We start from the raw sequence: 113,077 nt of genomic DNA, 5'->3' as shown, positions 1-113,077 counted from the left end.
TCATCCTCCAGGTGAATCCGACGCGCGCGCCCAGTCTTTCCGAGGCGACGACGCCCGGCAGCAGTGGCTCAGTATACTGACGCGTCCTCTCGCAGGGCCTGGTGTTTTCCAGCATTCTGGCCGCCCATGCCGTCTGCACCAGCGCGGGCGCCTGCTCCTCGGTCCGCTGGGACAGATCGCTATCAGCTGCTGCGATCTCGACTGCCGTCCTTTCCGTTCATCTTCGGGATCACCGGACTCATCAGAATCACGTAGTGCGAATCATTGACTGCAACATAACCGTCCTTGCCGTAATGCATGGTCGCCAGCGTCGCAAGCGCCTGCAGCCGCGCGTCGGCGTCGCTTAGCGTCCCCTGTTGCGCAAGCTGGCGATAGTGCTGGGTCACGTCTAGCGCTTGCTGAACGATCGCCACAAGTTGTCCGCGCCGGTCCTGCCTCATCGACGCGCGGTTCTGCCAGGCTGCCAAGGCACCGATCAAGATCAACCCGAGCTAAGGACCGCCATTAGCGAACCCGGCCTTCGGTTCAAAGTCATTCTCATAGTTGTCCGAAGGCGAAAAGGTCGGTCCCGTTGCGAATCATGCCCAGGCTGATGGCGCCGCAGCACATGTTCCGCGCAACAGGCTCATTGTCTCTTTATAGCGAAAGGCCTGTGTGGCATATGCCGACAGCGTTTGGTGGGCCAATGTCGAATTGCGGTTTACCAGTACAAGAGAAATGCTGGCGAGAGGCTCGTCGTGGACGCAACTGCGGCTAGGTGAAAACGATGACGCATCCAGGGCCGTCTTGTTATTGCGCGGCCCATGGTTATGCTGGAGAATCTAAAAAAAATTCCACGATACATATCGTGGCATACATAAAGACCGACAGGAACGAGTGATCGTTCGGCCAGCCGGATAGCCGAAGTCGTGAATAGTGGAGACATCCGATATGAAGGAACTAACCGCCCAGAACATGGGCACGAGATCGAGCAGCAGCTGGTATCGAGGATGGTTTCTGCTGCTGCTGGTGCTGATCTACGCGTCGAGCTTCGTCGATCGCATCATCATTGCGGTCGTTGGCCAGGCCGTGAAGATCGACATGAGCCTCAGCGATTTTCAGGTCGGCCTGCTCGGCGGCCTCGCGTTTTCGATTTTCTATTCGGTGCTCGGCCTGCCGATTGCGCGCCTGGCCGACAAATTCAACCGCGTCGTGCTGATCTCGATCTCGATTGTCTGCTGGTCGGCGATGACCGCGCTGTGCGGCACCGCAGGCAGCTTCTGGCAACTGATGCTGTATCGCCTCGGCGTAGGGGTCGGCGAAGCCGGCAGCACACCGACCTCGCACTCGCTGATCGCCGACGAGTTCGGTCCGGGCCGTCGGGCCAGCGCGCTCGCGATCTATGCGCTGGGCCCGCCCATCGGCGTGCTGGCCGGCGCGTTCGGCGGCGGCTGGCTCGTCCAGCATCTGGGCTGGCGTCCGGTGTTCTATGTGGTAGGCCTGCCGGGTCTCGTGTTCGGCTTGCTGGCGTGGCTTACGCTGCGTGAACCCAAGCGAGGTGGCGCCGATGGTGTCGCAGCCAGCACCGGCGCCAATGCGCCGCCGCTCAGTGCCGTGTTCAAGCTGTTGATCTCGAGCCGCGCTTTCGTGCAGATGCTGCTCGGGACTGTGATCGGCGCGTTTGCCCAGTACGGTATCAACCTGTTCATCCCGATGTATTTCATCCGCGTCTACAACATGAGCTTCGCTCAAGCTGGCCTGATTTTTGGTCTGGTGCTGGGCGTGGGCGGCATCATCGGCAACACGCTCGGCGGCGTGTCGGCGGACTGGGCCAGCGCCAAGGATCGCCGCTGGTATGCGCGGATCCCGGCGCTGGGCACTGGACTCGGTTTTCCGCTGCTGGCGCTCGCCTTCATCGCGGATCAGTGGCAGGTGAGCGTGGCGCTGCTGTTCATCGGCGCCATCCTACTGAACATGTGGAATGGCCCGACCTTCGCGGTGGTGCAGAGCATCGTCCAGCCGCGCATGCGTGCCACCGCGTCGGCCATTGTGTTCCTGCTGATGAATCTGATAGGTCAGGGCCTCGGTACGCCGACGGTGGGTTTCCTCAGCGATCGTTTCGCATCGCACCTGTTCGCGCAGGGCGATTTCCACGCGGTGTGTACCGCGCCGAATGGACCGCATGGTGCCGCGCCCGCGCTGCAGGGTCCGTTCGCATCGGCTTGCCATGACGCCTCGGCCAATGGTGTGCGCTATGCCATGCTGACGGTGAGCGTGGTGCTGATCTGGTCGGCCTTCCATTACCTCCGGGCGGCGCGCCATCTGAAGAACCGCTAAGTCCTGTTTGGCGATCAGCGTCTGACGGCGCCGTGTGCAAACACGGCGCCGTTTCTCATTGGGCCTGATCTGGGCAATGATACCTGGTATACCGATGGGGTATCATAAGGATGCGTGCTGGCGCAGGCATTTTTTCCTCGCGCTCCTTCCTTCTTCAACCTCTTATGTTTTTCATTCTCGTTCAATGAGCCAAGTCGCGAAAATGAGCCGGTCGGCCGAAATCAAGGCGCTTCTCGAAGCGGAAATTGAGCGCGGTGAGCTGGTCCCGGGCGCAACGCTCGACGAGCGGGCGCTGGCGGCGCGCTTCAATGTCTCACGCACGCCGATTCGCGAGGCGCTGCAGCAGCTTGCCGCGCAGCGGTATGTGCAGATCGTTCCGCGGCAGGGCGTATTCGTGAGCAAGATGTCGGTTCCGCAACTGCGCGACGTGCTCGAACTGCTCAGCGAGCTCGAGGTCGTGTCGGCCCGCCTCGCTGCGCGGCGCATGAACGACCAGCAGCGCGCGGCCCTGCAAAAAGCGATCGACGAAGGGGTGGCCGCATTGCAGGAAAGCGATGCGCGCGGTTTCGCCCGCGCTAACGTGGCATTCCACGAAGTGATCTGCAATGCCTGCCATAACGATTATCTGGCCGATCAGATTCGTTCGATTCGCCGCCTGATTTCGCGTTACCGGCCCAAGCCGTTTCTCGCGCCGAGCCGGCGCGAAAAGGCGATCGCCGATCACCAGAAGCTGGCGCAAGCCTTGTTGTCCGGCGATGAAAGCGCGGCAGAAGCCGCCATGGCCGAGCACTCGCCGGGCGGCGATGCGGGCTTTTCGGAGTTCCTCGCGACACTGCCGGCCGAATACTTCGCCAGCGCGCCCGCGCCGGGCCGCGAAGCCGACCTTTCGTCGGTCGAACCCATCTACGAGGACGATTGACCGGCTGCGTCTGCCCCGATATCCCGAATATCACACACGCCGTGCCCCTTGGTTTTGAGCTGACGCTCCCAAGGGGTTTTTTCTGGCGGAAATAGCTGATCGGCAGGTGCGGTGCAATAGGTATACACGCATGGCGTTGTAGGTATGCATCGCCACGCTGCACGATTCGTCCCGTCCGCGCCACCTTCCGCCCCTTGAAATCTTCCTGACCCGAGGTGTATGCCTGAGCTGGCAAGCCTCCGCGCCTGATACCGTCCCCCTCGTATGGCGGGGTGGGAAAACCATGACCCGAAATCCTTAATGTATTCTTGCGCGCCATTCAGGTATGCGCAAGAATGCTTTTAATATTCCAAGGTGATTTCGTGGGATATAAGCAATCGATCGTCGTTTGGTTGGGACAGGTACCAAACGGTCATGTCTGACATGGATCGACGCTCAGGTTGCAACGCTATCCGGCAATTTTTATTCAATCAGAAGTTGAGAAGCGTGGAGACGGAGATGAAGAAGAAGGCAATGGCGGGCGCGATCGCAGCGCTTGCTTCAGTGGGGGCCTATGCACAAAGCAGCGTCACGCTGTACGGCATTCTGGATAATGGCTTGACCTACGTGAGCAACGTGAAAGGCAGTTCGCTGTTCAAGCTCGATGACGGTATCAACCAGGCTTCGCGCTGGGGCCTGCATGGCAATGAAGACCTGGGCGGCGGTCTGAAGGCGATCTTCACGCTCGAAAACGGTTTTTCGCTGAATACCGGTGCGGCTACGCACGGTGGTGCACTGTTCGGCCGCCGGGCTTTTGTCGGTCTGGCTAGCGAGAAGTTCGGCACCTTGATCGCCGGTTACGACTACGACTTCATCTACGACTACATTTCGTACTACGCGAACGTCGCTCAGTTCGCCCCGTCGTATGCGTTCCACGGTGCGTACGACGTCGACCGCCTGGCCGGTGAGCCGGTCAGCAACATGGTGCGTTATGAAACGCCGATCTGGCATGGCTTTGGTGCCGGCGTGATGTATGGTTTCAGCAATACACCGGGTCGTCTCGGCGGTACGTTTAACGGCGCTGCGAGCGTGTTCAGTGCTGGCCTGAAATACAGTCCGACCGGTACGTTGAGGGCGCCGTACTCGGTGGCCGCAAGCTTTACTCGCACGCAAGGCGGTGCCGTCGGTGCAACTGGTGGCCCGGGTGCAGGTACGATGGCGCAATACGCCCTGCAGGCGGATGCGATTTACACTGCAGCATTGGCTGGTCAAGTGCGTCTCGGTGATCGCTTCGCCTTGAATGGTGTGTACACCTACACGAATGCGAATAGCCGGACGCTTGGCACCGTGGTGTCGAGCGGCTATGAAGCAGGCGTGACCTATGAGGCTTCGCCGTTTGTGACGTTGGGTGCGGGTTTTACCTATATGGATCAGCGTCAGCTCGGCAAATTCAATCTGTATAGCTTCGGTGCCGACTATCGCCTGTCGAAACGCACTGACGTGTATGCCTTTGGCACCCTGCAGCATGCATTTGCTGGTCGCCAATTTGCCGACAACTTCCTGATCTCGACGCCGATGTCGTACGGTGCCACCGTCGGTACGCATGCAATTTATGGAAACGGCCGTTCGAGCACGGCCAACCAGCTCGCTGTGCAAGTCGGTATCCGTCACACGTTCTAAGCGGTCCACAAGAACCAGTGCAGGCATGTACGGGGTTTCCCGGCATGTCGTGCCTCAGGCGCCACGCTACAAGGCCAGACACTCATCCACATGAAGTCTGGCCTTTGTATTCGAGTCATGCGGCCGCGTGAAGCGGCCAGCATGCTCTAAATGGGTGAGATCAGAGATCGGCAAACCTGCCGTTGCCGGCCGCAAGCCTTTCAAGTAGCGGCGCCGGCTTCCACCAGTAGCCGTACTCTTCATAGAGGCGCTTGATGTCCTGGTAGACGTTGGCGAGGCCGATCTGGTCGGCGTAGTACATCGGGCCGCCGCGCCTGGCCGGGAAGCCGTAGCCGGTCACGTACACGACGTCGATATCGCTTGCGCGCAGCGCGATACCCTGTTCGAGCAGCTTCGCGCCTTCGTTGATCATGCCGTACATGCAGCGCTTGATGATCTCTTCCTGCGAGATCCGACGGCGCGTGATGCCCATGCGTGCCGATTCCTCGACGATGTACTGTTCGATTTCCGGATCGCGATGCGGCGTGCGGTCGCCCGCTTCATAGCGGTACCAGCCCTTGCCGCTCTTCTGTCCGAGGCGGCCCATCTCGACCAGCTTCATGATCAGGTCGTTCCAGCGGCGGTCGTTCGCACGCGTGGACATCTGCGCCTTGCGCGTCTGGTAACCGACGTCGTTCCCTGCCATATCGTGCACCGCGAAAATACCCATTGCGTAGCCGAAATCCTTGAGCGCGGCATCGACTTCGTGTGGCAGTGCGCCGTCTTCGACGAGGAAGTGGGCTTCGCGGTTGTAGTTGCGGAACAGCGCATTGCCGATGAAACCCGGGTACACGAGCGAGTACACCGACACCTTGCCCATGCGGCGGCCGAGTTCCATCAGCGTGACGACGGCTTCGTCGGAAGTCTTGTCGGCACGCACGACCTCGAGCAGACGCATCACGTGCGCCGGGCTGAAGAAGTGTGCGCCCACCACGTCCTGCGGGCGCTTCGTGACAGCGGCGATCTCGTTGATGTCGAGGCCCGACGTGTTGGTTGCGAGTATCGCGCCAGCCTTCGCGTGCTGATCGAGTTCGCGGAAAATGCCTTGCTTGAGGCCGAGGTCTTCGAACACGGCTTCGATCACGATGTCGGCGTCCGTGACGTCGGCGATCGCGGTCGAGCCCGTGATCAGGGCAAGGCGCGCATCGCGCGTGGATTCGTCCAGCTTGCCGCGCTTGATGCTCTGGTCGTAGTTGTCGCGAATGCGTGCGAGGCCACGCTGCAGGCCTTCGTCGTTGGCGTCGATCAATGTGACCGGGATGCCGGTCGCAACCAACGCCATGGCGATGCCCCCGCCCATCGTGCCCGCGCCGATCACGGCTGCCCGTCCGACATGGCGCGGCTCGGCACCGGCCGCAACAGGGATGTGCGCGGCGGCCTTTTCGGCGTTTTTCACATGGGCGAATGCCGCGGATTCCTGCGGCGTGAGTTCTGCGGGTGCGTTCATCCTTGCATTACTCCGGCTTGACGAGTTTGGCGTTTCCGTCCACGAAATTCTGCAGACGTGCGGCGGTTTCGGGCGAGCGCATCATGTTCGAACTCATGTATTCGAGGAACAGGCCGTCCTCGTGCGAGAGGTCGTTGACGCGCGGCAGCAGGTTGGTGATGCGCCAGTTGGTGTCGGGCACGTTCTGCGCGATCTTTGCTGCGATTTCCTTCGCCTTCTCGAGCGCGCCGCCTTCGGGCGTCAGGTAGGTGATGATGTGCTCGCGCTGACCTTCTTCTGCATTGAGCAGGCGGCCGGTCAGCATCATGTCGGCCATCATGGTGTAGCCGACCACGCGCTGGATACGCACGGTACCGCCGCCACCGACGAAAATGCCGCGCTGGCCCTCAGGCAAGCCGAAGAAGCAGGTCTTGTCGCCGACGCGAACATGCGCGGCGGTCGCCAGTTCCAGCCCCCCGCCCACCACGGCGCCGTGCAGCGCCGCGACGAACGGGATCGGACCGCGTGCGATCAGGTCGAACACTTCGTGCCACGAGTGGCGGCGGCGCTTCTTCGGCGGTGCAGTCTGGCCGGTCGCGCGAGATAGCGCCTCACGCAGGTCGAGGCCGGCCGAAAAGCTGCCGCCATGGCCGTAGATCACGCCGCACATGGCTTCGTCGCCGGCGCGGTTGACCGCGTCGCGCAGTTGCGAGATCACGTCTTCGTTGATCGCGTTGCGCTTTTCCGGACGATTCAAGCCGATCAAGGCCACTGCGCCGTCGAGTTCATAGGTAACCAGAGTTTCGCTCATAGGGCGCTCCGTTGGATGGGTTGTCTGATGATGTTCAGTGGCGCGAATCAACCGGTTACAGCTTGAGCACGAGGCGCTCGCTCTTGCAGCGCGAGACGCAGACTTGCATGATCTTGCCGGCAGCCTTGTCCGCCTCCGACAGGTAGGTATCGCGGTGGTCGATTTCGCCGCCGCAGACTTGCGTCGAGCACAGGCCGCAGTAACCGGCGCGGCAGTCGTACATGACGTCGACGCCGTTTTCGAGCAGGGTATCGAGCACCGACTTGTCGGCGGGTACGGTCAGTACCTTGCCCGAGTTCTTCAGTTCGATTTCAAAGGTCGCGTCGCCTTCCTGCGGTGCAGCTTCGCTGAACAGTTCGTAATGCAGGTCGCACTCGTGCCAACCGCGTTGGCGTGCCGACGCGAGCACCGCGTCGATCATGCCGGCCGGCCCGCACACGTAGATTGGCTGGTTGAGCTGGGCGCCGCCGAGCAGCGCGTCAATCGACAGGCGCGTGGCGCTGTCGTCGTCCGCGTGCAGCACGAGGCGCTCGCCCGCGAACGCGCGCAGTTCTTCGACGAACGGCAGCGCGTCGCGCGTTCGGCCCGAGAAGTGCAGCGTGTAGTCGCGTTCGAGTGCGCTCAGTTCCGCTGCCATTGCCGCCATCGGTGTAATGCCGATACCACCGGCAATCAGGATTACCGATGGCGGCGCGGCGAGCGGGAAGTGGTTGACCGGCGCTCGCACGGTGAGCGTGGCGCCGGCCTGCAGTGTGTGCATGAAGCGCGAACCACCGCGGCCTTCGTCCTCGCGCCGGATGCCGAGACGGTAGGCGCGCACGCCGGCGCGCGTATCGATCTGCGGATCGGAATTGATCAGCGAATACGAGCGCCATTGCGACACACCGCCGACGGTAGCCGGGATTTCAACCTGGATATGCGCGCCCGGCGCATAGCCCGGCAGTAGCGCGCCGTCCCCGGCTTCGAGCGTGAGGGACTTGATCAGCGAGGTCGGTGCCTCAACCGACGCGACACGCAGCTTGAGGGTAGGTGCGAACATGGTGGTCATTTCGTAGGTACTACTTTGTGTCGACCAGGGTGCGCCAGTCGACGCCAGCCTGCAGCACGCCGCCAACCGAGACGGCCTTCGAGTAATCGAGTTCCGGGCTGTCGGCGAGGGTCGGCGTCTTGCCCGCCATGAACTCGCGCGCCGCCTTGAGCAGCAGTGCGCGCACGCGCAGCACGGCGCCGTCGGCCGAGCACAGTTGTTCCTGCGTGCGGTCGTAGATCGGACCTTGGCCTAGGAACATCGCGAAGTCTTCCGTGCCGAGGTGCTGGTGGAAGCCCGTCGCGTGGCCGCGCTTCATCAGATCGCGGTTCTGGCCGAACGATTGCTCGCGTGTGCCCGGCGGCAGCGGCGGGAAGTTCCAGACGTCGGGCGTGGCCGACATGATCGTCATGCCGAGTGGGCGGTGCGGGTTGTACTGCACGAACCAGGCGCGGTGCGTCACGTCGTCGACCGGGGTCGAGAAGAACACCGTGGTCGGGCCCTGCGCGTCGGGCGGACAGATGATGCCGTACCACGGCATCACGAAGTTGTTGACGCGCGCGTAGACCTTCTCGTCCGGCGTGTCGCGCAGGGCAGCATAGCGGTAGCCATACGGCCGGTCTTCGAATTCGAAGCGCGGCGCGAGCGCCTTCGTCATGATCATGCGCTCGTTGCCGCCGCCCGCGGTGATCTGCGTGGTCGACTCGTGCAGCACGCCGACATGCGACGAATCCATCGACGCTTCGACGGCCTGGACCCAGTTAGTCGGTACTTCGACGCTCGTGACCGAGCGGTGCTCGGGCGGCAGGTCCATGAACGGCAGCTCAGGAAAGCGCGGCGCGGTGTCGCCCTTGCCGAGCCACACCCAGACGAGACCGCCGCGCTCTTCGACGCGGTACTGGCCGGTCTTCACGCGCTTGCAGAAATGCGCCTGATCGCCGACCTGGTTCGGCGCCTCGACGACGGCACCGGTCGCGTCTATCTTCCAGCCGTGGAAGATGCAGCGCAGGCCGTTGTTCTCGTTACGCGCCATCATCAGCGACGTGCGGCGGTGCGGGCACAGTTCGTCCACGATGCCGACGCGGCCGTCGGTCGCGCGGAACGCCACATAGTTCGTGCCGAGCAGGCGCACGAGCACCGGTGCGCCATCGGCCACGAGCTTTGCCGATGGCACGGCCGGAATCCAGTAGTGCTGGCGGATCATGTCGCCCATCGGCGCGCCGTTCTCGACGCGCGTCAGCAGCTCATTGTCCTCACGAGTCATTGCCATGATCTGTCCTCTCGAGCGTTCGCGTCTTGCGCGTCAGCCCTTGTAGTTGCGGAAGGCGCGCGTGTAGACGCGCGTGCAGTTGCATTCGAAGATGTTCTTGCGCTGCTCGTCGTTCAGCCACTCGATGCTTTCGATGACCGGTTTCATGTCGTCGTAGTCGCGGCCCGAGATCGGATCGCGCGCGCTGCCCGTGCCTGGCTTTTCGGTGCCAAACATCACGTTGTCAGTGCCGGCGACCTTCAGCAGCAGCTCGATCGAATCCTTCGAGTAGTTGCAGGTATCGAAGTAGAGCTTTCTGAGCTGCTCGTCGAACGTCTGCGGGCTGTTGCGGCGCGCGGCCCACGAACGGAAGCGGCCCATCTGGTACGGAATCGCGCCGCCGCCGTGCGCGACGATGATCTTCAGGTTCGGATACTTCTCGAACACCTTCGATTCGAGCAGCGAGATCACGGCAATGTTTTCTTCGTTGATGAACTTCAGCGTGTACGACTCGCGCGGGTTGCAGCTGCCTGCCGAGTGGATCAGCGCCGGCACGTCCAGCTCGGTCATCGCGTCATAGAGCGGATACCAGAACGGGTCGCCGAGGCCGGCCGGTGCCGGGCCTTCGCCTTCGGTCGGGTCCGGGTTCAGCAGCGTGCCGACGAAGCCGAGTTCGTTCACGCAGCGCTTGAGTTCGGCGACGCAGCGCTCAGCCGGCGAGTCGTTCATGAACTGCGGCAGGCCGGCCACGCCACGGAAGCGATCCGGGAACATGTCGACGAAGCGCTTGATCAGGTCGTTGCAGTGACGCGTCCACAGTTCGGTCACGCGCGCCGGCTTGACCGAGTGCATCTGCAGGTAGGGGCGCGGCGAGATGAACTGGATGTCGGTGCCGACCGAATCCATGCTGCGCACGAGCTCCTCGGCCTGCTTGCGCACTGCTTCGTCGGGGATGTTCGGCGTGGTCGATGGATTCGCGCGGCCGCCGACGAGTTCCGCCATGTAGCGGAAGCTTTGCGGGGGCAAGACGACGTGTGCGTGGGAATCGATGATCATGGATGAGCCTCGGTTGAGTTCGGGGTGTTCTGCAAAAGACTGCGATAACTCGTGTGCGGCGCGCGTTGCGGCGCTCAAGCGATTACCGCAAGGATTTCGAGCTGGATAACCATGCCGTGCTGCAGATCGTGCACGGTCACGTGGCGCGCCGGCCGATGCGCGGCATCAGGCCAGAAGGCCAGCCAGTGCGCGTTGATGTGTTCGCGCACCGAGTCGTCCTTGACGTAGACGGCCAGCTTCAACACATGGTCCAGCGCGGCGCCGCCCGCATCGAGGAAGCGCTTGAGGTTTTCGAACGCGAGGCGCACCTGATCGGCCGGGGTCTCGGCGAGCTTGCCGGTGACGGGATCCTTGCCCGCAATCGCAGACGAGCACAGCACATTGCCGACGCGCGAACCGACCGGGATCGGTACCTTGTGCGCGAGGCCGGGAACGTCGATGGATTGGGGCATGTCTCCTCCGTGTTTGCAGGTGGTGAAGGGCGCGCGTCAGTCCGCGGCCAGATCGAAGAAATGGCGCGGCACGGCCGCGAGGAATTCGGAGAAACCGGTGGTGCCGGCGGGCACGTGTTTCATCATCACTTCGGCGGCTTTGGCTTCGTTGCCGCTCTGGATCGCACGCGCGATGTCGAAGTGCTCTTGCAGCGAACGCGCGATCTGGCCGCGGCTGCGCAGGTCGGCCATGCGATAGCGCGCCGAACGGCGGCGCGCTGTGCGGATCTGCTCGGCCAGGTACTGGTTGCGGCTGCCTTCGTAAATCAAGTCGTGGAATTGCGCATTGGCGATCGCATACTGGTCTGTGTCGCCCTCTATGGCCGCCTGCTGGCATGCCATCAGGGCGTGGTCCAGTTGCTCGCGCAACTCGTCGCCCGCGCGGCGCGCGGCGAAACGCGCGCACAGTGTCTCGAGCTCGCCGATGTATTCCAGCATGGCGCGCACGTTGGCAATCGACAGGCGCGCCACGGTAATGCCCTGGCGCGGCGAGATCACCACCAGATCGCGCGCAACGAGATGCTGCAGTGCCTCGCGCACCGGCGTGCGCGACACATTGAATCGGGCCGCGAGCGCACGCTCGTCGATCGGCGTGCCCGGGGCGAGCTTGCCCTGTTCGATTTCGGCCTGCAGGGTGGCCCGAATATCGCTCGCGAGACTGGCCCTACTGCGCGCGGGCGCCTGGGGCGCTTCGCCAGGCCCGGCGCTGCACTCAAGAGTGGGCTCGACTGCCAGTTTCATGGAATAACTCGGTTGGGTATGTGGATGGATGGCCAAAATATACCAACATGCCTATCGGGTATGCAACGTGGTGTTTCTCTTGGTTTATCTGCGCAGCATCCCGAGAACGCGCACCGTGGACATAAAATCCTTATAAGTCAAATAGATGTAATGAATTACCAGGCGCCTTCTACTGTTACCTAGGGGAAATACTAGGGTCGGTTTTGTGCTTCTGGTGTATTGAGCTAGTGTGTCTGGTATGCCAGAATGTGTCGCATCACATCGGACTCTGGTATGCCAGATCCGCGATTCACTCAACGTCACAGGTCAGATCAGATGAGCAAGAGCCTTATTGATGTCGCCGGCGTGCAGCCGGTCGAGCGTGTGCTCAAGCCGAAGTCGATCGCGATCGTCGGTGCGTCTGCCGATCCGCGCGCTTTCGGTAATTTCGTTCTGCAGAACCTCGAGCGTTTCGGTTATGCGGGCGATATCCATCTCGTGTCGCGCAGCAGCCAGGAAATCAATGGCCGCCCGTGCGTGAGCAGCGTCGAGGCGCTGCCGGAAGGTATCGATCTGGTCGTGTTGTGCATTCCCGAGTCGGGCGTGCTCGACACGGTGCGCACGCTCGGAACGCTGAAGGCCGGCGCCGCCGTGATCTTCGCGTCGGGCTATGCCGAGGCGGGTGACGAAGGCCGCGCGAAGCAGGAAGAACTGGCGCGAGTGGCAACCGAAGGCGGCGTTGCGCTGATCGGTCCGAACTGCATGGGCTTCACGAACTTCGAGGCCGGCGTGCCGGTGACCTTCGAAGCCGTGGCGCCGTACCCGCCCGGCGGCCGCCGTGGCGTGGGCGTGGTGGCGCAGAGCGGCGCGATGGCCGCGAACCTCCGCGACGCGTTCATGGGCCGCGGCCAGCCGATGACGGCAACCGTTTCGACCGGTAACGAGGCGAGCCTCGGTATCGAAGACTACCTGGCCTGGTTCATCGCCGATCCGCAAACGAGCGCGATTGCGGTTTACGCCGAGCAGATCCGCCGCCCGCAGACGTTCCTGCTGCTCGCGCGCGAAGCACGCGCGGCCGGCAAGCCGATCGTGATGTTGATGCCCGGCAAGAGCGCGCGCGCCCGCGAGGCAGCGCAGTCGCACACCGGCGCACTGGCAGGCGATCACGCGACGGCGAGCGTGCTGCTGGCGCGCGAAGGCGTGGTGGTCGTTGATTCACTCGACGAACTGTTCGACACGACGACGATTCTGGCGCGCTTCCCGGTGCCGCCGGCGGCCGGTACCGCCGTGATGACGGCGTCGGGCGCGGTCAAGAACATCACGCTCGATTTCGCCGAGGACATCGGCCTGACGCTGCCGCGCCTGAGCGAGCCGACCCTCCGGAAGCTGACCGAGCTGCTGCCCGACTACGCCGTGGCCGACAACCCGCTCGACTACACCACGATCGGCGTGCGCAACCCGGGCCTGATCGGCGAACTGATCGATACGGTGCTGGCCGATCCGAACATCGGTTCGCTCGTGCTCTCGATCATGGGCGGGCCGTCGATCGCCCAGCGCGACAAGGCCGACTACCTCGTGCCGGCTCTTGCGCGCGCAACCAAGCCGGCCGTGCTCGCCGTGATGGGTGACAACAACAAACTCGAAGATTTCTTCACGGAAGCGATCGCCGCGAGCGGCGTGCCGTTCTTCCGTTCGCCGGACCGCGCGCTGCGTGCGTGCGCCCGCGTGGCCTTGTATGGCGAATCGCTGGCGCGTGCCGGGCGGGCCCGTACCGAAGCGCCGCAGGCGATCCCGCTGCCGGGCGCCGTGCCGCCGAACGGCATCTTCGCCGAATACCAGGGCAAGCGCTGGCTCGCCGCGGCCGGTCTGCCGGTGCCGAAAGGCGGTCTCGCGAAGTCGCTCGACGAAGCGCTGAAGATCGCCGACGAAATCGGCTACCCGGTCGTGCTCAAGGCCCAGGCAAGCGAACTGCCGCACAAGAGCGACGTCGGTGGCGTGGTAGTCGGCCTCGCCGACGCCGCCGCGCTGCGCGCCGGGTGGGACAAGCTGCACACGAGCGTGAAGTCGCACCGTCCGGATCTGGTGCTCGACGGCGCGCTGGTCGAAGCGATGGGCCCGCGCGGTCTTGAACTCGTGGTGGGCGCCAAGCGCGACGCCGACTGGGGGCCGGTCGTGCTCGTGGGTCTTGGCGGCATCTTCATCGAAGTGCTCAAGGACGTGCGCCTCGTGCCGCCAGACATGTCGGAAGACGACATCGTCGTCGAGCTTGGCCGCCTGAAGGCGGCAGCGATGCTCGAAGGCGTGCGCGGCGCGGCAGGCGTGGACATCAAGGCCGTTGCGAAGGCCGTGGCGGCGATTGCCGGCCAGATGCGCGCGAACCCCGACATCACCGAAATCGACGTCAATCCGCTGGTGGCCTATCCGGACCGCGTGCTGGCGCTCGACGCACTCGTGGTATGCGGCGCCCAAGGCCCCGCCCATCACTGAGCCCCGGACCAGAGGAGACATATCGAATGAAGCTGGAATTCTCTGCCGAGGACCAGGCATTCCGCGCCGAAGTGCGCGAGTTCGTGAAGCAAAACTTGTCACCGCGCCTGAAGCGCAAGACCGAACTCGGTTTGCGCATCGAGCGCGAGGACTACGTCGAGTGGTACACGAAGCTCTACGAGAAAGGCTGGATCGCGCCGTCGTGGAAAAAGGAACACGGTGGCCCGGGCTGGACGCACGTCCAGCGCTACATCTTCGACGAAGAGACCCTGCTGGGCGGCGCGCCGCGTATCGTGGCGAGCGGCATCAACATGCTGGGCCCGGTGCTCAATGCGTTCGGCACGCCGGAGCAAAAGGCGAAATACATCCCGAAGATCCTGCGCAGCGAAACCTGGTGGGCGCAGGGATTTTCGGAGCCGGGCGCGGGCTCGGACCTCGCGGCAGTGCGCACGACGGCCGTGCTCGACGGCGATCACTTCGTCGTCAACGGCCACAAGGTGTGGACCTCGTACGCGCACTGGTGCGACATGATGTTCGCGCTCGTGCGCACCGATCCGGGCGCGAAGCCCCAGGAAGGCATCTCGTTCCTGCTGATCGACATGCACGCGCCGGGCGTCGAAGTTCGCCCGATCAGGATGCTCGAAGGAGGTACCGACCTGAACGAGGTCTACCTCGACAACGTGCGCGTGCCGAAGGAGAACCTCGTCGGCGAACTGAACAAGGGCTGGACCTACGGCAAGTTTCTGCTGGGCCACGAGCGCACCGGTATCGCCGGTATCGGTTCGTGCAAGCAGCAGCTTGCGCGAGCCAAACACCTCGCGAAGCAGCAGGGCCTCGAAAACGATCCGTTGCTCCAGTCGCGCATCAGCCGCTTCGAGGTCGAGGTCATGGCGCTCGAATTCACCGGCCTGCGCATGCTGAGCGCGAACCAGGCGAGCCGCGTGCCTTCGGTCGAAGCGCCGATGCTCAAGGTGCGCGGCACGGAGCTGCGCCAGGGCATCTACGCACTGCTGACAGAAATCGCCGGCCCGTTCGCCGTGCCGTTCGACGAGCAGGCCATGCTCGATATGGCCGGCTACGAAGGCCCGAGCCCGGACGAACTGATCGCGGTCGCGGCGAACTACTTCGACGCACGCAAGGTGTCGATCTACGGCGGGACCAACGAAGTGCAGCGCAATCTGATCAGCCGCGCGTTCTTCAATGCTTGAGGCGGAATACGAACATGGATTTTTCTCTGACTGAAGATCACGTCTCGCTGCAAGACGCCGTGCGCCGCTTCTGCGATGGCGAATATCCGGTGCATCTGCGCGGCAACGCCGAGGACAAGGAACTGGCCGCGAAGCGTCGCCGGGGCCTCGCCGAGATGGGCCTGACCGGTCTCGTGATCGACGCCGATCACGGCGGCAGCGGTTACGGAGCGGTGGAAACGATGCTAGTCGCGCAGCAGCTCGGCCGCGCGCTCGGCGGCGCCGGTTGGCTGGCGAGCGGCCTGCCTGCTGCTACGCTGATCGGCTCGGCCGGCAGCGTCGAACAGAAGGTTGCACGGCTCGAAGCCGTGGCAACGGGCGAGGAGGCGCTGGCGTTCGCCGTCAGCGAAGCCGAGGCGCGTTACGACATTGCGCAACTGGCTGTGCCCGCCACTGAAACCGGCGACGGCTGGAAGATCAATGGCACGAAGACGATCGTGTTCGACGCCGCGATCGCCCATGCCTTCGTGGTGGCCGTGCGTACCGCGGGCCAGCGCGGCGACAAACACGGCCTGTCGCTGTTCCTCGTGGACGCGAAGGCGCCCGGCATCAGCCTGCGCAACTTCCAGACGATCGATGCACGCGAAGCCGCGCACGTCAGATTCGACGGCGTGGCCGTGAGCAAGGCCGATCTGATCGGTGCTGCCGGTGCAGCCCACGACCTGATCGAAGCTGCCCTCGACCGCGCGAATGCCGCGCTGGTGGCGGAGTCGGTCGGCGTGCTCGAAGCACTGCTCGAACACACATCAGAACACCTGACGACGCGCACGCAATTCGGCGCGCCGCTCGCGAAATTCCAGGCGCTGCAACACCGCGTGGCCGACATGCTGATCTCGCTCGAACAGAGCAAGTCGATGGCCTGCGCAGCCGCGATGGCCGTCGACGGGAACGATCCCGAGCGTCGCCGCCGGTTCGTGTCGGCTGCGAAGGCCTATGTCGGCGACGCGTGCCGCTCGGCCGGCGAATGGGGCATCCAGCTCCACGGCGGCATGGGTATGACCGAAGAGTGCCGCGTCGGCCACTACGCCAAGCGCATGTTCGCGATCAACATGACCTATGGCGACGCGAGCTGGCATCTGCAACGCTTCATCTCACAGCGTCTCGCACTGGAGGCGGCATGAGCCTGAACGGAGCAGCGTATATCGTCGGCGCTTACGAGCACCCGACGCGCAAGGCCGACGACCTGTCGGTGCTGCGCCTGCACGCCGACGTGGCAAAGGGCGCGCTCGAAGATGCAGGCCTCAGCAAGGACGATATCGACGGTTACTTCTGCGCTGGCGACGCGCCGGGCCTCGGCACCACCTCAGTCGCAGAGTACCTGGGACTCAAGCTGCGCCACGTCGATTCGACCGAGTGCGGCGGTTCCGCGCCGATTCTTCACGTGGCGCACGCGGCCGAAGCGATCAAGGCCAACCGTTGCAACGTGGCGCTGATCACGCTCGCGGGACGTCCGCGCGCAGCGGGCGCCGCGCTGTCGCTGAAGGCGCCGGACCCGGACGCGCCGGAAGTCCAGTTCGAACTGCCGTTCGGCCCGGCCACGCAGAATCTGTACGGCATGGTCGCGAAGCGTCACATGCACGAGTTCGGCACCACCAGCGAACAACTCGCGTGGATCAAGGTCGCGGCCTCGCACCACGCTCAGCACAACCCGAACGCGATGCTGCGCAACGTCGTGACCGTCGAGGACGTCGTCAATTCGCCGATGGTGTCCGATCCGCTGCATCGGCTGGATTGCTGCGTGATGAGCGACGGCGGCGGTGCGCTGATCGTCGCGCGCCCCGAAATCGCGAAGAAGCTCAAACGTCCGCTCGTCAAGGTGCGTGGCACGGGCGAGGCCCCCAAGCACGCGGCTGGCGGCAAGATCGACCTGACCTGGTCGGCGGCGAAGTGGTCGGGTGCGGCTGCGTTCGCCGAGGCCGGTCTCACGCCGCAGGACATCAAGTACGCGTCGCTGTACGACAGCTTCACGATCACCGTGCTCATGCAGCTCGAAGACCTCGGCTTCTGCAGGAAGGGTGAGGGCGGCAAGTTCGTGATGGACGGCAACCTGATCTCGGGCGTCGGCAGGCTGCCGTTCAACACCGACGGCGGTGGACTGTGCAACAACCATCCGGCCAACCGCGGCGGCGTCACGAAGGTGATCGAAGCGGTGCGCCAGTTGCGTGGCGAGGCCCATCCCGCCGTGCAGGTCAAGAACTGCGATATCGCGCTCGCGAACGGTATCGGCGGCGCGCTGGCGTCGCGTCACACCGCGGCCACGCTGATCATGGAACGGGAGTAATCATGAGCACGACCCAACCGACTGCCGGCGCGCCGGCTCAGGGCGCCACGCCCGCCGCGCGACCCGCGGCGAAGCCTGCTGGCCCGCGTCGCATCCATGCACCGCGGGTGCTGCCCGAGGTCATGCCGTTCTGGGAAGCCGCGAAAGAGGGCCGCCTGCTGATCAAGCGCTGTGAGGACTGCGGCGAAACGCATTACTACCCGCGCGACATCTGCCCGCATTGCATGAGCTCCAACACCGAATGGCTCGACACGAAAGGCGTGGGCACGGTTTATTCGTTCAGCACGATGGGCAAGGACGAGGGGCGCTACACGCTCGCTTACGTGACGCTCGACGAGGGCGTGACGATGCTGACCAATCTGGTCGACTGCGATCCGGCAGCGCTCTCGATTGGCCAGCGCGTGAAGCTCGTCTTCAAGCCGAGCGAGGGTGACTATCCGGTCGCGATGTTCACGCCGGTCTGAACGAAACACAGAGAGGACACCAGGCATGTCAGCCGATTTCAAGGAACAACACAGCCGCCACGATCCCAGCAAGGGTCCGCTGTCGCGTTTCACGCTCATCGACGCCTCGCGCGTGCGCGCGGGCCCTACGGCCATGCGTGTGTTCGCGGACATGGGCGCGCGCGTGATCAAGCTGGAGATCCCGCCTGGCGCGCCGGGCGGTGACGACATGATCGGCGGCCGCGATCATAACCGCGCCGACTATGAGAACCTGCACCGCAACAAGGAGAGCCTGACGCTGAACATGAAGGACCCGGCCGGCCTCGAGATTCTCCGTGGACTGGTCCAGCGGGCCGACGTGTTCATCGAAAACTTCCGCCCCGACGTCAAGGATCGCCTCGGCATCGGCTACGAAGCCTTGCGTGCCGTCAATCCGCGCCTCGTGTACGCGAGCATTTCGGGCTTTGGCCAGGACGGCCCGTATGCGAAGTGGCCCGGTTTCGACTCGATTGCGCAAGGCATGGGCGGCTTGATGAGCCTGACCGGCAAACCGGGCGAAGGTCCGATGCGCGTCGGCATCCCCATTGCAGACCTTTGTTCGGGGCACTTCTGTGCGCAGGCGATCATGACCGCACTGCTTGAACGCGAAGCCTCGGGCGAGGGCCAATGGGTGCAGACCTCGCTGCTCGAAGCGCAGATCGCGATGCTCGACTTTCAAGCCGCGCAGTGGCTCGTGGACAACAAGGTGCCGCAGCAGGTCGGCAACGAGCATCCGCTCACGGTGCCGACCGGCGTGTTTCCGACAAAGGACGGCTTCCTGAACCTGGCCGCGATCGGCAATTCGATGTTCGCGCGCCTGTGCGAGGCGCTCGGCCTCGTGCACCTGGTCGGCCAGCCCGGCTACGAGTCGGACCCGGCGCGCGTCGAAAACCGCGATGCGGTCAACAAGGCGGTCGGCGAGGTGTTCCTCACGCGCACCACGCGCGAGTGGACCGAACTGCTGATCAAGGTCGGCGTGCCGTGCGGCCCGATCTACAAGGTCAACGAAGTATTCGACGATCCGCAGGTCAAGCATCTGGGCATCGCGTGGCCGGCCAACGTGCCGGGCAAGGGCGAAGTGTCGCTCGTCGGCACGCCGTTCCGTCTGTCGCGCTACCCACGCGCGCAGACGCCGCGCCTCGCGCCGCAGCAGGGCGAGCATACCCAGGCGATCCTGAACGAGCTTGGCTACGACGATCGACAGATCGAGCAGTGGCGCTCAGCCTTCGTGGTCTGACGCGCATTAACGGCAGGTACAGAACAGGGAGACGAAATGGCACGATTGGTCGCCGGATTCGGTTCATCGCACAGCATCATGCTGGTTTGCCAGCGCGAAGACTGGCAGCAGGGTTTCAAGCAGGTCGATCCGAAGAATCCGCATTACTTCGACCGCCTTGGCAACCCCACGACTTATGACGAACTGCTCAAGATCGCCCCGACGGATTCTGAGGCGATGGTGACGGCCGAAAAAATGGGCGAGCGCTACGATCGGGCCGAAGCGGCCATGGACGAGATGCGCGAGCGTATCCGCGCGGCGAAGCTCGACGTGCTGCTGGTCGTCGGCGACGACCAGACCGAGCTGTTTCGCACGACCTGCAATCCGGCCGTCGCGATCTACTACGGCGAGACGATCCGCAACGCGAAGCGCGTATCGAGCCCGAACGAAAGCTGGTACGCGAAGGCGCGCACGATGCGCCAGGAGCCGGATGCCGACGTGCACTATCCGGTCAAGGCCGACATGGCGCGCTGGCTGATCCGCGAGCTGTGCGACCGCGATTTCGACATCACGGCGATGGACGGTCTCGAGCGCGACCAGTACGAGGGGCATGCGTTCTCGTTCATCCACCGCCGCTATTTGCAGGGTCTCGACCTGCCGGTGATTCCGGTCATCATCAACACGTTCGATCCGCCGAACCAGCCCACCCCGCGCCGCTGCATCCAGCTCGGCCGAGCGCTGCGCGAGCTGATCGCGGCGTATCCGGAAGACCTGCGCGTGGGCGTGCTCGCATCGGGCGGCCTGTCGCACTTCGTCGTGGACGAGGAACTCGACAACGGCATCATCGACGCGATCCGCCGCAAGGACACCGAATGGCTGGCTGCACTCGATACGAAGAAGCTTCAGGCTGGCAGCTCGGAGATTCGCAACTGGCTCATCGGCGTCGAGGCAATGAAGTCGCTCGACCTCGAATGGGTCACCTACGTGCCCGGTTACCGCACGGCGGCCCTGACCGGCACGGGCCTCGCTTTCGCGGCCTGGCATACGCTCGACTGAACGCGCTAGTCCTGTCCGCCCAGGACAGGGCGCTCGCATCGCATCTCAAGTTTCTTTCAGGAAAGTACAACACATCATGGCTGACCAAAACGTACAGCGCCTGCGCCGGCTCGATTGCTGCGCCGTGTCGGACGCGCTCGACAAACTCAAGCTGAGCGGTGTGGTGAGCGGTTTGCCGCAACGCGCCGGTGCGGGCCGCATCGCGGGCCGCGCGATCACCGTCAAGCTCGACACCGGCGAAGCGCCCCCGGGGCCGCCGGTGCACCTTGGCTGCACGGCCATTGAACAGGCCGACGGCGAGAACGTGATCGTCGTTGAACAGCGTAGCGGCGTGGAAGCCGGTTGCTGGGGCGGTCTGCTGTCGCTCGCGGCGAAGGTGCGCGGCGTGGCCGGCGTGGTCGCGGACGGCCCGGTGCGCGACATCGACGAAGCCGTGGCCTACGAACTGCCGGTGTTCAGCCGCGCGACGACGGCGCGCACCGCACGCGCGCGCGTGGTCGAGAGAGGCACGAACATTCCGGTGCAGATCGGCGACGTGCGCGTGGAGGCGGGCGACTACGTCGTGGCCGACAACAGCGCCGTGATCTTCATTCGAGCAGCCGACATCGAAGCCGTGCTGGAAGTAGCCGAAATGATCGTCAACAAGGAGGCCGCGATGGCCAAGGCGATTCTGGCCGGCACGCCGGTCGGACAGGTGATGGGCGGCAACTACGAGCACATGCTCAAGTGAGCGGCATCCGGACAAACCCAGAGAATAAGCAGGAATCCATACCATGACGACTCAGGACCGAAACGTCGAGCGTGCAGCGAAGCTCGATACGGCGACTCTCTCCGACGCGCTCGACAAGCTCGGCATCGTTGGCCAGTGCTACAAGATCAAGCCGCGCAGTACTGATTTCCGCGCCGCCGGCCGCGCCTTTACGATCAAGTACGGTCCGGCTTCGAACCCGCCGGGCACGGTGGGCGACTTCATCGACGATGTGCCGGTCGGCAGCATCGTCGTGCTCGACAACAGCGGCCGTGAAGACGCCACCGTGTGGGGCGACATCCTGACCGAGATCGCGCACCGCCGCGGCATCGCCGGCACAGTGATCAACGGCGTGTGCCGCGACGTCGCGCTGTGCCTGAAGCTCGGTTACCCCGTGTTCAGCCGCGACCACTGGATGCGCACTGGCAAGGACCGCGTGCAGGTCGAAGCCGTGAACGTGCCGGTCGACATCGGTGAAGCGCGTGTCGCGCCGGGCGACCTGTTGCGCGGCGACGCCGACGGCGTGATCGTCATCCCGCGCGAGCACGAGGACGCCGTGCTCGACGTCGCCGAAACGATTCACCACGCCGAAGAAGCGATCCGCGAGGCCTGCCGTGGCGGCATGCGGCTCGACGAGGCGCGCAAGCAGTTCAAGTACCACCAGCTGCAGACCCGGGGGAAGTGAGCATGAGCGTCATCAAGGAACACGATCAGGCGAGCACGACCCGCCTCGATTTCGAACGCGTCGACCGGGAGGTCGTCGAAGCCGCGCGGAACGTGCCGGCCGCCGCGCTGCACGAGGCCGGCGGCAAGATCGGCGTGCTGCCGACTTCTATCAAGCCGGTCGCGCCGGGCTTCAGGATCTGCGGCACGGCGTTCACCGTGCATTCGCCGGGAGGCGACAACCTCTGGCTGCACCGTGCCATCGTCGCGGCGAGGCCGGGCGACGTGCTGGTGGTGTCGACGAACGGCGCGTACGACCATGGCTACTGGGGTGAGGTCATGACCACGGCGGCCAAGGTGCGCGGTCTCGCGGGCCTCGTCATCGACGGCTGCGTGCGCGATGCCGACCTGCTCGAACAGATCGGTTTCCCGGTCTTTTCGCGCGGCCTGTCGATCCGCGGCACGGGCAAGGACTATGGCGCGATCGGCTGGCTCAACGCGCCGGTGCTGCTCGGCAACACGACTGTCGAGGCCGGCGACCTGGTCGTCGGCGACCGCGACGGTGTGGTCGTGGTCCCGTGCGCCCGTGCGGCCGAAGTGGTGGCAAAGGCCGCGCAGCGCGAACTCGACGAAGCGGCGATCTGCAAGCGCATCGAGGCCGGCGAGACCACGATGCAGATCTACGGCTTTCACTGAATCGAACGTACCGGAGGGATGGCAATGGGTGAGATGGCACCGGGGCAGGCGCCGGAGTTGGTGGTCGATGGCCGCGAGGCTGTCATCACGCTGCGCCGTCCGCAGGTCGCGAACCGCCTCGAATTTACCGATCTCGAGACGATTCGCGGCTATGTGCGCGAAGTGAACGCAATGGAGCATGTGCTCGTGCTTCATTTGCGCGCCGAGGGCAAGCATTTCTGCTCGGGCTTCAATATCAACAGCGTCGGCGGCGGCAATATCGGCGAGTCCTTCGAGGCCCTCGCGGGAGAGCTCGAAACCGCGCGGCCGGTGACGATCGCCGCGGTGAACGGCGGCATCTATGGCGGCGCGACCGATCTCGCGCTGGCCTGCGATTTCCGCTACGGCGTCACGCATTCGCAGATGTTCGTGCCGGCCGCGAAGCTCGGCCTGCTGTTCTATCAGGGCGGGCTGCACCGCTATGTGTCGCGTCTTGGCGTGAACATGGCCAAACGTCTGCTGCTCACGGGAGCGAGCTTCGATGCGACGCAGATGCGCGATTGCGGATTCCTCGACGAGGTGGTCGAGGCCGCTCGTCTCGACGAAGTCACGGGCGCATTGGGTGCGCAACTGGCTGGTATGGCGCCGCTCGCGCTGCTCGGCATGAAGAAGCATCTGACGCGCATCGCGGCGGGCCGCTTCGATGCTGCCGATTACGCGCAGGATCTGGCCCGCGCCGATGCCTCCGACGATCTGCGCGAGGGTGCGCTTGCCTGGCAGGAAAAGCGCGCGCCCATATTCAAAGGGCGCTGAACGGCGCTGAAGGTCTTTTTCTCGAGGGCGCGTTTTGCGCCCGATTCTTCTCGGGGTTCACCAGGCAATGACCGCAGCAATCCATCCGTACATCCGCAAGATCATCAACGGCGAACTGGCACCGCCGCCGATCAGTGCCACGCTCGGCAACAGGATCGTCTCGCTCGATATCGAGGCCGGCCGTATCGAATGCGAGTATCAGGCCCAGCCCGCGTTCGCCAACCCGGCGGGCCAGGTCCAGGGCGGCATGCTCGCGGCAATGCTCGACGACGTCACCGCGTTGCTGTGCATGGCCGCGCTTGGCGAGGGCATGCATTGCGCGACATTGAATCTGAATGTGTCGTTTCTGCGTCCGGCCAAGCCCGGCCTGATTGCAGGTCGCGCGAATCTCGTGCGTCAGGGGGCGCGCGTCGTCAATGCGGAGGGCGAACTCTGGCAGGACGGCAAGCTGCTCGCGACCGCAGTCACGGTCAATATGGTCGCCTGATTTCAGCGCTCAGCGGCTAAGCCGTTCTTAATCGGCCGCATGGTTCGCACCTGCGGCCGGACTTGTTTCCTCATGCGGGGCCGTCTGCGCAGCCAATGCTTCGTCATCGTCATGACACGTCAGGGGAAATCCGCGCCGCCTACCATCATGGCCTGGCGGAAAGGCTCGACCAGCTCATTCAACGTGCCAATTAGAAGGGACTTGTCGCGCCTGATTTCTCCAATCGGTCCGCCGACGCTCAAGGTCATCGGTTCGTCCCCCTTCCTGGTCGGCAACAGCATGGCCAACGCGGCAGCCCCCGGCATCGAGGTCCCGGCGGAAAATGCATAGCCATCGCGGCGAGCCTGCGCGATTCTTTTCCGGGCTTCTTCGATGGCGAGGCGAAGGGAGCCGTCTCGCTCAAGCGCATTCACCTTGCGCAATATGGATCCGACTTCCCGATCCGTTTTCGTTGTCAACAGCATCACGCCGGCTGCACTGTGGAACAACGGTCGAAGCGCCCCGTTCGAAGTCGTGAATCGTCCAATTCGGGTTGCTTGTAGAACGTGCAGGTAGCGAACGTGTATACCTTGCTGCACACCGATCATGACGGTGTGGCCGCTGCGTTCGAGAACACCTTCCATAAGGCGCAACAGGCTATGCGCACTGTACATCTCGTCCTGGATCCATGCGGTCGCAAGCGCGACACGCAGGTTTGGCGCGTACATCCCCGTTCTTGACTCGTGGTCGAAATAGCCTGACACCGTGAGGCTTTTCATCAGAACGGACGTGCTCGATTGTGGGTAGCCGAGCGATTGTGAGATCTCCTTGATGGTCGCAGGCCGGCGAGTTTCCGCGAAGTATTCGAGTAGCTCGAGGACCCGGTGGGCCGATTTGACCTTGGGTACGATTTCCATGTGAATGATTTTACATCACGTATGTGATTGATATGGTCGAGCGAATTATAGACCGACTAAGCTGCATGCCAGCTCGCCGAAGTGTGAGCGCAAGACGCCTGCACAGGTATGCCACTAGTGGAGACATCCAGAGCAGGCGACGGTGACGCGAAAGCGCCGCCCCAAAAAGGCCTGGAGGAGACGAGCATGGAAAACGTTGGAAACGTGCTGCACGCGGTCGGCATCAGGAAGGGCGCCCGATATCGTGCATGGCTTTTGTTGTTGCTGAGCCTGATCTACGCATCGAGCTTCATCGATCGAATCTTCATTGCCGTGGTGGGGCAGTCGATCAAGGTCGACATGAACCTGACCGACTTGCAGCTGGGAGTACTGGGCGGCCTCGCATTTTCGCTGTTCTATGCATCGCTGGGTATTCCGATGGCCCGGCTGGCCGACCGGATGAACCGCATTACGCTGATCTCCGTGTCGATCGTGGCCTGGTCGGTAATGACTGTCCTGTGCGGCACGGCCGGCAATTTCATGCAGTTGCTTCTGTACCGGCTCGGCGTCGGTATCGGCGAAGCTGGCAGCACGCCCACCGCGCATTCGCTGATCTCCGATGAATTCCCCGAAGGGCGCCGCGCCACGGCGATGGCGATCTATGCGCTTGGTCCCCCGCTCGGGGCGATCGGCGGGGCGATCGGTGGCGGCTGGATTGCACAGCATTTCGGCTGGCGCCCGGCGTTCTGGGTCGTCGGGGTGCCGGGCCTGATTCTTGGCATCATCGCGTACCTGACCTTGCGCGAGCCCGAGCGGGGCGCAATGGATCGCGTTGCCGCGGTGAACGCAGAACGCAATTCTTCACTGCGCGCCATCGTGGCGATCCTCGCTCGCAGCCCGCTCTTCCTGCAACTGTTGTTCGGCACGGTGATCGGCGCATTTGCCCAGTACGGCATCAATCTGTTCATTCCGGCTTATCTGACGCGCGAATTCGGACTGAATGCCGCGCAGGCCGGAATGATATTCGGCCTCACGATCGGCGTCGGCGGCGCGATCGGCACGACATTCGGCGGATGGCTGGCCGACAAGCGCGGCGCTACGGACCCGCGCTGGTATGCCTGGGTGCCGGGCTGGGGAACGCTGCTCGGGTTCGTCCCGCTTGCCCTCGCTTTTCTGCAGTCCGACTGGCATGTCGCGGCGGCGCTGATCTTTCTGGCCACGATCCTGCTGAGTTCCTGGAACGGCCCGACCTTCGCCGCGATTCACGGCCTCGTGGCGCCCCGCATGAGAGCCACGACCTCCGCCTTCGTGTTCCTGCTGATGAACTTCATCGGTCAGGGGGGCGGCCCGGCCTTTATCGGCTTCCTGAGCGATCACCTTGCTGCCCGTCTGTTCGCGGGCGGGGATTACGCGAAAGTCTGCCACTTCGCGCGTGGTGCGCACGGCGCGATGGGGGCGGCGCTCGATTCGCCGCTCGCGCATGCCTGTGCGGACGCTTCGTCGAGCGGACTGCGTTACGCCATGCTGTCGATGTGCGTGCTACTTGTGTGGGCTGCGTTCCACTACTTGCTCGCCGTGCGCCACGTCGCGAAGCGTTGTTAATCCGCATATCGTCCAGTCACCATCAAGACAGAGATCATCATGCTTACCGAAGAACAGAATCGTCAGTTAACCCAGGTGGGCTCCGGGACGCCGATGGGTGAGCTATTGCGGCGGCATTGGCACCCGATCGCCGGTATCGACGAACTCGAGCGCGAGACGATCAAACCGGTGCGGCTGCTGGGCGAGGATCTGGTGCTCTACAAGGATCTGAGTGGGCACTATGGCCTCCTGGAGCGCTACTGCGCGCATCGCGGCGCCGACCTCGCGTACGGCTTTGTCGAGCAAGAGGGATTGCGTTGCAACTATCACGGCTGGCAGTACGGCAATGGCGGACAGTGCGTCGCACAGCCTTACCAGGATCTGGTGGCGCCGCAAGGCGCGATGCGCGATCGGATCAGATTGAAGGCCTACGAGGTCCGCGCATGCGCGGGTCTGCTGTGGGCCTATCTCGGTCCTCAACCGGCCCCCCAATTGCCGGACTGGGAGCCGTTCCACTGGCGCAACGGCTTCGTGCAGGTTGCGTTCGCGAACGTGCCGTGCAACTGGCTGCAGACCCAGGAAAATTCGATCGATCCGCTGCATTTCGAGTGGATGCACGCGAACTGGGGGCGCCGCCTGCGCGGCGAGCAGGACTATGCGCCCACGCACCTGAAGATGGCGTTCGAGGAGTTCGAACACGGCTTCATCTACCGCCGCGTTACCGAGGATACGGACGAATCGCATCCGCTCTGGACCGCCGGCCGCGTATGTCTGTGGCCAAACGGCTTTTTCCTTGGAGATCATTTCGAGTGGCGTGTGCCAGTTGACGACGAGAACACGCTCAATGTGACCTGGTCGTACATACGCGTCCCCCGCGAGTCGGAGCCCTATGTTCAGGAGAGCATTCCGACGTGGCATGCACCGGTCAAGGATCCCCGGACGGGTCGATGGATCAGTTCGCACGTGATCAACCAGGACATCGTCGCGTGGTGCGGGCAGGGGCGAATTGCGGATCGCACCCGGGAAAACCTGGCCGCCAGCGATGCGGGCATCGTGATGGTCCGCCGTCAGTATTTCCGGGACATGGAGGCCGTAGCCCAAGGGCGCGATCCCAAGGGCGTCCTTCGTGAGCCGGCCGGGGCGCAGGGTATCCCGCTACCCTGTGGCGACTGGCGGGATTTCTTCGCGAACAGCCTGCCGCGCAGCGAGTACGAGCGTCACCCGAAATGGAGCAAATTGCTGCACCACTTCCTGTTCCATCCGGGGCAGCCCGAGGCGGTCCGCAGAGCGTGCGAAGCGGCCACGGGCGTGGCGATGAAGGACGTCGACAGCGCCGCCGTGGCGGTTTGACGTTGTGTCGGATCGGGACGTCGTCGAATCGAGCGAGGTCTTCGAGGCACAGTCTTGCGCAGTAGTGCTACGGCTCGAACTCAATCCGGCCGGGGCGAGTCCGAACGGCTCGGGAAACTCGTTTGGCCAGCCGATTGGCGCGAGATCACAGAATTGAAGCGGCAGTTGCAGGAACGTGCCGCCGACGTGTTCGATGTGAGCAGTACCGCGTTGAGCGAGCCGCAGATCGATTTGAAGGAGCTGCATGCGAAGATCGGCCACTCACTCTGGAGAACGATTTTAAAAAGCGGCGCGCTCAACAAAGCGGGATTCCTGAGCGCAAAGCGATGGTCGATCGCACGCACGCGTTGCCTGTTTCTCAGCAGCCGCGACTCGTCGCTATCGCGAGATGGAGGGGGATTACGACCTTCCAGCAAGGCCATTCCTGACGCGTCCCATGATGACGTGGTTCTGGGACGCGTACACGAAAGATCCGCAGCAGCGCAACGAGATTTTTGCCTCGCCTCTGCGCGCCTCTACTGAAGAGTTGAAGCGCCTTCCCCCGCATTGATCCAAATTGCCAAATCAGATGTGCTGCGGAATGAGGGCGACCCGACAAGATTCGCTGGACGATCAAGCGGGCCGCGTTCCGCCGGGTATCTTTCTGGCTGAATTCTGACCGACGGTGCCCCGTAATCACTTCGGTCCTGCTCTGTGCGGGCACATGTGTTGCGGATGTCGTCAAGACGGCGGCGAAAACGCCGCACTGACTGCGGAGGGAGAGAGTCATGAGACAAACGGTGTTAGGCGTGTACGACAGGCATGCCGATGCGTGCTCAGCGCAGCGGACGCTTTCCGATGCGGGCATTGCGCGAAGCGACATTACCGTCTACTCCATTTCGGCAAGCGCTCCTCTCGAAAAGGGGCCGCGTGTCTACGCGCCTGGAAGCGGCAGCGTACGTCAACAGAAGCCGGTCTTTGATCAACTCGAGCAGTTATTTGCTCGGATCTTCCCGCAAGGGGAGTACCCACCGGATGCCGAGGACTACAGGGAGTTCATCCGCCGTGGTGGAACGATAGTCAGCGCCGATGTGTCGGAAGTGCAGGTCGAAATGGCGCTCGATGTCATGCGCCGCGCGGGCGCGGCCGATATAGAAGAGAGGGCTGCCGCGTGGCGGCAGCGTTCCGGGGAAACGGGCATTCCTGCGCACCGTGGCAGCTCCACAGTTCACGAGTCATCCGCCCGGTACGACGCATCAGTCGGGCAGCAGAAGCAGGACGCCGAGTTTTCATCAGTTCAACCAAAAATCGTCAGCGGAATGCAACAGGTAACGACGCGCACGCAGGACCCTGTGGATGATCTGTCCACGGAGCGCAGGCAGCAACAGACCTCGGAAGCGCCTGACGTTGGGAGCCCGCGCACATTGGCGGATGTGACTGCCGGCGTCAAATCCCACGCGTCCTATCCATCTGAGAGGAGCCCAGTACCAGCGCAAGAGAACTCGCTATCGGACCGCGCAGGCGATCCGCTCATGGCCACCCCGCTCGACGATGATCCTTACGACGCCGAATTTCGCAGAGACTTCAACGACCACTACGCGACCACCGGTGGGACATATGACGAATACCGACGCGCCTACACGCATGGAGCCACGCTCGGGCACGACGAACAATATCGCGCGGGGGACTGGGAATCGATCGAGCCTAGTGCTCGTGAAAACTGGGAGGCGCGTTACCCCGAAAGTGGGTGGGAACGATTCAAGGCTGCAGTGCGCCATGGGTGGGAACGCGTTACGGGCAACTGACGCTCACGGCAACCCGACGAGGCCCTGGCACGCGGTATGCGCGGTCGTCGGAACACGAATCCCACCAAGGACCTCAAGCTGCCGCTCTAGTCCGGCGTGAGGATTTCCGGCAAGAGCGACCGATACACCCTGATCGGGGGATCTAATTGAGGCGGGAAGCATCGTGGACACTAACGGAAAGTCAGGCGAACAAACGGGTGGATGTGCGTGCGGCTCGGTACGATTTCGCGTCAGCGGGGCGCCCCGGCGCGTGTCGATTTGCCATTGCATGACCTGCCGGCGAATTCATGGCAACGTGTTTGGCGGTTATGCAATGTTCGAGCGAAGCGCCGTGGAATTTTGCGGCCCTACCCAGGCGTGGCAGAGTTCGCCCCGTGGGCGGAGACATTTCTGCGCGACATGCGGTTCGGTTGCGTTCATGGAATACGTCGACAGCGACGAACTGGACTTGCCGCTGGGAGCTTTCGACCGCGTAGGTCTCTACGAGCCGACCTACGAGCTCTGGTGCCGCCACAAGGAGCCGTGGTTACCGAAAGGAGTACGGGTCGAATATAACGAAGACAGACCCACGGAAGATCTGCAATGAGCGTCAGGAAGCGGATGGCAATTCTCACTGCGTTGCCGTCAAGGGGCGCCGCGGTCGTCATGTCAGAACGTGGCGGCGCCAAGTACCCAAGGGGGCACACGGCGTGCGTTGCCAGACCTGCGACGGCAGCGCTCAAAGCGCTCCCTGCAACTGGAGAAGATTATGAATCGGATTACGAAGATACTGAGCGCATCTGCCCTGATCGTCAGTACTTGTGCGTTTGCGCAGACAACCGGCAACGTCAAGCCCGCAGACCGCGGCACGCAGAATGCGCAGCCCGGTAAGAGTGGCGAGGCCATGAGCCGTGCGGCGGACACCGGAACGACCCAGCCTGCAAGTGGCACTCTCATGCAGAAGCGCGAAAATGCCATGTCAGCCGAGGGTGCCTCAGGCGCCAACGCTACCGGAAAAATGAAACAATAACGTATGCGGTTGGGAGAAGCGTCTCAGACCGGTGAGGCCGTAGTCGATGATTGACTCCTCCCCTGCGGCGACGGCGGCGAGCGCGTGAATGAGCGACGCGACGGCCTACCGGTTGAGCCGGTCCAGTGCGAACTGTCTGCAATGCACGAGGTAATCGGCTTCGTGCACAACCATCAGATCGAGAATGCTGCGCCACAGCCAGGGCGGAGCAGTACGCGTTTTCGTTCGGCCCCTCTGCAATTCGGTAAGCCATGTCTGTCGGCTTCGGGCGTCCATCTGCCCCGCATGCGCCCGCCCGACGACTAAGGCCAGGAAATGCGCGGCCTTGACCGCATCCTTCTCCGAAAGCCGGTCTGCGTCGAACTTGAGGTCCTGCGGCATCAATTCTCGAATGACGACTTTGCAACCGTCCAGGCGGGCGGCACTCATCCGATCGCCAAGCATCGGCGAGAGATGCCGGGCGCCCTCGACCACGCGTTTGGCGTTATCGAGTGGAATGCTGGCGTCATCCCGTCGCGGGGCCGCGGCCGCAACGGCTTGCTTGATGTCCACGAGGAAAGGCGGGCCGCCGGACGAACATCCGTCATCGACATTCAGCAAGACCGCATAACGGCGCCGGCCCAGCGAACTGCAGCCTTTCACCCAATATGCGGCGTCGAGTACTTTCATTTTCCCCTTCGCGCTTTTCTTGCCGGTGAGCGCCGCATAAATAGAGCTGGCAGATTTGGACTCGAAGAGGGTGCGGATTGCTTCGCGCTCTTCGTCCGATAACGGCCAGAATCGTTTGCCGAGCGGTATTGCCAGTTGGGTGTTGTCGATCGTCTGCCGGTCCAGTCGACGCCAGGACCGGTGCAGCGCGTTTTTCATCGCAATCTTCACGACCGCGGGGCGTTGTGCGGCTTTCGTCGCGTCGCTGCGGCTGTCGTCGAAGGTCTGCTCATAGCCATCGGAGAGCGCATCTATCATGCTGCTGGAAACAACGCCGGGCAGGTCCGCGCTGCGTGCGGCGGTAGTCAGCGACAGTCCGAGTCGCAGCAGATCGTGCACGGGGTTGCCGATCACACTCTGGTCAAGGTCGCGAATCTGCACTGCTACGTTGCCTTCGGCGTCGGCGATTGGGCCCAGATTACCGATATGACAGTCCCCGCCGATCCATATCGCGGGTCCGTCGGGCAGCTTGCCCGTTGGCTGGTCGTCGAGCCAGGCATAAAAGCGGGTAGCGCTGCCGCGCACATAGGCGTGTGCCGAGCGGGTCATCTTCAGTCTGCGACGTTCGGTGAGACGCGGTTGCCTTTCGTCGGGACGCGCTACCTCCTCACGTTCTGCCGGTTTCGTTGTCATGACGCTTGCCCCGGATAGGTCACCTGGCGATTCGGCATCGCCTGTGAGAACAGTGCTCCCTTAAACAGCAAGATGGAGGCCTGACGACGCTCGCCGCGCTCCGTCCCGGGCAATGTCACGGTTTGGGAATATGCCTTGCTGAACCTGCATCGAGTGACTGACGTACCGGTGGCTCCAGGCGAGGAACCAGAGGACGTTGCGCACGATGGACGCGGGTGGGGCGTTTCGGCCGATCGACTGTGCCAGTGATATCGCCATGGGCGGTCGCGATCGCAGGCGAGCCAGGAGCGATTGCGGAAAGCGCGCCTTACCGGCGGCTGGCCAAAGTATCCGCATGAGGCGGTCGACGCAAATAGATCGTCAAGGAGGAGGTCAATGTCAACCCATGCGAAACTCACGCGGTGGCGCAACGTCGGGCGATTCTGCATCGAGCGCGTCACCGACTATAGCGAGTTGCTGGCGTTGGAGGTCGAGCAGACGCGCAAGCGTCTGGTGCGCGAGTTGAGTGCACTCGTTGCCTTGGCTGTCGCGGGCCTGTTCACGCTATCGTTCGTCTGCATCGCGATCATCGCTACCGCGTGGCAGACGCCTTACTTTCTCGAAGTGGTTTGGGGGGTGGCTGCGGCCTGGCTGCTCGTTTGCGTCGTCTCTTTCCTGGTCGTGCGCACACAGAGGCCGGCGCAATCACTTCACGTTCTCAAGGACGAGATTCGCAGCGATCTCGACGCTTGCAGGGAGTCGCTCAAATGAGTCAGCCACAACACGCGCATGAGCTTGCCCGGATCACCGTTCTGGAGCGGATGGAGGCATCGCGAACGGCGCTCGTCGCGGCGAACCGGAAGGCCGCGTTGCCCACCGCGCGTGCGGCAGGGCGGCCCTCTGTCGGTAACCTGTACGCGGCGCTCACCGAAGCGCCGCGCGTGACGATGCTCGTTGCCCTCGTCGTGGGCATCATCGTGTTCGGGCCGCGCCGCACGCTGACGATTGCCGGCCGTTCCGGTCTTACCGCGTGGATCGCCAGCAATGTACGGCGGGCGCTCACACGGTGAGTGTTCAAAAGCGCGGACAGCGGGGGCGGGCACACCTTGGTTGTAAATTATCGCGACGCCACGGAAGATTTTCCATTTCGACGAGGGGTGATGATGTCCGCCGTCTCTTTCATGCTCTCGCTCGCGAGCGCCGGATCGCCCGTCAGGATCGATGAACCCACTCCGACCGTCATGTCCTCCAGCGCACCCGTCACGGCCAGGAAGCCTCGGTTCAGTCGATTCTCGGCGTCGCTCACTGCGTCCGCATAGGTATCCAACATGATTTCCGTGGCGTGGCGCCAGTACGCGACGGCCTTGGCCGTCCCGGCGAACGCAAAGCCAGCCTGTAGCCGCCACGCGCCGAGCATCGATCTCTCGTCCGCCGCCTTGACCGCGACGGCGCATTGTTCGTCGATTGAAGTCAGAACCGCCGTGCGGTTGAGTTCAAAAAACCTCTCCGCTGCGCCGACATAAAGGTCGGCCAATGCGCCGCCGTCTGCACGATTCGTTGTCGCATGCTCGCTCGCCTTGTATCTGGAACAACAACAAGGGCTTCGTTTGCCATGATCGTTTCCTCGATGGTTTGGACCGGTGTTTCGGCCGAAAAGCATCAGCAGGGAACTGATGCAGTCCGCTGCTTCGCAACCGCCATTCCCGTGACCAGAGCAGTGGGCGGGTTCACACGTCGAATTGACCATGTGTGTAGGCCGCGCCCTGCACTTATCGACGTACGACGCCCATTAGCAGCGTCACAATGAAAATAATCAGGAAAATAAAGAACAGGATCTTTGCGATGCTTGCCGCCCCCGCAGCGATGCCCCCGAATCCAAACACAGCGGCAATGATCGCGATAATGAAAAATACCAGGGCATAGTAAAGCACGTGGTGACCTCCGCCTTGAATGATTCCGCGCCGGGCTGCGCGGATGCATTCCACTTCTGAGCAACAGTCAGGCCCACCCGTGCCATTCGGACCGACGGCCTCGCCGCGAGTCAACCCGCTTGATCGAGCGGCGTCTGGTTGCCGGCCTGATGCCTGGCACCCGAACCAGTGATCGTGGCGGCGCCGTCACGATCAACTGCAACGTCAGGTCCGGTTGAGCGAGCTTCGGAAGGTCAGGGCGCGGCCGGCGCACGGGTGGCGTTTGCACGCGACATGACGTGACCGTCGGGAACGAAAACGTCGAAAGGTATGAGCCTTGCTCGATCCTGGTCACATCATGGAAGGAGAAGCCCATGTCCAACGATCGATCGACGACGAGCGCGCCAGGCAGCGAGTCGCAACCGGACAACGACACGCCCGCGGACCCCGTATCGCGAACGCGCCGCAAGGTGATGCAAAGCGCCGCGGCCGGGCTTGCCACGGTCTTTGCGGGCAACGCGCTCGCCGCCGATCCGGGCGCGCCGGATAGCAGCGGCGGCAACGCAGCGGCCGCGCCCGAAGCGAGCGCGTCGCTGAGCGACCCGCGCGGCCTGTATCCGCATCCGCCGTTTCAGGATCAGCAGCAGCCGTGGCCCGGCCTCGCGAGCCGCATGACGCCGCGTCCCGATCACGGCGAGTCGAGCTATCGCGGCAGCGGCCTGCTTGCGGGACGCAAGGCCCTCATTACCGGCGGCGATTCGGGCATCGGCCGCGCGGTGGCGATCGCATTCGCGCGCGAGGGTGCTGACGTGTCGATCGTCTATCTGCCCGCGGAGGAACCGGACGCGCGCGAGGTCGTCGCGCTGATTCGTGGCGCGGGCCGCAACGCGCTCGCGATACCCGGCGACATTCGCGACGAAGGGTTCTGCCAGCAGGCCGTCGATCGCGCGGCGAACGGCATGGGCGGCCTCGACATCCTCGTCAACAACGCGGGGCGCCAGCATAGCCACGATTCGATTCTCGACATCAGCACCGAAGACTTCGACTGGACGCTGCGCACCAATCTGTACGGCATGTTCTGGCTCACGAAGTCCGCGATTCCGCACATGCCGCCGGGCGCGGCGATCATCAACACGAGTTCGGTCAATGCCTACGATCCGTCGATCAATCTGCTCGACTACGCGATGACGAAGGCCGCGATCGCGAACTTCACGAAGTCGCTCGCCAAGCAGATGATCTCGCGCGGCATCCGCGTGAACGCGGTGGCGCCCGGTCCGTTCTGGACACCGCTGCAGGTCAGCGGCGGACAGACGATGAAGAATCTCGAGAAGTTCGGCGCCAACACGCCGATGGGACGACCGGGCCAGCCAGCGGAAATCGCGCCCGTTTATGTGGCGCTGGCGATGTCGCGCGCGAGCTATGTGACGGGGCAGGTGTATGGCGCGACGGGCGGCGAGGGGCCGCCGTGAGCGCGTGAGCGTATGTCCGGGTTCGTGGGGCGTCCGATCGAGGAGAAGAAGGGCGAGCTGCTTGCGGCCTTGCGGCGCACCGGTTGCGATTTCGCCGCACTCGGCAGAAAGATCCTCGTTCAAGTGCTGCGCGCATGGGCAACACAGCGCTGAATTCGTGCCCTCGGAACAACGCTTGCTGGCCTGTAGGTCGCCGCCATTGGCGCGCGGCGCGCGTGGCGCCGTATCGCGGCGTCGCTTATGTTCACGGAGAAACACATATGGACAAGGAACTCGAGGCCCGCATCCGCACGCGGGCGTATCACATCTGGGAAAACGACCCGTCACCGGAAGGCAAGGCCGACGACCATTGGGAAGAAGCGCGCCGGCAGATCGAGGCGGAAAGCGCCGCCGCGCAGCAGGAGCCGGTCGATCAATCCGTCGACCGCGACAAGGCCGCGCGCATCGCGCCCGAAGGGCAACTGCAGGAGATGCCGGGCGACGCGAACGAACCGCCGGAGCGGGACAAGCGCCAGCGCGCCGAATGACGCGCTCGCCACGCTTTTACACCGGCGCCGTCGATGGCGTCGCTGCAACCGGCACCGCGCGTTGGTGGCGCGTTGCCGTGTAAAAGCGGTGAATCGTGGTCAATACTTCATCGCTAGCCCGCTGGTCTTTGAGGAACTCTTCGATGTGCTGAGAGCTGATGCCGTAGCTGTCCTGGTCCGGCGTCTGCGGTGTCGCCGATTGTGTTGAAGGAAGGGGGCGGATTCATCGTGCCGGCTCTCAGGTTGGGTCCCGCTCGACGCGCGGGAGTTGATTGAAGTAATGCTCGACGCGCGCAAGGGCATACAACGCAGCGGCCGAACGCACGGCGTTTCGATCGCCCGAAAAGCGTCGCGTTTCCGCAAACGTGATGAACTTGCCGCCGCGCCGCCGGAACGACCACGCGAAACATTGCGTGCCGGGGGGCGGATCGCGGTCCGAGCCGCCATGCGCACCGCCGTCGGCGAGCCCTGTGTTCGATATCGCGATGTCGGCGCAACAGCCTTCCTGACGCAGTGCGCCTTCGGCCATTTCGCGCGCGACCGCTTCGCTGGTCAGTCCGTATTGCGCCATCGTGCTTTCCTGCACGCCGAGAAAGCCGGCTTTGCCCGACGGCGAGTAGCTGACGAAGCCGACGTCGAGACACGCGCCGCTGCCCGGCACGCTCGCGAGGTATGACGCGATCTGGCCGCTGGTGCACGATTCGGCTGTCGCGAGCTTGAGGCCTCGCGAACTAAGGAAGGACACGACCTGCATGGGAATGTTCATGGTTTTAGCCCGGTGAAGTACGACCGATCCGCACAGGCGTTGGGCGCATGCGGATGCTTCGTGAAGCAAAGCAAGGACCGGTCCGCGCTCGCGTACGACACGCGACGCGAGGCGCGCTGACTGGCCGGTTAGCGCGACTCGGGTATGTGCCTTGCGCGTCCACAATGCGAATACGCGGAGCCGAACGAGGCAGCAACTCCGAAAGAGCAAACTCCGCCAAGCGAGAAGTCAGGGGAGGTCCTCGTTCATGCGGTTGAATACGTGTTCCGCAGAGTGATCCGGCTGCAAGCGGTGGCGTAACGCGCATGAGTCAGAGGACCGCGACGATGAGGACGAAAGCTCCGCCGGGTGATGGTATCGAAAGTGAAGGCCGCGCCGAGACCGGACATGGCGCCAGGCCAGGGTTCGTAGCGGTCGTGCGAGGTGCCGTCAATGGATTTCTGCAGGACCGCTGTGCGACACTGAGCGCCAGCATTGCCTTTTACTCCGCGTTCTCACTGGCTCCCACGCTTCTTATCGTGCTGGCCATAGTCGGCTGGTTCTTCGGAGCGGACGCGGCGCAAGGGAGGCTCTTCGGTCAGATAAAGGACATCACAGGTCCCGAGGCGGCGGACGCGATGCAAGCCATCGTTCAGCACGCGCATCGTGCCAGTGGCAGCGGAGTTGCCGCCGCGCTATCTGGCGTGCTGCTTATCGTAGGCGCTTCCGCCACGTTCTCCTCGCTAAATACAGCACTGGACATCATCTTCAAGGTCGAGTCGCCGAAGGGCATCTCTGGACTGACCTTGCTTCTGCGGGCACGACTTGCGTCGTTTGGGCTGGTGATGGGGCTCGGCTTCCTGCTTGTGGTCTCGCTAGTCCTGGATGCCGCGATACAGACAGTCGGGCGCGCGGTTCTTGGGAGCGTCACACTAACCGTCGTGGCGGCCATCGCTCAGTCGATTTTTGCACTGTTGGTGATGACCGGCGGCTTCGGCGCACTCATCAAGTGGCTGCCCGACGTAAAAGTCCGACTGCGCCCTGCACTCATTGGCGGTCTGGTATCGGCGATCCTCTTCTCCGTCGGCAGACATCTGTTTGGCCTTTACCTTGCACACGCTGGCACGGCGGGCTCGTTCGGCGCCGCTGGTTCTCTCGCTGTGCTCATGATGTGGCTGTATTTCTCGGCGGCGGTCTTTCTCATCGGCGCGGAGGTCGCAGCGTGCCTCGAGCCCGCTCGCGATGCAGACGCCCAGCACACACGGACCCCTTGGCTGTCGGCCAGCCGCGAGCGCAGCGGCCGGTGACTCCGGGCGATGACGGCTCGACCCGGTTACGCCCGGGACGCACGGTTGCATCGACGCGCCGTTGCTCAGGTCCACCCGCACCGCCTCTACTACGAAACGCGGGGCGACGCGCTCCATGTTGCCGGCGGGGCTGCGCAAACTTGCCGCGGTCCGGCTCGTGGCGCCAGCAGCGAAGCGCGGCCGCAGCGACTGGCCGCCAATGCTCTATGTCCGCCGCCCGGCCCGCAAGGCGCGACGTGATCCCGGCAGCCCATACCGCAGCGCGAGCACGAGAGACAAGCCCAGCAGTGCCGTCGCGAGCGGAAAGGTGCCGGCGTTGTTGAGCGCGATTTCCATCGGACGTTCGCCGAGTAGTTCCATGCGACGGCGCGTCATTGCGGCGCCGAGGCTGTGCAGTTCGTGTTTCAGCACGCGTTCAGCGTCGGGCAGCAGGATCGTTTCCTCATCGGCGACATGGTGCACGACGTTCCGGATCAGTTGCTGAAAGAGGCCGTCATAAGCGGCGTTTTCCGGGCCCATCGAGCGCAGCTTTTCGATGGTCGCCCGCATTTCGTCGTGCTCGGGACGGCTTTTGGCGAGCGTCTCGTCGTCGCCGAGCGCACGAGCCAAGGCGGGGTAGAAGATTTCTTCCTCGAGCTGCGCGTGAATTTCCAGGGCGGCGCACACGTTGTTGACGATGGCGCGCTTGCGCCACCAAGGCGTGGACGCGTGGTAGCGGTGCGACGCGGAAAGGACATGCATGTGGTCGAGCCGGATCATGGCGGTGATCGACGGCGACATCGATGAAGCGTTATCTGACATGGGGTTCTCCTTGGCGCCGGTAGTGCGCATGGTGGTCCGTAGGCTACGCGTTGCTTTCGTCTCGGCGACATGGCGCATGCGGCGTGCCTGTGCCGGCGAGCATTCGTGCGTAGACGCAAGCGGAGGATTCCTCATCACTCGTCCGCGGTTGCGTCGGTGGCGTTGTTCCACGTCAGGACCCGCACGTCGATATGCATTCGCTCGTCCGTTTCACGGCACCAGGACCGAGGGGCGGCATCCTTCGCATTTGCGCACCGAGCCGGGAATGGGCCGTGCTGGATTTCGCTGCTGTTATTGCGCGGCGCCGTGGGCCCAGGATCGGTTTGGCGAGCCCGCATGCCCGCGCGACAGAAACCTGTTTAAGGGAGGTGAACCATGAAATCCTTGACTAAAACGATTCTGTTCTCTGCGCTGGCGATGGCACTGTCGGGTGGCGCGTTCGCGCAGGCGAATGGTGGCGGTGGCGGTGGCGGAGCGGGCGCTGGTGCTGGTGCCGGCGCGGGCGGCGGTAACGCTGGCGGCGCGGCCGGAATCACGTCTCCGGGTGGCCCCGGCGACGCGCCGCGGGCGACAGGCACCGGCGGCGGTATGGGGACCGGCAAGGGCGCAACATCTACCAGCCAGTCGACGAACCAGCCCAGCGGGATGAACAACAGCACGCGTCCCAATACAGGCCACGGCACGAACGATACCGCTGGCGGGACGAGCCATAACGCCCAATAAGCCGTGCGGAGTTGGTGACTTCGCCCTCGTATTCGATCAGTGGCCCGCCAGTGGCGCGCGGCCGCAATGCTGACAGCCGCTCGCCGTGCACCGGCCAGCGGCGTGCCGTGATACCTCGCGGTGACATCGCGTTGCCCTTCATGCCGTAACGGGCTGGTCTAGGATGTCCCTTCAGCGGCGCTTTGTGAACTTACCGAGTCGCGGTCATGCCGAAGATGGCGACGAAGCGATCCTCCGGCAGTCTTCACGCGGATCTAAGGTCTGTCGCCAATTTGCGGGTAACATAAGGCACACTGATCGCGGAGACGACAGATGCGACTTGCTGACTTTATCTCGCGAGACATGGAGCCGATTCTGGCGCAGTGGGAGGCGTTCGCAGCCACTCTTCTGCCGGCAGCGGCCAACCTGGAGGCACCAGGGCTGCGTGATCACGCGCAACAAATCCTGCTCGCCGTGGTAAAAGACTTGCGGACCTCGCAAACCCGGGAGGCTCAGCGCGAAAAGTCGATGGGGCGCGCCCCGGTACTGATCGATGCCACCGAAACTGCAGCGCAAACCCATGCGCTGCTCAGGGCGCGTGCTGGGTTCAATATCAATCAGCTTGCCGCCGAGTACCGGGCACTGCGCGCAAGCGTCCTGCGCCTCTGGATAGACGAATGCGAGCCTCGCGCGCCCCATCTGGAGGACATGATTCGTTTCAACGAAGCGATCGACCAGGCACTTGCAGAATCGATTGGTTTTTTCAGCGCGCAAGTCGAACAGAACAGAAACCTGCTGCTCGGCATGCTGGGACATGACATGCGCAGTCCGCTGCAGGCGATCCGGATGACTGCATCATATCTGGCAGCGCTGAATGCTGGTGAGCGGGTCTCGGAGGCCGCCGCCCGTCTGATCCGTAGCGGAGCCCGGATGCAGGCGCTGCTCGACGACCTCAGTGATTTCAACCGGACCAGACTGGGGCTCGGGATCAATGTCATACCGACGAGTATCAATCTGGCGGATGTACTAGCTGACGAACTGGAGGAACTACACGCGGTACATCCGGACAGGCAGATCGAACTGAGTGTCAGCGGCGACGTAGAGGGAACCTGGGATAGCCGGCGCCTGCAACAACTGCTTCAGAACCTGGTATTGAATGCTCTCAGATACGGCGCGCCGGACACACCGGTGTACGTGGACGTGCGCGGGGATGCGGCGCAGGTCCGAATCGACGTCAGAAACTGCGGACCTGCCATCGAGCGCGCGACGCTCGCGCGCATCTTCGAACCCCTGACGCGAGGAGCAGACCTTTGGCAGCAATCTGGCGGCGAGGGTAACCTCGGACTTGGTCTGTACATCGCACGCGAGATCGCCAAGGCCCATCACGGAGCAATCGAAGCGTGCTCCGACGACACGGAGACCGTCTTCTCGGTGTCACTGCCGCGCGGACTCGGGACGCCAGACGGGCATTGACCCTGTGCGCGGCAAGTGCGGACCACGGTCCCAACCGCCGCGGGCTCGCGGGCTTCGCACCGCATGGTCCGCGGCCATGCGTTCCGGACGGTCCGGTCTCAAGCGCTGCCTCCTTTGCTCCGGTTGTCCTCGAATCGCGCCAGGGGGACAGCGTTTTCAATGGGCTGGAGGCGACCATGTTCGCCTGATGATGGGCCGCTCCTGTTTGCCGCCGTTTCACGGCTACCGTCGCCGCAGTAATGCGGCCGCGAGCAGGCCGCAGCCGAGCGCGACGTAGACGGCGCCGAGCGAGCGGTCCGACAAGTGCGCCTCGAAGCCCGGTGTGAGGCGCGCGGGCACAACCTTGTAGTCAACCACATATGCAGTCAACGCGGTCGCGGCCGCAGCGCCCGCGGCGGCCGCTGGCAGTCGTTGCGGACGAGCACCCGCGATCCGCTCGACCAGCGTTTCGAACAGCACCGCCCAGAAGACGGCGGCCGCCTGGTGAATCGCGAAACCCATCAGCGTGTGGCGCATGCTGAAGCCGCGTTCGTGGAGGGCGCGGCGCGGCCACAGGCTGTGAGTAACCGCGTTGATCGGCGCGAAGGGCGCGCCTTTCTCGTCGGCGGACGCTGCGGCTGCGGCCGCCGCCGCGAAACCGCCGGCGACCAGACCCGAAGGCACCGCGCGGCGCATACTGGCACGGAGCCCGGCGGGCGCGGGGGGAGAAAGGTCGACGTCGGTGGTTTTCATTGCGGAACTCCGGTTAGTGCGCGCGCTCGTGTTCATGGTGGCCAATGCTGCAATTCGGTAAGCCATGTCTGCCGGCTACCCGGACGGAGCACGAATGCGACCGTACGCCGGGAATTTCCGGATGATTCGGGTCGAGCCCGGCAAAACGGAATCACGAGAAAATCTCGGACGTCAGCCACGCCAACACCAGGATGCTCATGGCCGCCGCGGCCAGCCAGCTGCAAGCCCGCAGTGTCCAGTGGGCGCGAATCTCGCCAGCGGCGAGCGATTTGGAACTGAGCATGGTGATCAGCACAATGACGGGAGAGACGGTAGCGCCGTTGAACACCGCGCTCCAGTACAAAATGCGCACGGGGTCGAGGTGAAGGACCAATAGCAGCGCGGCCGCTAGCAGTCCCGCTGCCATCAGCGCCAACAGCGTCTGCGCGATCCGCCGGTCGCGCTGCTCGCCGTGCGGCCCACCGAAGGCGCTTACGGCTGAATTCGCCGCGGAACCGGCGAGCAAAGGCAGGGCGAGCAGCGCCGAACCGATCAGCAGCAGGCCGAGCGCCTCGCCTGCAAAATGGCCGGCGACCGGGTCGAGTGCAAGCGCGGCGTCTTCCAACGTCAGCATCGGGCGGCCGGACGCATGCAACGTCGTAGCCGTCGCGGCGAGCATGAACCAGGCGGTCCCGTTTGAACATGCAGTGTGGATCAGGATGTTCTTGCGGGTCTTGCGCAAGTGGCGCTCCCGAATCGCTGCTGCTTCAGGCGCCGGGCAGTGCTCGATTCGACCGTGCAGTTCCTCCACCTCCTGCTCGGCTTGCGAGAACAGCAGATAGGGACTGACTGTCGTACCCAGCACTGCGAGCAGCATCTCGAGAGAGTCTTTGGACGCCGTCAGTCGCGGCATAAAGGATCGCAGTGCAACAAGTTTCCACGGTGTGTCGACCACCAGCAGCACGGCCGCATAAAGGAATAGTCCGGTGGCGAGCCATTGGACGATGCGGGCATAACGCGGATAGGGGACGAACCACTGAAGCCCTATCGAGAGCAGCGTCGCCAACACCGCCCATAGCACGACCGGACCGCGGCACAGCAGCCGCACGCCGATACCCATTGCGACGATGTTGGCCACGATATTGAAGAGGTTTGCCAGCAGGAAACGCGCGACGGCGAAATAGAGCACGGGCCGTGACTCGTGTTTTCTGAGGTTTCCCGTTAGCCCGCGGCCGGTCACGGCTGCGATGCGCGCGGAAACGAGCTGAAGCGCGACCAAAAAGGGATAGGACAACACAATTGCCGCAAGCATGTCATAGCCATATTGCGCGCCCGCGAGAGAATAAGTGGCGATGCCACTCGGGTCGTTGTCGGCCGCAGAACTCGCAAGGCCAGGCGCCACGCCTGCGGCCCACGAGTGGGAGCGCGTTTGGGGGGGCTGCGGGTGGTGATCTCCGCGTTTCGCTGCGCAGACATGCGAACTCGTCGATGACAGCCGGTCAGGAAAATAAGCACACGGCAGCACGGCTTGTACCCGGCTCACAGAACGCCGACGAAGCCGGTCAAAATTCGGCCAACGCAAATTCGTGGCTGTGGTCTTCCGAGTCGGGCCATTGCGCCGGCGCCCGGCTGCGAGGCCCGCTTCTTGCTCGCCGATGGATGTTTTCGTCAACGCCTCTAACGCAGACTTCCTGCTCCCGCTTGTGAATCCGCGCGCGTGGCACGCGCGCTATCCGGGCAGGAGAAGACGAAAACACCGACAACCGCAGACGATGGAGCTCGAGGAGCATCATGCCTGATCGATCAGGTCACGAAGTATCGGAACAGGAAGCAACGCTGCCGGCATCGCGCTCCTGGCTGGAGGCGTGGGTCAGAACGACGGAGAACGTTGGACTTTTTGCCGTCTCGGAAAACGGCACCGTGCTGACATGGAGTCCGGGGTGCGAGCGCATGTGCGGCTACCCGCCGGCGGCAATCGTGGGCCATTCGATCGACATGCTTTTTGCCAGCGAGAGCGATGCAAGCCGCGTGCGTGCCGCTTTGGCGACGCTTGCAACGCGCAACGAGGTGGAATTGGAGAGCTTGTGTTGCCGCAAGGACAAGAGCCGCTTCTGGGCCGAATTCGTTGTGACCAGATTGACGGCGTTTTCATCCGAGCCGAATCTGGCGGTTCTGATCAGAGATGCGAGTGACAAGCGCCAGGCCTATGACGAGGCGATCGAAAGCGGGCGTGCTTTTCGGATGCTGGTCGGGGGTGTCACAGACTACGCGATTTTCATGCTCGACCCTCACGGGGTGGTGACAAGCTGGAATCCCGGCGCGCGCCGCATCAAGGGATACAGCGAGGAGGACATACTCGGCTCCCATTTCTCGAGGTTCTATACGCCGGAAGATGCCGCGGCCGGCGCTCCGCAGCGTGGCCTGGACACGGCGCGTCGCGAGGGCCGCTTCGAGGCGGAGGGCTGGCGCGTTCGCAAGGACAGCAGCCGTTTCTGGGCGCATGTGGTGATCGACGCTATTTACGACGATCACGGCAAGCTCGCCGGATTTGCCAAGATCACTCGCGACATTACGGACCGGGCCGAGGCGGCGAAGTTGCTCGAACAGACGCGTAACGAACTTTTCCAGTCACAGAAAATGGAAGCGCTGGGCAAGCTGACCGGTGGCGTGGCCCACGATTTCAACAACTTGCTGCAAATCCTGCGAGGCAACCTCGAGCTGCTTGCGGTACGTTACCGCTCCGATGTGTGGACGCGCGAACGTCTGGAAAAGGCGTCAGAAGCGATCGAGCGAGGGGCAAAGCTGTCCATGCAACTGCTCGCCTTCGGGCGCCGCCAGCCGCTTGCGGCCGACGTCATCAACATTGGTGACATGCTCAAAGGGATGGATGACCTGCTGCGCCGGGCGCTCGGCGAGGAAGTGCAGATCGGAACCGTTGTCGCGCCCGAGCTCTGGAACAATCTGCTCGATTCGCATCAGCTGGAAAACGTCATTCTAAATTTGTGTATCAATGCGCGCGACGCGATGCCGAACGGCGGAAAGCTGGTCATCGCGGCGTGCAACACGATACTTGATGACGAACACGTGCGCGGCCTCGAGGATGTCGCGCCGGGTGAGTACGTCATGGTGTCCGTTACGGACACAGGCACGGGGATGACACCCGAGGTGATGGAGAAAGCGTTCGATCCGTTCTTCACGACCAAGGGCGACGGACAAAGCAGCGGACTCGGTCTCAGCATGGCATACGGTTATGTCAAGCAGAGCGGAGGGCATATCGGGATTTCCAGCAGGGTCGGCCACGGGACTGCCGTCAAGATGTATTTCCCGCGATCGGCCGGCCAGGTGACGCGAGCGGTGCTGGAGGAGAGTGTCCCGGCTGCCGGCGGACACGAAACGATTCTCGTCGTCGAGGATGACAGGATCGTACAGTCAACCGTCATCGAGATGCTGGTGTCGCTCGGCTACCACGTGCTGAAAGCCGACAATGCAACGCAAGCGCTCACGATCCTGCGAAGCGGTGTTCGCGTCGATATGCTCTTTACCGACGTCGTGATGCCCGGGTCAATGGCGAGCCCGGAAATGGTTCGCATCGCGCTATCGTTATTGCCGGATCTGAAGGTGCTGTATACCTCAGGCTATGCACAGACTGCAATCATTCACGATGGCAAGCTCGACAGAGGCGTGCAACTGCTGAGCAAGCCCTACAGCAGGGAACGGCTTGCACAAAAGATCAGGCAAGTATTCGAAGCAAAAGATGCGTCCGCCGGAACAAAAGCGAGGCAAGCGAGCCGCGTGCTCGTGGTGGAAGACGAGCCTGAATCGCTCGAGGCGACCTGCGAACTGATCAGGATGATCGGGCATGAGGCATCGCCGGCGCTAGACGCAAACATAGCCCGGCAAGCGCTGCGTACAGGACACTTCGACGTGCTGCTCACAGACCTTCGCTTACCCGGCATGTCAGGCAGCGATTTCGCGATGGAGGCCTCGCGCGTTGATCCCTCGATTCGCGTCATCATTGCGTCCGGTCAATTCCCTGATACCGGCGGGTTGCCGGGCGTCGCGTCCCCGGAACAGAACGGCTGGCGAATGCTATTGAAACCATTTACCGCGCAACAGCTCCAGCAGGCGATCGAAGAATAGTGCACAGGTATCGCCTGCCGGTTCCGTCAACTGTGAAAGAAGCGGTCCAGGTTGGTCCGGCACGCGCCTTGCGCAACGAAACGGCGGACTTACCCTCGTTCATTTATTTGACTCAAGGAGAAAATCAATGAAGAGCAGCAAGAAATGGCTCGTCGCGGCAGCACTGTCGGTTTCGATCTCCATTCCGACAATTGCGTTCGCCCAGACTAGTGGCGGAGGCAGCGGCAAGGGCAACTCGAACGGTCCCGGTGGCGCCGAAAACGGTGCTATGAGTTCGCCCAATCAACCCGGGGCGGGCATGGCGGCGCCCACTCCGCATACTTCGAAGTCGCACAAGACGTCGATGCATTCGCACAAGAAACCGGCTACAGACACCACGAATATGCCAGGTGCCGACGCCAGTAGCGATACGAAGGGTCAGTAGGTCTTCTGTATTGACAGCGCAGGCGTGGATGCACTGGTTGCGTCCGCGCCTGACGTGCCTTGTAGTTCTTTTGCGCTGGCCTGGCGGCGGCGCGGTGGGCCGCTGCGACCGCACTGCCGCTATCGACTGCAGTGAAAAAATGAGCAAGTCCTTCAGGTCGCTGCCGCCTACGCGGCTTGTAAAGTTTTCATAGCGGAGCCCGCTGTCGCCGGCCTTGATATGGCCGGTCAAATGACCATGGGTCGCGCGGGCATGCCGATTGCTGTCATGGTTGACTGAGAGCAGGGGATGTCACCGCGCAATAGCGGGCATTACATTCCCCCACCGGAAAAAGGAGAGAATCGATGATGAAGTCACCCGCAGCCAAAGACGCTGTACCGGAATCGAGCGATCCGTTCGTGATGGATCTCCAGAAAATCCGCGAAGACGCGCGCAAGCACATGTCGGACGGTCCGGTCACGCAAACGTACGGCGCGGACCGCAACACGGTACTGAAGCTGCTCAATGATGCCTTGGCGACCGAGATCGTCTGCACGTTGCGCTACAAGCGGCACTATTTCATGGCCAAGGGCATTAATTCCGAAGCCGTGGCAAATGAATTTGCCCAGCACGCTACTGAAGAGCAGGAGCACGCCGACCGGATTGCCGAGCGCATCGTGCAACTCGGCGGCGAGCCGGACTTCGCGCCGGATAGCCTGAAAACGCGTTCTCATTCGGAGTACCAGGAAGGCACGGATCTGACCAGCATGATTCGCGAGAACCTGGTGGCCGAGCGGATCGCAATCGACACCTATCGCGAGATCGTTCGCTACCTCGGCCAGAAGGACGTCACTACGCGCCGGCTGTTCGAGGAAATTCTGGCGGTCGAGGAAGAACATGCCGACGATATGGCTGATCTGCTTCAGGGACGGGAGTAGTGCTTAGGAGAGGGAAGAGGGCTTCCGTGCGCCGAGGCTGAGGGGGAAGCCGCGAGCCGGCATCGCTCGTCGACCTCGGCGAGAGGGGAAGTCCATCCTATTCCGTCTATGGGAATCGACCTTGCAGGAGGATGTATTCGCCGTTCACCGGAAGCGCGGGTTGTGCACGAAGCTGACCGCCAGCACCGCGAAAATCAGCACGCCGGTGGCAACCTGCTGCCAGTAGAAGTTCCAGCCGATCAGCAACAATCCATTGGCAACGAGACTGATCAGCAACACACCGAAAAGCGTGCCCATCACGCCCGGCCGGCGGCTCGGCGACAGCGTCGTGCCGATGAAAGTCGCGCCGATTGCATTCAGCAGATAGCCATTGCCAGCCTGCGGCACGTAGGCTTTGACCATCGATGACAGCAGCAGGCCGACCACTCCATAGATCAGCGCACTGGCAACGAACGTCACGGCGGTAAGGGTGGCGACGGGTAGTCCGGAATATCGCGCAACGCCAGGTTGTGCGCCAAGCGCCGCACCTTGACGTCCGAAGACGGAGCGCGCAAGTGCCAGATGAACGGCAATGGCCAGCACCGCGACGATCCATAACGGCACCGGCAAGCGGAGCAGTGTGCCGTGCGCGAGTTCGCTAAAGAGTGGTGGCAGCGCGGCGTTTAGCAGATAAACCGGTTGTCCGCCGTCCGTTGCGAGTTGCTGAACGGTCTGGCCGATGAACAGCGTACCGAGCGTCGCAAGGAACGGCGCGATGCCCAGACCGGCAATCAGCGCGCTATTGAATGCGCCGACCAGCAGCGCGGCGCCGAGCCCGCCGAGCATCGCAGGCAGCACGCCAACCTGATGCGCGCTCAGGCCCACGAAGACCAGACTTGCCACGTCGACGGAAGTGCCGAGCGACAGATCGATTGCGCCGATCGAGAGTGCAAGCGTCATGCCGAGCGCGGCGATCGCAAGCAACGCAAAGTTGTTCAGCAGGAGGGCGGCGAAATTGGCAGCCCGGGCGAAGCCCGGCGCGAACACGGCGAAAAAAGCGCTCACGGCAACCAGCGCACCGACGAGTGCGAAGCGTTGCATGCCTGCTATCCGTTCAATCATTGGCATGGTTTCCTGCGTGGCGGCGCCGGACGAGGGCGGTGGTGGCGACGACGAACAGGATCAGCGCGCCCTCGACGCCATTCACCCAGTAGCTCGACAGATTGTCGAGTTGAAAACCGTTGCTGACGATACCGATAAAGAGCACCGCGAGCAGCGTGCCGGGAATGGTCGGCACGAGACGCCGCGAAAACACGACGCCGAGTAGCGCTGCCGCCACTACGGCGAGCAGATTCTCGCCCGAGCCAGGCGAACTGCCGCTCAACAGCGCAGCCGAGGTGATCGCGGCAAGCGCCGCCGCCACGCCGCTCAAGACGTAGCTCGACGCTACGTATGCGTTGACGGTGATGCCAGCGGTGCGCGCCGCGTCGCGGTGGGCGCCCACCGCACGAAGCCGAAGTCCGAATGGCGTGTAGTGAATCAGTACCGTAAACAGCACTGCGACGACGACCAGCGTGTACGCGAGATGCGGCACGCCGAAAGGTCCGCTGTCGAGCAGGAAGGTCAGGAAAGAGCTTGTCGCTGGCACCGACGTGTTCTGGGTGAGCACCAGTTCGAAGCCGGCGCAGATGTTCATGGTCGTCAGCGTGGCGAGAAGAGGAAAGATGCGCAGCCCGATCACGGCAAATGCGTTGAACGCACCGACCAGGGCCCCCGAGGCGACTGTCAGTGGAAGGGCCGCAACTTCAGGCACGCCTTCGCGCAGTGCCACCGCGTACACCGCGGCGCAAAGGCCCATGTTGGCCGCGACCGAAAGGTCGAGACCGCCTTTGATCGGATCCGAACCGCCGCCGATCAGCACGACAGTCAGGCCGAATCCGAGGATCCCGACAATAACGGACTGCTGCAACACGTTCGCCAGATTGGCAACGGTCAGAAAGAGCGGCGAACTCAACGCGAATGCAGCAAACACGAGAGCGAACGCCAACGCCGCGCCGCAGCGCAGCCAGAACTGTGTGCCAAACCAGCCTGCGGGCACGTCGATCCGTCCGCTACGCCGCGTGACATCGAGCACCTTGCTCATGCGGCCATCTCCTTTGCCAGTGTCGCACCCCGCGCGCCGGTTGCCCATGCAAGCACGTCCCGACTGTCGGACTCGCGTGACGCCAGCTCCCGAACGAGCCGGCCGCGCGCCATCACGAGCACGCGGTCGGTGATGTCGAGCAGTTCGATCAGATCGCTGGAAAAAAGCAGTACGGCCGCGCCCTCGTCCGCGAGGCGGTCCAGCAGACGATAGATCTCGGCCTTCGCGCCGATGTCGACGCCGACAGTCGGCTCGTCGAGCAGATACACGGAAGAAGCCAGGTCCGCGCCGCGGCTCAACCATTTCCCCAGTGCGACTTTCTGCTGGTTGCCGCCGGACAGATGCCTGACGGGCGCTTCGGGACCGGGTGCACGTATGCCCAGCGTGTCGATCAGCTGCCGCACCGTGTCCGTTTCCCGTTGCCGCGCGAGCAGGCCGAAGCGGCTGAAGCGCGCGAGGCTGGCGAGCGTGATGTTCTCGCGCACGGACAATGACGGCGCCACGCCGTGCGCGCGCCGGTTCTCCGGCACGAACGCGATGCCGCGCCGCGCTGCGTTGCACGGACTGCGCAGTAACACATCTTTGCCGTCGATTTCGACCTCTCCGCGCACGCCCCGCTCGAGGCCGAACAGGCTTCGCACGACCTGCTTGCCGCCTGACCCCAGCAACCCCGTCAAGCCAACGATCTCGCCGCGCCGCAGGCTGAACGATACGTTGTCGAAACGTCCGGCCGCGGACAGATTGCGGACCTGCAAGACGGGGTCGCCTGGCGTTCGTGACGCAGTGCGCGTGCGCGCTGCCTGTGCTTCGCCGATCATCGCGGTGACGAGCGATTCGGTCGGTGTATCACGTGCGTCGACGTGCGCAACATCGACGCCGTCGCGCAACACCGACACGCGATCGCAGATGGCCGCAATCTCATTCAGGTAGTGCGAGACGTAGAGGATTGTCAGGCCGCGCTGCCGCAAGTGACCAATGGTCGACAGCAGGCGGTCGACCTCGCGACTCACGAGCGCCGCAGTTGGCTCGTCGAATACGAGAATTTCGGGTTCGCGAATCAATGCGCGGGTGATCTGCACGATCTGCTGTTCGGCAACACTCAGTTCGCCGATCAGGCGGTTCGGCGCCAACTCGACACCGAAGTGTGTGTGCAGCGCCTCGCTCGCAGCGCGCTGCGTGCGCCTCACATCGAGCAGCCGCAGCGAACCCGCCACGCGCGGCCCGATGGCCGGCTCATGGCCGAACATCAGCGCTTCAGCTACCGTGAACGTAGCGGGCAGCAGACGTTCCTGATGGATGAAGCCGATGCCTTGCAAGGGCGCGCGGCTGGAGCCGGGCGCCAGCGGCCGGTCGGCGCCGTTGACCGAAATCGTGCCGCTGTCGGCCGCATGGATGCCGGCGAGAATCTTGATCAAGGTGGACTTGCCGGCGCCGTTCTGCCCGATCAGACCATGCACGGTGCCGCGAGCAACCTGCAACGACGCACCGCGCAATGCCGGTACGCCGTCGAACCGCTTGACGATGTCGCGCAGTTCGAGCGCAGGCGGACGCGTGGATGCGCTCACTTTGCAGTGACCTGGCCGAGCGTTTGCTGAATGGTGCCGGCGTTGTCCTTGGTGACGAGAATCGACGGCACGTAGGTGTATGGCGGCAGCGAGCGGTCGCCCGCCAGATAGCGGGCGACGTTATCGACCGCTGTCTTGCCGATCAGCGAAGGCTGCTGGGCCACAACGGCGGCCGCGCTCGATTTCGGATCCTTGACGAGCGCAACGACGTCGGGGCTGCCGTCCACCGCATAGGTTTTGATCTCGTCGCGACGCGCAGCGTCGACGGCCTGCGTCGCGCCGACCTGAGGCACATCCCACGCCGCCCAGACCGCGGAAATCTGACCCTTCGGGTATTTCGTGAGCAGCTGGCTGACCTGCGCGTAGGCGCTTTGCACGGTGTTCGGAATGACGTCGCGCAATTCCGGTTCGATGATGTGCACTTTCGGGTAATACTTCAATACGGCTTTCAACTGGTCGTAGCGGATCGCACAAACCGGCACGCCGTAGAAGCCGTTGAAGACCAGGATATTGCCTTCGCCGTGAATGTCGTTGACGAGCTTCAGCGCCAGTTGTTCGCCGATAAAGAAATTGTCCGACGTCGTGTCATTGATGCTCGAAGGCGATGCGGTATCAATCGTAAAGAGAGGGATGCCCGCCTGGCGGATTTTCTGCAGCCACGGCTCGAGCACGCTCGCCGTGCCGAGCTGTTCGATGATGGCATCCGGTTTCTGCGCAATCAGCGTCTGGATCTGTGAAATCTGGCGATTGTCGTTGCGACCTGCATCGAGCGCGACGGGCGTGCCGCCAAGCCGCTTCACTTCATCGATTGCCCCCTGGTACGCTTTCAGATCCCAGTAATGATCCGTGCCGGCCGCCGTAATGCCGATGCGCTTACCCTTCAGCGATGGCACCGTGTTGTCGGTCGCGGCGGCATCGCCTTGCGCGTGAGCCAACGGGAAAGACGTCAGCGCGCCAAGTGCCAGCGCGAGGGGAGCGAGCTTCGTGAGAAATCGATCAAAGGGTGTCATGTCGTTGTATGTTGAAAGTCGGAAAGTTCATCACGACTCTAATCAACATCCTGTTGAGCATGAAACTATCGATTGTCGCTATCTTTATTAGTCGCGCATTGCTGTGCTTATCGTCGAATCGGAATTGTTTCAAATAGGCACGTCCTTCACCGTTCTGCCGATTTCTCCACGGCGAGCGGCGGCAGCGGGCAGTCGAGCGTATCGCAAATGGCGCGGAGCAGCTCCACTTCACGGACGGTGACCTGCCGGTTCGCCAGGATGCAGCCCGCGCAGGCCGCCACGATCCGGCGCTTGATGGCCGACACAGATTGATTGAGCATTTGCAGCGCCGCATCGAACTCGGCGAGGGAACATTCCTCGCGGGGCGGCAAGCGGTGCGTGTGGTCGCCGCCAATGTATTCGCGCATGCCCGCATCGAAAGCACGGGCAGCCTGGTCGCGTTCCGGCTGGCCTTCCCAGGCCAATAGTGCCAACACCGTCGCGACAGGGCGCGTCAGCTTTTTCGGCGAGCTGTGCACCGGATGCGTCTGACGCTGAGGCAGGAACTGGGCGTCGAGATGGCGATGCAGCACACAGCGAAGCGCGTACTCGTACAGCGTCAACCGTTGGTCGGCGATCATCAGTAACTCTACCTGGGCGCGAAAAGCCCGGTGCTGGCGCGGCGACATCTGCCGCAGGGCCGGCAAGGCCAGGTCCAGCAAGGGCAGCCGGTGCGTGTCCGGCAGTGCCTGGACGGGTACGACCAGCCGCAAGGCTTCCGCGAAGTCCTGCGGCTCAGCGCCGGCCTTCAGTTGGGTCAGCTGGAGTTCCCGCAGGTCAGCCCGCGGGTCCATGAGCAGAGCGTAGACGAGGGCACGAGCACTGAACGGTTCCTGTGCGGCGACCCTGAGCACCTCGGGCATGCTGTCGTGCAGCTCGTGGGCATAGTCAATCGCTTCCCGATCGATATGGCCGACCCGGGATGCGGGCTTGGAGGCTAATCCCAGGACCGGGATCGGCACCTGCGGCAGCCCCGGTAACGTTGGAGCCCCGCCGAAAGGCGGGACGCGGCTGGGGCGGCGCTCTTCGAGGTGTTCCCGATCAGCGCCGACCGGCTGCACTTCCGGGAACCGGCCGTCGAACTGGGGAATGAGCCGGCGAATCCGCTCGACGAGGGGCGGGTGGGTGGCCAGCAGTCCGGCGAGCCCCGCGCCGGCAAAGGCGTTGGCGAAGAACATGTGAGCGGCCTCGGCGGCCCGGGGGGTGCCGATGCGCGAGCCCTCGGCCAGCCCGCCGATCTTCTTGAGCGCCCCGGCAATCCCGTCGGGGTTGCGCGTGAACTGGACGGCGCTGGCATCGGCCAGGTACTCGCGCTGCCGGGACACCGCTGCCATGATCAGCCGACCGAAGAACGCACCCACGAGTCCCAGCGCAAACACGCCCAGACCCAGCAACACCATGCCGCCACGGGAGTCCTGTCTTCCCGAGGAGCGCCCGCGGGACGCGAACATGAGGCTGCGGCCGATGATGGACAACACCATGATCCCGAAGATCAGGCCGATCAGCCGGATGTTGAGCCGCATGTCGCCGTTGAGGATATGGCTGAACTCGTGGGCCACCACGCCCTGCAGCTCGTCGCGGGTCAGATAATCGAGGCAGCCCTGGGATACGGCGACCACGGCGTCGCCCGGGGCGTAGCCGGCCGCGAAGGCATTGATGCCAGCCTCAGGCAGAACATACACAGGGGGCACCGGCACGCCTGCGGCGAGGGCCATTTCCTCGACGACGTTGAGGAGCCGTTTTTCGCGCGCGTCGGTGGTCGTGCCCGGCACCTCTCTGCCTCCCAACATCAGGGCGACCGCCTGCCCGCCGGAAGCGAGCTGGGCCACCTTGATCGCGCTGGCCCCGCCGACCACGATGCCCACCCCCGGCGCCGCGATCAGCAACATCTCAGGTTGCCACCAGGACACTGGCTCGTGAGCGCCGTACATGCTCAGCGCTACCAGAAGGCCGTACACGAGGGCGATCAGAATCAGGATCGCGAGGACGAAATAGACCACCAGCTGAAATGTTTTCCGCCGAGCCGAATCCTGCTGCTGAAAGAAATTGGTGGCCATGGTCGGCGCGGTTTTGGGAAACATGAACTGCACGGAGCTGCGGCGGATCGGGATTACCGGAACGACACTTTGGGCGCTGCGCGCTCGGCCTCTGCGGTTTCGAGTAGCGCCGCTTCCTTGAAACCAAACATGCCGGCAACCATGGCCGCCGGGAAGACCTCGCGCCGGATGTTGTAGTCGGTGGCGGCGTCGTTGAACGCTTGCCGGGCGAAGCTGACCTTGTTCTCGGTCGAACTCAGCTCCTCCTGCAGGGCGAGCATGTTCTGGTTGGCCTTGAGGTCCGGGTACGCCTCGGATAACGCGAAAAGCCGGCCCAGAACGCCGCCCAGCTGCGTCTCGGCCTCGTTGAACCCCCTCATGGCCGCCGGGTCGCCAGGATTGGCGGCGACTTTCTGTTCGGCTGCCATCGCGCTGTTGCGGGCCCTGATAACGGCGTCGAGCGTCTCCCTTTCGTGGCTCATGTAACCCTTGACCGCCTCGACCAGGTTGGGAATCAGTTCATAGCGGCGTTTGAGTTGCACGTCGATCTGGGCGAAGGCGTTCGCGAAGCGGTTCCGGGCGACCACTAGCCTGTTGTAGACGCCCATCAGCCAGAGCGCGAGTAGCAGCGCGACGGCCAGGAGCACGAGCAGGATGATGATGGCGGGACTCATTGGCGCTGACCTCCGATGCGAGGACTGCTGGTTTGGACCATCGCGCGACTGTCGGAACTAGGCTTCGAATCGGGCCATTAGAACATCCGACGTTCGGCCAGTGGGAGGCCGTGCTTCTCGACGAACGCATTGTGAGCCGCGATGAAGTCCACGTTTTCGGTGGCCCAGCGACGGCCGCGTTCAACGCGAATCGCCTCACGCATCGCCTGTTCGAAGATGCGTGAAAAATTCAGCCCGAGGGCCTTGCCTTCCTCGTAGACGTCCGTCGGCAGCGTGACGTTCGTTGCTTTACGCAACCGAGCTTCAACTGTTCGACTCATATCTGCCTCCGTGTCGGCTGTTATGCGCATGATAGCCCACATATTCCGTGCGCACGGGAGCGGGGGAGATACCGTCATTGCGTGACGATCAAGCGCCACGCAAGTGCGCGCCGCACGATTCGCGAACGATCAATTCCGCAACGTGCTCGATCCGCCGTGCAACCGTACGTCGGTCGCGATTCTCCATCTGCGCAGCGAGCAACGTCATGGCCTCCTTCCCTTGTCCGATTGGATCCGTCCGCATCGTGGTCAAGGGGGGGCTTGCGTAAGCCGCAAGGGGAATGTCGTCATAGCCCACCAGCGCAACGTCGTGTGGCACACGCAGACCTGCCTCGTTCAGTGCCCTGAGCGCGCCGAATGCGATCGTGTCGTTACCCGCGAAGAGTGCAGTGATTCCGGTCCTCTTTTCGAGGAGGCGCCTGGTTGCAAGATAGCCGCTACGTGCGTCGATGTCGGCATATTCGACCCACGCCGACTCAGGGTGAACCCCGCGCGCTTCGAGAGCGTTGCGCCAGCCCTGCTCGCGTTCACCGACCGCATGGAATTCGCGCGGTGCAAAGCTGACGTACGCGATGCGCTCGTGTCCAAGACCAAGCAGGTGTTCCGTGGCGATCTGCGCGGAATGCTCATCATCGTGCCCAATCGTCTCGACGTATCCAAGTTCTGACATCGCACGGCCGAACGCCACGACGAGCGGGATGCCGGCATCGACTATTCTTCGCAGATGCTCGCGCTCGGTCGTTCGAATGCTCACGATGATGAGCCCGTCGATGCTGCGGCTCTTCACGAGATTCACAAACGCGCCGGGTTCACGGCCCTCGTCCTCGGTCGATTCGATCAGCAGCTTCAGTCCCCGGCGATGGCACTCCTCGTTGACGCTGGCGACTATCTGCGCAAGGAATGCGTCTACGTACAGATGTGCTGCCTTGGGCATGACCAGCGCGACGGTGCCGGTCGTGCCGCTCGCGAGCATGCGGGCGGCCGCATTCGGTTCGTACCCGAGTTCCCGCGCAGCATCGAGGACCCTCTCGCGCGTTGCCGGGCTGATCCCTTGATCGGTCACGTTGTTCAGCACAAAGGAAACCGCCGTCCGTGACACGCCTGCCCGGCGTGCCACCTCGGCGGCTGTGGGACGGTTCTTACTGGTCTCGACCATGAGTCAGTTCAAGCGTGGAGGTAGGCAGGCAGATAATCCGCGTGCGCACGCAGGAGCTCGTCCACCATGGCGCGAATCTGTTCGAGATCAAGTACGGCGGCTGTATGGGGATCCATCATGGCGGCATGATACACGTGCTCCCGATTCTGGGTCAGCACCGCCTCGACGACGAGTTCCTGCACGTTGACGTTACTGCGCATCAACGCCGCGAGTTGCGGCGGCAATGCGCCAATGCGCGTGGGCTGCACACCGTTCGCGTCGACGAGACATGGCACCTCGACGGCGCAGCCGTGCGGCAGATTGTCGATCAAGTGATGGTTGAGGACGTTGCCGTAGACGACACGTGGCGTGCCGGTCACGATCGAATGGATGATGCTGCTGCCATATTCGACCGAACGCTTTACCGTATGGAGCCCGTCGAGAAGCCGCGCAGCGCTCTCGCGCTGGTGTTGCATCACGCGAATATCGGCGGCGGCAAGCTCGGCAATGAGCGCGCTGGAGTCCTGCGAGCCAGGATTCTCGAGCTCACGTTCGATATACGGCCATGCGTGTTCGAAGATCTGGCAGCGGCCCGGATATTCGTCGAGCGGGATGTTGTATTTCTTCAGCAGTTCCTCACGGCCAGTCTTGATGAACCAGGGCACGTATTCGCTGAAGTGCTCGCTCGACTCGGTCGGAAAATAACCGAGTTGCGCGAGCATTTCATAGCGTACGCGGTTCCAGTCCGGCATTCTCTGCTGGCGCTGAATCTCCTTGAGACGAGGAATCAGGTCTTCGCCATTGCGTTCGAACTTAAGATAGAACGCCATGTGATTGATACCCGCGCAGTGGTAGTCGATTTCCTCGACCGGAATACCCAGGTCGTCCGCGAGTTCACTTGCCGTGTGCTGCACGCTGTGACAAAGGCCGACCGTAGGCACCCGCGTCGCCACGCGATTGAGCGCCCACGTGATCATCGCCATCGGGTTCACGTAGTTCAGATGCACCGCACCGTCCGCACACAGCTCTTCCATGTCGCGCAGCATGTCCAGCTGAACGGGAATCGTGCGCAGCGCGCGCATGATGCCGCCGATGCCGAGCGTGTCGCCAATCGTCTGCTCCAGTCCGAATTTCTTCGGAATCTCGAAGTCGGTCACGGTAGCCGGTCGATAACCGCCAACCTGAATCATGTTGATGGCGAAGCGCGCCCCGTCGAGCGCTTTGCGGCGATCGGTCGTTGCCGTTATCGCCGGCTTCACGTTCAGGACACCCGCAATCCGATGTGCGACCTTTTCCGCAAGACGCAACCGGTGTTCGTCGATGTCGTGAAGCGCAATTTCGCAATCGGCGAGCTCCGGGTACGAAAGGATGTCGCCGAGCAGGTTGCGGGCAAACACGATGCTGCCGGCGCCAATGAGCGCGATTTTCGGACGTGATTTCATGTGCGGAACTCGGAAATAGGGTTGAGCGGCGTGGGGATGGCGGATTTCAGCACTGATCTGCCGGGCGAAACATCTCACGATCAGTTGCGGATTCTAGGCGCAAAAATCACGGAACTAAAGCGCGTTAGTTAGGGGTTTTCACGCATTGTGACGGATGGTTGGCATCCCGCAAAGTAGCGCCACTAACGCGGGTTAGGCCGGGAATCCGAGGTGCTGCGGATCGTTCTCGCCGGTGGGCCCGCTACTCCAGGAGGCAGCCCGCATGAACTCGATTTCGGAGCTTGTCGCCGTAGAGCAGCCGCGCAAAGTGCGGCGCTCGTGGGCTGCTGGCCGGATGCGCCGCGCCGAGACGTTGACGGCCTGGGTCCTGGTCTTCCCGGCGCTGGTTGGCTTTCTCGTCTTCTACGCGTGGCCAACGGTGCGGGCAATCGAAATCAGCTTCACCGACTGGAACCTGATGCGCGAACCGCACTTCGTCGGCTTCGCGAATTATGCGCAGATGCTGTCGGACGGCCAGTTCTGGAACGGGATGAAGTTGTCGGCGTACTACGTCGCGCTGAATATTCCGCTGCAGACCGTACTCGGGCTATTTCTCGCGGTCGCGATGGACCGGCTGACGAGGTCACTGTTCGTCAAGTCCGTCGTGCTGCTGCCGTACCTCCTGTCAAATGTGCTCGTCGCGATGCTGTGGCTGTGGATGCTCGATCCGATGCTCGGCGTCGTCAACGCTGCGCTCGGTTCACTCGGCTTCGATCGTCAGCCGTTCTTCGGCGACGCTGGCCGGGCGCTCGTCACGGTGGCGGCAGTCAATATCTGGCGGTACATGGGGTTGATCGCCATGTTGTTCCTCGCGGGGTTGCAGAACATTCCGCGCGACCTGTACGAGGCCGCCGCACTGGAAGGAGCAGGGGAGTGGCAGATCTTTAGGCGGATCACGCTGCCACTCCTGCGTCCAGTCATGGTGTTCGTGCTCGTCACGAGCGTGACCGGCTCGTTTCAGATCTTCGACACGATCGCGGTGACGACACAGGGCGGCCCGCTGGACTCAACGCGTGTGATTGTCTACTACATCGTCCAGAACGCCTTCACGTACTACAAGATGGGCTACGCCTCGGCGATGTCGATGGCGCTGGGCGTGCTGATGCTGCTTTACACCGTGGTGCAAATGCGCGTGATGCGTGCTGCCGAGAACGATCTGGCCTGAGTACCCGGTCTCACTCGCGAAAGAGGACGTGATGAAGCAAATTGCAACGCCAATGCCTGCCGCGAAGCGCGCGAGGTTCGTTGTATCGCCCGGCCGCACGATCTCCTGGCTGCTGCTGGCAATGATGCTCGCGATCACACTGATGCCGGTCTGGATGGCGGTCAAAACCGCGCTCACGCCACCGGATGACCTGTTCACACATTCCTCGGACCTTCTACCTCGCGCCATCACGCTCGCGAACTTCAAACGCGTACTGGGGCTGATGAGTGTCGAAGAGAGTCTCGCGGCGGGCGGGTCGGGCGCCGGCATCGACTTTCTGAAGGCATTGGGCAACTCAGTGCTGTTCACCTCGATCGTCGTGGTCATGCAGATCACGTGCAGCGCTATGGCCGCCTATGCGTTCGCGCGCTTGCGCTTTCCGGGGCGGCGCGTGTTGTTCGGCCTCTTCATCGGATCAATGATGGTGCCGACCGTCGTGACCTTCATTCCGAACTTCATCCTGATGAAGGAACTTGGATGGCTCAACACGATGACCGGGATGGTCGCGCCGTTCTGCCTGATGCAGGGGTTTTCGGTGTTCTTTCTGCGCCAGTTCTTTCTGTCGATCCCACGCGATCTGGAAGAGGCCGCGTTGCTCGATGGCGCATCACATTTCTATATCTTCGTGCGCATCGTGCTGCCGCTAAGCCTGACACCGATCGTCACGATCGCGATGCTCACTGGCATCAACATGTGGAATGAGTTTTTCTGGCCATACCTGGTCGCGAAGGACGAGGCGCATCAGGTGATCCCGGTCGCGCTCCAGGCCTTCAGATCCCAGACGCCCCAGGGACAGCCTGACTGGACCGGTCTCATGGCGGCCACCGTTATTTCGATCCTGCCCACGATCGTGCTGCTCGTCGCGCTCGGCAGGCGCGTCGTCGAATCCGTGCAATTCACCGGCGGCAAGTAAAGCCCGCCCTTCCTAAGAAGACAAGAACCGGAGACAAATCATGTGCGCTTTTCGTCATACCGCGGCCCTCGCCGTTGCCGTGACGCTGGGCCTGGGTGCGGCCAGCGCGTCGGCGGTCGACGTTCGTTACATGCTGTGGGACTCTAACCAGATGCCCGCATACCAGCAGTGCGCGGCGGATTTTCACAAGTTGCATCCGGACATCACCATCAAGATCAACCAGGTAGGTTGGTACGACTATTGGACGACGCTCGCCACCGGCTTCGTATCCGGTACGGCGCCGGACGTGTTCACCGACCATCTCGCGAAGTATCCCGAGTTTGCAAAGAACGGTCAGATCACTGACCTGACGCAGTATGTCCAGCGCGATAAGGTCGACACGGGTGCGTACACCAAAGGCTTGTATGAGATCTGGGGGCGAGACGGCAAGCAGTATGGCTTGCCCAAGGACTGGGACACGATCGGTTTCATCGTCAACATGGACGCAGCGAAGAAAGCGGGAGTGACGCTCGCCGATTTGCAGAACATGACGTGGAATCCGAAGGACGGTGGCAGCTTCGAGCACATCGTGCGCAAACTGACTGTCGACGCGAACGGCGTCGACGCACTGAATCCAAAGTTCGACAAGAAGAAGGTGACGATGTACGGCTATCAGACACCGGCCGACATCGATATGACCGGACAGAACACGTGGAGCTTCTTCGCCGTATCCAACGGCGTCCAGTTGCAGGCGAAGCCGTGGGATGCCAGGTACGCATACGACGATCCGAAGCTCGTCGATACCCTCGACTACCTCGCAGGCCTGCCCTCGAAAGGGGTGTCGGATAACTTCGAGAACGTGAAGGCGCTCGGCTCCGACGCGATGTTCATTGCGCGCAAGGTTGCGATCGTGCCGCAGGGATCGTGGATGATTACCTACTTCAATCAAAATGCGAAGTTCCCGACTGCGTGGGTGCCGCTGCCGGTAGGGCCGACCGGGGTGCGCGCGACAGAGCTGAACGGCTTGGCGGATTCGATCTGGTCTGGCTCGAAGGTAAAGGATCAGGCGTGGCAGTGGGTCAAATACATGGGTTCACCGCTTTGCCAGAACGTCGTCGCCTCTCGTGGTGTGGTGTTCCCTTCCATCGACGGCATGGCAGAAAAGGCGATCAGTGAACAGAAATCCCGAGGCATCGATTCATCTGCATTCTTGACGATGGCGAAGTCGAAGACTTTCCCGCCGCCGATCGGCGACAACGGCGCGCAGATCAATCAGGTGATCAGCAACGCGGTGACATCGGTGCTGATGGGAAAGTCCGACGCCGCATCGGCGATGAAGGCCGCCAATGCGCAAGCCAATCAACTTCTGCGCGATTGAGGCTTGTTATGGCAAGCATCGAACTGAGAAAGGTATCCAAGGCCTACGGCGCGAATACCCCGGTTATCCGTAATGTCGATCTGCATATCGCACAGGGGGAGTTCTGCGTGTTCGTTGGCCCATCGGGATGCGGCAAGTCGACGTTGCTCCGGATGATTGCGGGCCTCGAGGAAATCAGCGACGGCGAACTGCTGATCGATGGTGCTATGCGCTGTTTCCACATCTGACCGTCTATGAGAACCTCGCTTTCGGTTTGATGCTTGCGAAGCGTGACAAAGCTACGCTCCGTGAGCGCGTGCAGGCGGCAGCGCGAGTGCTTCAGCTCGAGCATGTGCTTGAACGCAAGCCGAAGCAGCTGTCAGGCGGCCAGCGACACCTGTTCGACAACCAGGGAGCGGCGTTGACGCGGCGCGTTCCTGAGCAGGATCTGCTGCTACCGGCTGCCGCGTGAGTCCACGAACACCGCATGAGTGTTTCGGGAAGACGGTGGACTCCGAAACGCCGCCTGGACGATTACAGCGACCTGTTGAGTCGTATTGGCGGCACGGACCACGCGAGACAAGGGCCGACTAATGCGGCCACGGTAGCAATGGTGAGGCACACGTGGATCGAATCCACGAGCGCGCCGCGCGCCGAGCCGATCATCGCGTCGCCCGCATGGTCAGCGCTTACACGAGCTGATAGAGGCAGTTGTTGTCAGGAAGAACGTCGACTGGTCTGGCCTGGGCAACGCTCGCCGGTTCAAACCACTGGTGCGTGAGCCTCGGGCATACCGGACGACGAACCCGCTTCGATTCCGATTGCCGTCATGTGTTCGCAAACGCAATTCCGTCCCTGAGATTTTGCACGGTATAGCGCGGTATCCGCTGCCTTGATCAGCGCCGTTTCGTCGAGTATGCCGGGCTCGTCAGAGGAGGCCACTCCAATGCTGATCGTGACCCGGCCGAATGCGCTTTTAACATGTTCGATCTCGAGGTCATAGATTGCCCGGCGGATGCTCTCGGCCACGCAGACGGCTCCGCCGGCATCGGTTTCAGGCAGGATGACGACAAACTCTTCACCGCCATATCGTGCCACGTGATCGGCGGCCCGGACCACACATGACGCCGTGCGGCGGGCCACTTCCTTGAGCACCTGGTCGCCAGCCTGGTGACCATAGTAGTCGTTGTATGCCTTGAAATTGTCGATGTCGATAAAGAGCAGTGACAGCAGTTTGCCCGTGCGCTGCGCCCGCAGCCATTCGCGTTTCCATATTTCGTCGAAGGTGCCTCTATTTTCCAGCCCGGTCAGTGCGTCGCGATGTGCCATGCGCTGGAGTTGGGTCTCGGCCTGCTGCCGGCGACACAGTTCGCGCACCAGGGTCCACGCCCCCGTCCCGGTGGCCACGATGAACAGCGCCATCAGTAGCGCCAGCCACCGGGCCCGCAGACGCCAGCCCGCGAATATCTCATTCAATGCCGGTGCGACCGCCACTACGATCGGCAGCCCAGGGATATGCCTGTAGACGTACAGCCTGCGCACGCCATCGATGCTGGCCGTGCCAACGAATGCCCCTGAGGTGTCCTTCATCAGTTGTGCAAACACGGGGGAGCGCCCGATATACATGCCAACCATGTTGCGGTCGTAGGGAAGCCGGGTGAGCAAGGCGCCGTTTGTCTCCATCACGGCGACCGTGCCGAAGTTACCCACGGATAGCCCGTCAAGCAGGTCGCGGAAATAGTCAACGCTCAGCCTGCCCACCACGACGCCGGCGAATGTGCCGTCGGGGCGGGTGATCCGTCGGCTGAGTTCGACGACCATTTCGTGGCCGGTCTGACCAGAGACGTGGGGTGGACCGACGTAGAGACCGTCGCGTGTCTCTTGCGCACGCACTGAGAACCAGCGCATGTCCGCCCAGTTGCTCTGTCGCGCGGAAGTCCCATCGGAACTGATCAGTAGCGCTCCGTCGGGTCCCAGCACGGAGATAGGCCCGAGGTATCGAGCCGTCGCGGCCCGGTCGAAGAGAACCTGATTTCTCAGTCCGGCTGGTAGGGAGATGACGCGAGCATCGGCGGCTCCTTCGGCGACGGCTCGCAGGGATAAGTCATAGAGGTCGATGCTGCGCAAGATGTCACGTTCGAGTACGAGTGTCAGATTTCGCGCATTCTGCGCGGCATTGTTGTACGCGTCTGTCCTCGATACCAGCAGCATTGCAATGCACAAGCCGGCTGTTCCTAGCCACAGCAAAGCGGCGCAGACTATGACGCCAGCAGGCGTCAGGACGACGGAGCCTGCTGCGGAAAGCCGGCTGCGGACGATATCTGACACCCGAATTTCAGAGTTACCCCTCGTGCGCGTATTTGTTTCGGAACGTGATTCGTTCCGCTTTTCAAGCACCATCCGACTGTCACCCCGAGCTGTTTTTATAAGCAAATGATAGCAAGGGTATTCGATTTGCCTGTCGGCCTATGGATTTCTGCTCCCGGCGTTGCCGTTCGGCGTCATGCACCGGGCGCAGCTCACTGGGCTCAACTCGCACCGCCTGCGTGTTCAAGGCAATGGTCGGCGAGTGGGGCGCCGTGTTTATGTCGGTGGGCGCGAATAGCGGCTGCTCGTCGAAACAGTGAGCAACCGCTGTCTGCGTGGATGAATCGAACCGGTTCGAAAGGTTGCCGCCGGTGTTAGCGGCCGTAGAACAGGACGTCCGCAATGACGCCGGTTGCGATAGCGGCGAGCACGTAATCTCCGTTCACTCCAACCCAGTGATAGCCTCGCGGCGGCGGTCGCAGTCCGTGGCCGCGCCAGTCGTCGACTACGTAGTTGTGGCCGCGGTATTCAGGCGGAAGCCGATCGCCCCGGCGCCAGTCGGCATGCGGCATGGGGCCTCCTGGCCGGCCGCCATAGGCCTCGTGCGGCATGGGTCCATGACCGTGACCGGGCGGCGGACGCATGTCGTGTCGTTGCGGGCCGTGCGCCGACCAGTCATCGTGATGCTGCTTGTCGTGGGGCTGGGCGAAAGCGGGGATCGACGCGCCAAGCAGAGCGGCGATCATGAAATACGCGAGTAATTTTGATTTCATGGCTGCTGTGACAAATGAAGTGGTTGAGATGAATCAGTCGCGTTTGACGGCGACTGCGTTTCGCGAGTCAGTTGGTGTACATGTGAGTGCGCAGTGTGTCTGCGCACTTCCATGGAAAGACAGGCGCACGGTCGGTCAGTCGCCTGTCAGCCGCTTAGTGGCCGAAGTAGACCGAGCCCGGGCCGGTGCGAGCCGCCTCGCTCTTGTAGGCAGGGGCGCCCGCTGCGGATGCGCCGCTTACGACGCCACCCACTCCGGAGGTGTCGCCAGCGCTTTCGATCGCGATCACTTCTTCACTGACTGCCACGACGGTCATCGGGTGACTGCCGTTCGCGCCGGGCGCGCCCGCGTGTTGCGCGGCAACCTTGGCTTCAGCGGCCTGGATGTCCGCCGGATATTCGCGCGGGTTGGCACGGGCCGGGTTGTAGCCCGCCGCTTCGATCTCGACCAGCTGCTCACGGACTTCCGCGCGGGTCAGTGGATGGTTCGCTCCGACGTTTGCTGCGGCAAAAACCGTAATCGGAACAGCGAAGGCGAGGGCAGCTACAAAGGCGGTGAGTCTGACGAGGGGTCTCATGGTTACTACCTCCTTGGTTTGTCGATTGGGGCGCTATAAGCGCGCGCTTGCCTTCAAGCGTTAAGGCAAGTGTAAGGAAATAGTAATTGAGGGTAAACACCTATTTTGTAACTATTCCTTTCGGAAGGCGCAATAATTACGGGCCTGTCCCGGCCGAATTGTTGATTGCTGTGCACTTTGAGTGGCAATCCCGATTCAGGCACGGATGAGCGGAGCCTCCTTGCGATCTACCAAGTCGCCCCTGAGCGATTCGCCTCGCGTGCCGCCGGCGTAACACGCTCTGGATCCCCGGCGCGGCGCTGGTCGAGCATCCTGGTGTTCCGAGCAGCGTTTTCGCTGTCGAGATATGTGCGCTACCGCACATATCTCGACGTTTCCTCTTCCTTCGCGAGCAGAAGAAACTAGCATCAAACGCACAACCTTCCCCGCATCCTCCTGTTGCCGGCTCAGACAACGGCGGCAGTCGCAATTGGCTCACTGGCGAATACGCGCAGTTGTACGGCGGCAGGCACGATCTTCTTCCGATGCTGAAAAGCGAGTCGGCGGCGGGTCGGCCCTATGTCACTTTCACGACCGACGAGACACTGCCCGAGTCGTACATACCGAACCCGCCGAGTACGCCGACGCACATCATCGGCGTGCGCACCCAGGCGAACAAGCTCGGCACCTATTCGTTCTGGGCGCCGGAGTCGACAACCATTTCTGGTCAAAGCCAGCTCGAGTACTACGACTACGGGACGACGGCAGGGCAACTGGAGCTCGACAACCGTCACCGCGATCCGGCGGCCCAGGTGCTCTATCAGCAGTTGCTGACGGATATCTTGCCGAACGAATTGAGGGCCCCGCTTCCCGGGAGTTTGGTGGCGGCTCAGACGCTCGCTGAAGCGAGATATGTGGCTTACGTCAGGCTGATCAATGCCGGGGGCGTCAGCGAACCGCAATTGCCACTGTCGATCGGCGATCTCTGAGATCACCGCGAGGCTGGCCGCCGGGCGATCGGCGGCGGCCAGCAACGAAATGGAGCGTCTACGTCGCGAGATTCCCGCACCGGCCCGCTCGTTCGACCGCGCGCACGACACCATCTTCCAGGCTTGCCTCGCATTACATCCCTGCGAATAACCAAAGCGCAAATCGGTTGTTATCGGCGCAACGGCGCATCCTTATACTGCCCCGATGTCAGCCGTGTGCGGCATCGCGCGGCGAGCGCCCCCAATCAAGGAGAACGACGATGAGTGCAGCCCCGATCGAGGATGAAGCTAACGTCCACGTTAGCCCGCTGTCAGCGCATATTGGCGCGCTGATTAGCGGAGTGGACCTGACACGGCCGCTCGATACGAAGCAGATTCGCGCGATCCGCGCAGCGTTGCTGAAGTGGCGAGTCGTGTTCTTCCGCGAGCAGTTCCTGAACCACGAGCAGCACGTTGTCTTTTCTGCCCAGTTTGGCGAACTGACGGTCGGGCATCCGGTGTTCGGTCATGTCGACGGCCATCCGCAGATTTACTCGATCTCGAAGTTTCGTCAGGCGACGCGCTTCGAAGGACAACCGCTGTTGCGGCCATGGACCGGCTGGCACACCGACGTCACGGCGGCCGTGAATCCACCGTTCGCGTCGATTCTGCGTGGCGTGACGATCCCGCCGTACGGCGGCGACACACAATGGACCAATCTCGTCGTCGCATACGACAAACTTTCGGAGCCGTTGCGCAAATTCGTCGATGGTCTGCGCGGCATACATCGGTTCGCGCCGCCGCAGGGCGTGAAAGGCACTGATTCATTTGCCGAGGCGGTCGGCCGGCATACGCTGGTGAGTGAACACCCGCTCGTGCGCGTGCATCCCGAAACGGGCGAGCGCGCGCTATACGTGAGCCCGGGCTTCCTGAAACAGATATCCGGGCTCACGCCACGAGAAAGCCAGCTGCTGCTCGAACTGCTGTGGGAGCACGTGACGCGGCCGGAGTTCACGGTCCGCTTCAAATGGGAAGCCGGCAGCGTGGCGTTCTGGGACAATCGGACGACCGCGCATCTCGCGCCGACCGACATCTTCGACCTCGATTTCGATCGCCAGCTATACCGCACGACGCTCGTCGGCGACGTGCCGGTCGGGCCGGACGGACGCGCGTCGGTAGCGCTGGAAGGCTCGCCGGTGGGGGCGGCGACAGCGCTTGCACTGAACTGAGATGCCGCGACATTCACGTATGACGAGCGATGCGCATGATGCGTCGCGACCCGCGTCGCCGCGCCGGCGCCTACTGGGCGGCCTCGCGCTGTCCGCACTGGCCGCACCGAATCTGAAGGCCGCGACGCTGCTAAAGCCCTTGGACGTCGACGCCTGGACGCGCAAACCTGGTGCACCGATTCTCGAACACCCTTATGGGCTGCCGTCGCCGCATGAAGCGGATGTCGTTCGCCGTGCCGCGCGGGCGTGGCCGATGCCGGGTGCCGCATCGTCGTTGACGCCGCTCGCGGATCTGCATGGTTCGATCACGCCGAACGGACTCGTGTACGAGCGGCATCACGCGGGAGTGCCCGACATCGATCCCGACGCGCACCGGCTCGTGATTCACAGTCTCGTTCGCGAGCCGAAGCTCTTCACGATGGACGACCTGTTGCGCTTGCCTTCGGAGTCGCGCATTCATTTTCTCGAATGCTCGGGCAACACGGCGAGCGAGTGGAAAGGACCGAGTGGCCTGCCGGTACAGATCACGCACGGCCTGCTGTCCTGTTGCGAGTGGACGGGCGTCAGACTCTCGACGCTGCTCGAAGCGGTCGGGGCACGCACGCCGGCAAGCGACGGCACGACGCCGCAATGGCTGCTCGCCGAAGGCGGGGACGCTGCCGCCATGACGCGCAGTCTGCCGCTCGAGCGGATTCTCGAGCGCGCGCTCGTCGTCTATGCGCAGAACGGCGAGCGCCTGCGGCCCGAGAACGGCTATCCGCTGCGTCTGATCGTGCCGGGTTTCGAGGGCAATACGAACGTGAAATGGCTGCGGCGGCTGAAGGTCGTCGAAGCGCCGTTGCAGACGCGCGAGGAAACGTCGAAGTACACGGGCGTCCTGCCCGACGGGCGTGCGCGTCAGTTCGTGTTCGAGATGGACGCGAAGTCGGTGATCACGCGGCCGTCCGCGGGACAACGGCTGACAGTGCAGGGCTTCTATCCGATCGTTGGTCTCGCCTGGTCGGGGCGCGGAGCGATCCGCAAGGTCGAGGTATCGACCGATGGCGGCGCGACGTGGCAAGCCGCGGTGCTCGATGGGCCTGCGCGCGATCGCGCGTTGACGCGTTTCCAGGCCGGCTTCGTGTGGAATGGCGCGCCGACCGCGATCCTGTCGCGCGCCACGGATTCCACCGGATACGTGCAACCGACGCGCGAGGCGCTCGTCGCGGCGCGCGGATTGAATTCGAACTATCACTACAACGGCATTCAACAGTGGCGCATCGAAGCGGACGGGAGCGTGAAAAATGCATGAGCCTGTCCTGCCCGTTGCCACGGTATCCAGAGTGACCCGCGCTCTGCTGGCGGTGCTCACGGTTAGCAGTCTGGTCGCGGGTTGCTCCTCTTCGTTCAATGCAACGCGCGACGCGCAGTCCACGGCCGCGCAAACGGGCTGGCGCTCATCCATCGACGCCATCGGCAAGCCCATCGGCGAAACCGATTTGAGCGCATGGAATATCGACGTCGCGCCGGACGGCCGTGGCTTGCCCGATGGCAGCGGCGACGTCGCTTCGGGCGGCCGCATTTTCGCGGCGAAATGCGCGGCCTGTCATGGCGCGAAAGGGGAGGGGGTGATCGGCGACCAACTGGTCGGCGGAGCGGGCACACTCGCGAGCGCGAATCCGAAGCGCACGGTCGGCAGCTACTGGCCCTATGCGACGACGCTGTTCGACTATATCCGCCGGGCGATGCCCTATAACGCGCCGCAGTCACTGAGCGCCGATGAGGTGTACGCGCTCAGCGCATGGATATTGAACCGCAACGGCATCGTGCCGGACGATGCGCGTCTCGACGCGCAGTCGCTTGCCGCCATCCGCATGCCCAACCGCGATGGCTTCGTGCCGGACCCGCGGCCCGGCAAACTTTGACAGCGAGTGCCGGCGGCTTGTCCCCTCGCTCGCCGGCGTACCGCTCAGGAAGCGGCCACCGCGTGTTGGCCGCGCTCCCGCGCCGTCCGGGTGTAGCGATTGAGCGGACGCGGCAGCCCCAGATGCTCGCGCAGCGTGCGGCCCGTGTACTCAGTGCGAAAGAGTCCACGTCGCTGCAATTCGGGTACGACGGTATCGGCGAATTCGCTGAGCCCGCCCGGCAGCCACGGCGACATGATGTTGAAGCCGTCCGCGCCTTCTTCCTCGAACCATTGCTGCAACTGGTCGGCGATGCTCTGCGGCGTGCCGATCACCTGTTGATGCCCGCGCGCGCCCGCGATGCGCAGATACAGTTCGCGGATCGTCAGATTGTCGCGCCGCGCGAGGTCGAGCAGCAGCCGCTGCCGGCTTTTGCCGCCATTGGTTTCGGGCAGATCCGGCACCGGGCCGTCGACAGGGTATTGCGACAGGTCCATGCCGCCGGACATGTTCGACAGCAACGCGAGGCCGACCGCCGGATCGATCAGATCCTGCAACGCGTCGAACTTGTCGCGCGCTTCCTGCTGCGTCTTGCCTATCACCGGAAAGATGCCCGGCATGATCTTCAGATGCTCGGGCGCGCGTCCGTAGCGCGCGAGGCGTCCTTTGACGTCGCGATAGAACTGCTGCGCTTCGTCGAGCGTCTGATGCGCGACGAAAATCACATCGGCCGTCTGCGCGGCCAGCTCGCGCCCGGCTTCAGAGGCGCCCGCCTGCACGACTACCGGCCAGCCCTGCGGCGAGCGCGCGACGTTCAACGGTCCGCGTACGCTGAAGTGTTTGCCGCGATGGCCGAGCACGTGCAGCTTGTCGGCGTCGAAATAGATGCCGCTCGCCTTGTCGCGTACGAACGCGTCGTCTTCCCAGCTGTCCCACAGACCTGCGACCACGTCATAGAACTCTTTGGCGCGCTCGTAGCGCACCGCATGATCGAGGTGCTTGTCCCGACTGAAGTTGTGCGCTTCCGTTTCCGTGCTGGACGTGACGAGGTTCCAACCCGAACGGCCGCCGCTCAAATGATCGAGTGAAGCGAATTTGCGCGCGACGTTGTAGGGCTCGTTGAAGCTGGTCGACACGGTTGCGATCAGTCCGATGCGCTCCGTCACGACCGACAGTGCGGAGAGCAGCGTCAACGGTTCGAAGTGATCGGCGCGTGCGGTGCGCGACAGCGACGGCAGATGCGTGTCGCGCACGCTGACGCTGTCCGCAAAGAAGATCGCATCGAACTTCGCGCGCTCGGCGATGCGCGCGAGGTGCGCATAGTGGGCGAAGTCGAGGCCACCCGCTGCATGCGTGTCGGGATGACGCCATGCGGCGATGTGGTGGCCCGTCTCCATCAGGAATGCGCCGAGGCTCATCTGTCGTTTTTGTTGCGATGCTGCGCTCACTGCTCGCTCCTTGTGACGGACGTTGAGGGAAGGTTCTTACAACGGTCGAGGTCAGCCTGCGTTGCCGGCTCGCTCGGAGAAATCCGCGAGGATCTGCTCGCGCAGCTGTACGAAAAGCGGATCGCTGCGATCGCGCGGCCGCGGCAGGCCGACATGCGTGATCCGTTTGATTCGTCCGGGGCGCGGCGCCATCGTCACCACGCGATCGCCAAGTTGGATCGCTTCGTCGACATCGTGCGTGACGAGGATCATCGTGATCCGCTCGCGCTCCCAGATCCGTTGCAGTTCGCTCTGCAGCCGCGCGCGGGTGAGGGCGTCGAGCGCGCCGAACGGTTCGTCGAGCAACAGAACGCGCGGGCGATTCACGAGTCCGCGCGCGATCGCCACGCGTTGAGCCATGCCCCCCGACAGCTGATGCGGATAAGCGTGCTCGAAACCTTGCAAGCCGACGAGCGCGACGTGTTCCGCGACCGCTGCGCGCTTCTGTTGCGGCGAAAGCGGCGCGTTGCGCAGTGCGGCGAGGATGTTTTGCGACGCCGTCAGCCATGGAAACAGCCGGTGATCCTGGAATACGATGCCGCGTTCGAGCGACGTATCGAGCACGCGCTCGCCGTCGACGAGGATGTCGCCGCGATAGTCGATGTCGAGTCCCGCGACGAGCCTCAGCAGCGTGGACTTGCCGCAGCCGCTCGCGCCGAGCACGCTGACGAATTCGCCGGCTGCGATGTCGAGTGAAATGTCGTCGAGAACGAGCAGGTCGTCGGCCGTGGCGTGCTGCCGTGCGTAGTGCTTGCTGACGCCGCGTATGCGGATGCCTTCCGGAACAGTGGTGGTCATGGATTCGTTTCCTGTTGATGAGCGGCCTCAAGCGACGGAGCGTTCCCGCGGCGCGCCGCTTCTGCGCGCCACCACGCGCCTCTCGACGCCTCGGGCGAGCGCATTGAGCGCCCAGCCGGTCACCCCGACCACGATGATGCCGAACAGCACGAGGTCCATCCTGAACTGCTCGCTGCCGTCGATCAGCGTGTTGCCGATGCCGCTGCCCGCGACCAGCAGATACTCGGCGCCGAGCGTGGCGAGCCACGAATAGATCAACCCTAGATAGATGCCAGTGAAGATTGTCGGCAATGCGGCCGGGAGAATCACATAGCGGATCAGCTGGATTCGCGAGTAGCGCAACGCGCGCGCGACCTCGATGTAGCGGCGCGGCACCGCGTGGATGCCGTCGCAGGTATGTGCGGCGACAGGCAACAACGCCGCGAGCGACAGAAACACGACTTTCGCCATGTCGCCGAGACCGAACCAGACGGAGATCAGCGGGATCCATGCGAACAGGGAGATTTGCTTGAACGTATCGAAGCTCGGACCGATCAGGCGTGTCGCAATGCGCGAAAGCCCGAGCGCCGAGCCGAGCAGCAGGCCACCCGCGGTGCCGATCACGAAGCCGCTCGCCTCGCGCGCGAGCGAAGCCGACAGCGCGCGCAGCAATGCGCCGCTTTTGATCTGCTGCCACGCGGTATGTGCGACGTCGCCGGGGCTCACGAGCAGGCCGCTTTTGACGAGGTGTAGCGCCGACACGAGCCACCATAGCGCGAACAACGCGAGCGGCAGCACGAGCCCGCGCCAGTTCACGGTATCAAGTCGGCTCCTGAGCGCTGCCACGCGAGGCGGCCGGGCAGGCGCCTCGCAACTGCATGGCGGGGGAGCGCTTCGCCGTGGCTCGAAAAAGCGGTGCAGCGCGTCGGAAACCGAAGTGAGCGGCATGAAAGAATCCTGAGACGAAGCGCCTACTCGCGAAACGCCGAAGGTTGGCCGCGCCGCAGCCGCGCTTCGAGCGCATCGAGCAGACGGTTGATTGCAAAGCCGATCGCGCCGACGATCACGACGGCCGCCATGACCAGATCGAGTTGAAAAAGCTGTCGTCCATAGACGATCAGGTAGCCGAGCCCCTCCGACGACGCCACCAATTCGACCACGACCAGCGCGAGCCACGCTTTCGTGAATGCGAGCCGCACCCCGGTGGCGAGCGTCGGCACCGCGGCGGGCAGCACCACATACGCGATACGCTGCCAGCGGCCATAGGCGAACACGCGCGCGACTTCATCGAGCGCAGCGGGCGTCTGGCGAAAACCCTGCATCGTGCTGAGCGTGACGGGCACGAGCGCGGCATGCGCGATCAGGATGTACTTGAGCGGCTCGCCCACGCCGACGAGCAGCAGCAGAAACGGCAGCCAGCCGAGCACGGGAATCTGCACGAGCGCATTGAACGCTGGCAGAACGTACGATTCGACCGTGCGCGACAGGCCGAGCGCCGCGCCAATCGTCAAACCGGCCAGCGTGCCCGCGCCGAAGCCCAGCAGCACGCGCTGAAGACTCACGAACGTATGGTGCGCGAGGTCGCCGTTGCGCGCGAGTTCGCATAGCGTGTCGAACACCATCTGCGGCGGCGGCAGGATTTGCGGCGCGATCCAGCCGCGTTCGCAGCCGATGCTCCACAGCGCAAACAGTGCCGCAGGCAGCAGCCACGGCGCGATCTGCCAGCCGACGGCCCGCGCGCGCCGATGGACGTTCGCTCGCGGCTTCGCTTCGTTCGCCTCACGCCCGGGGACGTGCGCCGCGGCCGAGGACCATTCGCCAAGCGCCTTGCTCATCGTCGATCTCCGGTCAGCCGAGGGGTTTGCCTTGCGCGTCGTAGCGCGTCCAGTAATGTTCGAGCGACTGACTATGCAACGCGTTTTCGAGGTAGCGCGGTTCGAACCAGCCGTCGACCACGACGGGCTGACGGATCAGCTTGAGCTTCAGCGCATCGCTCGCCACCGCCTTGTAGCGCGCGACGATGAACGGATCGATCAGCGGCGAGTTACGCGACTTGAGCGTCTGGTTCGCGAACTCGGCCTGCCACGACGCGTAGCTGACGCCGCTTTTCTCCCAGAGCTTGAAAAGTGCATCGCGGTTCGCTTCCTCGGACGACCACTGCGCGCCCTTGACGAACGCGTTGACGACCCGTTGCACGATGTCGGGATGTGCGCGGTCGAAATCGTCGAGCACGAGCAGATGCGATTGCCGCGTGAACTGAGGACCGCCTGTCTGCGATTCGTAGATGATCTTCGCAAGTCCCTGATCGCGCAGCTTGTAGAGGTGATAGTCGTTGACCGACGCGTCGACGCCTTTGGACGAGAGGGCCGCGAGCGCGCTGGCTGAATCCAGATTGATCACGCGCAGATCGCGCTCGTCGAGCTGATTCGCGGCGAGCACGTTGTCGGCGACGAGTTGCAGGTTGGTGCCGCGGAAAATCGACACGCGACGGCCTTTCAGGTCCTTCACGCTCTGCACGGGCGAGTCCGGCGGCACGGCGAACTTCACGCCGACCCGCACGCCCGATTCGAGCAGGATGCGCGTTTTCAATCCGTTTGCGCGGCCAAGTACGGAGGGCAGATCGCCTTGAAATGCGAAGTCGAGCGATTTGTCGGCGATCGCTTCGTTGACAGCCGGACCCGCGCCTTTGAAGAAAAGCCATTCGATCTTGATGCCGTCGGCGGCGAATTCTTTTTCGAGCAACTGAAGCTGTTGCACGGTGGCAGCGGGCGAACCGCCGAACGTCGGCGGATCGCCGGCGCCTTGCTGCGCGACGCCGATGCGGATCACGGCGGGTTTATCCGCGTGAGCCTGGGACGATGCGAATGCCAGCACCGCGGCGAGCAACGCGCTCCTGAGCAGAAAGACGGTTTTCAGAAAGGTTCGCGGGATTCGATTGGCCATTGATCGAGAGGATGCGCAGCGCGGCGGTGCCGAGGAACACTCATTCTTGACGACGTTCTTTCTAAGGACAAGGAAGCATTGCAGCTATGGATATGCGCGGCAGTGGCAAAGCATCTGAGCGAATAACGTAAGCGCGAATCGGTTGTTATCTGAACGACGGTGCATCCCTATACTGGCTCGTTGTCGATCAGCTCCGACTTCCGCCACCGGTATGCCGGTCCAAATGTCCAGCAAGAGGAACAATGAATGTCCGCACACGATCTGGGGAACCCTGCCGCGCGCCAACGGCTACAGACCGTACTCGATGAGTTGCCCGCGCTAGCGAAAGCCATTGGGGAAGGCGCGGCATCGCGCGAGGCGCGCCGCGAGCTCCCGTTTGACGGCTTCGCGCTCTTTCGGCAATCGGGCCTCGGGCGATTGCGCTTGCCCGTCGAGTGGGGCGGCCTCGGCGGCACGCTCGAAGACGAGTTTCATGTCATCGCAACGCTCGCCGCTGAAGACAGCAACGTCGCACACGCGCTGCGCATTCACTACGACCAGACGGAGACGTTGCTGCTGTCGCCACGCACGCCATTCAACGAAATCCAGATTCAGCGCGTCATCGATGGCGCGATTTTCGGTGGCGCATCGACGGAACTCGGTACTTCGCGGCCAGGTGAAATCACCACGCGATTGCGCCGCGACGGCGAGCATTACCGGCTGAGCGGCCGCAAATACTACGCCACGGGCACGGCGTTCGCGGACTATGCACGCCTGAATCTGCAGGATGAGGACGGCAACGCGGTCGCCGCCATCGTGCCCGTGAAGCGTGAAGGTTTTCGCGTGCTGGACGACTGGGACGGTATGGGGCAGCGCATGACGGCCAGCGGCAGCCTCGAATTCGACAACCTGCTCGTGCGCGCCGACGAAGTGACGCCGCGCGTGCAGACGACGCTTGCCGGCCGTCACGGCGGCGCGCTGCGGCAGCTGCATCTGGTGGCGGTGGGAGCGGGCATCGTGCGCAACGTCGTCGCGGATGCGAAGCACTTTGTGCTGCGGCATGGCCGCCCCGTGCTGCATAGCCCCGCGCCGTCCGCCCGGGAAGACGCGTTTATCCAGCAGGTCATCGGCGATCTCACGGCGCACAGCCACGCAGTGGATGCGCTCGTGCGCGAGAACGCGCGCGTGCTGGAGCGCTCGTCGCGGGCGATCCGTCTGAGTGCTGCCGATGCGGAAGCGCTCGTGCTGGAAGGTGCGCTGGCAACGGCCCGCACGCAGCTGATCGTCAGCAAGCTCGCGCTCTATGCCGCCGAGCGGATGTTCGAAGCAGGCGGCGCGTCGGCGACCTCGCGCGCGCACAACTTCGACCGTCACTGGCGCAATCTGCGCACCATTTTCAGTCACAACCCGCTGCTGCACAAGGCGCGTGTGATCGGCGACTACACGCTCAATGGCGTCACGACGCATCTCACGGAAGGCCGTGTTTTCTAGCCATTTCTCACACGTTCCCGGGTATTCACACGACATTCGACCGCTTCACAATGACAAGGAGCGACCTGCCATGAGCCGCGATCTTCTTCTACTGCTGGAACCCGGATTCACCGATCCCCGCTATCCGGGCGAACGTTTCATCTGTCCCGATGGCGCGCCTATCGAAGGGCTGCTTGCCAGCGACCCGCCGCGCGTCGCCAGACTGGACGTGAAGCGCGTCCCGTTCGAGCGGCCACGCAAGGCGGTCGTCGAGGTGCTCGATGCCGAGCATCAAAGCCTGCCCGTGCTCGTGCTCGGTGACGAACATCCCGTGCCCGCCGATGCGCAGACGCTGGGCGAGCGGCGCTTTGTCACCGATCCGCGCCGCATTCTCGAACTGCTCGCCGCGCGTCATGGTTTCCCGAAAGTTCATTGACCCCCGAACGCACGAAGGCGACCCGATCATCAAAGGAGAATTCCGATGAGCCGCAATCCGGCGCACCGCGTGCCACGCCGCCTGCATCTGAACGTCAATATCCTGCACTCGGGCTTCGTGCCTTCGGCATGGCGACGTGACGATGCGGACCCGCGCGCGTTCATCGATGTGAATCACTACGTGCGCGTCGCGCAGATCGCCGAGGCTGGCAAGCTCGACGCGGTCTTTCTGGCCGACAATGCGGCGATCGTCGATCAGATCGACTTCCGGCCCATCACGGCGCTCGAACCGACCGTGCTGCTCGCCAGCATCGCGGCGGCCACGACGCACATCGGCGTGATCGGCACGGCATCGACGAGCTATAACGAGCCGTACAACATTGCGCGGCGCTTTGCGACGCTCGATCACGTCAGCAACGGACGCGCTGGCTGGAACGTCGTCACGACAGCCGATCTGCCGTCCGCGCGCAATTTCGGCCATGGCTCTGTACCGGACCACGCGCAGCGGTATGACCGCGCCGCGGAGTTCACGGAAATCGTCAAGGCACTGTGGGACAGCTGGGAAGACGATGCATTCGTCGGCGACAAGACCGGCGGCCGTTTTGTCGACGTCGACAAGGTGCATCCCGTCGCGCATCGCGGCCGCCACTTCGCGGTCCACGGCCCACTCAACCTGCCGCGCTCGCCGCAGGGGCATCCCGTGCTGGTGCAGGCGGGCGCATCGGCCGATGGCCGCGAACTCGCAGCGCGTCACGCGGAGGCGGTCTTTTCCGCTTCCCAGTCGTTCGAGGAATCGGCGGCCTACCGGCGCGATCTGAACGAGCGGGCGGCCGCTTATGGCCGGCCCGCGGTGAAGGTGCTGGCCGGTCTCACGACCATCATCGGCGCGACTGAGGCGGACGCATTGCGGCGCCGTGACGAACTCGTGGACCAGATCCCGTGGCGCTATAGCCTGAACCGTCTGGCAGGCACACTGGGCATCGACGTTGACCGCCTGAAACTCGACGCACACTTGCCCGATGACCTCGCGTTGCCTGGCCGCGGCAACGGTAATCACACGTTTTTTCACGCGACTATCGCGCATGCGCGCCGTCACGGACAGACGGTGCGCGAGCTGATCCGTTCGCTCGCGGGTGGCACTGGTCACCGGGTGATCGTCGGCACGCCCGAGCAGATCGCCGACGACATCACACAGTGGTTCAACGGTGGCGCGGCCGATGGCTTCAATCTCATGCCCGACGTGCTGCCCGGCGGCCTGATCGATTTCGTCGATGGCGTGGTGCCGATCCTTCAGAAGCGCGGCATCTTTCGCACCGCCTATGAAGGCGCGACGCTGCGCGACCATCTCGGGCTTGCGCGCCCCGACAACGCACAGTTGTGGCGAAAGAGCGCATAGAACGGCAGCGATCATCTACCTCAACTACGACTCGCGCACACCATGAGCCAACGTAAAGGACATCTGCGCCTCGGCGCTTTTCTGTATCCAACGGGACATCACATCGCGGCATGGCGCCACCCGGATTCGCCCGCTGATGCGGGGCGCGACTTTCGTCACTATGTGCAGCTTGCACAGGCCGCGGAGTCGGCGAAGTTCGACCTGATCTTTCTCGCCGATGGCTCTGGAACGCGCGGCGACAACGTCGAGTTTCTCAGCCGCACTGCGCACAGCTATGTCGCGCAGTTCGAGCCGCTCACGTTGCTGTCGGCGCTAGCGGCCGTGACCGAAAAGATCGGTCTGGTCGGCACCGCTTCGACGACGTTCAACGAGCCGTATCACATCGCGCGCAAATTCGCCTCACTCGATCACATCAGCGGCGGGCGAGCCGGATGGAATCTCGTGACGTCGTCGAGCGCGCACGAGGCGAAGAACTTCAACTTCGACGAGCATCTCGCGCATGCGCGGCGCTATGAGCGCGCGGTCGAATTCGCCGAAGTGGTGGAGGGACTGTGGGACAGCTGGGATGAAGACGCATTCGTGCGCGACAAGGCGGCAGGCCGTTACTTCGATCCCGCGAAACGCCATGTGCTCGATCATCGCGGCGAATTCTTCAAGGTGCGTGGTCCGCTCAATGTCGAACGCTCGCCGCAGGGCCGGCCCGTCGTGGTTCAGGCGGGCTCGTCGGAAGCGGGCAGGGCGCTGGCGGCACGTACTGCGGAGGTCATCTTCACGGCGCAACAGACACTCACCGACGCGGTCGCGTTTTACGCGGACGTCAAAGGCCGGATGGCGCAATACGGCCGCGAGCCGGAGGACCTCAAGATCATGCCCGGCGTGATGCCGATCGTCGGCGCGACGCAAGCCGAGGCGCAGGAAAAGTTCGAGGAGCTTCAGGCCTTGATCGACCCCACCGTGGGACTTGCGCTGGTGTCCACGCTGACGGGTGGCTTCGACCTGTCGGGCTACCCGCTCGACGGCCCGATTCCGGAGCTTCCCGAGACCAACGCGAGCAAGAGCCGGCAGTCGCTCACGCTCGAACTGGCACGGCGCGAAAACCTGACGATCCGCGAACTGTATCTGCGTGTCGCCGGCGCACGCGGACACTGGCAGCTGGTCGGCACTCCCGCGCAGATTGCCGACGCGCTGGAAGAGCGCTTCGTACACTACGGCGCGGATGGCTACAACGTGATGCCCGCGCTGCTACCCAATAGCCTCGATGACTTCATCCGGCTCGTGCTGCCCGAGCTGCGGCGGCGCGGGCTCTTTCGCAGCGAATACGAAGGCCGCACGCTGCGCGAGAACCTCGGCTTACGGCGGCCAGTGCCGCGCTATCAGCGCGAAGCGGTGACGCAATGACAGTGCACGGTCATTGACGCAAGACCGCCTCGCGCGGTCTTCCTGTGCGCGCAGCCAGACGTCGGCTAGCGTGCCGCACGTTTCATTTCGCCGCCAGCGCAGGCTTGCTGCCCAGCAGCGCCCACTGACCGTTCTCGACGACGAGATTGACGCTCTTCACACCGATCACGCGGCGCGTGTTCGGGTCGAACGTCGCTTTGTCGAAGACCACGCTCGGCACGTCATGCAGCTTCGGCAGCGCATCGCGAACGCCGCGTCGATCGAGTCCACCGGTGCGCAGCGCGTACGCGGCGATAATGGTGGCGTCATAGGCGAACGCATTGAACGCGTCTGGCTGATGGTGATACTTTGCTTCGAACGCACGCACGAAACGCTGGACTTCGGGATTCGGGTCGCCAGGAAAGAAGCTCGTGTTGGTCGTGACTCCATTTACCGCGTCGCCACCCAGCTCCATGAATTTGGGCGAGTAAACCGAACTGGCGGCGACAATCGGCAGCGTGATACCGCCCGTGCGCGCCTGGCGGACGATCTGCGCGCCATCCGAATAATACGAAATCAGCACCAGTGCGTCGGGTTTGGCATCGCGCACGCGCAAAAGCGTCGCCCGAAAATCTTTGTCGGTGGGCTGATAGCCTTCGGCGGCGACGACCTGCGCGCCGCGCGCGGCCGCAGCCTTCACGAAGACGTCCTTGCTGGCGCGGCCCCAGTCGGTGTTCTGGAACAGGACGGCGAGGTGTTTGAAGCCTTGTTTGACGGCCAGATCCGCGAGCAGCGGCTGAGCGTCCGCCTGGCTCACGGACGGACTCCAGATGAAGTCGCCGCCTTTGGTGAAGTCGGGATGCGAGTTGGTAAAGCCCAACTGCACCAGCCCGGCGCGCTGATAGATCGGCGAGGCCGCCATCGAGGCCGGACTCGAAAAGTCACCCAGCTCGATCAGAATGCGCTTGTCGTCGACGAATTTCTGCGCAATGGCGACGGCCTGGCGCGGATCGCTCTGGCTGTCTTCGAACACATATTGCAGAGGATGGCCGTTGATGCCGCCCTGACTGTTGATCTGCTCGAGCGCGAGGTCGAAGCCGGCTTTCCATTGAGCGCCATATTGCGCGTTCGGACCGGTCAACGGTCCGCTTACTCCGAAGAAGACCGGCTCGTCGCTGGGGCTCGCAGCGGATGACACCCCGAAAACGGACAGCGCGAGCGCCGCGCCGGCAACCATGAAGAGCCGCTGGAGCAGCGTCGAAGAAGGCCACGCAGACATGAGTGAGTTCTCCATCAAAAGATTGGGACTGCGAGTCTCCAACGCATTGGTTCGAGCGGCAACCAAGCGATTGGCATATCCATATTCGTCTATCGACAGAGTTGCCCCGCGCCGTCAAAAAACATCATGCAGTAGTGTCCATGGCGCGCGTGTCGGCGTCGGCCCATTCGTCGCCGGCGAGCTCGACCGTGTCGAAGGCCTGCAGCGCCGCGAAGTGCGCCTCGCGGTCGGCGTAAAACAGCATGGCGGCGATCGCCCGCGCGAGGCGTTGCGCGCCGTCGCTGATCGCAGGAATGTCGCCTGCGACCTTGCCATGCGTGAGGCTCGCCGCGTGATTGAAGCAGTGAATCCGCGAAAGGGCGGCACAGGTGCCCGGAATCCGTTCCTGGAACGCGAAGTTACGGTCCAGGTCGGGTGAGCTCGCCAGATCTTCGTTCTGCAGCTCCGGGACTGCGGCGAAGCGGTCGCGCCAGCGGCGAACGTGTGGCGCAATCAGTGCGAATTCGTCGCGCGTGTCAATTTCCGAGTGAAAGCCGGTCGCAAAGATCAGGTAGTCAACCTCGTAATGGCCTTTCGGCGTATCGATCAGAACGGTATTGCCGTCGTGGTCCACGCTCTCGAGCGGACTCGACAGATGCAGGCGGGCGTTTGGATACTGCGCGACCCGCAGCACACTATCGCGCGGCGGCGGTGTTTGGGTTTGCGCCGAGTAGTGCAGAAAGCGCCACTTCCAGACGTCATCGAGGTGGGCGAAACCGTGCACCAGACCCGGGCTGCCGATGCCGGTCAGCTTGTTGATACGGGGTAGCGCATCGCGGCGCACGAACAGATCGACGTGTGCGGCGCCCGCTTCCAATGCGCTCGCCGCATTATCGAACGCCGACGCGCTGGCCCCGACCACCCCCACGCGCTTGCCGCGTAACGCGGCGAAATCGATTGCATCGGACGAGTGTGCGCGCAGGTGCGCGGGCAGAGCGCGTCCTACTTCGGGAATGAACGGACCGCCAAGTCCCGCGCGCCCGGTGGCGAGGACGACATGCCGCGCCAGCATGGTGTCGCGTCGCGGATCGCTGTCCTGTCCGGCGGCAGCGTGGAGCAGGTCCAGTTCGATCAGGCCATCGCCGCGAGTGCGCAGTTTTTCGACGCGCGTGTCGTTGCGCACCGGTAGATCGAGCACGCGCCGATACCAGCGCAGGTAGTCCATCCACAGCGTGCGTGGAATCTTGTAGAGTGCCGCCCATTGCTCGCGGCCGAATTGCGCTTCGTACCACGCGCGGAACGTGAGCGCGGGCAAACGCAGTGCCGGGCCAGTCAACTGCTTCGGCGAGCGCAATGTCTGCATGCGCGCGTAGGTGATCCACGGACCTTCCCGGCCCACGGGCGCCTGATCGAAGAGTCGCTGGTTGTCGATGCCGAGGAAGCGCAACTCGGCGCTCGCGGTGAGCCCCGCCATCCCGGCGCCGATGATGGCCACATCGAGCACCCGTTGCCCGTCGACGGTTCGCGCGGGCACCCACGGGGGCGCGGGAAGCTCCAGCCAACTGAGGTCTTCGCGAAGCCGGGCTTCGAGCGCAGCCAGGCCATCAGCGCTCACGCAATGGGGCGATGCGGTCATACCTTGGCTCCGAGGTCGCGGTTAAGAAGCGTAGCGGTATCGCTTGAGTTGTCTGCGCCGCTCGTGCGGTCGTGCGCGACCAGTGCGCCATGTTGGGACGCGGCGTGACGCACCGCGCCTGGCAGCAGCTCGTGCGACACTTGCGCGAGCGTCTCGATCATGGCGTCCACCTCAGTGCTGCGGAGCCTGCCCGACAGTGTGACGACGCCGTAGAGAAAGGGAATCGCCGTGTCGAGGGCTTTGACTTCGACGTCGCCGACGCGCATACCGAATGCCGTCACCGGATCGACGATGGCCACGCCGAGCTTCTCTTGCGCCGCCATCATCGCGCTGAGCGAGGCGTTGGTTTCCAGCACGACGTGAAGCGCGAGGCTCGCCTGATCGAATGCACGGTCGATGCGGTTGCGCAAGCGGTAACGGTTCCCGAGCGTAGCGACCGGTTGCCCATCCAGACACGCGAGTGGCAGTACGGCATGCCGCGCGAGCGGATGGTCCCGATGCAGTACCGCCACGCAGGGTGTCTCGATGATGTAGTGCACGTCGAGTGCCGCATGGTCGAGCGGCAGCGTAGCGATGCCTATGTCGGCAGCGCGCGATAGCAACGCCTGCGCGACCTGTTCAGCAGATACGCTGCGCAGTTGCGTGTCAACGCGCGAGCGTCCCGGCGGATGGTCGCGTGCCAGCTTCGCGAGGGCGCGCGGCGCGAGCGCCGCCGCGAGCGCAGGCGTCGCCACCACGCGCAGCGGTGTCGGCTCGTCGCGGCCAATTGCGCGTGCGCTGGCTCGAATCGTATCGAGGCCGACGAGCGAACGCTCGACTTCCGAATAGAGCAGAAACGCGCGGCTCGTCGGCGTGACGCGCGGCCCTTTGCGGTCGAAGAGCGCGTAGCCGATCTCCTGTTCCAGGTCCTGGACCGCTCTCGTCACGGCTGGCTGCGAGCGGCTCAGCAAACGCGCCGCGCCCGTCATGCTACCGCTCGACATGACCGCCGAAAACGCTTCGAGTTGATGCAACTCCATCCGAAATCTCATCGATGTGGTGAGCGCATTGTAGAGGCCATTGCATGCGCGATTCTTATAATTAATTCGGCAATGCAATTGACGGAATTCGGGATTTGCATGGCACACGGGCAACCTCGAGCTTCAGACGAGTGACTTGCGAAGCGGGTCAGAAAACCGCTTTAAACAAGGGCTTTCGAGAAAAACGCATTTCCTTCGATCGGACGCCGTACACGACCATATATTCCGTTTTCATATGCTTTTGTGGTGCGAACGAATAAGCATTGACGCTTATCTTCGTTGGCCCGCTTCAGTCCCACATGGTTACATCGGCTCACCCTATTTGATGGCGTGAGAAAAGCATGTCGATGCTGAAAGACAAAAAATACCGCGCAGCGCGGGCGCTGCTTCAACTGGCTGGCGCGCTGACGTTTGCCTCCGGTGGTGCAATACCCGCTGCTCACGCAGCCGATCCGTACTGGGTCGGTGTGACAGGGCCGTTGAGTGGGCAGGATGCCCAATACGGGGAGCAGTGGAAGCGCGGTTTCGATCTCGCGCTCGAGCAGATCAACGGCAATGGCGGCATCAACGGGCACCCGCTCGCCTACGACTTCGAAGACAGCCGCAGCGATCCGCGCCAGGCGGTCGCCATCGCGCAGAAATTCGCCGACGACAAACGCATCCTGCTCGAACTGGGCGATCTGTCGAGCGGAGCCTCGATGGCGGCGTCGCCGGTCTACCAGCGCGCCGGCCTTGTGCAGTTCGGCTTTACCAATTCGCATCCCGACTTTACCAAGGGCGGCGACTACATGTGGAGCACGGCGATCAGCCAGTCGGAAGAACAGCCGCTGCTCGCGCGTTACGTCACCAGGGGACTCGGCTTCAGGAAGATCGCCGTGCTCTACCTGAATACCGACTGGGGCCGCACCAGCAAGGACATCTTTGCCAGGGCCGCGGCAGAGGACGGCGCTCAGGTCGTCGCAGCGGAGGCGTATCAGCCGAACGAAAAGGACTTTCGGGCGACGCTCACGCGTGTGCGCAGCGAGAACCCCGACTCGATCGTGCTGATTTCGTACTACTCGGATGGCGCGCAGATCGTCCGTCAGGCGCGAGCGGCAGGCGAGCGTGCGCCGATCGCGGCGGTCGGCTCCGTGTATTCGCCCAAGTTCCTCGATCTCGGCGGCCCTGCCGTGAATGGTGTCTATACGGAATCGAATTTCTTCCCCGGCGACCCGCGCCCGGAAGTGCAGAGCTTCGTGCAACGTTACCGCGCCAGGTATGGCGCCGACCCGGACACGTTTGCCGCACGCGCCTACGACGCGATGATTCTCGCGGGCGAAGTGATCCGCCGCTATGGCGCGGACCGCAATGCGGTGCATGACGGCTTTGCGAAGATCGACGACGTGCCGAGCGTGATCTTCGGCAAGTTCAAGTTCGATCCGCAGACGCGCCGCGTGGCCGGTGCGAAGAACCTCGATCTGGTCGTCAAGGACGGCAAATTCGCGTTGTGGGACGGCACGGGTGCCGTGCATGCGCAATGATCGACAGCAAGTACCCTATTGGCTTCAGGACTGACGCGCGATGAATGCCTGGTTCGACTACACGATCAACGGGCTGATCGTCGGCAATATCTATGCGCTGCTGGCAGTCGGTCTCGCGCTGATCTTCGGCGTATCGCATCTGATCAATTTCGCGCATGGCTCCGTGTACATGGTCGGCGGCTTCATCGGCTGGCTGTGTTTGACGCGGCTCGGCTTGCCGCTGCCGGTCGCGCTGCTCGCGACCATTGCGGGCTGTGCGCTGCTTGGCGTCGTCATCGAACGGATCGGCTTGCGGCCGTTGCAGGGTGCCGCGCGGATCGCGCCGCTGCTCGCGACGATCGGTATCAGCTTCGTGCTCGACCAGCTCGCACAGATCGTCTTTGGACCCGACCCGCGGCCGGTGCCGAGCTCGTTGCCGGACTGGACGCTGTCGATTGGCGGCGCGACCCTTGGCTCGCTCGATCTGCTGATTGCAACGATCGGCGTGAGCGCCGCGGCGGTGCTCTATGTATTCCTGCGTTTCACGCGGCTCGGCTGGGCCGTGCGCGCGACCGCGCAGGACCGCGACGCCGCGCAGCAGATGGGGGTCAACGTCGATGCCGTGAATCAGGCTGTGTTTGCGATTGCGTGCGGGCTCGGCGGCCTGAGCGGCTTGCTGGTAGGCATGTACTACAACAGCATCGATCCCGCGATGGGCTTCCAGGCGACGCTCAAGGGCGTGGTCGCGTTGTTGATCGGCGGGCTGGGGAACGTGCCGGGCGCGATCGCGGGCAGCCTGCTGCTCGGTCTCGTCGAAAGCTACGGTGTCGCGCTGTTCGGCACCAGCTATCGCGACCTGTTTGCGTTCGTGCTGTTGCTGGCGTTTCTCGTGTGGCGCCCCAATGGACTCTTCAGTTCGAGCCGGCGCCTGCCTCCCGAGCCGCTGACGGGCACGTTTCTGTCGAATCGCAAGGCAGTCAGGATCTCACCGCGCGTAGTGATAGCGCTGGTGGCGATCGCGTTCGTGCTGCCGCTCGTGACGCCCTCGGCATATCTGCTTCAGACGCTCACCAACGGCTGGATCTATGGGCTGCTTGCGCTCAGCCTGACACTCGTCGCGGGAACGGTCGGACAGATCTCGCTGGGCCACGCGGCACTGCTGCTGATCGGCGCTTATGCGTCGGCGCTGCTGTCGATGAATTTCGGCTGGTCGCCCGCGCTGACGATTCCGCTCGCCGGTCTCGTCACGGCCGCGATCGGCACGTTGCTGGTGTATCCGTCGTTCCGGCTGCGCGGTCACTATGTGTCGATCGCAACGCTCGGGATCGGTGAAATCATCGGCCTCGTGGTGCTCAACTGGGACAGCCTGACCCGTGGACCGGTCGGCATCACGGGTATAGCGCCGCTGTCCCTGTTCGGCTGGCAACTGACGGGCGTGCGCGCCGTTTACTGGTTCACGCTCGCGGTGCTCGTGCTGCTCGCGCTGTTGCAGATCCGGCTGCTGCGCTCGCACCTGGGCCGCACCTGGCGCGCGATTCGCGAAGACGATGTCGCGGCGCGCGCATACGGTATCCGCCCCAATCGATACAAGGCGATCGCTTTTGCGTGCGGGGGCCTTGCTGCCGGTATAGGTGGAGGCATCGCAGCGCATCTTTACAGCTACATCAACTATCAGACCTTTGATTCGCAGGTTTCTATACTCGCGCTGACGATGGTGATTCTTGGCGGCCTCGGCAGCGTGATCGGCGCGGTAGCGGGAGCGGTTGCGCTGATCAGCCTGCCCGAACTGTTCCGCTTTGCCGCCGATTACCGGATGCTGATCTACGGCTTGATCCTGCTGTTGTTGGTGCGTTTCCGGCCGCAGGGTCTGTTCGGTTCAGTGTGACGGAGACGACGATGACTTCCTCTTCCATCAATGCTGCGGAGATCCTGTTCGACGTGCGGCGTGTGACGCGCCGCTTCGGCGGCCTCGTCGCCGTCAACGAAGTGAGCCTTTCGGTAGCGCGCGGCGAATGCATAAGCGTGATTGGACCGAACGGCGCCGGCAAGTCGACGCTGTTCAACCTGCTGACGGGTATCGATACGCCTGACGCCGGTGAAGTGCGCTTTCGCGGCGAGGACGTGACCGGCATGGCGCCGGAACAGCTCGCCGCGCGCGGCGTCGCCCGAACGTTTCAGCATGGCCGTGTGTTCGGCAACCTGAGCGTGCTCGATAACGTGCTGATCGGCGCTCACGCGCGGCTCGCAATGACGCGGCGCGGCTGGCCCGTGGTCGGCGCGTTCGCGGAAGTGCTGCGCGCGCTGGCTGCGCCCGGTACGGTGCGCCGCGAGGACGCCGCGCTGCGCGAAGAAGTGACCACCCTGCTCGCGCGTTTCGGCACCCGCCTCGCGCCGCGTATCGATCAACCGGCGCATAGCCTGTCATATGCGAACCGCCGGCGCGTCGAGATAGCACGCGCCTTGGCGCTGCGTCCACAGATCCTCGTGCTCGACGAGCCGACCGCCGGCATGAACGAGTCGGAGACCGCCGAGATGCTCGAACTGATTCTCGAGCTGAAGCGCGACGGACTCACCATGCTGCTGATCGAACACAAGCTCGAGCTCGTGATGCGGCTGTCGGACCGCGTACTGGTACTCGACGACGGCCGCAAGATCGCCTCGGGCTTGCCCAACGAGGTGCGCAACGATCCCGCCGTGATCGAGGCCTATCTCGGCAACCGTCAGGTGGGTGCGCACGCCGTTCGAAACGAAACGGCAGCCGCATGAATGCAGCCCGCCTGCATCTGATTTCGTCGCAAGACCCATCTTCTAAACACGCCACCATGACTGAGCCGTTGCTCGAACTCCAACAGATCGACACTTTCTATGGGCAGATTCAGGTCCACTTCGGCCTGAACCTGCGCATTGGACGTGGTGAGGTGGTGAGCCTGTTAGGAGGCAACGCCAGCGGCAAATCGACGGCAATGAAGGTGATTCTGGGTCTGCACAAGCCGCGCACCGGGACGATCAGTTTCGACGGCAAGCCCCTGAACGGTCTGTCGACCCCGCAGATCGTGCGGCGCGGCATCGCTTCAGTGCCGGAGGCGCGCCGTCTGTTCGGCGACATGACGGTGCGCGAAAACCTGCTGATGGGCGCTTTTACGCGCAACGACCGCGCTGGTATCGCCGAGGACTACGAACGCATGCTCGAACTCTTTCCGCGTGTGAAGGAGCGGCTAACGCAACGGGCCGGGACTTTATCCGGCGGCGAGCAACAGATGCTGGCCATGGCGCGTGCGCTGATGAGCCGGCCCTCGCTGGTCTGCATGGATGAACCGACCATGGGACTATCGCCGCTCTATGTCGACAAGGTGCTCGAACTGATCCAGACGATCAACCGCCAGGGCATCACGTTCTTCATGGTCGAGCAGAACGCCAGCCTCGCGTTGCAGATCGCGCATCGCGGCTATGTGCTGCAGACGGGGCGCGTGGTGTTGGATGGGACGGCTCGCGAACTGCTCGCCGATCAGCGGATTCGCGATGCCTATCTCGGTGGGGCACTGGCGGCGCAGACTGCATCGTGAGGGCGGAGCTTCCAAGGCGGCCCGCGTGCGTCGAGCGGCGGGGCTTCGGCATGCGCTTGAGCAGGTATTTCAGGCTCAGGAACCGGCGACGAGTTCAAGCGTTGCGCCGTGAGTGAGTTCGCTGGCGAATCTGCGGGGCGTGCCGCCCGCGTGCGTTTCCAGAGCGACCGCAAACACGCCTTCGCCGCGTGCGGCCAGATGTCGACGAAGGTCCGACGCGAAGCCGTCCGCGTCGTCGGGCGTGCGGGAGGGGCTCAGCAGCGTCAGTCCGGTTGGGCCGAGGCGCAAAACCGCCAGAGCGACGCCATAGCCCGGCAAGGGCGCGCGCTGCACGTCGATAGCGCCGAGCAAAGCGCGATAGCGCGCGACGCTGGCATCGAGATCGTTCACGACGAGCGTGATGTTCGCCACACCACGCGCACCGTTTTCATGGTGCCGCACCGCACCTTCAGCCACGCGCAAACGACGCGGTGTCACATCTCCGCACAGGAACGGCAAATCCGCGCTGCGGGGCTTGCCGATCTGCCATTCGAGCCGCTCGCCGTCAGGGCGCAGCCGTCCCCCTGCGATCGGCCCGTCGTAGACGAGTCCGCGTTGACCCGCACCGTCGATGGTGGCCGCGACCGATTCCGGCAGTAACGCGAAATCGACAAAGCCATCGCCGACGTGAGCGCCGTCGTCCCACCAGCGGTGCTCCGGCGCATCACGCAAGAAGGCGATCAGTTCGAAGTAGCTGCCATCGGCGAAGCCAATCAGTGCGTTATGCGTGGCGCCGTCGGCGTGCGTGCCACCGCGCTGCACCGTGAAGCCGAGCGAACCGAAGTGAGCGATGGACTGTTCGAGATCCTGTACGCGGATCACGATGTGATCGAGCAAAAGAGACATGCGGGACAAGCTCCCGGTTGGCAAAGCGCCATCCTGGCGGCCCCCGCTCTCGAGAACAAGAAAGTATTTGTGCTATGGATATGTGCGCTGATGCTTTCCGGCGCTCGCACATTTGAAACGTTTCTCGCGAACGCTGGTTTTTTAAAGTGCAATCCCCTGTCATTTGTTTATCGGAATTTCTTCGTTTTCTTCCCCTGCGCCGCAGCATAGAGTGGCGCGTCCACTACTCAGAAACCGGGGTTTCTCATGCGTATTCCACTGTTGTTCAAGGTTCTTGTCGCGGGTGTCATTGCGTTCGGTACCGCCGCTGCGCAGGCCGACCAGCTTGCGGACATCAAGCAGAAGGGCGAGATCGTGTTCGGCGTGCTGGGTACCGATGAGCCGAACAGTTTCATCGATCCGCAGACGCGCGACTATATCGGCTACGAAATCGACATCGCCAAGGCAGTAGCGAAGAAGATCGGCGTGAAGCCAGTCTTCAAGCAACTCTCGGTGGCGGCGCGCATTCCCGAGCTGCAACAGGGGCATGTGGACGTGCTGGCCGCTTCGCTCACCCACAACAAGGAGCGCGAGTCGCAGATCGATTTCGCGCTGACGCACTTCATCACCGGGTCCAAGGTGCTGATCGTGAAGTCGAGCGGGGTTCACAACATCGCTGACCTCGCCGGCAAACGCGTGCTGACGGTCAAGGGCGGCACGCAAGTGCCTAACCTGCAGCGCGTCGTGCCGACCGCGCAGATCATCACGTTCGAAACCACCCAGCAGGCGTTCCAGGCGCTGCAGCAGGGCAAGGGCGTGGCCTACGTGAACGACGAATCGTCGCTGTTCGACGACGTCCACAAACTCGGCCCGCGCGCTGCCGAATATGAAATCCTGCCGCAGAACCTGAACGTGGAGCCGCTCGCACTCGGTATTCGCAAGGGCGAGCCGGCGCTAAAGGCCGTCATCGACGACGAGTTGCGTGAACTCGAAGCGTCGGGCGAGGCCAACCGGCTCTATGACAAATGGTATGGCAAGGACAGCAAACTGAAGTTCGGTCCGCGCAACTTCAAGCTCGAAACCGACCGGATCGACAACGACAAGGTCACCGGCTGATCGACGCACACCGAGCCGTCCGTCTGCCGCAGCCCACCATGCGCTCCGCTGGTGGGCTGCGAACGTTATTCCGTCTCACCTTGCCTTATGCGTTCATTTGATTGGTCGATCCTGCTTTCCGGCCCTTACCATGCGATGCTGCTGGCCGGTCTGCGGCTGTCGCTGACCCTGCTGGGCGCGACGTTCATCCTCGCGCTGCCGCTCGGCGCGCTGATCGCACTCGCGCGCCTGTCGCCCTTCGCGTTACTGCGTGGCGTCGGTGCTGTTTTCATCGAATCACAGCGCAACGTTCCGCTTCTCGCTCATCTGCTCTTCTGGTACTTCGGCGCGCCCGAGCTGCTTCCCGATGCGGCGAAGCAATGGCTGTACTCGCACGATGTCGAAACGATCGCAGCGGTGGTGGCGATCACGCTGTACTACGCCGCGTTCATGTCCGAGGACATGCGCAGCGGGATTCGCTCGATCGCGGCCGTGCAGTTCGAGGCTGCGCGCGCGCTCGGGCTGCCATGGCTCGCGTCGATGCGGCTCGTGGTCTTGCCGCAGGCGCTGCGCGTCGCGGTGCCGCCGCTGCTATCGCAGACGCTCAACATCTGGAAGGACACCAGCGTCGCTACCGTGATCGGGACCGCGGAACTCATGTACCAGGCGGCGAGGGTGGAGAGCGCCTCGTTTCGCAGCGTGGAGGCGTTTACGTTCGCGACCGTCAGCTATCTGGCGGTGTCGTTGTTGATATCCGCTCTGGCGAGCGGATATCACCGGCGCTTTCCGCCGCGTGCAATCTGAGGAGGCCGGCATGACCATTGCCGAGGTAGTTGGAAACTACTGGCTCTACTTTCTGGTCGGCCGCTTTCCGCACGGGCCGCTGGGCGGACTCGCGCTGACTCTGGTACTGGCTTCGTGCGGTCTGCTGCTGGCTCTGCCGTTCGGCTTGCTTCTCGGGCTTGCGCGCGTGAGCCCGTGGCGCTGGCTGCGCTGGCCGGTGACGACACTCGTGTTCGTGGTGCGTGGCACCCCGCTGCTGATGGTGGTGTTCTGGGCATACTTTTTCCTGCCCAGCGTCACCGGTATCCATACCGGACAGTTTTCCACCATGCTGATGGCGCTCGTCTTGTTCGACAGCTGTTATCTCGCGGAGATCGTACGCGCTGGCATTCGCGGCCTGCCGCGCGGCCAGACGGAAAGCGCGCGCTCGCTCGGTCTGCCGTGGCTTGCGACCATGCGCCTCGTGATCCTGCCGCAGGCGCTGCGCCATATGTTGCCTTCGCTGGTCAACCAGTTCATTTCGACCATCAAGGAGACGTCGCTCGGCTACATCATCGGACTGGCGGAAGTGTCATTCGTGGCTACCCAGATCAACACGCTAGTATTTATCTACCCCACCTACATTTATCTGACACTGGCACTGACCTACTTCGTGCTCTGCTTTTCCCTCTCGCGTTTCTCGTTCTGGCTGGAGCATCGTTCCGCGCGTCAGACGAGGCGCGGTGTATTAGTCATGGTTACGCAATGATCCAATTGGATAACGTCAATAAGTGGTACGGCCAATACCACGCGCTCGTCAACGTCAGCGAAACGTTCGCGAAGGGGGAGGTCGTGGTAGTGTGCGGCCCGTCCGGCTCCGGCAAGTCTACATTGATCCGCACCCTCAACCGGCTCGAGCCGATCGACTCGGGACGCATCCTGGTCGAAGGGGAAGATATCCATCGCCGCGGGCTCGATATCAACGCGTTTCGCTCGCGTATCGGCTTCGTGTTCCAGCAGTTCAATCTATTTCCGCACTTGAGCGCGCTCGAAAACTGCACGATTGCGCCCGTGTACCTGAAACGCGCGACGCGCCCGGAGGCGCGTGAGCGTGCGCTCGCGCTGCTCGATCGCGTGGGACTCGCGCACAAGGCGCATGCGTTGCCGTCCGAGCTGTCGGGCGGCCAGCAGCAGCGTGTGGCGATCGCGCGCGCACTGACGATGCAGCCACCCGTGATGCTTTTCGACGAACCGACGTCCGCACTCGATCCGGAAATGGTGGGCGAGGTCTTGCAAGTCATGAAAGGCCTCGCGCGCGATGGCATGACGATGGTGGTGGTAACGCACGAGATGGGTTTCGCGCGTGAAGTGGCCGACCGGGTGCTATTCATGGATCGCGGCGCGATTCTCGAGCGAGGCACGCCAGAGACATTTTTCGAGTGGCCGGAGCACCCACGCGCCCGGAAATTCCTGGCGGATATTCGCGTGTCGCCCGCGACTATCTGACTTGCCTCGCTCGACGACGCGTCACCGATATTCGGATGACCACTTTCTCACCTGTAGGCAAGCCTGCCAGAAAAAAGCCCCACGCCGCGACACGGCATGGGGCTTGGAAACATGGCAAAGCCGTTCGCTTAGAAATCGAAACCAGGACCGCCCGCGCCCGGTCCGCCGGGCACCGCAGGGGCTGGTGCGTCCTTCGGCGCCTCGTGAACGGTGGCGTCGGTCGTGAGCAGCAGGCCTGCCACCGAAGCCGCGTTCTGCAACGCGGTGCGCGTGACCTTGGTCGGATCGAGCACACCTGATTCCACCAGATCGCCGTATTGGCCGGTTGCCGCGTTGTAGCCAAAGTTGCCGCTGCCTTCCGACACCTTCGCGACGACTACGCTCGCCTCTTCACCCGCGTTCGAGACGATCTGGCGCAGCGGCTCCTCCAGCGCGCGCAGGACGATCTTGATGCCCGCGTCCTGGTCGGGCGTCGCACCCTTGAGTCCGGCGATCGCCTGTTTCACGCGAATCAGCGCCACGCCGCCGCCCGGCACGATACCTTCCTCGACGGCGGCACGCGTCGCATGCAGCGCGTCGTCGACGCGATCCTTCTTCTCCTTCACCTCGATCTCGGTCGCGCCGCCCACTTTGATCACCGCCACGCCGCCCGCGAGCTTCGCGACGCGCTCCTGCAGCTTCTCGCGGTCGTAGTCCGAGGTGGCTTCCTCGATTTGCGCGCGGATCTGTTTCACGCGCGCTTCGATGTTCTTCGTGTCGCCGGCGCCGTCGATGACGGTCGTGTTCTCCTTGCCCACCTCGATGCGCTTGGCCTGCCCAAGTTCCGCAAGCGTCGCCTTGTCGAGCGTGAGACCGGTTTCCTCGGAGATGACCTGGCCGCCCGTCAGGATCGCGATGTCCTCGAGCAGGGCCTTGCGACGATCGCCGAAGCCCGGCGCTTTCACGGCCACGGTCTTCAGAATGCCGCGGATGTTGTTGACGACGAGCGTCGCGAGCGCTTCGCCCTCGACGTCTTCAGCGATGATCAGCAGTGGCCGTCCCGCCTTGGCGACCTGCTCGAGCACCGGCAGCAGATCGCGGATGTTCGACACTTTTTTGTCGTGCAGAAGGATGTACGGCTCCTCGAGCGCGGCGACCTGGCGGTCCTGGTTGTTGATGAAGTAGGGCGACAGATAGCCGCGATCGAACTGCAGCCCTTCGACCACGTCGAGTTCGTCGTCGAGCGACTTGCCGTCCTCGACGGTGATCACGCCTTCCTTGCCGACGCGATCGATCGCCTCGGCGATGCGCTGCCCGATCGACTCCTCGCCGTTCGCGGAGATCGTCGCGACCTGGGCGATTTCCTTGCTCGTCGTGGTCGGCTTGCTGATCTTCTTCAGCTCGTCGACGGCGGCATGCACCGCCTTGTCGATGCCGCGCTTCAGATCGAGCGGATTCAGGCCCGCCGCGACGTACTTGTTGCCTTCGCGGACGATCGCTTGCGCGAGCACGGTCGCGGTCGTGGTGCCGTCGCCGGCGAGATCGCTGGTCTTCGAAGCCACTTCCTTGACGAGCTGCGCGCCGATGTTCTGCAGCCTGTCGGCAAGCTCGACTTCCTTCGCGACCGACACGCCGTCCTTGGTCACGACCGGTGAGCCGAAGCTGCGTTCCAGCACGACGTTACGGCCCTTCGGACCGAGCGTGACCTTGACCGCGTTGGCAAGAATGTTGACGCCCTCGATGAGCTTGGTGCGGGCGTTGTCCGAGAATACGATGTCTTTTGCTGCCATGGGTTCGACTCCTTGAGCGTTCAGGTTCAGCGGTTCACGACCGCGACGATGTCTTCCTCGCGCAGAACGAGGAGCTCGTCGCCATCCACCTTGACGGCCTGCCCGGCGTATTTGCCGAACAGCACGCGTTCGCCGACCCTGACGTCGGGCTCGACGCGCTTGCCGTCGGCGTCACGCCGGCCGGGGCCAACGGCCAAAATCTCACCCTGATCCGGCTTTTCAGCGGCGCTCTCGGGAATCACGATGCCCGACGCGGTGCGCGTTTCCTGGTCCAGCCGTTTGACGATCACGCGATCGTGCAAGGGACGCAAACTCATTTGCTTTTTCCTCCAACGTTTTTTGACCTGGCACTCCGCGGTTGGGAGTGCTACCGGAAGCCGAGTATAAAAAGCAGCGACGGCCGACCCAAATAAGCGTTTTGCACATCGATAGCGCGATGGGAGAAATGCGCTAATCGCGTTCGAGCGGGCATTGCTGCGGGCGCGCGCCCCAAGCGCGCCGCAATGAAATTGGAAAGCACGATTCATTCGTTTGCGACGAGCGTATTGCAGCCGATACTCGAACGCTCGACCCACTCCACCGGATGCCCAGTTCATGAGCCCATCATCCCAACTGCACGACCAGCACGCGCGCGAGACGTTGCGTCTCATCGGCCCCGACCCGGAAGACTGGGTCGTCGCGCGGCCGGGCATCGACCACAATGTATTGATCGTCGGTGGCGGTCAGACGGGCGCGGCTTTCGCGTTCGCGTTGCGGCGCGCGGGCATCGGCAGAGTTGATGTGATCGACGCCGCGCCCGATGCAACGCGCGCGGGCGTGTGGACCACGTACGCGCGAATGAACCGTCTGCGCACGCCGAAGACCCTTCCCGGTCCGGAAGCGGGACTGCCCGCGCTGAGCTTCCAGGCCTGGCACGAGGCGCGCCACGGCGAGGCGTCGTATGCGGACATCGAGCGCATCGGGCGCGGCCAATGGGCCGAGTATCTCGCGTGGTATCGGCAGTTTCTCGGTATAGCGGTGCGCTATGGCACGACACTCACGTTGATCGAACCCACGGATGCGCATTTCCGCCTGCATCTGACGGTTCGCAGCGAGCGCGGCCTCGAAACGCGCGTGGAAACCGCGCGCAAGATCATTCTCGGCAACGGCGTCGTGGGCAACGGCAGGCCCAATATCTTGCCGCCGCTCGCGGGGCTGCCGCCGAGCCATCTCGCGCATACGTCGGATGCCATCGACTTTGCCGCGCTAGCCGGCAAATCCGTCGCGGTGATCGGCGGTGCGGCTTCGGCGTTCGACGCCGCGGCCACTGCGCTCGAAGCCGGCGCGCGCGACGTGCATCTGTTCGTGCGGCGTGCCCGCTTGCCCGCGGTGCCGGTGAGTCGGGCGCGAGCCTATCCGGGCGCCTACGACAACTTTCCCGCGCTGCCCGATGCGCTGCGCTGGCGCCAGGCGCTGCGCTTTCGGCGCGCCGGCTCGACTGCGCCCGCCGACGCCGTGCAGCGCGTGACGCGCTTCGCAAATTTTCATCTGCATCTGGGTGCGCCGTGGCATGAAGCCGCTGTCGTGGATCAGCGCGTGCAAGCTCGCGCAGCCGATGGCGACTTCGAATTCGATTTCGTGATCGCGGGGACGGGCTACGCGGTCGATCTGCATGCGCGGCCCGAACTCGCGCGCATCGCCGATCATGTGCTGCTCTGGCGCGATCGATATCAACCCGCGCCCGAGGAGCGCGACGATGCGCTTGGCGCGCATCCCTATCTCGGCGATGCCCTCGAATATCTGGAAAAGCAGCCGGGCGCCGCGCCGTTTCTGAAAAACATCCATGTGTTCAATCCGGCGGGATTCGTGAGCCGCGGCGTGCCGGTGGGCGACGTGCCATGCATGAAACGCGATATCCCGGCGGTGGTTCGGCGCATCAGTCAGGATCTGTTTCTCGAAGATCTCGATGCGCACGAGGCGCGCATGAGCGCCGATGTGCCGGCGGACTTCGACGCGTCGCTGTACGAGCCGCATGTGTATCGGGAGCGGGATGTGGAAGCGACGGAATGAATGGCGGCAAGGCCGAACATCGCGCCCTTCGCGATCTGCATGCCGCCCGGGCGCAGGCAAAGCGCGGCATGCAACGGTACGTCGCGCCCGACAGGCGGCATCGGCATATACCACGGATCGCGCAGATCGGTCGCGGCGAGCGCAAGCAGATGGGGGTACGTACCATCGCTCACGATATGCAACCGCCCTTGAGAACAACGGCCGGAACCTACCGGTCGCGGTCCGGATTGACCAGCCGCTCGACGCGCATGCGTCCAGGAGGATCGAAGTATGTACCGAATCGCACCAGTCCCGCCTTTTTCAGGCGGCAGACCATCGTAAAGCTCACGAGCAGTCCCGGGTCCGGCTTGTCATCGATTTCGATCTCGACCGAACGCAGCCGCGGCTCGAACTTGCGCAGCGTGGTCTCCATCTGGTTGCGCAGATCGTGCACCGAAGCGGGCAGGTTCCGGTAGACATCCGTGAGATCGGGCAACCCGTAGTCGGGAACGTGCTTGACCGCCCCGCAACGGGTGTTGAGGATGCGCCGGATGTTCGCCAGAACGCTCAGGATTTCCAGCGTCCTGTCGTCGTGCCCGTCGAGCGGTTCGCCGTCGATGTGGCCAAGCAGCATGTCGTACAGGGAAGGGCCAGTTGGCATCGCGTTGAACCTCAGATTGCCGTATCGGCGAGTGTCGCCGGCGTGTGGCCGTGATAGACGACCGACGCATCGCGGTCATTATCGACGCGATCCACGAAGTCGATCATCAGGTTGCCTTCGGTTGTACTGGACAGCGCGATCGTCGCCGGCGCCTCACCCCTGGCCATTCGGGCGAGCAGTTCACGCGACACCGCGGGCAGAACGCGCTGGTTCAGGAATGCATCCACGTTGCGGGCACCGGATTCGCGTGCGAGGCAGAGTTCGGCCAGCGAGCCGACCAGCGTTTCGTCGCAGGTCAATTCGACATCGTGCTGCCGCTTCAGACGCTGTGCGACCTTCGCGAGTTTCAGGCGCACGATCGCGGCGAGCGCCGACGCGTCGAGGGGCCGGTAGACCAGCGTCTGAAAGCGTGCGAGCAGCGCTGGCTGGAAGTGCGACAGCTGGAAATACGTAATCGGGAAACAGAAGCTCGACACCGAGAAGCCGTTAAAGCTCGAACTGGTCGACCAGCTGCTCATCGTATCCGGCGGCACGCCGCAGAACACCTCACGATGACGCGGGCACCCTAAGTGGAGCAGGCACATGAATGCAGTGGACAGGACAGCATGGCTGTAGGGATCTTCACATCTGGAGCAGGAATCATTATGGAAAGCGTGACGCTGGTCAGCATCGATGTGGGATAGACCAAACTTCACTTGCGTGAGCGTTCACGGCTTGTCCTGCCGTTTCAAATTGCGTTGCGCCGGTCCCGGCAGCTGTTCGCTGAGTGATACGTGTTCGCTCAGAGGTGGAGGGCGATGGAGAAGTTGGCGCCCTGCCATGTTTGGCTTGCAGTCCAGAAGAAGGTGAATGTAAGAGATGACCCCGCCTGGGCTGCTTGCGTGGGCAGGTCCACGTAGTAAATGGCGAGCGCGGTGGCGGCGGCCGTCGTGTCCTGCCATGTGTTCCAGTTATCGATCGACCAGCGCAAACGGAAAGGCGCGTCCAGAGGAATTCGAACCGTCTTTCCCGCCGCCATGGAGGGCAACCGGCGATCGAAGTTCCAGACCTCGAGCGTGCTCTTAGCGCGTGGAGCCCCGCCCGCCGCCGGCTGGTAGCGGTTAGCGACTACATCGAGCCGGTCGAAGACACGATTATCCGAAACGGATCGGACAAGCTTGATATATTCGGCGTGCGCCCATGCCAGGGGCACGGCAGAGCCGGTTGCGCCTCCGGTGACCAACGGCGTGTTCGGCAGATCGGACAGGTCCCACACCTGCTCCGGAAGTAAACCGCGCGAGCCAGCGAACGCCTCAAGATACTGAATGTAGGGTTTGGGGTCGTTGCCAGCTGCCAGTTCGTAATGCCCGCGTTCGCCGGTCAGCAACGGCCAGGGGCGGCCGACTCCGAAGGAGCAGCCAACGTACCAGTCCTGACCAAGATCCCCCTGACCATAACCGTCGTGGTTATACCGGTAGAAACCAGGCCCCTGCGGCAGGCCTTTCCTGATGATCGCATCGATAACCTTGACGGAATTGACGATGATAGGATCGTCGGCGCCGCGCACGCCATATCGCACCAGTTCCAGAAAGCCCGCGTCCACCACGTCTCGTGCGTTGTACGTCTGATTCCACAGGGTCACCTGGACAACGTTGGGATCTTCCGGGAGATCAAAGTCGCTTGCGCCGCCCTTGACGTGCGTCGGCAAAATGCGGACGTAGTGTTGCGAAACGCCGGGCAGTAGTGTCCCTTGTGTGGTGACGCACCATGCCTCGAGATGCGCCTCGAGGAAGTCAGCGTATTCGAGCAGAAATCGAGCCGTAGCCGGGTCCGCCCATTTATCGGCGGCGCAAACCAGCGCCGCTATGTTCGATGCGAGAGTCGATGGAGAATAACCTTCCAGTTCTTCCCATCGCTCCTGCTGGGTCATCGGGCCATGTATGATCAGCGCCCGGACGGCAGCCCGCACCATCCCCGTCGGATCGAACTGATTGAGCAAACCGGCCTCACTCAGGTGATAGGCGAGGATGATAGGAAACGAATATTCATCAAGCTGCGAGAAGTCCCCTGGCCACGGCTCTCCGTCGATGAAGAACTTCTGGTGGAAACTGCCATCCGCCGACTGCGAAGATGCCAGAAACATCAGCCCTCGCAACGGCGCATCTTCTTCGCCCGCGGCAAGCAGCGCGATTGCGCTCTGGCACATATCGCGCGGCCAAACCATGTGATAGCCGCAAGCCAGGTCCGTGATCGTCTGCCCCCAGGGAATGCTTAACGAGGCCACTAGCGCACCGTCAGCCGACTTGTCTTCATGTGAGAGCAGGATGTTCCGACTTCTATTAAAAAGCGAATCACCGTCGCCGGTGGTCCCTGGCTTCGGCACGAATGGCGCGGGAACTGCTGCATTCCAGCCTTGGTTAAATGCCTGCAGATGGCTGTAAGTGCCAGCGGGTCCGTCAAACGGATACGCTAGCGCCTCGGAGATGGCGGTCAGCGCGTTGTTGGGGGAGGTCTGCGTTATCGGGGTTGCTTCATCGATGCAGAAGCCCAGAGCCAGTACAAATTCATTTTGCCCGGGTGCGCGTTTGATTTCCGCGGTCAAAGCAACGTATCCACCCTTGGCCGAATCGTAATTCCAGACCGGCAAACGTTTGTTGGCGATGATATCGGTCCAGCCGTCGTTGACACCCACGAATCCGCAACTGGTCATCCCGAAGCCGCAGTCCGCTCCTAGGGCCAGCCAATAATTTGCGCGCGTGGCCACCAACCTATCCCCATTCGGGGTGCTGACACGGTATGCAGTGTTTCCGGCACCGTAACCCGCGACATGGGGTGCCAGAAGGGCATAGACGTGTAGCTTATCGAGGAAAGGCTGGGCCCCCTGCAAAGTCGTGCGGACTAAAAGGCAGGACGCACCTGGTTCAGCGATTACGTCCTGCACGACCGTGTAGGGCTGTCCGATAGCGTGGGAAGTCAGCTGGAAGTACAGGCTAGGCGGCTGCGGAAATGTGCACTGGTATTTGAAATCCTTCGCGTCGTGAAAGAACGTCGACCCGTCGGTGACGATCAGCTGGAAGTCACGCACCTGCGGAGTGTCGACGTCTGGAAAGTAAATTTCGGTGAGGATGCCGCCTGCGGTCGTGTACCACACCTGGCTGGACAAGGAGTACGCGGTGCCGATGGCGTCCTTGTCTGCGCGGCTCCAATTGAGCGGATTTCCTGGTGCGCCGGGCGCCGGGTTGGATTGAAGCAAGTTTGCCATGGCGTTTCACCCCATTATTTCACTCCGTTATAGGGCGCAGAAATAGCGAGTGCGAGTTTCTTTGACTGGGGGCGACGTATGCATCGCTCGTGACGACGCATTGGCGAGACATGCAAGCCACGAGTACACGGGGCTTCGCCTATACTGAGTAGCGTTCGTACCGTGCTCGGGACTGGATTCGAGCGGGAGAACGACGTGAGCAACACCCAAACCTGCGACACCGGGCCGCCACTATCGGGCTCGCCGACGAATGGCCGCTTTGATGTTCTGGTCATAGGCGCGGGTCTCGCTGGGTGTACCGCCGCGCGGTTGTTCGCGCTGCACGACCTCCGCGTCGCGCTGATCGAACATCGTGCAGACATGACCGCGTTCAAGCAGTTATGTACACATTTCATCCAGGCCTCGGCCACGCCAACGCTTCGCCATCTGGGTCTTGACCGTCTGATTGAGGACGCTGGAGGAGTGCGCAATGGCCTCGATATCTGGACCCGCTACGGCTGGACCGGCGACGTCGCCCCGCTCGACGAGAACGGTGAGCCCGCCTTCGGGTACAACATTCAACGCCGAACACTCGATCCGATCCTGCGCCGACTGACGATGGACACGCCAGGCGTCACAACCCTGTTCGGCTGCGGTGTGCGTTCGCTGGTGAAACAGGACGGTATTGTCAGTGGTGTCGATCTCGGCGGGAGTCGCGCAGGCGTGGTCTCGGCGCCGCTGATTGTTGGTGCGGACGGGCGCAGCTCCCCGCTTGCGACGCTCGTCGGGATCAAACCTGCTTCGTCGGAGAATAGTCGTTTCGGTGCGTTCCGCGCATACCGCGGCGTGGCACTGAGGCGGGGAACCTGCTCGCAAATGTGGCTGCGAGGTCCGGAGACCGGCTACGTTTTTCCCAACGACAACGGCGTTACCGTGATTGCCTACATGGCGACCAAGGACAAGCTCGACGGCTTTCGCGCCAATCCGGATGAAGCACTCGAGCGAAGCATGGCTGGGTTTCCCGATGCCCCCGATCTGGCCTCCGCCGAGCCACTCGGTAGCGCGCTGCTCGTCAAGGACTACCTGAACTTTCGTGTCGTTCCTGCGAAAGCAGCTCAGCGCGAGCTGAAGCGTTCGGCGGCGCAGGGAGGACTCAGGCATCGGCTGATGTGCGTCGCGACGAGATCGAGCAGGCGTCGTGCACGCTTTCAAACAAGGTCGTCGTAGTCGCCTCCGTCCATCCGGGATCGGGCAGCAGCAACTCTCCATATTTCCCAAATGAGTGAATCTCCAGCCATCGAATTGTATTTGCGGCCGGCAGCGACCATACTCGTTCTGTCGGGCACTTTCCGGGCGAACTTCGATGAACAGTAACGATTCTCAAGGCAGCCATCCGGAGCATGCGCATGCCGACGCTCAAGACCACACCGGTAGTGCGCTCTCAGAAATGGATTTGCGTGTGCGAGCGCTGGAATCCCTGCTGGTAGAGAAGGGGTACGTCGATCCTCGTGCCCTGGATCTCCTGATCGAGACGTATGAGCACAAGGTCGGACCGCACAATGGCGCGCGCGTGATCGCGAAAGCATGGCGCGACCCGGCATACAGGCAATGGCTGCTCGACGACGCTACCGCAGCGATCGCTTCACTCGGCTACACCGGCAGGCAGGGCGAACACATGGTTGTGCTGGAGAATACGCCCGCCGTGCACAACATGGTGGTCTGCACACTGTGCTCGTGCTATCCCTGGCCGGTCCTCGGGCTTCCGCCCGTCTGGTACAAATCCGCGCCTTACCGATCTCGGGCGGTCATCGATCCGCGCGGCGTATTAAGGGAGTTCGGCTTCGAATTACCTGCCGAAACCGAATTTCGCGTCTGGGACTCCACCTCCGAAGTTCGCTATCTGGTCTTGCCCATGCAGCCTCCCGGCACCATCGATTTCTCCGAGGAAGCGCTCGCTGAACTGGTCACACGTGATTCGATGATCGGCACGGGTTTACCGAAGACGCCACACGCACAACGGGAGTCGCCATGAACGGTGCGCAAGACCTCGGCGGTATGCAGTCGTTCGGTCCGATACATCCGGAAATCGACAGTCTGGTCTTTCACGCGGACTGGGAGCGTCGCGTGCTGGCGATCACGCTGGCGATGGGCGCAGTCGGCAAGTGGAACATCGACATGTCTCGCGCCGCCAGGGAGAGTTTGCCGCCTGTGCGATACCTCGCCAGCAGCTACTATGAGATCTGGCTCGAAGGACTGCAAAAGCTGCTGCTGGAGACGGGGTTGGCGACGACGGAGGAAATTGCGAATGGCAAATCCGGGAGTGCGGCGGCGCCGGTCCCTCGCGTATTGATGGCTAGTGAGGTCGCCGCTTCGTTGCGCCGGGGCAACCCCGTCGATCGCCCGGTGGCCGCTGGAGCACGCTTCAAGATTGGCGACTGGGTGCGGACCCGTCTATTGAATCCATCCACGCATACTCGTCTGCCGCGCTATTGTCGCGGCAGACGAGGGCGCATTGTCACCGTGCACGGCGCGCACGTTTTTCCCGATGCCAACGCGATCGGGCTCGGCGAGCAACCACAATGGCTCTACACGGTGAGATTCGATGCATCTGAACTATGGGGCACGGATACGACCGCGGCATCGGTCTGCGTCGATTGCTGGGAACCGTACCTTGACTTCCCAATCGCCGTGCAGGCCTGACATGACCCAGGCCCGTCCGAACCTGCCCGAACTGCGAACTACGTTGCTGTCGTTACCTTGCGACGACGCAGGGCCCGTGTTCAATGCGCCTTGGGAAGCGCAGGCGTTTGCAGTGACACTGGCTCTCCATGAGCGCGGTGTGTTCACCTGGGCAGAATGGGCAAAATGTTTGAACCAGGCAATCTGCGATGCTCAGGCCGCTGGTGACAGAGATTCTGGCAACACATACTACTGCCACTGGCTGACGGCGCTGGAGCGCATCAGCACGATCAAGGGGCTGGTGACAGACGACATGCTCCGGCAGCGTCGGACCGCGTGGGACGTCGCAGCGCGCCGCACGCCGCATGGACAACCGATTGAGCTTGGATGACTGTCGGCTTTGCTCCAGGGAAGCTGCCGATCACGTGGTCCCTGTTCCACCGTACCTTGAGGGTCGATCCGCGTCACACGATCCGTCCGCGTATGCGGTGCGGCGTTCTTGCGATGCAAGCGTGCAATGCGATTATCGACCGGGCAATGTGAACATCAGATTTAATCGTGCCCGGCGCGTGACTTTCTGGCCAATTTGCATGGCCAACGGTTTTGTTCTCGGAAAAAGCCCCCGCTGTTGAGCGGCCAGTGGACCGGCGGAGTCATCCTTACGGCGTAATAACGGCGCTGCGGCTACGTCTAAATCTGCAGCGGTCCTTTGGAGTGGCCATCAAACTCCGTACTGGAGAACGAGCTGGTTGGCGCAACGAACGAAGGGTCGCCCGAAGGCGGTCCCCTGTCACCGTTGTTATCCAATCTGGTGCTCGACGAGCTCGCCCGGGAGCTTGAGCGGCGCGGTTTGCGCTTCGTGAGGTACGCGGACGATTGCAACGTCTACCTACGCAGCGAACGGCGGGCCAGCGTGTGATGGCGGTGGGATCAGCATCGAACAGTCAATGGAGCGGTCGAAACGCTACCTTTCCGGGTGGCGCAGCTGGCGCCACTTAGCGAGGAGCGAACGTCGGGGCGTAAAGGGTGCGCTCGAGTCAGAAAAAACAAAGCGCCGGACATTGCGTACCGGCGCCGTTTCAACAAGGACACATTCTCAGACGTGTCTAGGACTGTTCAAAAACAGTCTTCGGATGCTCGCTGGCCCTTAACCGAAGCCACGAGCGGCTTGCAGAGAGATTGGTCAGAGTCGGTAACTTTCAGCGGCAGCCCTCCAAGGAGAATTCCAGGCAAACACGTCTTTCAGGGAGAAGACGCACCGGGCGGCTTCCCGAGGTATTCAAAGCCGCTCAAGAACGACTCTAAACCTTTTCCCGGAGGAAGAAACCAGGCAGATTGTCACGCGGCACGTCGTCGTCATGTTGAACTTCGGCCGTGGGTTCGAGCCCTCTCCTGGGCGCCGGACGACGAACCGTTCGACGTCGTGTTTGAGCGGCCTGCCGCCCTTCGCGTCGTGACCGCGCCGCAATTGACCATCGAAGTTGAACGCGATGACCGCGCCGAACCAGTGGTCCGGAGGCGGCAGCTTCTCAGACCATGGCATCGGCCTGAGATTCAATTGTTACCGGTGAAGGAGCAGACCGTTGGGTCGATGAAAGGCCAATCGGCTTGTGATCGTTGTGGTTCGATCCTGGCGCACAACGACTCCCGGGCCATCGCGCTGCGAACGGTGTTTGGCAAGGTCAAAGTACCGAGCCCGAGGCTATGGATGTGTAACTGCACGGCACGGCAAAGCCAGGACAACAGCCGCGGCAACAACTTCACATCCAACAAGATTGCACAACGTCAGCCGCTGATTGAGCAACGCATTCAGCGTTATCTAAACGCACTGGAGACCGCCGATCGCACTCAACCAGCCGAAGTGGAAGCGAAGACTGAGCGGCTACGGGAGAAGATCGAGACGTTGCGTGAACTGATACGCGACCTGGATCGTGCAGTGGAGCTTCTGGATGATCTGCCGGAAAGGAAAATCTCGCTGACCGATCCCGACTCACGCTCGATGACCTCCCGAGCCAGCCCGGAACTGCGAAGACGCGGCCTCACAGGAGCTCGACCGGCCTGCCGTTCCACACGTTTCACACGGGCTCAGTCGACCTCGGTCTGTCGGCCGCAACGCGACGCAGGTTTCCGCGATAATCAGCCAGTTTTCCCGGGCTGATGGCCTCAGCGAGTATTCCATATCGCGTTTTACGATTTCGATTCGCCAATCGCTTCGTAGACCGTGTTTTCGGGCGCCCCTATCATAAGCCGACCTCAATTGGAGAGAGGCGATGATGCATCCTGCGAGCCATCCTGTTTCCCGCTGTCGGCGCTGAGCCAGCGCGGTAGCCGTCCACACGCGGCGCCCAGCGGCGCAGACAGCCTCCCGGAACATGGCGAGCCCATCGGGCGTGAATCGGCACGCCTGCGTCGGCGCGCTCTCCACCCCGACCATCCCATCGTGAGAATCCGAGCATGAGCCAGATCCTGTCCGCCATCCGGCGCGCTTACCACGCGCGAACCCGGGCGACCATCCGCGTCATCTTGCTGGCGTTCGCCGTGACCGCCACTTCGGCTTTTGCAGCCGACACCGAGACACTCAAGATCGGCACGGCGACCAGCCCGCAGATCGATGCATTGAAAATTGCGGCCCAGGAAGCGAAGCAGCAGGGGCTGGACGTCAAGATCATCGAATTCACGGACTGGAACACGCCGAACGCCGCACTCGCCAACAAGGACATCGACGTCAACTACTTCCAGCACATTCCTTTCCTCGAAAACGCGAAGAAGCAGGGCGGCTATAACTTCGTGGCGATTGCGCCCGGCACGATCATGAAAATCGGTTTGTATTCGAAAAAGGTCAAACGCTTTGAAGACCTGAAAGACGGCGCGACTGTCGCGATCGCGAACGACCCCGTCAACGGCGGACGTGGACTCTTGCTGCTGCAACGCGCCGGTCTCATCAAGCTGAAGCCGGGCGTCGATTACCGCGCGACCACGCTGGATATCATCGATAACCCGAAGCATCTGAAGATCGTTGCGCTCGAAGCCTCGCAACTGGCGCGCTCGCTCGACGACGTCGACCTTGCGCAGGGCTATCCGAGCTTCATCAAGCTCGCGGGTACGACGGACCCCAATAGCGCACTGCTGTTCGACGGCCTCGAAAACAAGAACTTTGCGATTCAATGGGTGGTGCGCCCGGAGAGCGTCAACGACCCGCGCATCCGCAAGTTCATTTCGATTTACCAGCATTCGCCCGCCGTGCGCGCGGCGCTCGACAAGGCGTTCGGCGACCTGTACGCGGTTGCCTGGTGATGGATGCGATGGCGTGAACGGGCCGCCTGACAAGGAATCGACGACATGACCCATCTGCTCGATGCAGCGCATTTCATCGAGGACGCTGCCGCGCTCGCCGTCCGCCGCGCGCCAGCGGAAGACACCGCGCCCGCTGTCGTGTTCGACGATGCAGGCAAGGTCTTCACCGGCGCACGTGGCGAGCCTGCCGTGGCGCTCGCGAACGTGCGATTGAATGTGCGCCGGGGCGAGATCTTCGGCATTATCGGACGCAGCGGCGCCGGCAAGTCGACCCTGCTGCGCCTGGTCAACGGACTCGAAAAGCCGACCTCGGGCGCGGTGCGCGTGAACGGCGTCAGCGTAGGCGAACTCGACGAACGAGGCCTTGTGACGCTGCGCCGGCGCATCGGCATGGTGTTCCAGCATTTCAACCTGTTGTCCGCGAAGACGGTGCACGGCAACATCGCGCTGCCGCTGAGGATCGCGGGCGTACCGAAAGCAGCGATCGAGAAGAAAGTGGCGGCGCTGCTCGAACTGGTCGGGCTATCGGCCAAGCGCGATGCCTATCCGGCGAGTTTATCGGGTGGCCAGAAGCAGCGTGTCGGCATTGCGCGCGCGCTGGTGCATGATCCCGACATTCTGCTGTGCGACGAAGCGACCTCGGCGCTCGATCCCGAAACGACGCAATCCATCCTCGCACTGCTGCGCGACATCAACCGGCGTCTCGGTCTCACGATCGTGCTCATCACGCACGAGATGGAGGTGATACGCGAAGTGTGCGATACCGTCGCCGTGATCGAGCAGGGTGCCGTGGTCGAAACCGGGCCTGTGTGGCGTGTATTCGGTGCGCCCCAGCACGATGCGACGCGCGCGCTGTTGCGCACCCTTGTGCACGATCTTCCGGACGATCTGGCCGCGCGTCTCAAACCCGCGCGCGACGATGCGTTGCCGCACGGCGCGACCGATGTTCTGCTCGATGTCCGCTACACGGGGGCCGATGGGCACGCTCCCGACCTCGCCGCGCTGAGTTCGGCGCTGGCACTCGATGGCGGCCGCGTGCGCCTCGTGCACGGCGGCATCGACCGGATTCAGGGGCACGCGCAAGGCCGCCTGGTGGTGGCCGCACAACTGTCGAACAGCGAGCGCGAACCCGGCGCACTGGCCAGCCGTGTTGCCGCATTGATCGAGCGCGCGCGGCGGCACGCGGATTACGTGGAGGTACTCGGCTATGTCTGAACTCTGGCTCTCGGAACTGACGGGCGCGATTCGCGACACCGTGCTGATGGTTGGCATTTCGGCGATCGTGGCGTTGTTCGTGGGTGTTCCGCTTGCCCTCGTGCTCGTTACCACGACGCGCGGTGGCATCTACGAACGGCGTGCGGTGAACTCGACCCTTGGCGCGCTGGTCAACGCGTTTCGCTCGACTCCATTCATCATTCTGCTCGTTGCGCTATTGCCGCTCACGCGTTTGCTGGTCGGCACGACGATCGGCGTGTGGGCCGCCATCGTGCCGCTCTCCATCGCGGCGATTCCGTTCTTCGCTCGCATTGCGGAAGTGAGTCTGCGCGAGGTGGATCGCGGCCTGATCGAAGCCGCGCAGGCGATGGGTGCGCAACGTCGTCACATCATCTGGCATGTGCTGTTGCCGGAAGCGTTGCCGGGCATTCTGGGCGGCTTCACGATCACGGTGGTCGCGATGATCGGCTCATCGGCCATGGCGGGCGCCGTCGGCGCGGGCGGCCTCGGCGATCTGGCGATCCGTTACGGCTACCAACGTTTCGACACGACGGTGATGGTGACGGTGATCATCTTGCTGATCGCGATCGTCACAGCCGTACAGTTTGCGGGCGACCGGCTGGTTCGCCGTCTCTTGCAACGCGCGTGAGCCACGCTGAGCCCTCACGAGCCAACTCACCACTATAGGAAATCCTGCGCGTCATCGTAAATGAGCTTTTCGACGAAGCTACGCACGCCGACACAGGACAGTGTGTGCAAATTCGTTCGTTGTCTGCAGAGAATCATTGATGTTCTCATGGCAGTCACTCGACAACCGACAACGGAGAACGTTATGAGCACTGCACTGGATCATCCGCAATCCCAGGCTGACGCGCATCAGGATCTGCACGTGCGCCGCTACAAGCCGCTGATCGGCGCAGTGATCGACAACGTGGATCTGTCACAACCGTTGAGCGAGTCGAACCGGCAAACGCTGCGTCAGGCGCTGGTCGATCACGGCGTGATCTTTTTTCGTGAACAGAGGCTCACGCCCGCGCAGCATGTGGCGCTGGCGCGTATCTTCGGCAATCCTATCCGCAAGAACATCTATCTGCCTGCCGTGGCGGGGTTTCCCGAGATCGAAGTCATCGCCCATAGCGGCAAGACGCGCTCGGCCGGCACGGACAACTGGCACGTCGATGTATCGTGGCAGCATCAGCCGCCCAAGGCGACCGTCCTCCACGCCCAGGAGATTCCCGATGGGGGCGGCGGCGATACGATCTGGGCCTCGTCGGTGGCAGTCTACGACTTGCTGGATCCCGATCTGGCAAGCTACTTCGAGAAGCTCACAGCCGTGAACACCTTCATCGCGTCGCCAAAGAAGAGCGCCTTGGCGGAACTGCTGAGTGGTTATGACGTGCCCGCGGGCACCCAGGAAGACAGCGTCGAAGCAGGGCTCGCGCGCGTGCGCGATGCGGCGCAGAAGTATCCGCCCATCGAAGTGCCCGTCATCAAGACCCATCCCGAGAACGGCCGCAAGCTGGTGTTCGTCAACGAGGGCCATACGAGCCATCTGCTCGGCGTCTCGAAGACGGCGAGCCAGAGTCTGCTCAACTATCTGTACGACCTGATCAAGACGCCCGAAGTGCAGGCGCGTTTCGAATGGCGCAAGGGCGATGTCGCGATCTGGGACAACCGGCAGGTGCAGCACTATGCGGCACGCGACTACGGTTCGGCGAGCCGGCGCATACATCGCATCACGCTGGAGCACGACGGCGTGTTCTGAAGCCGTTAGATCGCCCGAATCGTCCGCTCGCACTTTCACCACGGAACCTGTTCAATGAAGCGTCGTGTCTTTGATGCCGGACGCCGCCTGGCGGCGCTCATCGCTGCAAGCGTGATGACCGTTGTCGTGTCCGCAGTTGTCGCGTCCATTCCCGCGCGTGCGCAGACGCCCGAAAAGCTGGAGCTACGCTATCAGGGCTGGGCCAGCAAGGTGCTGTATCCGGAGCTGGCCGAAGATCTCGGCTACCTCGCGCCGATCAGGCTGAAGTGGGTTGGCAACACGACCAGTGGCCCGCAGGACATTCAGGCGGCTGTCACCGGCGATGTCGACTTCGGCGGCGCATTCAATGGCTCGATCGTGAAACTCGTGGCCGCGCATGCGCCTGTGAAAGCGGTGATCTCCTTCGTTGGAACGGACAAGGAGACCAACGGCGGCCTGTTCGTCTTGCAGGACAGCCCCATCAAAGGCGCGCGTGATCTGGTCGGGCGCAAGATCGGCGTGAATACGCCGGGTGCGTACGAGCAGTATTTGGTGACGGCGTATTTGCAAAAATCGGGCTTGTCCAAAGAGGAAATCGAGAAGGTCGTATTCGTCGCCGCACCGCCCGTGAATCTCGCGCAGTTGCTCAAGCAGAAGCAACTCGATGCCGTGTTCCTCGAAGACATCATCAAGGACAAGCTGCTTGCAGACGGCGGCGCAAGGCTCCTGACCACCGACTATCAGTTGCTCGGCTCGTTCGGCTATGCGAGCTACCTGTTCACCGACAAGTTCATCGCGCAGAACCCGAACACGGTGCGCAAGTTTGTCGACGGCACGGCACGGGCTATCGAGTGGGCGCGCAATACGCCGCGCGCCGAGGTCGTGGCGAGGCTCAAAAAGATCGTCGAGGCGCGCCATCGCAACGAGGACACCTCGATCGTCAACTACTGGAAGTCGGCAGGCGTGGGCGGCAAGGGCGGTCTGATCGCAGCTGAAGACTTCACCACCTACATCGACTGGTACGTCAACAACGGCGTGCTGAAACCGGGACAGGTGAAGCCGGGCGGCGTCTATTCGAACGAATTCAATCCGTTCAATCAGTCGGTGGCGAGCAAGTGAGCCATCGGTGCGTCAACCGGAGGGCGGTATGAGTGCGTCGATTAGCGTGCGTAACGTCGGCAAGAGTTTTCATCTGAACCGGCGCGGCCATTTCGTGGTGCTGGAAGCTGTGTCCTTCGATGTCGCGCCAGGCGAATTCGTCGCGCTGGTCGGACCGAGCGGATGCGGCAAGACAACCTTGCTCGATCTGATCGGCGGACTGACGAAGCCCGACCGCGGACAGATCCTGGTGGGCGGTCGGGAAATTGACGGACCCGGTCTCGATCGCGGCATCGTGTTCCAGCAATACGCGCTGTTTCCGTGGAAGACGGCGCTCGGCAACATCGAGTTCGGACTGGAGGCGAAGGGCGTCGATAAGCGCGAGCGCCGCGCAACGGCGCAGCGCTTTCTCGATCTGGTCGGGCTGGGCGCGTTCGCCGGTCATTACCCGCATCAGTTGTCGGGCGGCATGAAACAGCGTGTGGCGATTGCCCGCGCGCTGTCGTACGAGCCGGACGTGCTGCTGATGGACGAACCGTTCGCCGCACTCGACGCGCAAACGCGCGAAGCCTTGCAGGACGAATTGCTGCGCATCTGGCAACGCACGGGCACGACGGTGGTGTTCATCACCCATTCTATCGACGAAGCTATCTATCTCGGTCAACGGGTGCTCGTCATGGCGGCGGCGCCGGGGCGCATCACACACGCGCTGCCCGTGCACGTGCCACGCGACGATCTTTCGGAAGACGTGCGCTCGACGCCCGAATTCGTGCGCCTGCGTCACGAGATTTGGCAACTGATCCGCCAGCGCCGCAGCGGGCCGCATCTGCAGGTTGCACACGCGGCCTGAGCGCAATCTCGACAGGAGGAATCATCATGAGCACGTTGTCGGTCGAGTCGAAGCACGGCAGCGCGTGGCGTGCCATCCGCGAATACGTATTCACGGCGGTGCCTCGCGTGTTGCGTGGCAGTATCGCCATCGTCGCTTTCGTTGCGCTGTGGGAAGTGTTGCCGCGCGCCGGTTGGGTCGACGCGACGTTCCTGCCGCCGTTTTCGACGGTGCTGCGCGCATTGTTCGACATGGCCGTGTCGGGCGAGCTGGGTGGACATCTGCTTGCCAGCGCGGCGCGCGCGGCAGCCGGGTTCTCAATCGCCGTGGCAGTGGGCGTGCCACTGGGACTGTTTATCGGCTGGTATCGCACGCTTGCCGACGTGCTGAACCCATTGCTGGAACTCTTTCGCAACACCGCGCCGCTCGCGTTGCTGCCCGTGTTCGTGCTCGTGCTGGGGATGGGCGAGACGTCCAAGGTTTCCATGGTGATCTACTCGTGCATCTGGCCCGTGCTGCTCAATACCGTCACGGGCGTGCGCAATGTCGATCCGCTGCTGATCCGTTCCGCGCGCTCGATGGGGCTCAGGTCACTGCAACTGTTCGTCAAGGTCGTGCTGCCCGCTTCCGTGCCGTCCGTGTTCACGGGCATCCGCGTGGCGGGCGCGTATTCGATTCTCGTGCTGATCGCAGCGGAAATGGTAGGCGCGAAAGCAGGGCTGGGTTATCTCGTCAACTACTCGCAGTTCACCTTCGAAATCCCCAAGATGTACGCAGGCATCGTCACGCTGGCATTGCTGGGACTGGCGTTCAATCAGGCCGTGGTGGTGGCCGAGCGGCGTCTGACGGCGTGGAAGGGCGAAGGCTGATGAGCTGTTTTCCAATGGTGTTCTCCATCACACGGGTATACGGATGAGCGAAACAGCGGCAAGCAGGCGTCTCGATCGCGTGGCGGCAGCCGACGCGCAGACATGGCATGACGCAGACGTGCTGGTGATAGGCGGCGGCCCGGCAGGCACATGGGCGGCCATCAGCGCGGCAGCGAAGGGCGCGAAGGTCATCCTCGCGGACAAGGGCTTTTGCGGCACATCGGGCGCCACGGCGCCGTCGGGGACGGGTGTCTGGCACGTCGCGCCCGATGAAGCCGAGCGCTCGCGCGCCAAGGCGAGCCGCTATGCGCTCGGCGGCGAACTGGCCGAGCACGCATGGATGGACCGCGTACTCGAACAGACGTGGATCAACAGCGAGCAACTCGCGCAATGGGACTACCCGTTTCCCATCGATGAAACCGGCATGGAGCGGCGCAGTTCGCTGCAAGGACCGGAGTACATGCGGCTGATGCGCAAGCACGTCAAGCAGGCGGGCGTGCGCATTCTCGATCACAGTCCGGCGCTCGAACTGCTTGTCGACGAGCAGGGCGTCGTCGCGGGCGCGGCGGGCGTGCACCGGCAATCGGACGAGACATGGATCGTGAAGACGGGCAGCGTGGTCATCGCGACGGGTGGCTGCGCGTTCCTGAGCAATGCGCTCGGCTGCAACGTGCTGACGGGCGACGGCCAGTTGATGGCTGCGGAAGCGGGGGCATCGCTATCGGGCATGGAGTTTTCGAACGCCTACGGTCTCGGTCCAGCGTTCGCTTCGGTCACGAAATCGTTGTTTTACAACTGGGCCACATTCTATGACCGTGAAGGCTCGGTAATCGAAGGGGCGGGCTCCTCGCACGGCCGTGGTGTGATCGCGAAGACGCTGGAGACGCAGCCGGTCTATGCGTGCCTCGACCGCGCCGATGAAGCGATTCGCGCATGGATGCGCCGTGCGCAGCCGAATTTCTTTCTGCCGTTCGACCGGCGCGGCATCGATCCCTTCACGCAGCACTTTCCCGTCACGCTGCGGCTGGAAGGGACGGTGCGCGGCACGGGCGGTCTGCATCTGGTCGACGAGACCTGCGCGACCTCGGTGGAAGGCCTGTACGCGGCAGGCGACGCGGCGACCCGCGAACTGATCTGTGGCGGCTTCACGGGTGGCGGCAGCCACAACGCGGCGTGGGCGATGTCGTCGGGGTTCTGGGCGGGCGCGGGTGCCGCCGATCAAGCGCGTTCGTCGCGACACACGCGAGGCACACGCACGCTGCTTCACGCGGGGCGTGCCGCTTTGCGCGATGGCGGGGGCGCGTCGCCCGTCGATAGCGAGGCTGTCATCCGCGCGGTGCAGCAGGAGGTATTTCCGACCCAACGCAACTGGACCCGAAGCAGTGATCTGCTCGACGATTCGCTGAACCGTCTCGACGCGCTCTGGCTGCGTTTGCGTCAGGCGGGCGCACCACGCGATGTGCGGCAGAGCGTGCGCGCACGCGAAGCGGCTGCGATGCTCGCCACTGCGCGCTGGATGTACCGGAGCGCATTGCAGCGCAATGAAACACGCGGCATGCATCGGCGGCACGAATATGCTTCGGCCGATCCTGGTCAGCGTCACCGGCTGTTGAGCGGCGGCCTCGACGAGGTGTGGGTCGAACGTCTCAAGGTGAAAGGAGACGTGGCACAGGTCGAAGGAGTGGCGGCATGATCGAGATCGTCGATACGTCCCGCTGCACCGGCTGCAACATCTGCGTGCGCGCCTGTCCCACCAATGTGTTCGATGCCGAGCCCGAAGGCGCGCCAAAGATCGCGCGGCAGGAAGATTGTCAAACCTGCTTCATGTGCGAACTCTATTGCCCGGAAGATGCATTGTTCGTCGCGCCTGAGACGGCACGAAGCCTCGACCTCGCTGTCGATGCCACGTTGATGGGCAGCTATCGGCGTGCAGTCGGCTGGGGACGCGACAGGCGTTCGACCGCCAGCGACGACGCCAGCTTCGAACTACTCGGCCGCGTGCATTGATAGGTTTGTAGCAAGCCCATCGCTTAATCTGTTGATAAGCGTGTTTTGATTCTGCAAAATAGCCCCTGTTAGTCAATGACTTACAGGGGCTTCTTCATGTCGGGTCTTCCTGACGCACCTGAAATGTCGGGTGC

Annotated in this window: 106 protein-coding genes and 5 pseudogenes; 69 read left to right on the top strand and 42 right to left on the bottom strand. The window is 63.1% G+C overall.

What is annotated here, in order from left to right; genetic code table 11:
• Positions 1-182 precede the first annotated feature (182 nt).
• Positions 183-440, bottom strand: coding sequence for a cache domain-containing protein (locus LJ655_RS10675; RefSeq protein ID WP_268991431.1), 258 nt, complete (start codon positions 438-440; stop codon positions 183-185).
• A gap of 490 nt (positions 441-930) precedes the next feature.
• Here LJ655_RS10675 and LJ655_RS10670 point away from each other — a divergent pair, with 490 nt between their 5' ends.
• The 3 genes from LJ655_RS10670 (at position 931) to LJ655_RS10660 (ending at position 4,894) form a co-directional block, all read left to right on the top strand.
• Positions 931-2,316, top strand: a complete 1,386-nt coding sequence (locus LJ655_RS10670; protein ID WP_230561211.1) for a spinster family MFS transporter — start codon at positions 931-933, stop codon at positions 2,314-2,316.
• A gap of 202 nt (positions 2,317-2,518) precedes the next feature.
• Entirely contained in the window at positions 2,519-3,235 is a 717-nt protein-coding gene (locus LJ655_RS10665; protein WP_230561210.1) for a GntR family transcriptional regulator, read from the top strand.
• Between the two features lie 498 nt (positions 3,236-3,733).
• The gene (locus LJ655_RS10660) at positions 3,734-4,894 is read left to right on the top strand and encodes a porin (protein ID WP_230561209.1); all 1,161 of its coding nucleotides are present in this window, start codon (positions 3,734-3,736) and stop codon (positions 4,892-4,894) included.
• A gap of 160 nt (positions 4,895-5,054) precedes the next feature.
• On the opposite strand, the gene LJ655_RS10655 is transcribed toward LJ655_RS10660, so the two are convergent.
• From LJ655_RS10655 to LJ655_RS10625, 7 genes are all read right to left on the bottom strand, one after another.
• Positions 5,055-6,380 (bottom strand): 3-hydroxyacyl-CoA dehydrogenase, encoded by a 1,326-nt coding sequence (locus LJ655_RS10655; RefSeq protein ID WP_230561208.1) that lies wholly within the window; start codon positions 6,378-6,380, stop codon positions 5,055-5,057.
• A gap of 7 nt (positions 6,381-6,387) precedes the next feature.
• Complete coding sequence (locus tag LJ655_RS10650; RefSeq protein ID WP_230561207.1) at positions 6,388-7,170, bottom strand: crotonase/enoyl-CoA hydratase family protein; 783 nt, start codon at positions 7,168-7,170, stop codon at positions 6,388-6,390.
• Between the two features lie 55 nt (positions 7,171-7,225).
• Positions 7,226-8,209: a PDR/VanB family oxidoreductase gene (locus tag LJ655_RS10645; protein ID WP_230561206.1), complete on the bottom strand. Its 984-nt coding sequence runs from the start codon at positions 8,207-8,209 to the stop codon at positions 7,226-7,228.
• Positions 8,210-8,228: 19 nt separating this feature from the next.
• Positions 8,229-9,467 (bottom strand): aromatic ring-hydroxylating oxygenase subunit alpha, encoded by a 1,239-nt coding sequence (locus LJ655_RS10640; RefSeq protein WP_230561205.1) that lies wholly within the window; start codon positions 9,465-9,467, stop codon positions 8,229-8,231.
• 33 nt (positions 9,468-9,500) lie between these two features.
• Entirely contained in the window at positions 9,501-10,502 is a 1,002-nt protein-coding gene (locus tag LJ655_RS10635; protein ID WP_230561204.1) for an amidohydrolase family protein, read from the bottom strand.
• A gap of 74 nt (positions 10,503-10,576) precedes the next feature.
• Entirely contained in the window at positions 10,577-10,954 is a 378-nt protein-coding gene (locus LJ655_RS10630) for a RidA family protein (protein ID WP_230561203.1), read from the bottom strand.
• Between the two features lie 36 nt (positions 10,955-10,990).
• A complete protein-coding gene (locus LJ655_RS10625) occupies positions 10,991-11,734 on the bottom strand; it encodes a GntR family transcriptional regulator (RefSeq protein WP_230561202.1) in 744 nt (247 codons plus the stop codon).
• 315 nt (positions 11,735-12,049) lie between these two features.
• On the opposite strand from LJ655_RS10625, the gene LJ655_RS10620 reads away from it, so the two are divergent.
• From LJ655_RS10620 to LJ655_RS10565, 12 genes are all read left to right on the top strand, one after another.
• Complete coding sequence (locus LJ655_RS10620; RefSeq protein WP_230561201.1) at positions 12,050-14,200, top strand: acetate--CoA ligase family protein; 2,151 nt, start codon at positions 12,050-12,052, stop codon at positions 14,198-14,200.
• Positions 14,201-14,226: 26 nt separating this feature from the next.
• Complete coding sequence (locus tag LJ655_RS10615) at positions 14,227-15,408, top strand: acyl-CoA dehydrogenase family protein (RefSeq protein ID WP_230561200.1); 1,182 nt, start codon at positions 14,227-14,229, stop codon at positions 15,406-15,408.
• Positions 15,409-15,422: 14 nt separating this feature from the next.
• The gene (locus LJ655_RS10610) at positions 15,423-16,568 is read left to right on the top strand and encodes an acyl-CoA dehydrogenase family protein (RefSeq protein ID WP_230561199.1); all 1,146 of its coding nucleotides are present in this window, start codon (positions 15,423-15,425) and stop codon (positions 16,566-16,568) included.
• The gene (locus LJ655_RS10605) at positions 16,565-17,728 is read left to right on the top strand and encodes a thiolase domain-containing protein (RefSeq protein WP_230561198.1); all 1,164 of its coding nucleotides are present in this window, start codon (positions 16,565-16,567) and stop codon (positions 17,726-17,728) included. Before LJ655_RS10610 ends, LJ655_RS10605 begins: the two co-directional genes overlap by 4 nt.
• A gap of 2 nt (positions 17,729-17,730) precedes the next feature.
• Entirely contained in the window at positions 17,731-18,192 is a 462-nt protein-coding gene (locus tag LJ655_RS10600; RefSeq protein ID WP_230561197.1) for a Zn-ribbon domain-containing OB-fold protein, read from the top strand.
• A gap of 25 nt (positions 18,193-18,217) precedes the next feature.
• A complete protein-coding gene (locus LJ655_RS10595) occupies positions 18,218-19,447 on the top strand; it encodes a CaiB/BaiF CoA transferase family protein (RefSeq protein ID WP_230561196.1) in 1,230 nt (409 codons plus the stop codon).
• A gap of 36 nt (positions 19,448-19,483) precedes the next feature.
• On the top strand, positions 19,484-20,482 hold the full coding sequence (locus LJ655_RS10590) for a DODA-type extradiol aromatic ring-opening family dioxygenase (RefSeq protein WP_230561195.1): 999 nt from the start codon (positions 19,484-19,486) through the stop codon (positions 20,480-20,482).
• 76 nt (positions 20,483-20,558) lie between these two features.
• The gene (locus LJ655_RS10585; RefSeq protein ID WP_230561194.1) at positions 20,559-21,212 is read left to right on the top strand and encodes an RraA family protein; all 654 of its coding nucleotides are present in this window, start codon (positions 20,559-20,561) and stop codon (positions 21,210-21,212) included.
• 43 nt (positions 21,213-21,255) lie between these two features.
• The gene (locus LJ655_RS10580) at positions 21,256-21,915 is read left to right on the top strand and encodes an RraA family protein (protein ID WP_230561193.1); all 660 of its coding nucleotides are present in this window, start codon (positions 21,256-21,258) and stop codon (positions 21,913-21,915) included.
• A 2-nt stretch (positions 21,916-21,917) separates the two neighbouring features.
• Positions 21,918-22,589, top strand: a complete 672-nt coding sequence (locus LJ655_RS10575; protein ID WP_230561192.1) for a 4-carboxy-4-hydroxy-2-oxoadipate aldolase/oxaloacetate decarboxylase — start codon at positions 21,918-21,920, stop codon at positions 22,587-22,589.
• A 24-nt stretch (positions 22,590-22,613) separates the two neighbouring features.
• Positions 22,614-23,381: an enoyl-CoA hydratase/isomerase family protein gene (locus LJ655_RS10570; RefSeq protein WP_230561191.1), complete on the top strand. Its 768-nt coding sequence runs from the start codon at positions 22,614-22,616 to the stop codon at positions 23,379-23,381.
• Between the two features lie 67 nt (positions 23,382-23,448).
• Positions 23,449-23,868 (top strand): PaaI family thioesterase, encoded by a 420-nt coding sequence (locus LJ655_RS10565; protein WP_230561190.1) that lies wholly within the window; start codon positions 23,449-23,451, stop codon positions 23,866-23,868.
• A gap of 119 nt (positions 23,869-23,987) precedes the next feature.
• Here the strand turns inward: LJ655_RS10565 and LJ655_RS10560 are convergent, their stop codons facing one another.
• On the bottom strand, positions 23,988-24,764 hold the full coding sequence (locus LJ655_RS10560) for an IclR family transcriptional regulator (RefSeq protein WP_230561189.1): 777 nt from the start codon (positions 24,762-24,764) through the stop codon (positions 23,988-23,990).
• A gap of 186 nt (positions 24,765-24,950) precedes the next feature.
• Here LJ655_RS10560 and LJ655_RS10555 point away from each other — a divergent pair, with 186 nt between their 5' ends.
• From LJ655_RS10555 to LJ655_RS10525, 7 genes and pseudogenes are all read left to right on the top strand, one after another.
• A complete protein-coding gene (locus LJ655_RS10555) occupies positions 24,951-26,345 on the top strand; it encodes a spinster family MFS transporter (RefSeq protein ID WP_230561188.1) in 1,395 nt (464 codons plus the stop codon).
• 39 nt (positions 26,346-26,384) lie between these two features.
• A complete protein-coding gene (locus tag LJ655_RS10550; protein WP_230561187.1) occupies positions 26,385-27,674 on the top strand; it encodes an aromatic ring-hydroxylating oxygenase subunit alpha in 1,290 nt (429 codons plus the stop codon).
• Between the two features lie 141 nt (positions 27,675-27,815).
• Positions 27,816-28,063: pseudogene (locus LJ655_RS10545) on the top strand (IS3 family transposase); the annotation flags it as partial.
• 32 nt (positions 28,064-28,095) lie between these two features.
• Positions 28,096-28,265, top strand: a pseudogene (locus LJ655_RS10540) (alpha/beta hydrolase fold domain-containing protein); the annotation flags it as partial.
• A gap of 176 nt (positions 28,266-28,441) precedes the next feature.
• The gene (locus tag LJ655_RS10535) at positions 28,442-29,458 is read left to right on the top strand and encodes a hypothetical protein (protein ID WP_230561186.1); all 1,017 of its coding nucleotides are present in this window, start codon (positions 28,442-28,444) and stop codon (positions 29,456-29,458) included.
• 163 nt (positions 29,459-29,621) lie between these two features.
• A complete protein-coding gene (locus LJ655_RS10530; protein ID WP_230561185.1) occupies positions 29,622-30,044 on the top strand; it encodes a GFA family protein in 423 nt (140 codons plus the stop codon).
• Between the two features lie 162 nt (positions 30,045-30,206).
• Positions 30,207-30,467, top strand: coding sequence for a hypothetical protein (locus LJ655_RS10525; RefSeq protein WP_230561184.1), 261 nt, complete (start codon positions 30,207-30,209; stop codon positions 30,465-30,467).
• 105 nt (positions 30,468-30,572) lie between these two features.
• Here the strand turns inward: LJ655_RS10525 and LJ655_RS10520 are convergent, their stop codons facing one another.
• Entirely contained in the window at positions 30,573-31,808 is a 1,236-nt protein-coding gene (locus LJ655_RS10520; RefSeq protein WP_230561183.1) for a DUF2252 family protein, read from the bottom strand.
• A gap of 375 nt (positions 31,809-32,183) precedes the next feature.
• On the opposite strand from LJ655_RS10520, the gene LJ655_RS10515 reads away from it, so the two are divergent.
• Both LJ655_RS10515 and LJ655_RS10510 read left to right on the top strand, forming a co-directional pair.
• Entirely contained in the window at positions 32,184-32,558 is a 375-nt protein-coding gene (locus LJ655_RS10515) for a phage holin family protein (protein WP_230561182.1), read from the top strand.
• The gene (locus tag LJ655_RS10510) at positions 32,555-32,857 is read left to right on the top strand and encodes a hypothetical protein (protein WP_230561181.1); all 303 of its coding nucleotides are present in this window, start codon (positions 32,555-32,557) and stop codon (positions 32,855-32,857) included. The genes LJ655_RS10515 and LJ655_RS10510 overlap by 4 nt, the downstream gene beginning before the upstream one ends.
• 47 nt (positions 32,858-32,904) lie before the next feature.
• On the opposite strand, the gene phaP is transcribed toward LJ655_RS10510, so the two are convergent.
• Both phaP and LJ655_RS10500 read right to left on the bottom strand, forming a co-directional pair.
• A complete protein-coding gene (gene phaP, locus LJ655_RS10505) occupies positions 32,905-33,321 on the bottom strand; it encodes a TIGR01841 family phasin (protein WP_230561180.1) in 417 nt (138 codons plus the stop codon).
• Between the two features lie 235 nt (positions 33,322-33,556).
• A complete protein-coding gene (locus tag LJ655_RS10500; protein WP_230561179.1) occupies positions 33,557-33,718 on the bottom strand; it encodes a DUF1328 family protein in 162 nt (53 codons plus the stop codon).
• A gap of 452 nt (positions 33,719-34,170) precedes the next feature.
• Here LJ655_RS10500 and LJ655_RS10495 point away from each other — a divergent pair, with 452 nt between their 5' ends.
• From LJ655_RS10495 to LJ655_RS10485, 3 genes are all read left to right on the top strand, one after another.
• Positions 34,171-35,166 carry an SDR family oxidoreductase gene (locus LJ655_RS10495; RefSeq protein ID WP_230561519.1) on the top strand — a complete coding sequence of 332 codons (996 nt, stop codon included), beginning with the start codon at positions 34,171-34,173 and terminating at the stop codon, positions 35,164-35,166.
• Positions 35,167-35,178: 12 nt separating this feature from the next.
• Positions 35,179-35,319, top strand: a complete 141-nt coding sequence (locus LJ655_RS10490; protein ID WP_230561178.1) for a hypothetical protein — start codon at positions 35,179-35,181, stop codon at positions 35,317-35,319.
• A 107-nt stretch (positions 35,320-35,426) separates the two neighbouring features.
• Entirely contained in the window at positions 35,427-35,693 is a 267-nt protein-coding gene (locus tag LJ655_RS10485; RefSeq protein ID WP_230561177.1) for a DUF2934 domain-containing protein, read from the top strand.
• A 238-nt stretch (positions 35,694-35,931) separates the two neighbouring features.
• Here LJ655_RS10485 and LJ655_RS10480 read toward each other — a convergent pair whose 3' ends face one another.
• A complete protein-coding gene (locus tag LJ655_RS10480; RefSeq protein WP_230561176.1) occupies positions 35,932-36,459 on the bottom strand; it encodes a CinA family protein in 528 nt (175 codons plus the stop codon).
• A 326-nt stretch (positions 36,460-36,785) separates the two neighbouring features.
• Here LJ655_RS10480 and LJ655_RS10475 point away from each other — a divergent pair, with 326 nt between their 5' ends.
• Positions 36,786-37,745, top strand: a complete 960-nt coding sequence (locus LJ655_RS10475) for a YihY/virulence factor BrkB family protein (protein WP_230561175.1) — start codon at positions 36,786-36,788, stop codon at positions 37,743-37,745.
• Between the two features lie 204 nt (positions 37,746-37,949).
• Here LJ655_RS10475 and LJ655_RS10470 read toward each other — a convergent pair whose 3' ends face one another.
• On the bottom strand, positions 37,950-38,546 hold the full coding sequence (locus tag LJ655_RS10470) for a hemerythrin domain-containing protein (protein ID WP_230561518.1): 597 nt from the start codon (positions 38,544-38,546) through the stop codon (positions 37,950-37,952).
• A gap of 375 nt (positions 38,547-38,921) precedes the next feature.
• Here LJ655_RS10470 and LJ655_RS10465 point away from each other — a divergent pair, with 375 nt between their 5' ends.
• Positions 38,922-39,269 carry a hypothetical protein gene (locus tag LJ655_RS10465; RefSeq protein ID WP_230561174.1) on the top strand — a complete coding sequence of 116 codons (348 nt, stop codon included), beginning with the start codon at positions 38,922-38,924 and terminating at the stop codon, positions 39,267-39,269.
• 312 nt (positions 39,270-39,581) lie between these two features.
• Complete coding sequence (locus tag LJ655_RS10460) at positions 39,582-40,721, top strand: sensor histidine kinase (protein WP_230561173.1); 1,140 nt, start codon at positions 39,582-39,584, stop codon at positions 40,719-40,721.
• 222 nt (positions 40,722-40,943) lie between these two features.
• On the opposite strand, the gene LJ655_RS10455 is transcribed toward LJ655_RS10460, so the two are convergent.
• Complete coding sequence (locus LJ655_RS10455; protein WP_230561172.1) at positions 40,944-41,453, bottom strand: hypothetical protein; 510 nt, start codon at positions 41,451-41,453, stop codon at positions 40,944-40,946.
• 151 nt (positions 41,454-41,604) lie between these two features.
• Positions 41,605-42,834 carry an NRAMP family divalent metal transporter gene (locus LJ655_RS10450; RefSeq protein ID WP_329959692.1) on the bottom strand — a complete coding sequence of 410 codons (1,230 nt, stop codon included), beginning with the start codon at positions 42,832-42,834 and terminating at the stop codon, positions 41,605-41,607.
• A gap of 389 nt (positions 42,835-43,223) precedes the next feature.
• Here LJ655_RS10450 and LJ655_RS10445 point away from each other — a divergent pair, with 389 nt between their 5' ends.
• From LJ655_RS10445 to LJ655_RS10435, 3 genes are all read left to right on the top strand, one after another.
• Positions 43,224-45,572: a PAS domain S-box protein gene (locus LJ655_RS10445; RefSeq protein WP_230561170.1), complete on the top strand. Its 2,349-nt coding sequence runs from the start codon at positions 43,224-43,226 to the stop codon at positions 45,570-45,572.
• 127 nt (positions 45,573-45,699) lie between these two features.
• Positions 45,700-45,996 (top strand): hypothetical protein, encoded by a 297-nt coding sequence (locus LJ655_RS10440; protein ID WP_230561169.1) that lies wholly within the window; start codon positions 45,700-45,702, stop codon positions 45,994-45,996.
• Between the two features lie 344 nt (positions 45,997-46,340).
• Positions 46,341-46,913, top strand: coding sequence for a ferritin-like domain-containing protein (locus LJ655_RS10435; protein ID WP_230561168.1), 573 nt, complete (start codon positions 46,341-46,343; stop codon positions 46,911-46,913).
• A gap of 144 nt (positions 46,914-47,057) precedes the next feature.
• Here LJ655_RS10435 and LJ655_RS10430 read toward each other — a convergent pair whose 3' ends face one another.
• From LJ655_RS10430 to melA, 9 genes are all read right to left on the bottom strand, one after another.
• Entirely contained in the window at positions 47,058-48,014 is a 957-nt protein-coding gene (locus tag LJ655_RS10430; protein ID WP_230561167.1) for an ABC transporter permease, read from the bottom strand.
• Entirely contained in the window at positions 48,007-49,035 is a 1,029-nt protein-coding gene (locus LJ655_RS10425; RefSeq protein WP_230561166.1) for an ABC transporter permease, read from the bottom strand. The genes LJ655_RS10430 and LJ655_RS10425 overlap by 8 nt, the downstream gene beginning before the upstream one ends.
• The gene (locus tag LJ655_RS10420) at positions 49,032-50,600 is read right to left on the bottom strand and encodes a sugar ABC transporter ATP-binding protein (RefSeq protein ID WP_230561165.1); all 1,569 of its coding nucleotides are present in this window, start codon (positions 50,598-50,600) and stop codon (positions 49,032-49,034) included. The genes LJ655_RS10425 and LJ655_RS10420 overlap by 4 nt, the downstream gene beginning before the upstream one ends.
• Positions 50,597-51,610: a sugar ABC transporter substrate-binding protein gene (locus LJ655_RS10415; RefSeq protein WP_230561164.1), complete on the bottom strand. Its 1,014-nt coding sequence runs from the start codon at positions 51,608-51,610 to the stop codon at positions 50,597-50,599. Before LJ655_RS10415 ends, LJ655_RS10420 begins: the two co-directional genes overlap by 4 nt.
• 146 nt (positions 51,611-51,756) lie before the next feature.
• Entirely contained in the window at positions 51,757-53,730 is a 1,974-nt protein-coding gene (locus LJ655_RS10410) for a M48 family metallopeptidase (protein WP_230561163.1), read from the bottom strand.
• Positions 53,731-53,759: 29 nt separating this feature from the next.
• Positions 53,760-54,359, bottom strand: a complete 600-nt coding sequence (locus LJ655_RS10405; RefSeq protein WP_230561162.1) for a LemA family protein — start codon at positions 54,357-54,359, stop codon at positions 53,760-53,762.
• Positions 54,360-54,436: 77 nt separating this feature from the next.
• Positions 54,437-54,709, bottom strand: a complete 273-nt coding sequence (locus LJ655_RS10400; RefSeq protein ID WP_230561161.1) for a type II toxin-antitoxin system CcdA family antitoxin — start codon at positions 54,707-54,709, stop codon at positions 54,437-54,439.
• 58 nt (positions 54,710-54,767) lie between these two features.
• Complete coding sequence (locus LJ655_RS10395; protein WP_230561160.1) at positions 54,768-55,835, bottom strand: LacI family DNA-binding transcriptional regulator; 1,068 nt, start codon at positions 55,833-55,835, stop codon at positions 54,768-54,770.
• A gap of 8 nt (positions 55,836-55,843) precedes the next feature.
• Positions 55,844-57,256 carry an alpha-glucosidase/alpha-galactosidase gene (melA, locus tag LJ655_RS10390; protein ID WP_230561159.1) on the bottom strand — a complete coding sequence of 471 codons (1,413 nt, stop codon included), beginning with the start codon at positions 57,254-57,256 and terminating at the stop codon, positions 55,844-55,846.
• Between the two features lie 262 nt (positions 57,257-57,518).
• Between melA and LJ655_RS10385 the strand changes: the two genes are divergently transcribed.
• The 4 genes and pseudogenes from LJ655_RS10385 to LJ655_RS10370 all read left to right on the top strand — a co-directional run.
• Entirely contained in the window at positions 57,519-58,460 is a 942-nt protein-coding gene (locus tag LJ655_RS10385; RefSeq protein ID WP_230561158.1) for a carbohydrate ABC transporter permease, read from the top strand.
• 31 nt (positions 58,461-58,491) lie between these two features.
• A complete protein-coding gene (locus tag LJ655_RS10380; RefSeq protein ID WP_230561157.1) occupies positions 58,492-59,412 on the top strand; it encodes a carbohydrate ABC transporter permease in 921 nt (306 codons plus the stop codon).
• Between the two features lie 40 nt (positions 59,413-59,452).
• Positions 59,453-60,769 carry an ABC transporter substrate-binding protein gene (locus tag LJ655_RS10375; protein WP_230561156.1) on the top strand — a complete coding sequence of 439 codons (1,317 nt, stop codon included), beginning with the start codon at positions 59,453-59,455 and terminating at the stop codon, positions 60,767-60,769.
• A gap of 8 nt (positions 60,770-60,777) precedes the next feature.
• Positions 60,778-61,142: pseudogene (locus LJ655_RS10370) on the top strand (ATP-binding cassette domain-containing protein); the annotation flags it as partial.
• A 368-nt stretch (positions 61,143-61,510) separates the two neighbouring features.
• Here the strand turns inward: LJ655_RS10370 and LJ655_RS10365 are convergent.
• The 3 genes from LJ655_RS10365 to LJ655_RS10355 form a co-directional block, all read right to left on the bottom strand.
• Positions 61,511-63,076, bottom strand: coding sequence for a sensor domain-containing diguanylate cyclase (locus tag LJ655_RS10365; protein ID WP_230561155.1), 1,566 nt, complete (start codon positions 63,074-63,076; stop codon positions 61,511-61,513).
• A gap of 353 nt (positions 63,077-63,429) precedes the next feature.
• Complete coding sequence (locus LJ655_RS10360; protein WP_230561154.1) at positions 63,430-63,828, bottom strand: RcnB family protein; 399 nt, start codon at positions 63,826-63,828, stop codon at positions 63,430-63,432.
• A 154-nt stretch (positions 63,829-63,982) separates the two neighbouring features.
• Entirely contained in the window at positions 63,983-64,405 is a 423-nt protein-coding gene (locus LJ655_RS10355; RefSeq protein ID WP_230561153.1) for a DUF4148 domain-containing protein, read from the bottom strand.
• Between the two features lie 524 nt (positions 64,406-64,929).
• Here LJ655_RS10355 and LJ655_RS10350 point away from each other — a divergent pair.
• The 4 genes from LJ655_RS10350 to LJ655_RS10335 all read left to right on the top strand — a co-directional run bounded on the left by LJ655_RS10350 (position 64,930) and on the right by LJ655_RS10335 (position 68,485).
• On the top strand, positions 64,930-65,373 hold the full coding sequence (locus tag LJ655_RS10350; RefSeq protein ID WP_230561152.1) for a hypothetical protein: 444 nt from the start codon (positions 64,930-64,932) through the stop codon (positions 65,371-65,373).
• 260 nt (positions 65,374-65,633) lie between these two features.
• A complete protein-coding gene (locus tag LJ655_RS10345) occupies positions 65,634-66,581 on the top strand; it encodes a TauD/TfdA dioxygenase family protein (RefSeq protein WP_230561151.1) in 948 nt (315 codons plus the stop codon).
• Between the two features lie 19 nt (positions 66,582-66,600).
• The gene (gene soxC / locus LJ655_RS10340; protein ID WP_230561150.1) at positions 66,601-67,872 is read left to right on the top strand and encodes a sulfite dehydrogenase; all 1,272 of its coding nucleotides are present in this window, start codon (positions 66,601-66,603) and stop codon (positions 67,870-67,872) included.
• Entirely contained in the window at positions 67,865-68,485 is a 621-nt protein-coding gene (locus LJ655_RS10335) for a c-type cytochrome (RefSeq protein WP_230561149.1), read from the top strand. Before soxC ends, LJ655_RS10335 begins: the two co-directional genes overlap by 8 nt.
• Before the next feature lie 44 nt (positions 68,486-68,529).
• On the opposite strand, the gene LJ655_RS10330 is transcribed toward LJ655_RS10335, so the two are convergent.
• From LJ655_RS10330 to LJ655_RS10310, 5 genes are read right to left on the bottom strand one after another with little or no spacing between them, the layout of a single operon-like run.
• A complete protein-coding gene (locus tag LJ655_RS10330) occupies positions 68,530-69,912 on the bottom strand; it encodes an LLM class flavin-dependent oxidoreductase (RefSeq protein ID WP_230561148.1) in 1,383 nt (460 codons plus the stop codon).
• Positions 69,913-69,963: 51 nt separating this feature from the next.
• Positions 69,964-70,749, bottom strand: a complete 786-nt coding sequence (locus tag LJ655_RS10325; protein WP_230561147.1) for an ABC transporter ATP-binding protein — start codon at positions 70,747-70,749, stop codon at positions 69,964-69,966.
• Between the two features lie 27 nt (positions 70,750-70,776).
• A complete protein-coding gene (locus LJ655_RS10320; protein ID WP_230561146.1) occupies positions 70,777-71,676 on the bottom strand; it encodes an ABC transporter permease in 900 nt (299 codons plus the stop codon).
• 23 nt (positions 71,677-71,699) lie between these two features.
• Positions 71,700-72,563: an ABC transporter permease gene (locus tag LJ655_RS10315; protein ID WP_230561145.1), complete on the bottom strand. Its 864-nt coding sequence runs from the start codon at positions 72,561-72,563 to the stop codon at positions 71,700-71,702.
• A gap of 13 nt (positions 72,564-72,576) precedes the next feature.
• On the bottom strand, positions 72,577-73,671 hold the full coding sequence (locus LJ655_RS10310) for an ABC transporter substrate-binding protein (protein ID WP_230561144.1): 1,095 nt from the start codon (positions 73,669-73,671) through the stop codon (positions 72,577-72,579).
• 246 nt (positions 73,672-73,917) lie between these two features.
• Here LJ655_RS10310 and LJ655_RS10305 point away from each other — a divergent pair, with 246 nt between their 5' ends.
• From LJ655_RS10305 to LJ655_RS10290, 4 genes are all read left to right on the top strand, one after another.
• Positions 73,918-75,141 (top strand): acyl-CoA dehydrogenase family protein, encoded by a 1,224-nt coding sequence (locus LJ655_RS10305; protein WP_230561143.1) that lies wholly within the window; start codon positions 73,918-73,920, stop codon positions 75,139-75,141.
• Between the two features lie 70 nt (positions 75,142-75,211).
• Positions 75,212-75,556, top strand: coding sequence for a DUF3088 domain-containing protein (locus tag LJ655_RS10300; protein WP_230561142.1), 345 nt, complete (start codon positions 75,212-75,214; stop codon positions 75,554-75,556).
• A gap of 45 nt (positions 75,557-75,601) precedes the next feature.
• The gene (locus tag LJ655_RS10295; RefSeq protein ID WP_230561141.1) at positions 75,602-76,951 is read left to right on the top strand and encodes an LLM class flavin-dependent oxidoreductase; all 1,350 of its coding nucleotides are present in this window, start codon (positions 75,602-75,604) and stop codon (positions 76,949-76,951) included.
• A 42-nt stretch (positions 76,952-76,993) separates the two neighbouring features.
• Positions 76,994-78,349 (top strand): LLM class flavin-dependent oxidoreductase, encoded by a 1,356-nt coding sequence (locus LJ655_RS10290; RefSeq protein ID WP_230561140.1) that lies wholly within the window; start codon positions 76,994-76,996, stop codon positions 78,347-78,349.
• A gap of 82 nt (positions 78,350-78,431) precedes the next feature.
• Here the strand turns inward: LJ655_RS10290 and LJ655_RS10285 are convergent, their stop codons facing one another.
• The 3 genes from LJ655_RS10285 to LJ655_RS10275 all read right to left on the bottom strand — a co-directional run bounded on the left by LJ655_RS10285 (position 78,432) and on the right by LJ655_RS10275 (position 82,241).
• Positions 78,432-79,607 carry an ABC transporter substrate-binding protein gene (locus tag LJ655_RS10285; RefSeq protein ID WP_230561139.1) on the bottom strand — a complete coding sequence of 392 codons (1,176 nt, stop codon included), beginning with the start codon at positions 79,605-79,607 and terminating at the stop codon, positions 78,432-78,434.
• Positions 79,608-79,731: 124 nt separating this feature from the next.
• Positions 79,732-81,222 carry an NAD(P)-binding domain-containing protein gene (locus LJ655_RS10280; RefSeq protein WP_230561138.1) on the bottom strand — a complete coding sequence of 497 codons (1,491 nt, stop codon included), beginning with the start codon at positions 81,220-81,222 and terminating at the stop codon, positions 79,732-79,734.
• Positions 81,219-82,241, bottom strand: a complete 1,023-nt coding sequence (locus tag LJ655_RS10275) for a LysR substrate-binding domain-containing protein (protein WP_230561137.1) — start codon at positions 82,239-82,241, stop codon at positions 81,219-81,221. The genes LJ655_RS10280 and LJ655_RS10275 overlap by 4 nt, the downstream gene beginning before the upstream one ends.
• Before the next feature lie 341 nt (positions 82,242-82,582).
• On the opposite strand from LJ655_RS10275, the gene LJ655_RS10270 reads away from it, so the two are divergent.
• From LJ655_RS10270 to LJ655_RS10255, 4 genes are read left to right on the top strand one after another with little or no spacing between them, the layout of a single operon-like run.
• The gene (locus tag LJ655_RS10270; protein WP_230561136.1) at positions 82,583-83,761 is read left to right on the top strand and encodes an ABC transporter substrate-binding protein; all 1,179 of its coding nucleotides are present in this window, start codon (positions 82,583-82,585) and stop codon (positions 83,759-83,761) included.
• Between the two features lie 40 nt (positions 83,762-83,801).
• Entirely contained in the window at positions 83,802-85,625 is a 1,824-nt protein-coding gene (locus tag LJ655_RS10265; RefSeq protein ID WP_230561135.1) for an ABC transporter permease, read from the top strand.
• 11 nt (positions 85,626-85,636) lie between these two features.
• Positions 85,637-86,506, top strand: coding sequence for an ABC transporter ATP-binding protein (locus LJ655_RS10260; protein WP_230561134.1), 870 nt, complete (start codon positions 85,637-85,639; stop codon positions 86,504-86,506).
• A 56-nt stretch (positions 86,507-86,562) separates the two neighbouring features.
• Positions 86,563-87,303: an ABC transporter ATP-binding protein gene (locus LJ655_RS10255; RefSeq protein WP_230561133.1), complete on the top strand. Its 741-nt coding sequence runs from the start codon at positions 86,563-86,565 to the stop codon at positions 87,301-87,303.
• Positions 87,304-87,378: 75 nt separating this feature from the next.
• Here the strand turns inward: LJ655_RS10255 and LJ655_RS10250 are convergent, their stop codons facing one another.
• A complete protein-coding gene (locus LJ655_RS10250; protein ID WP_230561132.1) occupies positions 87,379-88,188 on the bottom strand; it encodes a VOC family protein in 810 nt (269 codons plus the stop codon).
• Between the two features lie 246 nt (positions 88,189-88,434).
• On the opposite strand from LJ655_RS10250, the gene LJ655_RS10245 reads away from it, so the two are divergent.
• From LJ655_RS10245 to LJ655_RS10230, 4 genes are all read left to right on the top strand, one after another.
• A complete protein-coding gene (locus tag LJ655_RS10245) occupies positions 88,435-89,283 on the top strand; it encodes an ABC transporter substrate-binding protein (protein ID WP_230561131.1) in 849 nt (282 codons plus the stop codon).
• Positions 89,284-89,370: 87 nt separating this feature from the next.
• A complete protein-coding gene (locus LJ655_RS10240; RefSeq protein WP_230561130.1) occupies positions 89,371-90,066 on the top strand; it encodes an amino acid ABC transporter permease in 696 nt (231 codons plus the stop codon).
• A gap of 10 nt (positions 90,067-90,076) precedes the next feature.
• Entirely contained in the window at positions 90,077-90,793 is a 717-nt protein-coding gene (locus LJ655_RS10235) for an amino acid ABC transporter permease (RefSeq protein ID WP_268991396.1), read from the top strand.
• Positions 90,790-91,530, top strand: coding sequence for an amino acid ABC transporter ATP-binding protein (locus LJ655_RS10230; protein WP_230561129.1), 741 nt, complete (start codon positions 90,790-90,792; stop codon positions 91,528-91,530). The genes LJ655_RS10235 and LJ655_RS10230 overlap by 4 nt, the downstream gene beginning before the upstream one ends.
• A gap of 128 nt (positions 91,531-91,658) precedes the next feature.
• Here LJ655_RS10230 and groL read toward each other — a convergent pair whose 3' ends face one another.
• Complete coding sequence (gene groL, locus LJ655_RS10225) at positions 91,659-93,299, bottom strand: chaperonin GroEL (RefSeq protein WP_230561128.1); 1,641 nt, start codon at positions 93,297-93,299, stop codon at positions 91,659-91,661.
• A 26-nt stretch (positions 93,300-93,325) separates the two neighbouring features.
• Positions 93,326-93,616 (bottom strand): co-chaperone GroES, encoded by a 291-nt coding sequence (locus LJ655_RS10220; protein WP_230561127.1) that lies wholly within the window; start codon positions 93,614-93,616, stop codon positions 93,326-93,328.
• Positions 93,617-93,893: 277 nt separating this feature from the next.
• On the opposite strand from LJ655_RS10220, the gene LJ655_RS10215 reads away from it, so the two are divergent.
• The gene (locus tag LJ655_RS10215) at positions 93,894-95,348 is read left to right on the top strand and encodes an NAD(P)-binding domain-containing protein (RefSeq protein WP_230561126.1); all 1,455 of its coding nucleotides are present in this window, start codon (positions 93,894-93,896) and stop codon (positions 95,346-95,348) included.
• A 208-nt stretch (positions 95,349-95,556) separates the two neighbouring features.
• On the opposite strand, the gene tssE is transcribed toward LJ655_RS10215, so the two are convergent.
• From tssE to LJ655_RS10195, 3 genes and pseudogenes are all read right to left on the bottom strand, one after another.
• Positions 95,557-95,988, bottom strand: coding sequence for a type VI secretion system baseplate subunit TssE (gene tssE / locus LJ655_RS10210; RefSeq protein ID WP_230561125.1), 432 nt, complete (start codon positions 95,986-95,988; stop codon positions 95,557-95,559).
• Between the two features lie 11 nt (positions 95,989-95,999).
• A pseudogene (locus LJ655_RS10205) lies at positions 96,000-96,428 on the bottom strand (type VI secretion system ATPase TssH); the annotation flags it as partial.
• 341 nt (positions 96,429-96,769) lie between these two features.
• Positions 96,770-99,229, bottom strand: coding sequence for a glycoside hydrolase family 15 protein (locus LJ655_RS10195; RefSeq protein WP_230561124.1), 2,460 nt, complete (start codon positions 99,227-99,229; stop codon positions 96,770-96,772).
• 195 nt (positions 99,230-99,424) lie between these two features.
• On the opposite strand from LJ655_RS10195, the gene LJ655_RS10190 reads away from it, so the two are divergent.
• The 15 genes and pseudogenes from LJ655_RS10190 (at position 99,425) to LJ655_RS10120 (ending at position 112,943) form a co-directional block, all read left to right on the top strand.
• The gene (locus LJ655_RS10190; RefSeq protein WP_230561123.1) at positions 99,425-100,435 is read left to right on the top strand and encodes an NAD(P)/FAD-dependent oxidoreductase; all 1,011 of its coding nucleotides are present in this window, start codon (positions 99,425-99,427) and stop codon (positions 100,433-100,435) included.
• Between the two features lie 136 nt (positions 100,436-100,571).
• On the top strand, positions 100,572-101,240 hold the full coding sequence (gene nthA, locus LJ655_RS10185) for a nitrile hydratase subunit alpha (RefSeq protein WP_230561122.1): 669 nt from the start codon (positions 100,572-100,574) through the stop codon (positions 101,238-101,240).
• Positions 101,237-101,908 carry a nitrile hydratase subunit beta gene (nthB, locus tag LJ655_RS10180; protein ID WP_230561121.1) on the top strand — a complete coding sequence of 224 codons (672 nt, stop codon included), beginning with the start codon at positions 101,237-101,239 and terminating at the stop codon, positions 101,906-101,908. Before nthA ends, nthB begins: the two co-directional genes overlap by 4 nt.
• 1 nt (position 101,909) lies before the next feature.
• Positions 101,910-102,278 (top strand): nitrile hydratase accessory protein, encoded by a 369-nt coding sequence (locus LJ655_RS10175; protein ID WP_230561120.1) that lies wholly within the window; start codon positions 101,910-101,912, stop codon positions 102,276-102,278.
• 420 nt (positions 102,279-102,698) lie between these two features.
• Positions 102,699-102,806 carry a hypothetical protein gene (locus tag LJ655_RS10170; protein ID WP_230561516.1) on the top strand — a complete coding sequence of 36 codons (108 nt, stop codon included), beginning with the start codon at positions 102,699-102,701 and terminating at the stop codon, positions 102,804-102,806.
• Between the two features lie 822 nt (positions 102,807-103,628).
• Positions 103,629-103,901: pseudogene (locus LJ655_RS30340) on the top strand (IS5/IS1182 family transposase); the annotation flags it as partial.
• A 440-nt stretch (positions 103,902-104,341) separates the two neighbouring features.
• Positions 104,342-105,181 (top strand): MetQ/NlpA family ABC transporter substrate-binding protein, encoded by an 840-nt coding sequence (locus LJ655_RS10160; RefSeq protein ID WP_230561118.1) that lies wholly within the window; start codon positions 104,342-104,344, stop codon positions 105,179-105,181.
• Between the two features lie 45 nt (positions 105,182-105,226).
• A complete protein-coding gene (locus LJ655_RS10155) occupies positions 105,227-106,396 on the top strand; it encodes a methionine ABC transporter ATP-binding protein (protein ID WP_230561117.1) in 1,170 nt (389 codons plus the stop codon).
• Entirely contained in the window at positions 106,389-107,045 is a 657-nt protein-coding gene (locus LJ655_RS10150; protein WP_230561116.1) for a methionine ABC transporter permease, read from the top strand. The genes LJ655_RS10155 and LJ655_RS10150 overlap by 8 nt, the downstream gene beginning before the upstream one ends.
• 183 nt (positions 107,046-107,228) lie before the next feature.
• A complete protein-coding gene (locus tag LJ655_RS10145) occupies positions 107,229-108,161 on the top strand; it encodes a TauD/TfdA dioxygenase family protein (protein WP_230561115.1) in 933 nt (310 codons plus the stop codon).
• Positions 108,162-108,215: 54 nt separating this feature from the next.
• Positions 108,216-109,259 (top strand): ABC transporter substrate-binding protein, encoded by a 1,044-nt coding sequence (locus LJ655_RS10140; RefSeq protein WP_230561114.1) that lies wholly within the window; start codon positions 108,216-108,218, stop codon positions 109,257-109,259.
• Positions 109,260-109,287: 28 nt separating this feature from the next.
• Positions 109,288-110,088 (top strand): ABC transporter ATP-binding protein, encoded by an 801-nt coding sequence (locus LJ655_RS10135; protein WP_230561113.1) that lies wholly within the window; start codon positions 109,288-109,290, stop codon positions 110,086-110,088.
• Between the two features lie 26 nt (positions 110,089-110,114).
• Positions 110,115-110,936, top strand: coding sequence for an ABC transporter permease (locus LJ655_RS10130; protein WP_230561112.1), 822 nt, complete (start codon positions 110,115-110,117; stop codon positions 110,934-110,936).
• A 43-nt stretch (positions 110,937-110,979) separates the two neighbouring features.
• A complete protein-coding gene (locus LJ655_RS10125; protein WP_230561111.1) occupies positions 110,980-112,629 on the top strand; it encodes an FAD-dependent oxidoreductase in 1,650 nt (549 codons plus the stop codon).
• Positions 112,626-112,943 carry a 4Fe-4S dicluster domain-containing protein gene (locus LJ655_RS10120; RefSeq protein ID WP_230561110.1) on the top strand — a complete coding sequence of 106 codons (318 nt, stop codon included), beginning with the start codon at positions 112,626-112,628 and terminating at the stop codon, positions 112,941-112,943. Before LJ655_RS10125 ends, LJ655_RS10120 begins: the two co-directional genes overlap by 4 nt.
• Positions 112,944-113,077: the final 134 nt, after the last annotated feature.

Source organism: Paraburkholderia translucens (assembly GCF_020881035.1).
GTDB lineage: Bacteria > Pseudomonadota > Gammaproteobacteria > Burkholderiales > Burkholderiaceae > Paraburkholderia > Paraburkholderia translucens.
Note: the sequence above shows the minus strand (reverse complement) of the source record. Positions and strands in the feature narration are given on the sequence as shown.

Coding starts and splice junctions, on each gene's coding strand:
- LJ655_RS10675 (WP_268991431.1), bottom strand. CDS start 440: ATGAGGCAGGACCGGCGCGGACAACTTGTGGCGATCGTTCAGCAAGCG.
- LJ655_RS10670 (WP_230561211.1), top strand. CDS start 931: ATGAAGGAACTAACCGCCCAGAACATGGGCACGAGATCGAGCAGCAGC.
- LJ655_RS10665 (WP_230561210.1), top strand. CDS start 2,519: ATGAGCCGGTCGGCCGAAATCAAGGCGCTTCTCGAAGCGGAAATTGAG.
- LJ655_RS10660 (WP_230561209.1), top strand. CDS start 3,734: ATGAAGAAGAAGGCAATGGCGGGCGCGATCGCAGCGCTTGCTTCAGTG.
- LJ655_RS10655 (WP_230561208.1), bottom strand. CDS start 6,380: ATGAACGCACCCGCAGAACTCACGCCGCAGGAATCCGCGGCATTCGCC.
- LJ655_RS10650 (WP_230561207.1), bottom strand. CDS start 7,170: ATGAGCGAAACTCTGGTTACCTATGAACTCGACGGCGCAGTGGCCTTG.
- LJ655_RS10645 (WP_230561206.1), bottom strand. CDS start 8,209: ATGTTCGCACCTACCCTCAAGCTGCGTGTCGCGTCGGTTGAGGCACCG.
- LJ655_RS10640 (WP_230561205.1), bottom strand. CDS start 9,467: ATGGCAATGACTCGTGAGGACAATGAGCTGCTGACGCGCGTCGAGAAC.
- LJ655_RS10635 (WP_230561204.1), bottom strand. CDS start 10,502: ATGATCATCGATTCCCACGCACACGTCGTCTTGCCCCCGCAAAGCTTC.
- LJ655_RS10630 (WP_230561203.1), bottom strand. CDS start 10,954: ATGCCCCAATCCATCGACGTTCCCGGCCTCGCGCACAAGGTACCGATC.
- LJ655_RS10625 (WP_230561202.1), bottom strand. CDS start 11,734: ATGAAACTGGCAGTCGAGCCCACTCTTGAGTGCAGCGCCGGGCCTGGC.
- LJ655_RS10620 (WP_230561201.1), top strand. CDS start 12,050: ATGAGCAAGAGCCTTATTGATGTCGCCGGCGTGCAGCCGGTCGAGCGT.
- LJ655_RS10615 (WP_230561200.1), top strand. CDS start 14,227: ATGAAGCTGGAATTCTCTGCCGAGGACCAGGCATTCCGCGCCGAAGTG.
- LJ655_RS10610 (WP_230561199.1), top strand. CDS start 15,423: ATGGATTTTTCTCTGACTGAAGATCACGTCTCGCTGCAAGACGCCGTG.
- LJ655_RS10605 (WP_230561198.1), top strand. CDS start 16,565: ATGAGCCTGAACGGAGCAGCGTATATCGTCGGCGCTTACGAGCACCCG.
- LJ655_RS10600 (WP_230561197.1), top strand. CDS start 17,731: ATGAGCACGACCCAACCGACTGCCGGCGCGCCGGCTCAGGGCGCCACG.
- LJ655_RS10595 (WP_230561196.1), top strand. CDS start 18,218: ATGTCAGCCGATTTCAAGGAACAACACAGCCGCCACGATCCCAGCAAG.
- LJ655_RS10590 (WP_230561195.1), top strand. CDS start 19,484: ATGGCACGATTGGTCGCCGGATTCGGTTCATCGCACAGCATCATGCTG.
- LJ655_RS10585 (WP_230561194.1), top strand. CDS start 20,559: ATGGCTGACCAAAACGTACAGCGCCTGCGCCGGCTCGATTGCTGCGCC.
- LJ655_RS10580 (WP_230561193.1), top strand. CDS start 21,256: ATGACGACTCAGGACCGAAACGTCGAGCGTGCAGCGAAGCTCGATACG.
- LJ655_RS10575 (WP_230561192.1), top strand. CDS start 21,918: ATGAGCGTCATCAAGGAACACGATCAGGCGAGCACGACCCGCCTCGAT.
- LJ655_RS10570 (WP_230561191.1), top strand. CDS start 22,614: ATGGGTGAGATGGCACCGGGGCAGGCGCCGGAGTTGGTGGTCGATGGC.
- LJ655_RS10565 (WP_230561190.1), top strand. CDS start 23,449: ATGACCGCAGCAATCCATCCGTACATCCGCAAGATCATCAACGGCGAA.
- LJ655_RS10560 (WP_230561189.1), bottom strand. CDS start 24,764: ATGGAAATCGTACCCAAGGTCAAATCGGCCCACCGGGTCCTCGAGCTA.
- LJ655_RS10555 (WP_230561188.1), top strand. CDS start 24,951: ATGGAAAACGTTGGAAACGTGCTGCACGCGGTCGGCATCAGGAAGGGC.
- LJ655_RS10550 (WP_230561187.1), top strand. CDS start 26,385: ATGCTTACCGAAGAACAGAATCGTCAGTTAACCCAGGTGGGCTCCGGG.
- LJ655_RS10535 (WP_230561186.1), top strand. CDS start 28,442: ATGAGACAAACGGTGTTAGGCGTGTACGACAGGCATGCCGATGCGTGC.
- LJ655_RS10525 (WP_230561184.1), top strand. CDS start 30,207: ATGAATCGGATTACGAAGATACTGAGCGCATCTGCCCTGATCGTCAGT.
- LJ655_RS10520 (WP_230561183.1), bottom strand. CDS start 31,808: ATGACAACGAAACCGGCAGAACGTGAGGAGGTAGCGCGTCCCGACGAA.
- LJ655_RS10515 (WP_230561182.1), top strand. CDS start 32,184: ATGTCAACCCATGCGAAACTCACGCGGTGGCGCAACGTCGGGCGATTC.
- LJ655_RS10510 (WP_230561181.1), top strand. CDS start 32,555: ATGAGTCAGCCACAACACGCGCATGAGCTTGCCCGGATCACCGTTCTG.
- LJ655_RS10495 (WP_230561519.1), top strand. CDS start 34,171: ATGCAAAGCGCCGCGGCCGGGCTTGCCACGGTCTTTGCGGGCAACGCG.
- LJ655_RS10490 (WP_230561178.1), top strand. CDS start 35,179: ATGTCCGGGTTCGTGGGGCGTCCGATCGAGGAGAAGAAGGGCGAGCTG.
- LJ655_RS10485 (WP_230561177.1), top strand. CDS start 35,427: ATGGACAAGGAACTCGAGGCCCGCATCCGCACGCGGGCGTATCACATC.
- LJ655_RS10480 (WP_230561176.1), bottom strand. CDS start 36,459: ATGAACATTCCCATGCAGGTCGTGTCCTTCCTTAGTTCGCGAGGCCTC.
- LJ655_RS10475 (WP_230561175.1), top strand. CDS start 36,786: ATGAGGACGAAAGCTCCGCCGGGTGATGGTATCGAAAGTGAAGGCCGC.
- LJ655_RS10470 (WP_230561518.1), bottom strand. CDS start 38,546: ATGTCAGATAACGCTTCATCGATGTCGCCGTCGATCACCGCCATGATC.
- LJ655_RS10465 (WP_230561174.1), top strand. CDS start 38,922: ATGAAATCCTTGACTAAAACGATTCTGTTCTCTGCGCTGGCGATGGCA.
- LJ655_RS10460 (WP_230561173.1), top strand. CDS start 39,582: ATGCGACTTGCTGACTTTATCTCGCGAGACATGGAGCCGATTCTGGCG.
- LJ655_RS10455 (WP_230561172.1), bottom strand. CDS start 41,453: ATGAAAACCACCGACGTCGACCTTTCTCCCCCCGCGCCCGCCGGGCTC.
- LJ655_RS10445 (WP_230561170.1), top strand. CDS start 43,224: ATGCCTGATCGATCAGGTCACGAAGTATCGGAACAGGAAGCAACGCTG.
- LJ655_RS10440 (WP_230561169.1), top strand. CDS start 45,700: ATGAAGAGCAGCAAGAAATGGCTCGTCGCGGCAGCACTGTCGGTTTCG.
- LJ655_RS10435 (WP_230561168.1), top strand. CDS start 46,341: ATGATGAAGTCACCCGCAGCCAAAGACGCTGTACCGGAATCGAGCGAT.
- LJ655_RS10430 (WP_230561167.1), bottom strand. CDS start 48,014: ATGATTGAACGGATAGCAGGCATGCAACGCTTCGCACTCGTCGGTGCG.
- LJ655_RS10425 (WP_230561166.1), bottom strand. CDS start 49,035: ATGAGCAAGGTGCTCGATGTCACGCGGCGTAGCGGACGGATCGACGTG.
- LJ655_RS10415 (WP_230561164.1), bottom strand. CDS start 51,610: ATGACACCCTTTGATCGATTTCTCACGAAGCTCGCTCCCCTCGCGCTG.
- LJ655_RS10410 (WP_230561163.1), bottom strand. CDS start 53,730: ATGTTTCCCAAAACCGCGCCGACCATGGCCACCAATTTCTTTCAGCAG.
- LJ655_RS10405 (WP_230561162.1), bottom strand. CDS start 54,359: ATGAGTCCCGCCATCATCATCCTGCTCGTGCTCCTGGCCGTCGCGCTG.
- LJ655_RS10400 (WP_230561161.1), bottom strand. CDS start 54,709: ATGCGCATAACAGCCGACACGGAGGCAGATATGAGTCGAACAGTTGAA.
- LJ655_RS10395 (WP_230561160.1), bottom strand. CDS start 55,835: ATGGTCGAGACCAGTAAGAACCGTCCCACAGCCGCCGAGGTGGCACGC.
- melA (WP_230561159.1), bottom strand. CDS start 57,256: ATGAAATCACGTCCGAAAATCGCGCTCATTGGCGCCGGCAGCATCGTG.
- LJ655_RS10385 (WP_230561158.1), top strand. CDS start 57,519: ATGAACTCGATTTCGGAGCTTGTCGCCGTAGAGCAGCCGCGCAAAGTG.
- LJ655_RS10380 (WP_230561157.1), top strand. CDS start 58,492: ATGAAGCAAATTGCAACGCCAATGCCTGCCGCGAAGCGCGCGAGGTTC.
- LJ655_RS10375 (WP_230561156.1), top strand. CDS start 59,453: ATGTGCGCTTTTCGTCATACCGCGGCCCTCGCCGTTGCCGTGACGCTG.
- LJ655_RS10360 (WP_230561154.1), bottom strand. CDS start 63,828: ATGAAATCAAAATTACTCGCGTATTTCATGATCGCCGCTCTGCTTGGC.
- LJ655_RS10355 (WP_230561153.1), bottom strand. CDS start 64,405: ATGAGACCCCTCGTCAGACTCACCGCCTTTGTAGCTGCCCTCGCCTTC.
- LJ655_RS10350 (WP_230561152.1), top strand. CDS start 64,930: ATGCTGAAAAGCGAGTCGGCGGCGGGTCGGCCCTATGTCACTTTCACG.
- LJ655_RS10345 (WP_230561151.1), top strand. CDS start 65,634: ATGAGTGCAGCCCCGATCGAGGATGAAGCTAACGTCCACGTTAGCCCG.
- soxC (WP_230561150.1), top strand. CDS start 66,601: ATGACGAGCGATGCGCATGATGCGTCGCGACCCGCGTCGCCGCGCCGG.
- LJ655_RS10335 (WP_230561149.1), top strand. CDS start 67,865: ATGCATGAGCCTGTCCTGCCCGTTGCCACGGTATCCAGAGTGACCCGC.
- LJ655_RS10325 (WP_230561147.1), bottom strand. CDS start 70,749: ATGACCACCACTGTTCCGGAAGGCATCCGCATACGCGGCGTCAGCAAG.
- LJ655_RS10320 (WP_230561146.1), bottom strand. CDS start 71,676: ATGCCGCTCACTTCGGTTTCCGACGCGCTGCACCGCTTTTTCGAGCCA.
- LJ655_RS10315 (WP_230561145.1), bottom strand. CDS start 72,563: ATGAGCAAGGCGCTTGGCGAATGGTCCTCGGCCGCGGCGCACGTCCCC.
- LJ655_RS10310 (WP_230561144.1), bottom strand. CDS start 73,671: ATGGCCAATCGAATCCCGCGAACCTTTCTGAAAACCGTCTTTCTGCTC.
- LJ655_RS10305 (WP_230561143.1), top strand. CDS start 73,918: ATGTCCGCACACGATCTGGGGAACCCTGCCGCGCGCCAACGGCTACAG.
- LJ655_RS10300 (WP_230561142.1), top strand. CDS start 75,212: ATGAGCCGCGATCTTCTTCTACTGCTGGAACCCGGATTCACCGATCCC.
- LJ655_RS10295 (WP_230561141.1), top strand. CDS start 75,602: ATGAGCCGCAATCCGGCGCACCGCGTGCCACGCCGCCTGCATCTGAAC.
- LJ655_RS10290 (WP_230561140.1), top strand. CDS start 76,994: ATGAGCCAACGTAAAGGACATCTGCGCCTCGGCGCTTTTCTGTATCCA.
- LJ655_RS10285 (WP_230561139.1), bottom strand. CDS start 79,607: ATGTCTGCGTGGCCTTCTTCGACGCTGCTCCAGCGGCTCTTCATGGTT.
- LJ655_RS10280 (WP_230561138.1), bottom strand. CDS start 81,222: ATGACCGCATCGCCCCATTGCGTGAGCGCTGATGGCCTGGCTGCGCTC.
- LJ655_RS10275 (WP_230561137.1), bottom strand. CDS start 82,241: ATGGAGTTGCATCAACTCGAAGCGTTTTCGGCGGTCATGTCGAGCGGT.
- LJ655_RS10270 (WP_230561136.1), top strand. CDS start 82,583: ATGTCGATGCTGAAAGACAAAAAATACCGCGCAGCGCGGGCGCTGCTT.
- LJ655_RS10265 (WP_230561135.1), top strand. CDS start 83,802: ATGAATGCCTGGTTCGACTACACGATCAACGGGCTGATCGTCGGCAAT.
- LJ655_RS10260 (WP_230561134.1), top strand. CDS start 85,637: ATGACTTCCTCTTCCATCAATGCTGCGGAGATCCTGTTCGACGTGCGG.
- LJ655_RS10255 (WP_230561133.1), top strand. CDS start 86,563: ATGACTGAGCCGTTGCTCGAACTCCAACAGATCGACACTTTCTATGGG.
- LJ655_RS10250 (WP_230561132.1), bottom strand. CDS start 88,188: ATGTCTCTTTTGCTCGATCACATCGTGATCCGCGTACAGGATCTCGAA.
- LJ655_RS10245 (WP_230561131.1), top strand. CDS start 88,435: ATGCGTATTCCACTGTTGTTCAAGGTTCTTGTCGCGGGTGTCATTGCG.
- LJ655_RS10240 (WP_230561130.1), top strand. CDS start 89,371: ATGCGTTCATTTGATTGGTCGATCCTGCTTTCCGGCCCTTACCATGCG.
- LJ655_RS10235 (WP_268991396.1), top strand. CDS start 90,077: ATGACCATTGCCGAGGTAGTTGGAAACTACTGGCTCTACTTTCTGGTC.
- LJ655_RS10230 (WP_230561129.1), top strand. CDS start 90,790: ATGATCCAATTGGATAACGTCAATAAGTGGTACGGCCAATACCACGCG.
- groL (WP_230561128.1), bottom strand. CDS start 93,299: ATGGCAGCAAAAGACATCGTATTCTCGGACAACGCCCGCACCAAGCTC.
- LJ655_RS10220 (WP_230561127.1), bottom strand. CDS start 93,616: ATGAGTTTGCGTCCCTTGCACGATCGCGTGATCGTCAAACGGCTGGAC.
- LJ655_RS10215 (WP_230561126.1), top strand. CDS start 93,894: ATGAGCCCATCATCCCAACTGCACGACCAGCACGCGCGCGAGACGTTG.
- tssE (WP_230561125.1), bottom strand. CDS start 95,988: ATGCCAACTGGCCCTTCCCTGTACGACATGCTGCTTGGCCACATCGAC.
- LJ655_RS10195 (WP_230561124.1), bottom strand. CDS start 99,229: ATGGCAAACTTGCTTCAATCCAACCCGGCGCCCGGCGCACCAGGAAAT.
- nthA (WP_230561122.1), top strand. CDS start 100,572: ATGAACAGTAACGATTCTCAAGGCAGCCATCCGGAGCATGCGCATGCC.
- nthB (WP_230561121.1), top strand. CDS start 101,237: ATGAACGGTGCGCAAGACCTCGGCGGTATGCAGTCGTTCGGTCCGATA.
- LJ655_RS10175 (WP_230561120.1), top strand. CDS start 101,910: ATGACCCAGGCCCGTCCGAACCTGCCCGAACTGCGAACTACGTTGCTG.
- LJ655_RS10160 (WP_230561118.1), top strand. CDS start 104,342: ATGAGCCAGATCCTGTCCGCCATCCGGCGCGCTTACCACGCGCGAACC.
- LJ655_RS10155 (WP_230561117.1), top strand. CDS start 105,227: ATGACCCATCTGCTCGATGCAGCGCATTTCATCGAGGACGCTGCCGCG.
- LJ655_RS10150 (WP_230561116.1), top strand. CDS start 106,389: ATGTCTGAACTCTGGCTCTCGGAACTGACGGGCGCGATTCGCGACACC.
- LJ655_RS10145 (WP_230561115.1), top strand. CDS start 107,229: ATGAGCACTGCACTGGATCATCCGCAATCCCAGGCTGACGCGCATCAG.
- LJ655_RS10140 (WP_230561114.1), top strand. CDS start 108,216: ATGAAGCGTCGTGTCTTTGATGCCGGACGCCGCCTGGCGGCGCTCATC.
- LJ655_RS10135 (WP_230561113.1), top strand. CDS start 109,288: ATGAGTGCGTCGATTAGCGTGCGTAACGTCGGCAAGAGTTTTCATCTG.
- LJ655_RS10130 (WP_230561112.1), top strand. CDS start 110,115: ATGAGCACGTTGTCGGTCGAGTCGAAGCACGGCAGCGCGTGGCGTGCC.
- LJ655_RS10125 (WP_230561111.1), top strand. CDS start 110,980: ATGAGCGAAACAGCGGCAAGCAGGCGTCTCGATCGCGTGGCGGCAGCC.
- LJ655_RS10120 (WP_230561110.1), top strand. CDS start 112,626: ATGATCGAGATCGTCGATACGTCCCGCTGCACCGGCTGCAACATCTGC.